Source organism: Parageobacillus sp. VR-IP (assembly GCF_013357975.1).
Taxonomy (GTDB): Bacteria; Bacillota; Bacilli; order Bacillales; family Anoxybacillaceae; genus Saccharococcus; species Saccharococcus caldoxylosilyticus.
Genome location: NZ_JABVYQ010000006.1, coordinates 1 through 115,343 on the forward strand (window position 1 = coordinate 1; position 115,343 = coordinate 115,343).

Genomic DNA, 115,343 nt, shown 5'->3' on the forward strand with positions numbered 1-115,343 from the left:
TGCCTATTCAGCCAATCAGTATGATTTTCACATGCTATCTTAAGGAAATTTTATACAAGAACAGCGTATTAAGAAAACGGATTATCCGCGCGGAAAAAATGGAAGTGGTCAGCCACTTGGCTGCTTCCATTTCCCATGAAGTGCGCAACCCCCTAACGACCGCGCGAGGGTTTATACAATTGCTGGAGCAAAGCTATTTATCGCAAGAAAAGCGGAAACAATACATTCGCATTGCCATCGAAGAATTAGATCGCGCTCAAGCGATTATCACGGATTATCTTACATTTGCCAAACCTGCTCCGGAAAGCGTAGAAAATCTAAATGTAAAAACAGAAATAGAACGCGTCATCGATATTGTGCGTCCGCTGGCAAACATGAATAGTGTTGAAGTCCAAACGTCGCTCATTCCTTGTAACGTCAAAGGGGAACGCCAAAAGTTTCAACAATGCTTGCTCAATATTATCAAGAACGCCATTGAAGCAATGCCGAATGGCGGCGCACTCGAAGTTTACATTTCTATCGAAAAAGATCAAGTGCTGATCCGCATCTCGGATACAGGAGTCGGGATGACAAAAGAACAAATCGAGCGCCTCGGAGAGCCATATTTTACAACAAAAGGAAGAAGAGGCACCGGACTTGGAATGATGGTCGTCTATCGAATTATCGAATCGATGGGTGGAACGATCCAAATTGCAAGCGAAGTCAACAAGGGAACGCAAGTATCCTTATATCTTCCACTCACGCAGTCTCAGCATGCCTCATCTGTTGAGCAAAAACGTGACATTTTTGTCGCTTCATAAGACAAATTATGAAGCAGCAAGCTCTTCATTTAAAGGTATCTCAAAAACTACAAAACAACGATATCCTTTGCCCATTTATTTACAAAGAAGAAGATCAGATGACCTTCAGAAGAAGATCAAATGACCTTCTTCTTTTTTATCCCCCTACGTGACTCATCAGTTTATTCAGAAGAATTTTTGCAAACGAAACGAACGGATTTCGCCCTTTTCCACTCCCCAGTAAGGAAGCGTTCAAAAATTGAGGCTCCCCCTCTTGCACAAGTACCATAAAAATCAACAATATACTGCATCTATCATTAGATGAACATTCCCGCCTAAATGCTGCGCATGATAGACGGAACATCTTTTGGCGTTTTGGGCAACTTTGTCTGGTGTTTAAATTTTAAGGATGATCAAACTCTTTTTGAATCGAATTGAATCCTGAAAGTTGGCTATCGTAGGCTTGAACGTTTGGAGCCCGCGAGAGATCATTGGTTTTTAATCGTCTTGGTTTTTCTATGCTAACTTTTTCCAGTGAACAAACCTCTTTTTCACGAGTATGTTTTTATGTTATGATTGTAGAAAATTCATGCACAGTGACCAAGCCCAAGGGATGGATATGATCATGATTTCCAATGGAACGGCGAACATGCATGATCATATGAAATCGGATCACTTTTAGAAGTCTTGTTTCGATATATTGACTCTCTATCACCAAAGACACTGTATGTGGCAAAAAATCGTTGTTGAAATGTTTATTTTGCTATCGATCCTTGCGAAATTAGTGCGTACCTGCAGCGTTTTCACTGTTTTCATCGGGCTTGCTGGCTTGGTGAAGCCTTCTCATCTTTCTATGTTTTCCCACGCAGCAAAATGGTCCCGAGAACAGGGATTTTCTGTCTTTCATGCACAGCTGTGAAAAGATTTAAAAGTACGGTACCCCCAGATCGCGCTGATCGACAGCACTGCCCTCGGAGCAGCCTTTACGATTCACAAGCAGGAAGTATCCACCTGATACCACTTGCTGAAAGGATATATCAGCTCCATCTCTGCATACTACCGAGGAAATCCAACAGCAAATCGGAATGCCAAAGCTGCTTCCTTCTTTGCAGCAATGGGATATCAAATTTGTATTAGGCGATGCTGCGTATGGCAGCGAAAAGATTCGTCAAATAGAGAGCAGTTAGGAATCATATTGATTTCCTCATCAACCACTGCTATAGCAAGGAACGGAAAGATGCCTATGGCGAGGCCTTTCCTGTCTTTTTTGTGTCTTTTTGAAAACGGGGTTGATCAATGGTTGTTTAAACTTCGTCGCGAGACGGAACAGGTGTTTAATGAGTGAAAGAGTGACGGATTGGAGCAGCCAAGATGGTGTGGATTTCATTGATGTTTACTATATGTATTATGCTGCATCCTTATGCGTAGCTTCCGGTTTTTACTCTAGTTTTACAACACCATCATTGTAATATATAAATCATTTAGTTGTAAAGGAGTATAATTCAAAAAAATGCACGAATTTGAAAGGAATAGACACTCATTTTACAGTTTATATTATCATTTAGTTGTTGTTACAAAGTATAGAAAAAAATGCATCTCGAAAGAGATGCATCACCGTTTAAAAGAAATCGCTGAAGATATCTTTTCTCGTTTTAAATGCAAGCTAATCGAAATAAATGGAGAAGAAGATCACGTACATTTATTGTTTAAAGCGCCTCCACAAGTCCAGCTTTCTAAATTGATTAACAATTTTAAAACTGTTTCATCTCGATATATTCGCAAAGAATTTCAGAATGAATTGTCAAAGTATTATTGGAAACCATATTTTTGGAGCAACAGTTATATGATTTTCTCGACAGGGGGGACTCCGCTAGAAGTAATTAAAAAATATATAGAAGAGCAAGATAAACATTCCTTGACTCCCCCCTCCTAAATGCTTCGTGTTATGTATGAAGGGGGATGCGTCGAGGCTTTGGGCACAAGGGGCTCGTTCCAATGGATTCAGACATTACTCCGATGCAAAAACGGAAAAGATGCGTGAAACTCTTGCCTTTACTAGCTGACCACGTTGTTCGCGAAGCTGAACACTTTTTTGTGTTCTTGAAGAGCGGTTAAAACAAAAACAGAAAGAGGAAAACTTGTAAATTTTTTTAGGATAAAAACCCTCTTTATGGTATATCTATTTCTTATTCTAAGATTTTATCCAAGAATCTCCCCCACCCCTAAGCAAAGCATGGGTGGGGAGAGTTCAATCAGACGAAACTTTGGATGCTTCGTTTGTCCGTTTCAGCCATGCATATATCGTTTTCACATCTTCTTGATCAACATCTACCACTTCTCCACGGGCGCCGATTCCAGGCATGACCGTTGCCGCAATGGTCCCGAGGTGTTTTCGCTTCTGAAACCAGGTAGAAGAAGCTTCCATGGATTGAATACGATTTTTTAACATATACATGGCTTTCATGTTGAAAAAGCCGCTTCTTAGTGCAAGCTGATGAGACGAAATCGACCAGCCGGCCGCTTTATAACTTAAGTAGCCGAAATATGAAACGATGGGAAGCCACAACAAAAGCAACAGCCCCCACGGACGCAAGAAATAAGCGGCGATGCAAACTGGAAGAATCAGCACATATAAAGGACGGGCTATGTAGCGGATGCATGCTCGCTTTGGCAAAGCATTGAATTCATGGTGGATGCTATACTCCGGGAGACAGGAAGAAATAACGGAAGCAATCCGTTCTTTCTTTATTAACGGGCAGAGTATAATACTCCCGTGATGGCCGCCATCCAATGCCCCACCCGCATGAATGATATAAACGGAAGCATACCCAAGCCAGCGACGAATCATGTTTTCCTTTATTACAATCCCTTGAACCCGTGTAACAGGCGTTGTCACTTTTCTTCTTTCAAGCAATCCTCTCGAAATGACGATGTCTTCGTCTATTTTTTCCACCGTAAAAAACGCGTACCGCAGCATATTTTGAATAATGGATATCATATAGGCGGTAATAAAAATCAATAAAACAGCCATCATCGTATAAAATAAACCATGCGCGAACATCGTTTGCGCATCTTTATATATCATCTTATAAGGAATGAGATCGTCAAATTGGGAGATAAAAAAGAAAGTGGCAGCAATCACGCTAAGCGTCCCACCGCTTGTCGCCGCTACTTGAAACACTTCCCAAAAACTCATCGAAAAAATGATGTTTTTCGGTCCTTCTTGTAATGGTTGATGGGTGGAAACAAAAGAAGATGCAGTATTTTCATCCAGCAGCATCATTTCATCCTTTATCATTTCCTTTGCTTTTCGAATCCAACGTTGAATTCGTTCCGCTTCTTCCCTTGTTACAGCCGTTAATACCACCTCGGCTTCTCCTAGCTGATTTCCCGCTGTTTCTATATTGACTTTAACGACTCCTGCCAATCGTTGCAGAAAACCTTCGGAAATGGAAACGCCTTGAATGCGTTCGAAAGGAATATATCGTTTTTTTCTTACAAACACACCATGTTCAATGCGCAATTCCCCTTCTTCCAACCGATAGGTAAAACGGAGCCAAGAAACAATTCCGATCACAATGGTGTACATGACAACCGCCGATGGCACGGCGATATCCCACATCATGGAAATGGTTCTATTCCCGACTATGACGAGAAGGAGGAGCGGAAAAAACGCGTCTTTCAATTGCTTAACAATATTGACGATAACGGAAATGGGATGAAGCCGTTTTTTCTCAGACATCATCATCCGCCACCCTTGCCAATCTGGAAATAGAATAGCGCAGCTCCTCTGCTTCCTCTTCATTGAGTGCCGGAATTTCATGCACCGTTGCGGCTGTCGAAATCGTTACGGAGGCCAGTTTATATTTTTTGAACAATGGCCCTTGCTTAGAATCGACGTGCTGCACGCGAATCATTGGGATCAACGTTCGCTTTACCGTAAACAAACCTTGTTGAATCTCGATTTCCTGCTCACGCACTTCATAGCGCCAGCGCCGCCAGCGTAATCTTGGGATAAAAAAGAGGAACAAATAACCTTCTCCTATAAACAAAAGAATCAAGATAGGAATAATCCATTTCGGCCCGTCAAAAATGATAATCAGGACAATGACAGCGGCAAAAGCGGCAAAAGAAACAGCCAATCCAATCATGCCGTATATCCGCCATACCGATAATGCTCGTTCGGAGATTCTTTTTCTAGGTTCTCCATTCATGATTTCTCTATCCCCCTTAAACAAAAACAATCCATCGACGTAATGGTTATACGTATTTAGTATACAAGAAGTTTCCATCTTTAACTATCTGTTACTGTAGAATAACAAACTTTTGGAAAAGCAGGAGAATGAGCATGTTTCAAGAAAAATTATAGGATGCGAAGCCATTGGAGAACGTGAATGATAAATCACTACGCCTATATTGTTCGTTCGCTGCCAAACCATCTCCCTTGCCAAGGCATTTGGTTTATACTGCAGCTCCTTCATCACTTTTAATACTTTTTCACGCGTCTCTGGACTTGCAACCCCTTTTCCCGAAATGACGCGCGAAACCGTCGACTTCGAAGCACCAGCCCTCAACGCGATGTCTTTAATGGTGTAGCCTACTAAAGTTAACCTTTTATACCGTTTGGTCCGATTCGTTTTCAAAGCCGCATTCCGAGATGGATATTATACATGCATTCATTTGTCAAATCATTTGCAACTTCGTCATGAAAAAAGGCACGAATCAAATCCGTGCCTTCCGCCGTAACGAATCTATTTTTTTAAAACAGCGTCTATATCCGCGCTGGCTGTTTCTGTTTCCCATCGATGGCGTCATCGGATATAAACAAAAAAGCCAGGCGGCCATTTTGCCTATGCCGCATGGTTTAATGAAACAATCCGCTTTTTTTCGCTTTCGCATGCAGCGAATGCATGTATTTGTTCAACGGTTCTTTCAGAAGCGTACCTAATAAGAGAGTCAGGACGGCAAACATCATGAGACGAACCGCATCGTTTTTCACTTTTCCCCACACAATGCCGCCGACTGCTTCGCGCATCAAATCAATCGCATACGTAAACGGCAAAAACGGGTTGATGTTTTGGAAAAATTCCGGAATAAGCTGAACCGGATACGTCCCCCCTGCTCCGGCGATTTGGAAAACGAGCAAGACGATGGCCAGCGCCTTGCCGACGTCGCTGAATACTGATACGAGCGTAAAGACAATGACAATAAACACAAAGCTGCATAACAGCCCAAAGAGGATAAACCAGCCGGAGTCATGAATATAAATATTCTTTAAAAGAAATACATCTCCTAACGTGACAATAAGCGCCTGAATACTGTTGCATGTCCAAAACGTCAGCAGCCGGCCAAAATAAATTTCTCTGCTGGTATACCCTTCTGCCTCATAAGGTTCGGTAGAAAGCAACGACACTAACAGCAGACAGCCCACCCATATGGACAAGACGGTATAAAACGGGTTCATCCCCGATCCATAGTTCGGAAGCGGAAACAATCTATGCGTCTTTAAGTCGACGGGATGGGCCAAAAATTCACCTTTTGCGCTTGGATCATTTTTTAATAAACGAATGATGTCGTAGATGTTTGTCTCTTTTTTCAATTTTACAAGAAAGGAAGCGATATCGTTGACTTTCCGCGCAAGAAACGGATACTGATCGCTTGCCGTCTGCAACATTTCTTCCCCCTGCTTGAGACCGCTGCCGGCGTGCTGAAGAAACCGCTCTAATTCCAGAATGGTGTTGGCGATGTCCGCGAGCATGCGGCGGGCGTCTTGAAGCGTCTGCTTCGTTTCGTTCATTTTTTCTTTCATGAGTGGTGCGATATGTTGCTCGTATTCATTCATCACCCGATCGACTTGCTTAACCGCAGCTGCCGCCCGCTCATTTAGGTCGGTGAGAAGATGGTTGCCTGGCTGCGCCCCGTTTTCACTTTGCTCGTACGCTAACTTGGCAAGGCGCTGTGCTTCTCTTAAATTGGATTTTATGCCTGTCAGACGGCCGGACAATTGTTCCATATTGTCGGAAGCCGTGCGAGAGAAAGCTCTCTTTTCGATCATGTTATTGAATATGCGAAGCTGTGTTTGCGCTTCATCTGCCATTTGTTCCCCAGCTGCGGCCATGCTCTGCACGTCGGAAAGCCATTGCCGCTGCTGGGCAAGGGAAAGGTTTTCTTGCAGTTTGTTAGTTGCGGCATAGATGGACATGACGATTTGCTGCAGCGTACGCAAATTTTCCGCGATTTGCGGCGTCAATGTCTTTGCTTTTGCTTCCGCTTTCGTGAGAAACTGATTCGTTTCATCAAGAAACGCAATGCCGCTGTTGACGATCCGTTTCGCTTCAGGAAGCGTTTTTTCCGCTTTATTGACGAGCCGTTCCGCCTCTTTCGCGTCGGACATCGATTGGTTTAACAGCCGCTTGATTTCCGGCAGCTTCGTCTGCAGCTGAAAAATCAGGGTCTCAAAATAGCGAATATCTGGCAGCTGTTGTTCTAATGCCACCCCCGCTTCATGAAAGATAGAAAACAAAACGCTGTTGACAACAGCGACAAATTGATCGCTTACTTGCTCGGTGATGGTGCTTGCTCCTTTGGATGTGATTTTCGGCGCAATCGCGTTCTTTTTGTCATTTTCATAGTAATGAATGACGGCCTGCTCCGGCCTATCTTGCACAATGGTAGCCAATTTTTCTGAAAAATCGCTTGGAATGACGATCGTCGCAAAATAATCGCCATAGCGGACGTTTTTCATTCCTTCTTGTTTGCCAACAAATTGCCAGCCTAAGTCATGATTGTTTCGTAGCGCCCTGACAATTTCTTTTCCGGCGTTAAACGCATGTCCTTGAATTTTTGCCCCTTTGTCTTCATTGACAACTCCTACTTTAATGTTTCTTGTGTTGGCATACGGATCAATAGAAGCTTCAATATTCACCCACGCATAAAACGATGGCAGAAGAAGCAATCCGCCTACCAATACCGCCGCTACCCAGTTTGTTGCTATTTGCTTCATATCGTGAACATAAAGATTCCATATCTTTTTCACGAACCTCAACTTCCCTTTAGTGTGATTAAACTGCTTTTGTTAGTATAAACCAATAAAAAAAAACTAAACATAAGCGGCGGATTGGAAACGAGCACGGTATGTTTACAAAAAAAAACTGCTTGGCTAACCAGCAGACACACATACCATATTATTTTTTATAAAACAGCCATAATGCGCAAAACAATAGTATGATTCCCGTCATTCTTCTCATGTCAAAAGGAATTTGCTGCCCGCCAAGCAAGCCGAAGTGATCGATGATGGAACTCATCACCAACTGTCCGGCGACAACGGCCATAATAGAAGTAGCGACCCCGACTTTTGGAACGATAAGCACCATGACAAACACGTAAAACGCCCCGAGCACCCCGCCAAGCAGCTGCCACTTCGGCACGGAAAACATTTGCAGCAAGTCTCCTTTTCCAAAAAACAATTGCAATAAAAATAACACGATCGTTCCGATAAGAAAGGAAACGAACGCTCCCTCCATCACGCCGACTCTTTTGCCGAGACCGCCGTTGACGCCAGCCTGCACCGACGTTGCCATTCCGGCGACGATGGCAAGAATCATCCATAACCACTTCATTGCTAATCCACATCCTACATAATGAAAAACTTTACTAATTATCATATCATGGAGAACAATGGCATGGAAGAAGTTATTTCTATGATTTTTCAAAACAACAAAAACAGCAGACGGAACAACACCATCTGCCGTTTTTCTTTTATACTATTTATGGATGAGCAAATTTTGCAAAAGCGCCGAGCGCCCATTTCAAAGCAAGAAGGATGGCGATCACGAGCATTGTTTTTCCAAGAGCGTTTTGCTGGCTTAGCAAGTAGTTGTTGCAAACACGAACCGGCACAGCTAAATATAGCCAGCCCATCACAGCTAACATGGAAACGAGATTCGCCTTCACTGCTCCCTTGACGACCGGGTGCACCCGTCTCCAGCTTACTCCGAACGGAATTCCGGCCATCAGCGGAAGTGTAATCAATTTGGCAAGCTTGATATACGAATCGTTTAACGATGCATCGACCGACCGCGGCAATATCCAAAAGAAAAGAATAAACAATCCAAAAAGGAGGCCTGGTATGCCGTTAGCGTTCCAGCTGCCTGATTTTCTTTGCAGCTTCTGACCGATCACCACACCTGCCAAATAACCGGCTGTGACAAGCAGCGGAATTTGAACGATCATCACTCCGATCATTGACGACTCTAAGCGATCTAAAATAGGCGGCAGCACAAGCAGAATCATCAAAACAGCACTGCCAATCAGATATAGTTTCGGGTTCATTGTCGATCACTCCGAACGTTTCAAAATCAACGCATTGGCGGCAATCAAACGGTTAATTTCGGCACCGACCACTTTTGGAGCATTATAATCAAAAATTTTGACCAGCCGTCCTTGCTTATCGATGAGGTAAAAAGCGGCATTATGTTCGTATCCCCCCGCTCCATTTGGGATGACAATGACTCCCATTGTTTTTAGCAGGATGTTCAGTTCTTTTGGATTTGGCACTCGGGCGACGCGCCAACGAGTGCCGTCCGCCTGGTAATGTTCGGCGTGCTCGTACAAGACGTGAGGCGTATCATGTTCTGGATCGAAGCTGATGCTTAAAAAGACGATGTTTTTGCCTAAATATTCATCACGAATCGTTTCATATACACGGCGAAAATTCATTTCCACAATCGGACAGACGTCTCCGCATCTCGTATAGATAAACGTCGCCAAAACTAATTTGCCGCGATAATCATGCAAATAAAAGGACTGGCCTTTTTGATCTTCAAGCCGAACAGAAGGAATCGCTTTCGGTTCTTTTAACACTTCTAAGCGGCGGGCGGCTTCGCTTGTAAACGCTTGAAACCCGTCTGTCCCCCACCAAAGCAACGAAATACCTAGCCCAAGTGCAAGGATCGTTGCCATGATATTACGCATATGGATCCGACCCAATTTCTTTTTTGACAGGCACCCGAATGAGCGAAGAGGCAAACCGATATACAAATGTCGCAACTGCGGCAATTAGGCATACTGCAAACACTGCTCCCATACGGTCGTAAGGAACCCACTCCGGAAAATGCACTGCCCATCGTCTTGGGACGCTTACTTTTCCGGAAAATAAGAACGTTCCGCATAAACCGAAAAAGAAAATCATATATACCCAAAACGAGAGGATGTCGATATTTCCTACTGCCCGTCTCTCATTGTTTACAAGATAGTACATAAACCCAAACAACATCGAAACGGCACCCAGCCCCATATACATATGGAAATGTCCCGGCACCCATTTCGTGTTATGCATGACATGGTTGATAGCAATCGTCGCATCAGCAATGGCTGGAACAACCCCTGATACCCAGCCGAACATGGAAAGAAAGATGAAGCTTGAAGCCATATCCCATTTAATGCCCGAACGGTAAACAATCATTAAGGCACCAAAGGCGGTAACAACAAGGACAGGCAATCCATTTAAATAAGAAAATACTTGACCGATAATAAGCATCCATTTTGGCATCACAAAATCCATCAACAAATGGTGCGGGTAAATGATAATCGTAAAGAATGTTGACATATTCCATGCAATCAAAAAAATTTTATAAGATTTCCACGGGCGGTTTGTATATTTAGGAAGAATTTCATACACAGCGATGACGCCCATATAAATAACAGAATTGGCAAACATATGGCCAAACGCATAAATTAAGTTTTTCGCTAAAAGCGGATCGATTTTGATAGATGGTTGAAACAAATTAATTAAGCTCATTACAAGAACAATGGCCCCTGCAGTTAACGAGATAATATTAACGATAGAAACCATCGTGCTAGCTACTACGGCAGGAGGCGGTCCGTATCCTTTTGCTTTTCCAAGAATTTGCGGCCAGCCAAGCCCATTTCCAAGGCTTCCATATTTTTGAATAATCGCCCGTGCTGAATCTAAATAAAAGAGCAAAAAACCGATTCCTATAATGAGCATGCCGAGCAAATATAAGCATGCCCCTGCTTTTCCCCACATGCCTGCTGACATCGCCGGCAGAGGGTATAGAAACGTCCAGGCGCCCGCGAAATCAAACGTAAAGATGCTGATGAAGGTTATCAACGCTCCTATTAAAAAGAGAATGAAATGGCTTACAAAAACGGGAAAGGATAGATTCACATATTGTCTCAAGAAATACCACATAATAGCCGAAGCGGCAAAAGCGGCAACACCGACCATAAATGTACCATGGGCGGTCATTACTTTGTAAAACACGTCTTGTCCGATAGAAATCATTTTCCCTTGCTCAAGCAGCATCAACAAGCCAAAAATCATCATCAATAGAATCACGATGCCGCTAATTATCATATAAAGCGATATCATCGTCCGCACTTTCTTCTCCATCACATTCTCCCCTATTCTCCTTGAGCTGGCAATACTTCAATCGTCGATATCATCGCATGATGGCCGATTCCGCAATATTCCATGCATAACACTTGGTACTTGCCCGGCTTTTTAAACGTATAATAGATCGTATTGGTATATTCCGGCATTGCTTGAGTTTGGGCGATTAATTGCAGTTTCTCATCATAAATTCCAAACCCATGATTTACATCTTCGCTGGTAACGTGAAATTCTACCGGTTGTCCAACACGAAACTTGTTTTTGCTTAATTCAAATCCAAATTGGCGGGCCACCGCTTGAACGATGACTGGATTTTTGGCATATACCGGCCTTTCAAACGGCAAATCGCGCAGCGTATAAAAGGTGGCGATTCCCATGATGGTAATAACGATGAAGAAAAAGATGTTGCGTATTCGATACCCCTTTTTTTGAATAGGCTCATATTCTTTGCGACGATCCGAGTGCAAAACAACATAGGAAAAGACGATGATGATAAAAGAAATGAAAATAACGGAAACCATCCAGGCCGCATTTTGATACATGTTGGAAATATTCCCCCCTTTCAAAAAGTTACTTTCAATATAGACAATCACTCCAGTTTCCTCAGTTAAGTTCATCACAAAATGGAAAATTTATACGAAAAAAGGAAACAAAGTATATCACGATTAAAAATAACCTCTATCTTGACAAATGTGACGTACCGCATATCTTTTTGTTTTTTTGGTTTGTTATAATATTGCCATTCTTTTATAACTATTGCTAAGAGGAGGGGTAATGATTGCGTATAAGGCATCTATCGTTGCTTACTTTGGTTGTTACTTACATACTGATTGTTTTTGGAGGCTATGTCGCATCATCGGAGTCAGGGATGGGATGCGGACCTGACTGGCCTCTATGCAACGGGGTTTTGATTCCAATGCTAAAAGGAGCGACGCTGATTGAATATGCGCACCGAGTCATTGGCGCTTTTCTTGCACTCCTCGCTGTCATTTTATTTCTCCAAATCATACGCACCTATCGCGAGTCATCCATCCGATCGGTTGCGTTTTGGATGATCGGTTTACTTGTATTGCAAGTATTGTTAGGAGCTCTGGTAGTAATTTGGGATCTACCGCCGATTGTCGTAACTATTCACCTGTTAATTGCGATGGCTTTTTTGTGTTGCATCATTTGGATTTGGCGGTTTTCACACTCGGGATTTGTTCGTTCTAAAAGCTCACCGGGAAAGGCCAATTACGGGGAAACAAAGCGAATCCTGGCGCATGTCAATGGTATTTTTGCACTGTTGGTTGCAACGTTTGCCATTGGCGCCTACATCAAGCACAAACATTATGGACTAGCATGCAGTTGGCTCGATTGCCGCGATTCCTGGCTTCCTATAAACAGCGCACAGTTTTGGCAAACGTCGCATCGGTTTTTGGCGGCAGTATCGGCCATCTATATTTTATGGCTCGCTGGCTTGGCATTTTATCGAAATTGGAATAACAGCATACGACGCCGCCTTCTTTTAATGGTGGCGGCTGTTTTAACCCAAGCTGCGTTCGGGATAATGACTATCATTACAAACATTCAGCTGCCATGGGCGGTTTCCCATTTAGCAGTCGGGACTTTCCTGTTTGCCATCGTATTTGAAACACGGGTATTTATGAACCTCTCCCACCTACACTCCGTGTAGAGGTGGGAGACTTCTCGGTGGACATGTTAAACCATTTTCGCATGGAAAAGCACCGTCATTCTATCGAATTAATCGAGCATCCTCCATGACACTATTAAAAAGAAGACAGCACCGTATAAAAAAACCTCCCATCTTCCTTTCGTTGGAAGGTGGGAGGTTTTTGGGAAAAGAGGTGAAAAAACAGATATTTACGCAATGACAACGTTTGAAGATCATTCAACCATTTTGGCTTGCAAGCTTCTTACTTCCTTACGAAACAAAAGAAAGAAGCAGTCCCCTTGATCAATAAAAAGAAAAAGCGAGAGAATCTCGCTCGTTGTTGAAATTAGGTTAGTTTCATGTATAGCTGCGTTTTAGCTTTTCAAAAGTACAAGCGTTGCGCACCAAACGGTCCGTCCTTATATTTCTTTGAGACAAACTTTATTTTCTCTTCGGTAGAAAGAGATTACCCAAGAATTCCCTGCCTTTAGGCATGGGGATTGGTCAAAGTGGAAAGAACAAATGAACGATAAACACACCTCCAAAAATAAGCGCCATTGTTAAATGAAATTTCCTCCGAAAGCCAGAAGCCTTTTTATGCCGAAGCCATCCCGCAAATAAAGTCAATACCAGCAGCAACACTCCCAGATAGCCGGTCAGCATTTTTGGATGAAAAAATCCGATCTCCTTGCCTAATTCCAACGCCATCATCCCGGCGTGAAGCACAATCAGGTTTGTTCCTATGATCGCAATCGGAATATGGACTTTCATCATCTTGCGTGCCATCTTGCTCAGTCTTACTTTCACAGCACGGTTTTTTGATTTTCGAATCACCAAAAAAATAAAATACATATTGATGTTCACGGCAAACAGGACGATAGCGATTTGGGCAAACAACTTTCCGAATAAAACAACAGTGGAGTGATATGGCTGAAACATCCATATATAGAGCGCGGAACCGAGAATAAATAATCCGTTTGCCATCATCCAAACATAGTACGGCATAGGAACCTCCAGCAATTAAAAGCTTTCCTTATTATTTAGAGGTCGATCATTGCATTTCCTTCTTTTCTTGCTAAAATAATAGATGTTGCTTTTCCTGTTGCACTATGTATACCGATGGTGTTTTTTGCATGTACCTTAACGATGTAAGGAGAGAAACATATGAACATTAGAACTATCGTCGTAAACGGCATTTTAGCGGCTGTGTACATCGCAGTGACGATGCTGATTCAGCCGTTTGGATTTACTAACGTGCAGTTTCGCGTCTCGGAAATGCTGAATCATCTCGTCGTGTTTCATAAAAAATATTTCTTTGGCATTGTGTTAGGCGTCTTTTTTGCGAATTTGTTTTTCTCGCCGATGATGGCGTACGATCTCGTTTTCGGGGTCGGGCAGTCGGTCATTGCCCTCCTGATCACGATTTTTTCGATGCGGTATGTGAAAAATGTATGGGCGCGGATGGCTGTCAATACGCTGGTGTTTACGTTTACGATGTTTTTGATTGCCTGGGAGTTAAAGCTGGCGTTTGACCTGCCATTCTTTTTCACCTGGCTGACAACCGCAGTAGGAGAATTTGTCGTCATGGCGGTTGGCGCGCCGATTATGTATGCGGTAAACCGGCGTGCACATTTGGATAAATTAATGGAAACATAAAGCGGCAAGGTTTTATCTGCCGCTTTTTCTTATGTTAGACAAATTTGCTCCTGCGTCATATCATAAATTACGTTGTCGCACCAAGCACGTCGCCAATTGCAATCCCTATTATCCGCCTTTCATCCGATCAATCCATTCCATCTCTCCCCGCCATCCTTTCAAAAAGAAACAATATGTGTAGGAAATACTATGATGCTACATATATCTATCCCAATTCCTTCGGCCAACTCGGTTGCTAGGGCGACATAAATAAGCACCAGCTTTTTGTGGCAGATTAATCATTTCCCCCTTTCTCCTGACAGCGCCAACGTGCCGATGAATCCAGCCAGCATCACAATAACAACAACCCCGGTCAGGATATTCACTTTATGCGAAATCACTTTGCCGTTTCGATACAGCAATTACCAAATTTTCGCCGCAATGATCCCTAGTAAAATGCCAATAATAGCACTGGATAACGTACCGATTAGATAATATTCGGCAAACTGCTTATGTTCAAACTGCTTAAAACGGGTCAGCGTTTTTAATGCCGCCAAGAATGCGAGTCCCTGTGGCATATCCATCATCATAAAAATCACAATTAATGTCCGTTCTAGCATCCCGATGAGTTGGCCGATTTTGGCTGGAGAATCATGAAAAAATTGTTCTGTTTTAATTGTGGTGATTTCCACTTCTTTTTTTCCACTATTCTCATGTTTCGTTTTTACTTCGATTTTCTCATCGGATAAACGATAAATCCCTTCTTGCAGCTTGTAATTGGGGGCGAATTCCCTTAATAAAATTTCCAGAAAATGCCCGGCTCCATAAGTCGCTAAAACAAAAATGCATGCAGTGGCTGCCGCTTTTTCTGCGAAAGTCTTTCCAATAATGTCTAAAAACGCTGGCGGTTCAAAGATACAATAAAATGTAAACAAGATGACCAAAAGGTGAAGCATTTGGTCCATTATAAATAAAAGCGCCTGACCAATAGTTTTATTAAATACCATATCTAATTTTATTTTGCCGTAATCAATGATAAAATGGCAGATGGAAATAAGCACAATAGCTTGTGCCAGCATTAGCAGCCCGGAAAGTGAAAACGATGGAAATATTTCTAGGGCAACAATGCTCGCGACCGCCATAAGAATAGTATGGACAGCCAGATGTTTTCCTAAATCGACAAGCGGTTGATCATGTCGTTCCTGAACTAGTCGATCTGAATGGACAATAAAATCTCCTAGCAAATGAGCAAGATAAAAGTATATCCACAATGTTATCCCCCTACTTCTTTAAAAGCGTTTGATATAATATCAATAATTCGGTAAAGCTCGCTTCTGTCGCCTTTACCTTCTGGTACTCCGCGCGTTTCAGCAAATAGCTGACGGTCGAAATAGGGGATTTATACCCCAAATGTCTTCCAATTTTTTCATATGTCCATCCCGGAAACTGCTCGATCAGATGAATCACTTGTTTTTGTTTGTCTGTCCAATTTCGCTTTGTTTCCAGAATCCATCCTAATAAAGTGTTAAGTGGTTCGAATGGAAGCGCCTCAGCTAAAATATAAAAACTTGTTGTATTTTCATTTTCACTCCATATTTTTGTTTTTTCCTTTTTTTCCTTCAAATGTTCCCTAGCCGCAAATGCGCACAGTACTGCACTTCCATTAATCGTATGAACGTCCGTTGTGTCCGTTTCTAGTTCCCCTATTCCAATTCCAGAATAAAATGGACACTGGTGAAAGCAGGATTGGGAATATATATATTTAATCAGTGGATATGCGCTGGAGAAATTTCCAATGACTCCAACAAGCTCATCGCCATTTCGAATAGCAAACGGGACAAGCAAATCTTTATGGAACCGCTTGTTTATCGTCTTTTTCAAGTCATTTAAAATCATTAGCAGCCGTTTCTTATCCATTTGTCTAGAATGTTTTACATCCAACGCAAAACATACAGCAGGTTTCATAAGATCTCCTCTTTTTGATTGATGTATATATATCAATATTACTATTATTGTTGGGAAAACATCAAGAAGCGCATCGGCTCATTTAGATAAAGGGGAACAAATTTACGGCATTGAGCTGGTGATCCACTCAATGATTAGCGCCAATACCGCTAGGCAAACCGTTATCACAGTGGAACCAATCAATATATGCCGCTGTAGTTGGATGTACTTCCTTCTTTCTTTTGCTGCATAGAAGGCATACGCCATAAAACCAGCGATAATGGATCCGCCCCATCCTGCCAATCCGATTGGGGTAATTAACTTTTCCCAATCGAAGATCCAAAAATACATAATAATTAGATGAACGGCGATGATAGAGAAAGTGATCAGCGGTTCCATTATTTTTAGCATCCGTTTCCCTCCCCCCGCACATGATAGTGATGGTTTTTTCTCTTTTGAAGCAAGCAGCGATGCTGCTGGCTGTTCATGTATTTTTTCATACGGTAGCTATGCAAAAGAATGCCGATGATGATCATAAAAAGACCGATAATAGCCCATCCGCCAGGAAGCGGAGCGGAAAGGAACGCCGCCTTGCCAATGACCGTAAACAATACAATCCTAATCTTGTTGAAACAAATTAGCTCCTCTTCGAATAATATCCTCGCCGAATTTTTGCCGCAGCTGCTCCATTGTCTTCCATAGCGCTTCTCTTTTGGCCTCTTCTTCGTAATGAAACAAATCTAATTGTTTCATGGCTGCTTTTTTATCAAATACATCAAGCGCGGCAATTCCTAACAGCCTCACCGGATTACCGTTCCAGTGTTTCTTTAATAAATATGCCGCATACTGAAAAATTTCCTCCGCTTCCTGAAATGGATTTTCCCATGTTTTGCTGCGGGTGATCGTTTGGAAATTGCTGTAGCGGACCGTAATTTGGACGGTGGAAGACACGGCATTCTTCTGTTTCATCCGTTTGCTGACCGATTGCGCTAAATCGCGCAGAACCTCAAGAAGAATCCGTTCTTCTGTCACATTACGGGAAAGCGTCGTAGAACTTCCGATGGATTTCCATTTTTCTCCCGCTTCTGGGTCAACAGATCGGTGATCAATCCCATTGGCCCACTCTTTTAATCGGACTCCAGTGATACCAAGTAAATTTTGTAATGTCACTTTTTCCGCCTTCGCCAATTCTCCGATAGTAAAAATGCCGATACCATTTAATTTTTTTGCTGTTTTGTCGCCGATGCCGTGCATCTCTTGAATAGGGAGAGGCCAAAGTACTTTTGGAACATCGCGCCTGCGCAAAACTGTAATACCTAACGGTTTTTTCATGTTACTTGCCATTTTGGCTAAAAACTTATTCGGTGCAATGCCAATGCTTACGGGAATATGTAACGTTTGTAACAGGCCTTTTTGAATTTGCTCCGCGATGTCCAACGGTGAAAGGGGTAGATGACAATCCGTAATATCTAAATATCCTTCGTCAATAGAAGCAGGCTCCAAAAGAGGTGTGAACGTTGCTAAAAATTGAAATACTTTCTCACTTATGTCGCGGTATAAGTAAAAATCGGGTTTTAATATAACAAGCTGTGGGCATCTTTTTTTCGCTTCCCATAACGGCATTGTCGTATAAATGCCAAAACGTTGTTTCGCAATATAGTTTGCCGCTAACACAACTCCTTTTCGTTCTTTCGGGTCTCCCGCTACAACAACCGCTTTTCCTTTTAATGAGGGGTCTCGCGCGATTTCGCAGCTTGCGAAAAATGAATTGCAGTCAACATGTAAAATCACGCGACCGCGATGGTGTTTTTGGTATGTTGTTTCCATGTTCTTTTTCTCCTTTTTTGAACTGCACCCACTTTCACTTTGTTTAGAAATAGGAGATTCTTGGGTAATCCCTTCTAACGAAGAGAAATTGACCAAGCTCTACGGACCGTTCCAGCCCTGAATGCAAGTTCCTTGTATGTTGGGCTCGACACGCTGACGTACAGAGCAGGTTTCGCTTTCCGGTCAGCATGGGCATATGATGGCAGAAGGTTTTACATGACAAACCTTTTGCTTCTCCCATATCTTCCGTTTTTACAGAGCAATCTGTATAAAGTAATTTAATTATAGCACATATGTTCGTTTGTTTCTACAAAAAAGCAATCCATCTCCTGCTTTTGTTGGTTTATACCCTGTCCATTAGACATGAGAGTCTTCTCGCCTATTATAAAAAGATAGGGCAAAATCGTTTCTTCCGACATTTTGTTGATTGTTGTTATTTTTGTTTTAATTTGATTATTTAGAACATAGTTTAATAAGTTAATTTATATCACATATAAAACAGCCTCTTACAGTTCAAAAACGAACGATAAGAGGCTGTCTTCATCGCTTTGTAATAATAAATTTAAGAGCCTTTGTTAAACTTCATTCGCCGGCATGATTGGAATTAGAACAATATAGAAATATCAAATCAAGACAGCTAAAAAACATTGATACATTTCTTTAAAAACTGTTAAAGCCGATGATAAAATCCCAATATAGCCGAAATAAAATTCCCCACTTACAATAGAACCATAGTGTCAATGAGAGGAGCTATGGTTCGTGATTTCCCAATTTTGCAGGCTGCTATACTATACGGCTCATTATTTAGATAAGCATTTGATGTTACACCATGTTTCCTTTATAGCTTTGTCTATGTAATAATTAGGTTTTGGTGCAAAGATAAAATAAAAGAGAATAAAACGCATATATTCCTAGCGGAACCGTACTTATGCTGCAATCCCAAACAATGGATCGATGAATTCTTTCTGATTTTGGACAGACTGATTCCCGTAAATCAATCTGTTCTTTTTTGATCATATGCATGGCTTCTACTCCCGAAAGAATGGATGCATCTGTGTCAAAAGACTTGAACCCTACTAGGAAGAACTCGTCTCTTCATGAATCGATGATCCTGTTCCACGATGCTGTTAAGGTATTTCACTCCAGCAAATCACGAAAACTCAAGTTGTACCGTAGGTACCACCTTACTGTGAGAAGAATAACTTCTAGTTCCTAATGCTTCCACTTGAATTCTGCTGGTTTTTTCATACCGATACACATCCTTTTTTTAGACTGATCGTATCAGTATGTCCAAGATTTAGAGATTACTTGCAAGTACATTGAAGTTTTTGCACCAGAAAATGTTCGATTTTCAAAAGCTAACAAATGTGTGTTGGAGTGGTAATATTCAAAAATGGCGTTTGCCTTCATCCAGAACTATTGATTACGTTCAGGGTCCATCACTTCATCACTATTATTAAAAAAACGGGCCATAATGTCTTTCTGCTGCCTCAACCCTATTCCATCAATATGCACCCGATCCATCATTGCATATTGGCTTGAAATCGATAGATAAGGATTTGGCCCTACTGAACAAAAGATACTAAACCCATAATCTCTTAAAGCTTGGAATTTAGGATCTCCCGGCAAAACACTGCTTCCATATGGATAGATATAGATATTTGTTTTTCCGATCAGTGGTTCAACTTCTTTTTTCCATCTCTCCGTATCAGAACGCAAGGTGCTTAGGCTTACTTTTCTTGTATCCAAATGGCCGTAACCATGGGATGCAAATTCCCAGCCATCTTTCTTTAGTTTATCAACCACTCTTTTCGCTCCGTCTTTTTCATGAGCATAACTTTTGTTCGTTAATTCGTGAGTACGGTATCCCAGTATTCCCTCATAGCCGGTTAATGCAAGAATTCCCTTTGCCCCGTTAAATGAAAAATCGGGATGCTCCTTCACAAAAGAATTCAGTATCGGAACGATTTCATTGTCTCGAGAAATGATCTCAGCCCCAGTTTTATCCTTTGAATAGGTAGCAATTTCCCCTTCTCTATCTATTATTAATTTATACGCATTACCGTTCTCTTTCATATATTGATAGTAATTTAGATCATCAACAGAAATAATTAGCGGCTTTTTGTTTTTAGGCAGTTTTAGTTCTTTCTTCGTTAACGTTACTTTTCCATTAATCATCTGCTCTTGAAAGAGGTCAGACATTTTAATTAGCATAAAATTTTTGCGGTACAATGAGTCTAGCATTTTTTTAAATTCTTTAACGGTGACAAAGTAATCATCATAACCTTTGGACATCGCATCCCCATCAAAAGCTAATTCGGGATAAATAATAAGAGGATGAAAAAAGATATGCTCGATTGGTCCGTTGTAAACGACAAGCTCTTCCTTTGGATTTGCTTGCGGGGGAACCGGAACAGGCTTAGGGTGTGCTTTATTATGCTCCGGTTTAGTCACCTTATCAGCATGGTCCTCTATTTTGTTACTTGGTTGGGTAGATACTTCATGATGGCTTGACCTAAAGCAGCTGGACAGAGGGATACATAACACTACAAGCAATATTATGAGGCTGTTCTTCATACACATCACCTCTCCCTATAATCACAAACACTTTAAATTTATTACTCTATATTCCAGAAATACCCCATTTATGCAATTTATGCATTTTTTATAATTAAGGAAATGTGGCAGTTCGCACTCTTTAATTATTTATGCGTAATTGAACTATCCTGCTCCGTTAATTTAATGAAATAACTAATGGAATAACATGAATGGCGTTTTTCAACAACTTTTATTTGTAATGAAACATCTTTATTGTCATTCAACAATTTATCCTTCTCGTGTTAGAACTTAGGCAACGCCTCCACGGCATCCGCCAAATCACTATAACTGTCTTTTAAGTATCGGGATGTCGTGGCGATATTGCTGTGGCCGGCAAGCCGCCGCACTTTCTCGATATCGTTGTTCGTCGCCTTTAACATCCACTTACAAAACGTATGCCGAAACATATGGGGTGTCAGTTTTTTGTTCGGCAGGCTGTAGCTTTCAATCATTCGCTGGATACCCCGGACTGAAAACTTCGGCGAGCTCTGGCTGTAAAAGACGTATGGTGACTCGGCGACATGCGGTTTCTTTTTCGCCATTTCGTATAATTTTTATATGACGAGTTTAAGTTTGACAGTAAGCTGCGCACGCTAATACCAAGTATCCCTGGTTTGGGCAGAAGATTCAAAACAACATTTTAAGTCATGTTCAAATAACTATACAGAAGTGAAGAGTGTGTCTGGGTAAACATGGACTAAACCATTCAAATCTCCCATTTTAGATATATTTCAATGTAAAAAAGCATCTGCTCATTCACGCAGATGCTTTATTTAATATCTACCCTTGATAATATAAACATTTAACCTATAACTCGTCCAATCAAACTGATTATCCTAATCATAACATTTAAATATCTTAAAAATTAAAAGATGTGTAACTTGTTGTCAAAACATTGGAAAGAAAAATGTAATGGTAACAATACGCCAAGGGTAAGAATTGTCTCTCTGAAGAAATTACAAAGAAATAGATGTACAATTACAAAAAAGTTGTTCAATTTTGGTGTTCAAAACATGCATAACACCGTTCGTTTTTTAGATATGTTTTATTTTTATCTTCTTCCCAAGTACGCTTCTTCCTTTGCTTCACCCCATTATAATTTTTGCTTGTTAGGAGCATAAAGGGTCTACGCTCTTCGGACGGCTTGGGGAAGCCAAGTTGGCTAACCACCCCTAAAAAAGCATAGCTTTTAAAGCTTGCTAAGTCATTGGGCTTCCCGCAAGCCGTCAACGAATCGCTTGATACTTCGTATGCTCCACTTAGTTCCGCACCCTTCTACCCGCCTTCGCGCAGAAATTCCCCCTTCGCCAAACAAAGAAAGGAGTGTTTAACCATGGAAAAAATCTACGAAATTCAACGCATTAAACAAGTCGTTCAGGAAGTGGAAGCTCGATACATCGTCTGTTGTCCGGAGGATGCAACGAGAGTCGCCGCGCATTTCATCGGCGACGATGACAGAGAAGTGTTCTTCGTTATGTGCCTCAATAACAAAAACGAAGTCGTTGCAGTTCATCGCTGCCATGTTGGTTCGCTCGACGCATCCATCGTTCACCCAAGAGAAGTCTTTAAGTCAGCCATCCTCAATAACGCAGCTGCTATCGTCGTCGCACATCAGCATCCAAGCGGTGACATCACTCCATCGAAAGGAGATATAGAAATGACTCGACGGCTCTCGAAAGCCGGAATGATACTGGGGATTGAGGTTCTCGATCACCTAGTCATCAACTACAAAGCAGAATATACTTCCCTAAAAGAAAGAGGATTCCTTTCCTGAAGGAAGGTCCCCTTCCTCCTTCCTTCTTCTTTTTTCTGTCTCTCCCTTCCTCCATTTTTGAATGGCATCGAGCCTTTCAAAAATAGACTGTTTTAAAGCGTTGCAATAAAACAGCCATTTATTTTAGAAAAAATGTTATGATTCACAACATTTTATATTTTCATTGTAGAAACTTACAACAAAGAGATGGATTAAATGAAAAATGCTACGCAAAAGATCATCAATCTATTTCCTCACCTAAAACCTTTACTGGATGAATCCAATAAAGAAGTATTGAAAACTTCCTCGACATTAAGTGAGTTAGAAAAGACATTTTTGCAATTGGATCGATTCTTTTGATTTTTCTTTGTCAATTTTTTATTGAAAGTATTTTTCGTCTTTCAGTCTGAGAGAACATAATGCTCTCAAATTATTTTTTAAATACGTGGTTTCCTATTACAATTGTTGTTGGTCTACTATCCAGCCAACGTGAATGTGAAGTCTTTGGATTATAGAAGAACAGTGAACCATAACCTTTTGAACGATCGTAAGCTAATGCTTCTTCAACTGCTTTGATACTTTCAACATCAGCAGGTTGATTGATTGCACCGTTACTAACTGGTGTGAACTGTCCAGGCTGATAGATTACTTCTTTAATAGAATTAGGGAATTGAGGATCGTTAACTTGGTTCAACACCACTATCACAACAGCAACTTTTCCAGCATATGGTTCAACTTTAGCTTCAGCTCGAACCAATCTTGCAAGTAAATCTTTTTCGTGAGGTGCCACATGAGTTATTGGTTTATATTTCTCCTCAGTAGCTCTCTCATTTTTCCCTGGTATTACAATATTTTGACCAACATAAATCAAATTAACATTTTTGATTTGTGGATTAGCCCTTGATAGTTCATACAAAGTTACTCTATGTTCCTCTGCAATTTTACTCACGGTGTCTCCACTTTTAACTTCATAAGCAAAAGCAGGAGGAGCAATCAGCATAGATAATCCTAATGCTGTAACCACGATTAGTTTTCTCATAGGGGTTTGCACTCTCCATAATTTTATATTTAGTTCGAATGTATTTATCGTTTCATAAAGCGGATGAATCTTCAGGCGAAAAATTCATAGAAAAAAGCAGGTCTATAGAAAAGGTTCGGAAAGGTTTTGATCAAAGACGGCGGAACCTCTAAGTAGCTAAATCCTGCTTGAAGAGGTTTAGATCGGAGTATCCAACCAATTCCGTACGGAACGCTATCCGCAGCTCCTCTTGAACCGTAAGAAAAACCCGCGATGCAAATAACGCCGTGCTCTGTAATGTATTTCATTACCGTTTGTGCAATATCCATAAATCTATCATTCGATGATTTAGAACATAATTCTTCTTAATAAAAAATCATGGCAAAACAACGAGTTATTATAAAATAGAAATGGAGATGGTAACCCAACTCCCATCTCCATTTTTTATGTTTGGAGCTCTTTTATTTTAGTTTTATCGGCACAATTTTGCCGTTTTCTATGGCCGCGACGCTTTGTTGCGATTCAAATCCGCCGTCATCTCCGATTTTCGAAACAACATATACTTGTTTGTCTTGCGGAATATGTTCAAGGCCCTCTTGCATATGTTTGCGGATGGCAACAGGGTCATCCACCGTGCCTGCTGCTTTCATCGCTTCGACAAATGCATACATCGCCAAATAATTAAAACCAGCTTCCGAGCCTGGATCTTCATTGAATTTGGCGCGGTAGTTTTTCACAAACGACGGAACTCCCGGACCGTCCGATTCCACTAATGGCATGACGCCAATGGATCCTTCCAGCACATCGTAAGATCCCGTTACTTTTTTCATTTCGTCTAGCTTCGCTTGATCCATAATGATAAAGCCGCCTTTAAATCCCAACTCTCGCGCCTGTTTCGCCACTTTTGCCGTCGGTTCCGACGGACCGCCGATAAATAAAACATCCGGTTTTTTCTTTAACGCATTGGTGACAATCGTAAAGAAGTCCGTATCTTTGGAAAAGTCAATGGATGTTTTATAAACGACTTTTCCTCCTTGTTTTTCCCAATATGGAAGCAACGTTTCCGTCCAATCTTTTCCGTATTGCGAAGCGGTTGGCAGCGCGGCAAGTTTTTTGCCGAAACGCTTCATCGCATATTTAGTAAACGGAGCCACATAGCTGTCATAACGCGGCGGTATTCTTACCGTCAACGAATTCCCGGTTTGCGTGATTTTCGGCTCGCTTGTATAAGCGCCAATAATAAACTTGTCCGTTTCGTTAAATACTTGCAATGCCATGACTCCGCCACTGTGCGGAGTAAACACGATCGGCGTGTGATGTTCTTGAACGAGGCGTTTCGCATTCGATGCCGTTTCGTTTGGCAAATACTTGTCATCTAATGCAACGACATTTAATTTATATTTTTTTCCGTTTACTTCAAATCCACCGTTATTGTTAATCTCCTCTGCCGCCATTTTCACCCCATTTAATGTCCGCTCTCCGTAATAGGCGGCAGGACCGCTTAACGGACCGCTGTATCCGATGTTGACGATGTTGCCATCGCCGCTTCCGTTTGTCTCATTATTGCCCCCGCTTGATGTATTCCCTGTTTTGGAGCTGTTGCACGCTGCTAATGAAAACACCATTACCAACATAATAATTGTAGTGAGAAACCATTTCATCTTCTTCATCGTATCCCCCCTATTTTGCAATGAACAAAAGATTATTATAAATATTCAGACAATTATCAGGATAGTGATCTCTCACCTCCTTTTCATGTGCCGATATAGGCCTTGCGAACATCATCATTAGCAAATAACTGTTTCGCCGTTCCTTCTACCACAATTGTTCCGTTTTCAAATACATAGCCTTTATGGGCAATGCTAAGCGCCGCATGAGCGTTTTGTTCGGCTAATAAAACCGTCGTTCCTTCTTGATTGATTTGCTTGATCGTTTGAAACATTTGTTCGACAATGAGCGGAGCCAGCCCGATCGATGGCTCATCCAAAAGCAATAGCTTCGGGTGTGACATTAACGCTCTGCCGATCGCCAGCATTTGCTGCTGGCCGCCGCTTAGCGACCCGGCTGGATCGTTGCGCTTTTCTTGCAAAATTGGAAACAGTTCATACACATGTTGCAGAGACTGCGTGATTTTTTCCTTCTCTTTTCGGTAAATGTAGGCACCCATCAATAAATTTTCATAAACGGTCATGCGCGGAAACAATTTTCTTCCTTCAGCACATTGGACGATCCCAAGCTGTACGATGCGATCCGGAGGAAGATGATCGATCCGTTCCCCTTGAAAAACAATTTCACCTTGGGAAAGTTTGTTTAGTCCGCTAATGGTGCGGAAAACCGTGCTCTTTCCCGCTCCGTTCGAGCCTAACAGAACAACGATTTCGCCCGGCTCAACGGTAATGTTGACATGGTTGACGGCGGCAAAGCTGCCGTACTGGACGGATACGTCCTTTAACTCAAGCAATCGCGCTCCCTCCTAAGTATGCTTTAATGACGGTTTCGTTGTTTTGAATTTCCTCTGGCGTTCCTTCAGCGATTTTTTCCCCATAATTCAAAACCATAATTTTATGGGCGATTTTCATGATCATCGACATTTTATGTTCAATGAGACATACGGTAATTCCGTGATCCACCATCTTGACAATCAATTGTTCCAATCCTTCTGTTTCATCCGGATTGACGCCTGCAGCCGGTTCGTCGAGAAGGACAATCTCTGGTTCCGTCGCAAGCGCCAATGCAAAAGCGGCACGTTTTTTCTGCTCTTGCGAAATGTTAGCGACCATTTTATCAGCGACATCGGTTAAACCGACAAACTCCAACACTTCCATTGCTTTTTCCTTGCACTCAGCTTCTTCTCTCTTTAACCGTTTCGTCCGGAAAACGGCGTCGAGCAAGTTAGAGGAAGTTCTCAATCGATGGCCGATCATGACGTTATCTAATACGGTAGATTGTTCAAACAAATGGGTCGTTTGAAACGTGCGGGCAATCCCCAGCTTAGCCCGCTGATTGGCCGGGAGGCGGGTAATATCCTGCCCTTTAAAAATAATCTGACCCGATGTCGGCTTATAAAACCCGCTGATCAGATTGAAAAAAGTCGATTTCCCCGCTCCGTTCGGTCCGATAATCGCATTTACTTTTCCTTCTTCGACAGAAAAGCTCACATCATTGACAGCTACCAACCCGCCGAACCGTTTCGTCAATTGATGGACTTCCAGTAACATGCTCACCCCTCCTTCACTTGCTTTTTATTTTCAGAATGGCGGGAAATGACAAAACGGTTTGTAGCAGGCATCGTCCGTACTTGAGGATTTCCGCTTTTTTCCACACGTTTTGCTTTCCAGCGGATCACCCCGCCGACAATGCCTTGTGGATAGAAGATGACGAGCAGTGTCAAAATCGGTCCAAAGATCAACATCCGATAGTCTTGCAAAAACTGCAGCTGCTGAGATAGAAACGTAATCAACAGCGGACCGACAACCGGTCCAGCCATCGTTCCAATGCCGCCGACAATTAAATACGTAAGGAAATCAAACATCACGGAAATATAGCCGATATCCGGTCCAAGAAAACGGATAAAGGAAGCATACAGCGCTCCTGCCAAGGAAGTGAAAAAGACCGATAAGACGAATGATGCTAATTTATTTTTCATCGTGGAAATGCCGATCGTTAGCGCCAAATCCTCGCTGTTGCGAATCGCAATATACGTTCTTCCCGTCAGCGAGTAAATGATGCGATACATGACGAAAACGACGAGAAGCAAGAAGAACAGCACTAAATAATATTGCGACACAGGAGTCTGGAACGAAAGCGGACCGATGTTTGCCGGAGCAGGAATGCCGATAAATCCGCGCACCCCTCCCGTCAGGCTGTCCCATTTATCGATGAGAAGGTAAATAATATACCCGACGCATAGCGTATAAATGGCAAAAAAGTGTTCCTTTGTCCGCAATGCGACTAAACCGACGAGCAAGCCGATCAAGCAGGAAATAAGACAGGATAAGAAAAAAGCCAGCCAAAAATGCAGCCCTGCTTTGACGGTTAAAATCGCGAGCGTATAAGCTCCAATCGCAAAAAATCCCGCATGGGCAAGCGATAAATAGCCCGTATAGCCGGCAAACAAGTTTAACCCGTAAACAGCGATCATCCAAATAAAAGAGATCGTCATCATGTGCAAATAATAGTTGTTCGGAATCAAAAAAGGAAAAACAAGCGCAAACGCAATCACCAGTATGAGTAATTTCCTTTGTTTTAACACCGTCGCCATCATTGTCCCTCCTTGGCAAATAGTCCAGTCGGTTTCACCGTTAAAATAATGACGAGTATGACAAAGGCGATAATGTCTTTATAATCGTTGGAAATATAAGTTGCACCTAAACTTTCGCTAAATCCCAAAATATACCCGCCGATAATCGCTCCAGGAATGCTGCCCATTCCGCCAAGAATAATAATGACAAACGCTTTTAAAATGACGAGATGGCCCATTCCCGGAAAGACAAGATTAATCGGAGACGCCAAGGAGGCGGCCAACGCCGCGAGGCTGCCAGAAATCATAAACGTCATCATCGCGACTTTGTTCGTGTTAATGCCGACTAAATTCGCTCCTTCACGGTTTTGCGACATCGCGATAATCGAGGCACCGATAAACGTCTTTTTCAGGAAGAAATAGAGCAAAATCATGATGACAATCGTGGAAACAATAATGAGGACTCTTTGCATCGTTAAGGTGAGACCAAGTACGGTGACAACGTTTCCATAAGGAGTAGACATCGTTTGATAGTCTGCCCCCCACACAAGTTGGGCGAATGCTTCCAAAAATAAGAGGATGCCGATTGCTGCAATTTTATCATGAAGGGGTGGAGCGTCACGAAGTGGATAAAAGACAAACCGTTCCATCAGTACGCCAAGCAATCCGATCGCAATCATTGAAATGAGGATGGCCAGCCAATACGGAAGCCCCGCCTGATTCATCATCGTTAACGTCACATAACCACCCATCATATAAAGCGCGCCGTGAGCGAAATTCGGAATATGTAAAATTCCGTAAACAAGCGTTAATCCTAAGGCGACCAAACTGTAAACGCTTCCAACAGTCAGCCCATTTAACAATTGTTGGGTCAATAATTCCATCCGTTTCCTCCCCTTGATTGATTTAGCTTGTTTATTGAAATTTATTTATCGTTTCACATGATTATACATTTATTGAGATAATTTTTTGCCGATATATCATTTTTAAGGAGATTGATAGACGGAAAGAGAATGGGAAGCTTCTCTTTCCTATTTTTCCTTAAACGATTCGCGATTTTTGATTCCGTTTAAAATCAAATCGACGTAAATGTCTGCCAGCGCTTCTTCCGATATTTCTCCATCCGGTTGAAACCAGTAGTAGCTCCAGTTTGTAATGCCTAAAATGCCAAATGTAATCATATCCGGGGGCAGCGTCGGCTTAAATTCGCCGCGAGCGATTCCCGCTTCGATCAACTGCTGGTAATGTTCCCGGAACGCCCGCCGCTTTGCTTTAATTTCTTGCAAATGATCTTCATGCAAATGCCGCATTTCGCGGAAGAAAATGCGTGCGCTTTTCCTCCTTGCTTTAATATTGCGAATAAGCATATAGACGATTTCGTACAGTTTTTCCGTGCAGCTTTTCTCTTTATCTTGTAAAATGCGCTGTTGCTGCTGCAAAAGATCTTCCATATAGGAGATGCATATATCTTTTAGCAGCTCTTCTTTGCTTTTGTAATAATAATAGAATGCCCCTTTCGTTACGCCCATGACTTCGACAATTTCTTGCACTGATGTTTCTTTGAATCCTTTGCGGTCGAATAGTTCGATGCTTGTTTTAATAATTCTTTCTTTCATAATGTTGACTCTCTCCAATGATTTATTCCCGTTCAATAATTGTGGCAATGCCTTGCCCGCCGCCGATGCATGCCGTAATGAGCGCGTATCTTCCGCCGGATCGCTGCAATTCATACACCGCTTTCGTGATTAAGATCGCACCGGTTGCACCGAGCGGATGGCCATGGGCGATCGCGCCGCCGTTGACGTTCACTTTTTCCGGATTCATATTTAATTCCCGGTCGCAGGCGATCACCTGGGCGGCAAACGCTTCATTGATTTCAATCAAATCCATATCATCTAATGTCAATCCGGCTTTTTTCAACACTTTTCTTGTGGCCGGCACCGGACCGATTCCCATAATATTCGGATCGACCCCGGCAACCGCATAAGCGCGAATAACTGCTAATGGCGTCAACCCCAGTTCTTCCGCTTTTTCTCTCGACATAATGACCAATGCCGATGCGCCGTCATTTAACCCCGAGCTATTTCCCGCTGTCACTGTTCCGCCTTCCAAAAACGCTGGCGGCAGTTTAGCCAATGCTTCCATCGTCGTATTTGGCCGCGGATGTTCATCTGTATCAAAGATGATTGGCTCTCCTTTTTTGACCGGAACGGTAATCGGGACGATTTGTTCTTTAAAACGTCCTTCCTGCATCGCCCGCGCCATTTTTTGCTGGCTTCTTAGCGCGAATTCGTCCTGTTCTTCTCTGCTGATCCCGTATTTTTTGACAAGGTTTTCCGCTGTAATTCCCATCGGCGGATCGCCGATTTCTTTTGGCGACAGCTGCGACTTGCGGAAACTCGGCGGCGTCGAGCTGTACGGTTTTTCCGGGCGGTCCATTAAGTACGGAGCGCGGCTCATGCTTTCCACTCCTCCGGCAATATACACATCGCCATCCCCCGCGCGGATCGCCTGTGCCGCCAGGTTTACCGCGTTAATGCCAGAACCGCATTGTCTATCCACGGTAAGGCCGGTAAGCTCAAGCGACAACCCCGTTTGCAAGACGGTAAGCCTCGCGATATTCCCCCCGCCGCTTAACACGTTGCCCATAATGACGTCGTCGACCATTTCCGGGCCGATGTTAGCCCGTCGCATCGCTTCTTTGATGACTTCCGCGCCAAAAATATGCGCCGGCACGGTCGCCAATGCTCCGCCTTGTCTGGCAATCGCCGTGCGCACGGCGGAAACAATGACCGCATCCCGTTTCATTTATGTCACTCCCATTCATTTTTTATAAAAATCCCGGTAACAAAAGGGTTTTGCTGTTACCGGGACGAATGTTGCAGCCAATTAATAGACAGAAAACACGACTTCTCCCTTGACGACTTCTTTTCCGTCTTGATTGACAGCCGCCACATCAAATCGCAATGCGTGATCCTCTTTTTCTTTCACCGTCGCTTTTAACGTGACGACGTCATTTAAAAACACCATTGATTTAAAACGGACGGAGTAGTCTTGCACAAATCCTTCTTCATAATAAGGGGTAAACAATTTGGCAAGATTGCCCATCGTCCACATTCCATGGGCGATAATGCCCGGCAGCCCCGCTTTTTTCGCCTCTTCGTCAATCGTATGAATCGGATTGTAATCGCCGGAAGCGCCGGCATATTTAATGAGATCGAGGCGGGAGACAGGAGGAAGTTTGACTTCTGGCAACGACTCTCCTACTTTTAATTCGCTGATTTTCGTCATACGACCATCGCCTTTCTCACTGCTTCCGTAATAATAATTGTCGAGGTGGACGTAAAAATCACGCTTCCGGATGGGTCTTCCCCGTAATTCGTGATGACTAAAAATCCGAGCTCGCCCATGCTGCTTTGCTTTTCATAGTAATCTTCCACTTTCGCATAACAATACAGCTCTTCCCCGACAAACAACGGTCTTTCGTAATGAAACCGCTGTTCGCCGTGAATCAGTCCTTTGCTTGGAAGCTTAAGCCCTTCAATCACGCCATAGTCAAACACCCTTGGAAATGTCGGAGGCGCAATGTTTCTTTGATAGCGTGATTTTTTCCCCGTTTCCTCATCCCAATAAATCGGATGTGGATCACCGATCGCTTCGGCAAACTTTTTCACCGCTCCCCGCTCAACGACGTTTTTTACTTTATTGGAGCATTTTCCGATATGTTCGGTAAACATGCGTCGTTTCCCCCTATTCCGTTAACATTTTGGACCTCCGGCTACGTATAGCACTTGTCCGTTAATAAAGGAAGATTTTTCATCGGCAAAAAACGCCACCGCCTGCGCGACATCTTCCGGCTTGCCGCTTCGTCCGACCGGAATGTTCGCGACGCTAGCCTGAATTAACTGTTCAAACGAAATACCTAATCTTTCCGCCGTTGCTTTTGTCATATCGGTTTCAATAAATCCAGGAGCAACCGCGTTCGTGGTGATGCCAAACTTGCCCAGCTCGATCGCCAGCGTTTTTGTAAAACCTTGAATGCCTGCTTTCGCCGCCGCATAGTTCGCTTGCCCGCGGTTGCCAAGCGCGGAAGTGGAAGAAACATTAATAATGCGTCCGTACCGTTTTTCTACCATGTATTTTTGAACGGCGCGCGCACAGTAAAACGCCCCTTTGAGGTGAACATCCATGACCGTGTCCCAGTCCTCATCCGTCATTTTAAACAGCAAATTGTCGCGAATAACTCCGGCGTTATTGACGAGAATATCGATCGATCCGAATTGGTCGACAATCTCTTTTACCGTCGTTTCCACTTGTTCGCGGTCGGTAACGCTCGCAACTTTTGCATATACTTCATAGCCTTTTTCGCGCAATTCACTTGCGGTGGCGTGCAACGTTTCTTCATTTAAGTCAATGAACGCCACTTTCGCTCCTTCTTCGGCAAAACGCGTAACAATCGCCTTGCCGATTCCGCGGCTTCCTCCTGTAACGAATGCGACTCTTCCTGTAAATCTTTGACTCATGCTTGCTTCCCCCTTCTATTCGATAGCGCTTTCAAATTTTTATAGGAATTGCCCCAATTTGACATGCCCTTTAAGCAAGTTTCTTGCAATAATCATGCGCTGAATTTCATCGGTGCCGTCATAAATGCGCCAAAGTCTGGCATCACGATACCAGCGCTCGATCGGCATTTCTTTCGTATAGCCCATGCCGCCGTGAATTTGCATGACGCGGTCGACGACGCGGTTGCCCATGTTGGCGCCAAACAGTTTGGCCATCGATGCTAAATGGCGGTTGTCTTCGCCTTGGTCGAGCGTAAACGCCGCGTTTAACACGAGCCATTTCGCCGCTTCAATTTCGACGGCCGAATCGGCGATCATCCATTGAATCGCTTGTCTTTCCGCAATTGGCTTGCCAAATGTCACGCGCTCTTTCGCATAGTCAATCGCCATTTGCAGCAGCCGTTCTGCCGCTCCGACCGCGCGGGCGCCGACAATCCAGCGGGCATATCCGATCCACTCCAACCCAAGTTTATAGCCGCCGTGCAGCTCCCCTAAAATGTTTTCTTCCGGAACGCGCACATTTTCAAAGATTAAGCTGGCAGGTGTCGACGGCCCCATCGTATGTATCGGTTCGGAACGCCAGCCCATCTCCCGGTCGACGATAAAACAAGTAACCCCTTCCCGTCCGTTTGTTGCTTGATGGCGTTCTTTGTCGGTAATGGCGATGACCATCACAAAATCGGCTTCGTTTCCTCCGGTGATAAACGTTTTTTCTCCGTTTAGCACCCATTCGTTTCCGTCTTTGACCGCGGTCATTTTAATGTTTCTGGTGTCTGATCCTGCGCCTGGCTCCGTCATGGCAAAGCATGATTTTTTCTCGCCGTTAATGGTCGGAATCAAATATTTTTTCTTTTGTTCTTCATTCGCGTAATAGAGAATGTTATCCGCCGACCCGCCAAACCGGAATGGAACAAACGTTTTTGACACTTCCATTGTCACAATCGCCTGCATGACGTGTCCGAGGTTGGCGCCGCCGTATTCTTCCGGTGTATTAATCCCCCAAAAACCCGCTTCTTTCGCTTTGAGCTGCAATTCTTTCAACTTCTCCTCAGACAGCCCCGGTTTTCCTTCCCGTTCGTTTCGCAATACTTCGTTTTCTAGCGGCATTAATTCTTTTTCGACGAATTTGCGAATGGCCTTTTGCACCATCCGTTGCTCATCAGTAAGACGCAAATACATGTATGTCCCCTCCATTTCCCTCTCTAGGCCACGTTTCCTCCATATTAAATCGATGCAAAACCCTGCAAATTATACCAACCGGTTGGTATGTTAATCCTATTATATTCTAAAATTTTAAAAAATACAATATTTTTTGATTTTAATAGAAACCATTTTTTCGTTCTCCCATTCAGGACAGAAAGAAATATAGAAAAAACAGGTGCGGCTGCCGATTATTCAGCTCGCACCTGTCATATGCGAACGCACTTTTGCCACCGTTTCACCAATTCCGCCATGAATGACAAGATCAAATACGTCATCCATTCTTGTTGGCGTTTTATTAATGATCACTTTATACGTAACGGGAGACTGAGTAGCTACGTAAAAGGGAATTTGGTTGACCGGCGCTACTTCCAGGCTTGTTCCCATCGCAATAAGCAAATCGCTTTCTGCCGCCGCGGCGAACGCTTCCTCGATTCTTGGCACCAATCCGCCAAACAGCACCACATCCGGTTTTAAAATTTCATTGCACTTATTTCCATTTGCCGCTTTCCGCTCGCACCGCGGAACATCATGGCGGTTGATAAACGCTAAATCATACTTTTCGCCGCATTCCGGACACGTTGCCGTCTGCAAAGTGCCGTGCAATTCGATGACGTTGGTGCTCCCTGCCTTTTTATGCAGCCCATCGATATTTTGCGTCAAAATAGTCACCTTTTTTCCCATTTCTTCTAATTGGCGAAGGAACCGGTGGCCGTCATTTGGCGCAAAATTGCCCATTAGTTTTAACGAAAACATTCGTTTAAAGCGCCGCCAAAAATCAACAGGATCTTTTTCAAAATAGTATTCGGATAAATAGTATTCGACATTTTCTTCCTGCGCATAAATCCCATTTTCGCTGCGGAAATCGGGAATTCCCGATTCCGTACTCATTCCCGCACCAGTTAAAACCGCAATCACGTCGGCGCGAGCGATTCGTTGTGCGAGTTCTTTTATGACATCCACGTTTCTCTCCTCCTTCAACAAAAAAGTCCCCAAAAAATACGGGGACTTTTCTAAGTTCATTTTACGCTCTTTTTTTCAGAAAAGCAACGATCGAAACGATCAAAGCAATGACGGCAATCACTAAGGTAGCAATCGATAATCCATTTTCGTTTTGCTCGTTGTTGGTTTTATTTTCTGACTGAGCTTGATGCTGCGCCGCCTGTTCGCCGTGGCTGTGCATATCGTGTCCGCTTTGCGCCGCAGCCGCTTGGCTGATTTCCGTTACAGAATGAGGAGTTTGTGAGTTTTCCGTTCCCGTCCATTCAACAATGGTGCCATCTTTATAATATTGATACGCATCCCAAGCGACCTTTCTTTCCTTATCTGGGTTTTTCGCAACAAAGAAAAACTGTTGAAATTGTCCTGGCAACAGCCCTTCTCCTTCCGCTGTCCATGTGACCGTTTTTACCTTTCCGGACGCGTCTTTTTCCAGCGTCACTTTCCAGCCTTGCTCCGGTTGATAAGATACCAATTCCATACCATCCGGAATCTTTAATGTGACTTTCGTTGTCGGAACATCTTTTTCGACTGGGATTTTGACCGTATACGTTTCCCAAGCGCCGGGAGCGGAGATGTTCGGCTTTACCGTCACGTGAGCGCTAGCAATTCCTGTGCATAATAAAAAGGTTGCCACCATCATAACAAGTACTTTGGAAGTTTGTGACCATATTTTTTTCATCATCGAATCTCCTCCTAATTGATTTATCGGCTTCCTACATAACAGGAAAAAGTGGCGTCCACGCTTTGCAACGACGTTGTCAGGATATGCACATGAACGTTCCACCTTCCGGCGATGCTAATCGTTTCCTTTGCCTGATACACACCGGAAGCAACTTTGAATGCTTGAAATGTCGTTTCTCCCATATCTATGTCTTTTGGCGTTAACGTAACCGTGACTTGCTCAATATCCTGAATAGCTCTTCCCTTCGCGTTTTTGATTTTTATTTGAAATTGATTCGTTCCTAATACATTAGGGGTAATATGCAGCGTCACTTGATAGCTCCCAGCTTCCTTCGTTTGCGTAAAAGGTCCCGGCGAAGCCGCTGCGGGCGACAAATTCGTCAACATAGCGGCGAGCAGCATCGCTCCGATGCCGAGGCCAAATTCAGACCATACGGTTGCCCCTAATACGCTTCTCTGCTTGCGCTTCGAAATCCAGTTCACCGCCGCAAACATCAGCATAACGGCAAGAAGGAGCACTTTACCGAGAAGCACTTTACCATATATCGTTTGAAACAGTGCATCAAACGTTGGAACTTGTTGTAAAACAGCGTAAATGCCTGTCATCATTAAAATGGCGACCAATCCAATTGCCCAACGTGAAAAACGGCGAACCGCCTCCCAATATTTACTTTTCGCGGTTCCCGGTATGCTAAAAGGCAAAATCGCTGCAATGATCACTAAACATCCAACCCAAACGGAAGCGCTAAAAAGATGAAGAAAATCCATCACACGAGCAACAAGCGGATGAGATGAAGCTGCCGCGTGACCCGTCCACGCTTTGACGAAAAGAATGCTGGTCCCAAGTACAAATGAGACAATCGCCCATCGTTTCGAATGGCGCTCCCTTTTCCCAAACATTGCTGCATAACCAACGACAAATAATAAAAACAAGAGCACGCACTGAATCATCCATGCGACTCCAAAAGCCGTATGAAGCAGCATCTTTTTCACAAACGCGCCCTCTAGCGCCCGAAGCCACGACACATTCGCCTCCACGGTAATTTGTAACGGCAAACTCAACAGCGTGGCCAGCACCGTTAGACTATAAGCCGCCCAATACAGCACCTTATCCCGGGTCGAAAACCGACATGCACCCAATGGAAGATCGATAAACAATTGAAACCAAAGCAAACTTAAAAATAGCGATAACCCTATGTAAAAAAGTCCACGAATGATGATCATATCGAATTTGGGAACATAGCCGTTTCTTTCCGAATCGGATAATTCGCTATTATCGCTGCTTTGGCCGATTTGAAATGGAATCGTCCCTTCGACAGGATGGCCGTCGCTAGAGACAGCTTTCCATTTTATTACATATATTCCGTTGGCCAAACGATTCGGTACATTCCCTTCCAACACATGTGGATTGGTTGCATCGATGCGAACATCATGCAAGCGAACCTCGTGTCCAGTTTGATTGACAAGTGTGAGCGCATAAAAAGTCGATTGAATGTTTTCATTAAACTCAATGCGAATGGTTTTCGGAGCTTCCACCAACTGTTCATTTGCCGCCGGCGTCGCTGCGACAATATAAGCATGGGCCAACGATCGGGCAGGAAGCGCTAGCAACACGGCTAAACAGAAAATACTGATCCATCCCCACCGTAACGCCTTTTGCCAATTTGACAAATCATTCCCCCTCTCTGGGTAGAGTGAAACATCTGCACGTATATCATGACCGCGCTGCATGGTCAGTATAGCAGAAGGATGTGAAAAAAGTGTGAGGAGACAATGAATAAAACGAGAAATGTCTCATATTACCGACAGAAAATAACTATTATTTGCAATTGATCAACTTCTCTGCTTTATTATATTATCACTTTACCAAACTAAAATAATACGATATGATGAGAAAGGAACGAAAGCAACCATGACTCACAAGATATAGTAATTAGGGAGGACATACGATGGCTGCAAAAAAATGGGGACTATGGATTTTAACCGCCTTCGTCGTTGGAAACATGGTCGGCGGTGGCATATTTATGATTCCGGCAAGCCTGGCGCAAGTCGCAAGTCCAATGGGGGCAGCACTAGCCTGGCTCGCAACCGGATTGGGTGTCTGGATGATTGCGCTTGTATTTGGCAGTCTAGCAACAAGAAAACCCGAGCTAAAAGCGGGACCGCAGAGCTATGCGCAAGCGATGTTTTCTTCATCAAAAGCAGGAAACATCGCAGGATACAGCATGGCTTGGGGATATTGGGCGGCAAACTGGGCGGCCACTGCGTCCGTCATTATTTCGTTTGCCGGCTATTTAAGCACGTTTTTCCCAATAATGCAAAGCAAGCACGTACTATTTACGATAGGAACGTTTCCATTGGAAGTCGGAAAAACGCTCACCTTTGCGGTATGTACAGCGGTATTGTGGGGAATTCACTGGATTCTCGCCCGCGATTTTCAACATGCTGGGAACATTAACATTTTAGCGACAGGAGCGAAAGTGATCGGGTTCCTTCTTTATATTGTCGCAACGGTTTGGGTGTTTAACGCCGCGAACTTAGGTAGCGGATTTGCATTCATGGATGAAAAAGGACAAGCGGTATCCGTACCAAGCCAAATCAATGGAGCGGCGATTACAGCGCTATGGGCGTTTATCGGCATTGAATCGGCCGTCATGCTGTCAAACCGCGCCAAATCGCCGAAAGACGTGAAAAAAGCCACATTGCTCGGACTCATCATTTCTGTTCTCATTTATATCGGAATTACGTTATTGACAATGGGAGCACTGCCACAGGAGGAATTAAAACAGTCGCAAAAACCGCTCGTGGATGCGCTGTATGCCGTTATCGGAAGCAACGGAGCGTACATCATGGCCATTTTGGCGCTCATTTCCCTATTCGGCTCGACAATCGGCTGGATTGTCGTCAGTTCGGAAGTTCCGTATCAAGCGGCAAGAGAAGGATTGTTCCCTGCTTTCTTTGCCAAAACAAACAAGAGCGGCAGCCCTACCCGTTCTTTGTTCATCACGAATTTCATGACGCAAATTTTTCTATTTTCGACTGTATCGGGAACAATGAACGAAGCGTACAATTTTGCCATTGTCGTCGCGACGCTTGCCTACTTAGTTCCGTATCTCGTCTCAGCCTTATATCATCTGAAATTAATCATTACGGGAGAAACGTATAAAAATACAAAGCAAATTCGCATGCGCGACGGTATCATTACATTGGCAGCGCTAGTTTACTCGATTTGGGTCATCAAAACGGGAACAGCGGATTGGTATACATTTTTCTTAGGAATCGGTCTATTTGTGGCAGGGTTAATCTTATATCCGCTGCTTATGAAACAAAAACCGCACAATGACCATAAACATGCTGAATTAAAAGAAGCGTAAAGGGACCAACGAAATCGCTGGTCCCTTTTGCTTTTACTTTCTTTACTCCTACTCTATCTTTATTCGTTAGCTTATATATACAATCGTAATCCCGCTTTTTCACTCAGGATCCACCTCTCGATAAATATAGTTCCAAAAAATCGGTAAATCAGCTTAAATATCGAATGCATTTGAAATGGTCCTTTCCCATTTGTGATGATTCCTAATTTCAATGATTTTCTTTTTAACTCTTCTAACATCCACATAAGATTAGGAAATGGGTCACAGCTTTGATGAAAATGCTTTAAATAATCTTCCAACAGGTCCTCCCAAGTAAGTCCATGAATCTCAAACTCTTTGACAATCTGCTGATAAACGGTATCTTTCCAAACATACCCTCGATCATCTAGTTCAATAAATCTAGCTATATACCATTCTTTTGGAATATGGCTTAACCAGTGCTGCAAGCGCTCATACTGGTATTTGATAAACTTTTGTATGGAATCGTCGCGATTTAGCAATGTGCCGTCCAAGTCAAACATAACCGCTATTACCATCACCCACCGCTTCCTTTCTATCCATGAAAGAGAATGCCAATAAAAAATAATTCCGAAAACAGCTGTTCCGACCTTATAAACTTTTGAAAAAACTAGATGGACCAGATCCGGTTCATTCTTCAGCGGGAACGTTTCCATCCATCTGCTGACTCTTTGCTTCTTCAATCGTTTTAAATACCCTCGAAAACACTTCCTCAATCGTTTTCTCATTTTCAACACCATTATACGGAGCATATTTCCAATACTGATGTCCATTCCCAGTGCAAAGATATCCCGTTACATAATAATGATTATATTCTCTTTTTACATCTTCCTCATATATTACTGATTCGTCGATAAAGGCTATGTAGTTTTCGCAAAAATCTAGATAAAATAGTAAAAAAGAGCCCGAAACAAATGCAACGGGCCCATATTAATAGGACATGCTCCCAGCCACAATCAAGCCGACAATAATAGAAACAATAAGCTAAACCCGACCGCGAGATTGCCTTCCTCTACTTTCTTGGCTAAGTTGGTCTTTGGCGTGAAGATGTACTCAAGCACAACATACACGAGAATTTGCGTCACAATGCCAATGACACCCCATAGAAGAGCATCAGGTAAACTGACGCTGTTGCTCCAGGCGGCATAAATGACAATCGCCAATCCTGAGTAGGTGTTGCCAGAAGTACTTATTTAGGATACGAAAGTAACTATCGACAACCACCAATAGAGATATTAGTAAAATTAGCCGAAGTTCTAAAAACTAGCGCCGATTATTTGATCGGACTAACTGACAATCCGTATCCAAAGGAACCAACTCGAAACGCATATTTCTCCTCCTCTTTCTCGCTTTTTTCATTCAAAACATGAATCATCTAAACCGAGATTTCCACGCGTTAAAGCCAAATGAGAAATGGGTTACAGATATTACCTATTTAATTTTTAATGGAATAAGCTCTATTTGTCCGCCATTAAAGATCTATACAACAATGAAATCGTGGCCTGCCATATCAGCCAAAGAAATGATATCAAATTGGTCATCGACACGCTAAAAAAGGCCATAAAAAAACGGAATGTAAATGGACTCCCCCTTCATAGTGACCAGGAGTCCCAGTATACATCCCGCCAATACAACAATCTACTAAATAAAGGCCAGTATGTTCAGGAAAGGAAACTGTTTGGACAATGCCTGCATGGAAAACTTCTTCAGCCATTTCAAGGCAGAGTGTTTTAATCTGTACTCTTTCCGCACGGACGAAGAGGTGAAGGATACCGTACACAAATATATTCGTTTTTATAACCATCAACGTTTCCAAAAGAAATTAAATAACCTGAGTCCTTATGAATATAGGACTCAGGCTGCTTAAATGTGCTTTTTTATTCCTGTCTACTTGACAGGGGTCACTTCAGAGAAAGAGGAGGCTTTCGTTTACTTCACATCATAACCTTGTTCTTCAATTGCTTCTTTTAATTTATCCAAGCTGACTTTCGTTTCATCGTAATCGACATCAACCGTGCCTTTTTCCAAATGCACTTCGACGCGATTGACTCCTTCTAGCTCTTGTAAAGCGTTCGTGACCGCCATTTTGCAATGGTTGCATGTCATTCCTTGCACTTGTAATGTTGTTGTCATGATGGATTCCTCCCTTGTTTTTATAGTTTTACGCGCTTCAAGCGAAGTGCGTTTGTCACTATCGATACAGAGCTAAACGCCATCGCCGCTCCGGCAATCCAAAGTTCCAACAGCCCGGCGGCAACCGGTATGCCGATCGTATTGTAAAACAGCGCCCAAAACAAGTTTTGCCGGATGTTTGTCATCGTTTTGCGGCTTAACTCGACCGCTTTCGGAATATGCGCCAAATCACCGCCAACTAACGTGACATCGGCCGTTTCGATGGCAACATCCGTTCCCGTGCCGATCGCCATGCCGATATCGGCTTTCGCCAGCGCCGGAGCATCATTAATGCCATCGCCGGCCATCGCCACCCGTTTGCCTTCCCGCTGCAGCTTTTCGACAATGTTTGCTTTGTCTTCTGGAAGCACCTCAGCATATACATTATGATCCAAAGTTCTGGGGGATTCAATTCATATTTATTATTTTTCCGATACATAAAGTGATTCGTGACCAACTCTCTTCTTAAAATAATAGTTGGTGGTTTTAAGCCAAGTTTACCTGCTATCGCCTGGCCTTGTAAAGGACCGTGCCGCAATAGTGCAATAATGCGAATTCTTGTAGGATCATCTAAATTCTTGTAGAAATTAACAAGCCTACTTAACTGCAATACAATCATTATCTAATTAGATAATAATAATCTAATTACAATGTTAAAACAATCTTTGATAAAATAAAAATTCATCATTTTTTCATGAATCACCATTCCAGAAAACAAAATAAAAAGCACTCGAAGGAACAAGTGCTTACCTTATACTGAAAATGGCCATAAATTATTAAATCGCAGGAGGTCCCTGTCCCATACGACTCCATTCTTCTTTTGCAGAATCATAAACTCCATGAACCTCTAGGCCGGCTTGACGCATGAGAACCGTCCTTTGTCCACGGCAATGAATGATATGCTTGATGAGCAGTGATGAACTTGCTTGGAGGATTCATCTGTCCACTGTTGCTTTACCGCTTCTGCTGCGTCGTCACTGATTTTCCGAAAGCTTTCAGCGATTTCCTTCGCTGAGAACGGAACAGTGGCTGAGTCTTTCATCATTTCAATAGTAAGTCCGAAGTGGGAAAGAAATTCAGGGATACCGGTTACGATATGCCATGCAATTCTCCTCAAAGCGCGACCGTTCCTCCATGGGAGCACCATAACTGTTTTACTTGCTTTCATGAATATTAGCTGATAAAATGCCCAAGAAAAAATCGATTAAGATAGAGAGGAGACAAATGATGAAAAAAAGAATAGTCATATATGGGATAATTTCGCTAGTATTATTATTTTTTTTATTCGGTACATATAAGTTAATGAATTCAAGAACATACCAGTTATTTGGCGGATTAACTAGTCACGTAGATACAAACCAAAAAGTAGTTGCGTTGACTTTTGATGACGGGCCGACAAAAAATGTAGAGAAAATATTGCCTCTTTTGCATAAATACAATGCGAAGGCTACCTTTTTTGTTATTGGAAATGAACTGAAGAAAAATCTAAAGTTAGGAAAAGAGATCGCAGAATCTGGACATCAAATGGGAAATCATACGTATTCTCATCAACGAATGATTTTCAAAAAGCTTTCTTTTATCAAGCAGGAAATTGAAATGACCAACCAATTGATTCGAAAAACAGGTTATAAAGGTGAAATAGACTTTCGTCCACCTAATGGAAAAAAACTTATTGGTTTACCCTATTATTTGAAAAAACATCACATACAAACCATTACATGGAGTCTTGAGCCCGACACCTATTATTCTTCGGTTTCTGACAAAGTGAACTATGTAAACAAAAATGTAAAACCAGGAGCCATCATTTTGTTACATCCAATGTATGATGATACTGATAACGAACTAAAAACTATTGAAGGAATATTAGATTCTTTATCAAAAAAAGGTTATCAATTTGTCACAGTTAATGAACTACAGAAATTAAAGAATAAGTAATGAATAGGAAATTGCTATGAACCTCTCCCACCTTCATTCCATGAAGAGGTGGGAGTTTCTTACCATCCCCATCGAAGAAGCTTCTGCGCGGAAGAAGGCGGTCTCCTTCCACTCGATGAGTGCATCGGAAGCCTTCTGGATGTGTCAAGTAAAACATCGGCACCACACCGATGGGGCGGTCCAACCCTTTCACTACTTCCTGCTTACGCAATCCGTAGATACGTCAGATTCGTTTGTACGTTCCAATGCACAAAGGTACCATGCAGCGCCTTGCTTAATATATTTTTCGCGCCATGAATGTCCCGATGTTCTTCATACCCACACTGGCACACAAACAGGCGGGAAGACACTTTTTTCTCTTTTAGCAGACAGGACATGTCTGGCTGGTATATGACTCTTTGATTTCATGCAAGCGAATGCCATGTTGGGCCAGCTTATAAGCGAGATACTGCTTTACTTTCCCGAATGACCAATTCGAGAGCTTTTGCGCTTGTTTGCGGCTCGTACGTTTTTTCTTTCTCGTGTTCCGCTCTACTCCTTCGACGTTTCCGATATACACATCGGAGGCGGATTGCTTCAAACACCAGTCGACAAACTGTTTCGTCGTTTTATGGAGCGCATCCCGCAGCTGTCTTTCGGATTTCGATAACACGTATTGTTTCGCCCGCTTATACTTTTTCCATCGGCGTGATCCTTTTTGATATTTCGATTAGCGCCGCTGAATCTCCGCCAGTTTTTTATTCCGCAATCGGTGAAGGGAGCGTATTTTTCTTCCCGTGATAAGGAGGGCTTGTCCATTTTCACCAAAGCGCCGATGGTGTGCACTTCTCCAAGATCGACTCCGACCGATGAACCCGGTTTGTACGCTGTTGCCTTTTGTCCATCCTCATGCATCACGGCCAAATAAAGACCTTGATCAAAGCAGCATTCGATTTCTTTGATCATTCCTTTTGGCAGATGCGACGCATACACGACGATCGGTTTTTCCCGTTTTCCATGATGAATACCCATGGAGAGTTCAATTTTTCCGTTTTCGTAAACCTTGAAACTGTCTTTCGCCCATTTCGTTGGGAAGTACTTCTTTTTCTTGTAGGGATAACGGGCAGCATGTCCTTGTTGAATCGCGTGGTGTGCGGCTTGCCTTGCGAAGAGGTATTGGTAGCAGACGGCTTGAATCGATTGACTGTGAAGATGGAACTTTGTTTTCGTTTGTTTTTGCAGCTCGCTTTTGGTGATTCAGCATCCATGTTGGAAAAAGTATTCTTTGGCTAAGCGGAGGCATTCATTCCAAACACGGACGGATTCCCGATTGCAGGCGTACAAGCGATCCAAATCCGCTTTCGATGCCTGAAAGAACACTTTTTGGCCACGAAGCATGAGAATCTCTTCTTTCCTTACCTGATAGGATAGTTTGATTATAGGACATATGTTCGTTTTGGAGAACCAAAAACTTCCCGATTCCTCTTCCTCTTTCACTCCGTTTAGAGGAAAGGAGACTTCTCGAGAAAAATGTTAAAAGCTTCATTTAACAACAAAAATGGAGTGACCAAACTGTTACCAGTTTGCACTCCATTTTTTATGTCATTTTTAGTTTTCAACCATTTCAAAAAGTCCTTTCCGCCGTGAAAGTGGTCAGTGAACATCTAGGACATTCCTCTGCCTCGATGACATTAGACGTGTATTCTCCAAAGCAAGCAACTCAAAAATTCGCCAAATCCCTACAGAAATAAAGCGGGATCAAGTGTAGTCACGCAAAAAAGCGGGATCAATCCCATAATGGAAGAAATAAGAGTGATAAAAAAAGGGAGAGCATAAAGCTCTCCAATTATTTTTTAAATACGTGGTTTCCTATTACAACTGTTGTTGGTCTACTATCCAGCCAATGAGAATGTGAAGTTTTTGGATTATAGAAGAACAGTGAACCATAACCTTTTGAACGATCGTAAGCTAACGCTTCTTCAACTGCTTTAATACTTTCAGCATCAGCAGGTTGATTGATTGCACCGTTACTAACTGGTGTGAACTGTCCAGGCTGATAGATTACTTCTTTAATAGAATTAGGAAATTGAGGATGGTCAACTCGGTTCAACACCACTATCGCAACAGCGACTTTTCCATCATATGGTTCACCTTCAGCTTCAGCTCGAACCAATCTTGCAAGTAAATCTTTTTCGTAAGGCGTCGCATTAGTTACTGGTTTATATTCATTTTTCCCTGGTATTACAATATTTTGACCAACATAAATCAAATTAACATTTTTGATTTGTGGGTTAGCCCTTGATAGTTCATACAGGGTTATTCCATGTTCCTCTGCAATTTCGCTCATTGTATCTCCACTTTTAACTTCATAAGCAAAAGCAGGAGGGGCAATTAGCATAGATAATCCTAATGCTGTTATCGCAATTAGTTTTCTCATAGGGTTTTGCACTCTCCTTCATTTTATATTTAGCTCGATTCTCTCTATCTCACGAGCTATGTAGTATTTTTTATATCCGAATAATATAAAACGTAAATTACGTAGAGGTTACATTACTATTACAAAAAAATAAAAAGAAGTAGGAACGAGCCTACTTCTTTATAACTCATTGATATAGTTTTCCATTTCACCTTCACCAATTTGGTCTATGGTCATTTTGTAAACCTTATCTCTGTAATTAAGCAAGTCCAAACATCGTGGCTTAAGCAAAGAACGGGTCTGCATTCTGGTGGCTAGTGATAGAACTAAAGCAACGATTGCAAAGGTTACTTGGGTGGGGCGTGCGGTCAAATCTAAAGTAGATAAAGTTATCGTCCCGAAACTCCGTAGCGAGAATATAATTGGTTACAGACGCTTCGAGAGCTTACAAGACGTATGCCAAAGAAAAAGGATTGCAACATTATCGAATCAAATCTGATGATGGTACACATGTCATCAAAGGCATCTACCACATTCAGAATGTAAACGATTTTCACAGCCGCTTAAAACAATGGATGGACCGATTCAAAGGTATGGCAAGTAAGCATCTTGACAACTATTAGCTTGGTTCTTATTCGTGGATAGTCGTAGTCACGAGAGCACCAAACAGAATATGAAAGATATGCTGTTATCTGCTTTCCCGTTTGAAATGAACGATACATATGAAAGCATTCGCCTCTTTAAATTTTCAATCTGATTATTAAGTTTGAAAAATGCAGTTTAATTTAGTTAGAAAATTAAAGTGATTTTAGAGAAATAATGGTAATATAGAGTTAGACTTTTTGTAAAGGGGGGGGAACTTGTGAAAATAAATTCATATCTTATACGATTTGCCTTTCTAATAGTCTTAATATTTGGCGGAACTTTTACTTTTCACTACTTCAAAACGGGAGAACTGTTGCTGGACCAATTAATGGGGATTAGTGTAGGTGTCATCCTCTTATTTTTTTTGTTTATTTGGAGAATAAGGAAACAGCATGCGTCTTCTCAAAATAAAGAGAACAGTTAAAGGGTATGAATGAGCGTAGTAAGTAAAAAGACCATCCCTATAAAGGGTGGTTTTCATTTTGATTTACATATTTTTAGCGAAGACAAAAAGTGCCCCACTTTAGAAGAAACAGCCGAGAAAAAGAATTTTTCTCTTTACGCTCTTTCAAAATAGGACAAATGAGTCAAACATCAACAAGAAACTTTAATATAGCCTTTTTTATTTACTTAATGACTCACTTAGCACCTATACTCGCATCAAATCCTTTTGGTGTTGTACCCCCATACTTATAAGGGCTTCCTATATAACTTGCTGCTACTGCCGCAACTTTCTCCCCATAGTTAATCGTTGCTGATGCATTGGAAACTGTACCAAAGATAATGCCGCTGCTATAAACATGAAGTGAGCTTCATCACAGATGGCGGAAGTATGTATTGTTTTTCCATGGAGTTCAACAAGTGATTTTTTGTTAAATTTAAAAACACTAATGAAATAGTTTTCTTCAGGAAAGTCACCTACATACTCTAAGCTATTATTAAAATAGAACTCTTTTAATTTTTCATTTTCAGCCCAAACAGTCTAAATAGAGAGTCTTATTTGATCCTTGGGCAAATTTATATTTACGGCTTATCCAATCTCGTTTAGATTTAAGCTTTTCAACCATTTCAAAAAGACCCTCCCCGGCGTAAAAGCGGTCGGCAAACGTCTAGGACATTCCTTTGCTCCCAATGACGTTAGACGTGTATTCTCCCATAACGCCGGACACGCAAGAAGAAACAGTTCAAAAATTCACCAAAGCCATACAGAAATAAAGCGTGGTCAAATGTGGTCAATCAACCTAAAAAACCTCGCTTCATGCCGAAGCGAGATTAACGAAGATTGAACCCTTTTCCTTCTACAAATTCTTTCATATACATGCGCACCGGGGTGCTGAGCATGTTGGCCATCTGCCCGGTCCATGTGTCGCGGCGTTTGCCGTTTGTCCGCTTTTCGTAATACGCGGAAACGATGTCGTTATATTGTTTCAGCTGCTCTTCGAATTTGCTGCGGTCTTGTTCATACGTTTCTTCATGGTATACGTGTTCAAACGGCAGGCGCGGTTTTTTGTCAGGCTGCTGCGCCGGGTAGCCGACGGCAAGCCCGAAGAGAGGAATGACCCGCTTCGGCACTTTCAACAGCTTGCACACTTCCGGCAAGTTGTTGCGCAGCCCGCCGATATAGCAAACGCCGAGCCCCATCGATTCGGCGGCGATGGCTGCGTTTTGCGCCGCCAGCGCTGTATCAACAAGCGCAACCATAAACTTTTCCGTGCTCTCGAGCGATGGCAGCACATCTTTTTGTTCCACTTCGCCAATCACTTCGTGGCGGTGAAGATCGGCGCAAAACACGAAGAAATGGCCATTATGTTCGACATAAGATTGATTTCCCGCTAATTCCGCCAGCTTACGTTTCATCTCTTTATCCTTAACACCAATGATCGAATACGCTTGAATAAAACTCGATGTCGACGCGGCTTGCGCGCACTCGACGATCGTACGAATTTGCTCGTCCGTTAACGGGCGGTCTTCAAATTGACGAATCGAACGGTGCCGCAAAATCGTTTCAATGACTGGATTCATAGCGAATGCCTCCCCTATCAATTGATGGCTTTGCTTTTTATAATACCAAAAAAAGAAAGAGCCAAAAAATGATTGACTCTTTCCAAGACGTTTATTTATCATCACCATCAGCATCAACAATATGTCCTTTACCATTTTCCACATAGTGTTTGAGCATCGCCATTTTGTTATCCCAAAATCGTTCATAAAAGGACAGCCATTCCTTTAATTCCAACAACGGAGTTGGTTCTAAACGGTATCGCGTTTCCCGCCCGACCTTTCTCTCCTTCACAAGTCCGGCATCCGCTAAAATCCGCAAATGTTTCGACACAGCCGTCCGGCTGATCGGAAAATGGCCGCAGATGACGGTAACGGGCATTTCCTTATCGGCCAACAATCGCAGCAGCTTGCGTCGGGTAGGATCAGCGATGGCCTGAAAGACGTCATGCTTGCGTGATAAAGCAGCCATACTACGCCTCGACATACGCGCCTAAAGATTTGCAAAGCTTGGCCCATCCCTGATCCATCCGATTGCGTACGATGGTATGAGATTCGCCAAATTCCGTCACTTTATTCGCATCCCAGCCGGAATGAATAAGCGTAAACTCTGTTTGCTGCTTATTCAGCTCTTTTAGCTCAAAAGTAACGGTCCAGTCTTTCCCCCAGCGAAAAGACAAGCGATGAGGCGGATCGACTTCGATTACTTTACACGGAGACATTCCAAAAGGCCCGGCGTTTAAATGAAACTCATGGCCGACCGTAGGCTGAAGATCATTGGGCATAAACCAAGCCGCAAGCCCCTCTGAAGTAGAAACCGCCTCCCAAACTTTTTGAATCGGCGCTTGAAAAACCATCGTGTGGCGAATATGTGGCAACATGCCGTTCGCTGTATTTTGTGTTGTCATTGTTTCAACCTCCACATTTTAGTTATGAAACTTTTTGGTTTCATTTTGATTATACGAAACCATTTGGTTTCATATCAATAGTAAAATGGCGAGTGTACTACTTATCCTCCTTCAACTTTTTACAACAAATTGGCAATAAAAAAGAGACGGTCAACGGAATTGGTTGCCACCTCTCCAAAAACGCCGAAAAGAGCGTTTGTCGATCACGACGCGCCGCTTTCCTTAATTATATTTATCAACCACCTTTTTATAAACGGCATAAGAATACACCACCGGTACGATTGCGATACAGACGATAGACGCAATAAGAAGCACAGCGCGAATGGAGGATGGGGCAAAAGCGGATACGATGATGATGATTCCGCCAATGAAAAATACTTTGCCGCCAAACCGGTGCGTGTGCGCCCAAACGGTCTCATTCTCCAGCGTCCACGGCGTGCGGATGCCTATGAAATAATTCGCTTTGATTTTTGGCATATAGTTTCCGAGAATGATAAAAAGCAGACCTAATCCTATATTTGCAATCCAATCGATATTGACATGATAGCCGAGTCCGCTGAAAATAATAGAAAGATGACCAGCGCCGAAAAAAGTCAGCGTTACATTCACGAAAATACGATACACTCCCTTAAATTTTTGGAAATTGTCTTTACGCGGATCAATTTTCGGCACGCCCATTAGCATTCCGTAAATCAACATCATTAAAACCGGAGTAGCGAAAACGGCAAAAAGCTTTGATGAATAGCCATCCACTTCTCCCGAAAAATTCCAATGAATCGGAACTTTCTCCGGCAGCTGTGGATATGCCCATAAGGAAAATCCTGCACTAATGATGATCAACAAGAAAAAATACCAATGCTTTTTCATTCCTCCTTCCCCTTTCCTTCTTGCAAAGATAAAAGCCACGTTAACACATCTTGCAAGACGGTCGTGTTAATCGAATAATGGATGTACTGCCCTTCTTTTTCGATGTGCACTAAATCCGCCTGCTTCGATAAGTTAGCCGTAAGGGATTCCTTTCGCACGCGCCTCGGCGCGTACGCGACATTGGGGAATCGTCACCGCTTCACCCGTTCCTAAAAATTCTATTTTATGTCCTTTCCTCGCTTCCATTATTATTCAGAAACAACACTGTATTTGTCCCCATCTAAACAAAATGTGATACGATGCTGAAATAATGGAAAACAACACAAGAAAAAAGAGCACTCAAAGGGTCAATAACATCACCAAAGCAAAATAACATGGAGAGTTTTGCAACCATTTCCCTCCCTGTAGCATGGTAATACAATTGTACCTATTTAATCCGAATTTTACAAATATTTTTGCTATAAAAAAGCGCTCCATATCGGAGCGCTTTTTTTACGGTTACTCGACAAATTTCCCCTCTTGATAATCGCGGATCGCTTGGCGGATTTCTTCTTGCGTGTTCATGACAAACGGTCCGTAAGCGACTATCGGCTCGTTAACCGGCTCGCCGGCATAAAGGAGAACGCGCAGCTTTTCATTGGCGGTGACGGTAATTTCACTTTCCGACTCGCCTTCAGCGCGGCTTAAAAATAACACTTGCCCTGCTTTTCCTTCGGTGGCATCAGCGCCGAATGCACCGCTCCCTTCCAAAATGTAAAGAAATCCGTTGTAGCTTCCCGGTAAATCTTGCACGACGCTTGCTCCCGGTTCCAGCATCATTTCCACCATTGTTACAGGAACATGGTTGAGCGTCGGGGCTTTTACTCCTTTCGATGACCCGGAAAAGACGCGGATAAGCGCCCCTTCTTCTTGGCGGACCGGCATCTCTTCGGCCTTTAAATTTTGATAGCGCGGTTCGGTCATTTTTTTCTCGCTCGGCAAATTAATCCATAGTTGCAAACTATGTACGGTCGAGCCTGGCGCCGGATCTTCTTTATGAATTACTCCTCGGCCTGCCGTCATCCACTGCACATCCCCGGGACCAAGCGTACCGTGACCGGCTTTGCTATCAAAATGTTCCAGCTGTCCGTCAATCACATACGTAACGGTTTCAATGCCGCGATGCGGATGAAAGTCAAATGTCCCTCTTTGGAAAATATCCTCCATCAGCATCAAAAACGGATCGTACTCTTCCCAATTTCCCGGCTCTAGCACCGGCCCGCTGCGATGAATCGGGCTGTTTGTTTCGATTTGCACCGTTTTCACGCGGCGGATGCGACGCTGTACTGGCATTTAATTGTCCCCCTTATGGTTGTTCGAAATCGAATTTTTCATCTGTATCGTACTCCACACAACGGATGAATGCAAACGATTTACTTTGTTACATCATGTATTCCTATATCATTCAAACGGATAGGAAATTGGCTTTTTTCATTTGTTGCTACTGCCTCATCATACTCCTCGCATTTGGAACACCATCAAGCGGAATTTCTTTGCGATATTCGAACATCGTTGCCAGGAGTGTGAACATGTCTGCGGCGCAGACAATTCACTCCTTTCTCTCCTGTATTTTACAATATTTTTCCCTGATAAGATACTTATATTATTTACTGATGTATTATACTTTTATCTAAAAAGCATATTATTTTACAAAAGCAATCGAGTTGCATTATGATATCAACGTTAAAGCACTATGCCATTTATTGCGATAGGCCATACATGGATGTATATAGTGTTTGACAAACTATTCACAGCAGCGAAAGGAGAATGATCATGGCTAAATTACTGTACATTACAGCAAACCCAAAACGGGAAGAAGAATCTTACAGCTTATCCGTCGGCAGAGCGTTTCTTAACGCTTATAAACAACAACATCCACAAGACGAGATTGTCGAATTAGACCTTTATCGTACCGATGTCCCTTTTATTGATACCGATGTATTAAACGGCTGGGACAAACTGCAACAAGGACAGGCATTTGAACAGTTAAGCGAGGAAGAAAAACAAAAAATCAGTCGCATCAATCAGCTAACCGATCAATTTATCAATGCAGATAAATACGTGTTTGTCACACCGATGTGGAATTTTAGTTTTCCGCCGAAAATGAAAGCTTATATCGATACCATTTGTATCGCAGGAAAAACGTTCCGTTACACAGAAAATGGTCCGGTAGGGCTGTTAACAGGAAGAAAAGCCATGCACATTCAAGCCCGCGGTGGAATTTATTCAGAAGGACCAATGAAAGAAATGGAATTTGGAGACCGTTATTTACGGGCGGTGCTCAACTTTATCGGCATCACTGATGTTCAGTCCATTTTTGTCGAAGGAATGGCACAATTCCCGAATGAAGCCGAGGCAATTAAACAAAATGCAATTAAACAAGCTGAACAAGCGGCAAAAAATTTTTAACGAACTGATGACCTGTTCCTTTGATAAGAGGCGGGCATTTCTATTTTAAAAAAATAAAAAAGCTTGCCGATTGTATCGGTAAGCTTTATGTTCCAAATTTTTTAGTATGTAGCTAATAATAATGGCGGAGGAGGAGGGATTCGAACCCCCGCGGGCTTTGACACCCCTATCGGTTTTCGAAACCGACCCCTTCAGCCAGGCTTGGGTACTCCTCCGTATGTAGAAGATGGAGCCTATCGGATTCGAACCGACGACCTCCTGCGTGCGGGGCAGGCGCTCTCCCAACTGAGCTAAGGCCCCATCACGAATGATCGGGAAGACAGGATTTGAACCTGCGACCTCACGGACCCGAACCGTGTGCTCTACCAAGCTGAGCTACTTCCCGATTACAACCGCTAACGTTAACGGCAATTAGTATTCTATCTAAAAAAAATAATATAGTCAATACTTTTTTTAAAAAAATTTTTGCCTGGGCATGCAGGGATAGACAAATCACGTGTTCACAGCAGTCAAAGTGGCAGAGAGCATGCAAAAAAGGGACGAATCTGCTTCCAGACGTCCCTTTTTAATATATATCTCTCTTTGTGAACACTATAAACGAGATTGCGAGCGCCGCAAGCCCCCACACCGCTAACACCGTCATGGAAAATCCGAGCGTCATTCCTTCAATCGGCGGCGCTTCCCCACTAATGTAATCCGTAAGGCGAAGATTGACCATAAACAAATATTTTGCCGAGTGCCAGGAAGACACCATATTGGACAAAATCGCTCCCGAAATCAATGCCGCAAGCATAATCCCCATCACTGCGGCGGTGCTGCGCATCAAGACGGAAAGCATAAACGTCAATGTCCCCACCACAATGCACACAAACCAGGACAGCCCTAATTCCATGAGCACATACTTCCACTGCGGAAGCATATGAACGTTTGCTGTATTCAGTTCTTCTCCTTGGGGGACAAACCCTGTCAATAACGGGAGCCGCCATCCTTCGTATCCGAACACCGCTCCAGAAATGAAATACGACAAAAGAGCAACCGTAAGCAAAATAAATGAAATCGACAATAACAGCGCGATGTATTTGCTGAGCAAAATCGCCCCTCTTTTAACCGGCCGCGTCAACAAGAGCTTAATCGTGCCCCCGCTCGCTTCCGACGATACTAAATCAGCGGCGATGACCATAACAAGAAGCGGGAGAAACAAGTCGATCGCGTTTTCGATAAACATGCGCATAAACGTCGGCGCACCAGGAGCGGATGGGTTGATGTCATGCTCTAAATAGTATTGCTGCTGCTTTAGGCGAATTTGCAAATATTTACGCCATTCGTCAGAAATACTGCTCGAATTGAGACGGTTTTGCGCGTCGATAATCTGCTGCTGCAGCTGCGTCCGCCAATCCGTCGTTCCGAGCCGTTCCTGTATTTCCTGCACCCGCTTATATTGCGCGTATGTAAAAAGGACAACGAGCACGGCGACAATCGCCGCAATGACCCATAACCGCTTTTTGCGGACAATTTTTAACATTTCGTTGTACACGAGGCTACTCAATCGTCTCCCCTCCCGTCAATTCAATGAACAAATCCTCGAGCGTCGGCAGTTTCGGCTGAATTTCATGGACGGCAACCCCTGCTTCGACAAGCTTTTTGTTCCAAACGGAGAGTTTTTTTGGTTCGTACGGAGTGATCAGCGTATCCCCATCGGTTCGAAAAATCGACGTTTCGGCGGCTAATATCGCTTGCGCCGTTTCCAGCGGCTCGGCCTTCCACACGACACGCGCCTGTTCTTTTAACAGATGTTCCACCGTATCAACCCGAAGCAACGTCCCTTTTGCCATAATCGCCACTCGGTCGCACATTAATTGGATTTCGCTTAACAGATGCGAGGAGACGAGCACACTCAATCCTTCCGTTTCCGCCAAAAAGCGGATAAATTCACGCATTTCGCGTATGCCGACAGGATCAAGCCCGTTGGTCGGCTCGTCCAAAATCAGCACTTTCGGCTTTCCTAACAGCGCCTGCGCAATGCCAAGACGCTGCCGCATCCCGAGCGAATACGTGCTAACACGATCATGGATGCGGTTTTGCAAGCCGACTAACTCCACCACTTCCACAATCCGTTCTTTTGGAATATCGCGAACCATGCGCGCGAAATGTTCGAGGTTTTCCCAGCCGCTTAAATACGGATATAATTCAGGATTTTCGACAATACAGCCGATGTGGCGGATCGCTTCGGTAAACTGGCGCTCCAGGTCATAGCCGCAGATGGAAATATGCCCCGCTGTCGGCTTGATGAGCCCGACGAGCATGCGGATGGTTGTCGTTTTTCCCGCGCCGTTTGGCCCTAAAAAGCCGAACACTTCCCCCTCTTTTAGTTCAAAGGAAATTCCTTTGATAATTTCTTTGCGGCGAATCGTTTTGCGCAAATTTTCAACGATTAAGGTTGCCTGCTTCGTCACTTTTTGTCCCCCTCTGTGAATGTAATTAAAGAAGCGACGCGTTCGCCAATCCGTTTGTATCCTTCTTTATTCGGATGAAAGTGGTCGCTGTATAAATAATCATTCACATGCAACGCAAATAAATCGAAGGTCGGGACCGCAATAATATTCGGATAGCGAGCCGCCGTTTCTGCCGAAGCAAAATTCCACTGCCTTACGATCGCTGATGTTTTCTTCGCATCGCCGAGGTCGCTAAACGGATTGTAAAGACCGATGTAAAAAACAACGGCATCTTTATTAACGCGGCGAATCGTTTGAAAAACGCGGTCTAAGTTGCGCAAGTACGAGTCTTTTGCCTGCTCGATTTGCTTTGGCGTAAGCTTGAGCGCTTCTCCACCTTGAAACAAATCGTTCCCGCCGATGGTCATCACAACGATATTGGCTAGTTTTAGCTGCCGCTGGATCTCGGTTTGACCTAATTGCTTAAGAAGTCCATCAGAGCGCTGTCCTTTAATGGCCAAATTAGTCACGCGAATCGGCTTCGTTGTTTTTTTGCGGAGCTGATCGACCATATAGCCGACATATCCTTTTCCGCTTTCGTCTCCCGTTCCTCTTGTCAGCGAATCGCCGAGGGCGACAATATAAATTTCACGGCTATCCGCTTTTTTCTCTTTTGTATATTTTGTCGTGTCTGCCGGCGGCATCGCGGTGGAAAAAAATTGATCTTGAATGGTTATGGCAAGACCGCCAAGCCATAATATTCCTGCCAGCACCGATACAATCGTGATGGTGCCTACAATACCGCGTCGCATGCAATCATCCTTTCTGCTTTTCCATTGTTTTTTTATCATACAACATTTTCACGGATGTTGCCTAATCCGGGTATTCTCGTGAATCAAGTTTTTGTGGGAGCTTTTTTCACTTTACAAGAGGATTTTTTATTCACTGACGAACCACTTCCTGCAATTCCTGAAATCATTTCTCGACCATGATCATGCTGGAAATGTGATCATGTGGTGTTGATCAGAACTAGGGAAAATTTCTATAGTAAGCTAAGATGTTACTTAAAAACCGTACAAACAAATAAAATAAAAATAAACGAGGTGTTTCCTCGCCTGTATATATAAACTAGCCATATAATCAAATCTTATTAGAAGCAAAGAAGCTTGATCCTAACTGGATACAGGCCTTCTTCTTTTTCGCAAAGATGTACTTTACTGATTGTCTTTCAAATGTTTCCGTAGTTTTCCATAAATCAACAACAGCCCTGCCGTTGATGATGTATAAAACTTTGTGTCAAGCATTTGGCTACACCAAAAGAAAAAGGTAGGGTATCTTCTGATTTTCTAAACATTGATGGTGTTGCAAAACTAGAGTAAAAACTCGAAGTTATGCATAAGGATGCAACATAACACATGCAGTAAATATCGATGAAATCCATACCATCGGGGTTGTTCCACCCCATCGCTCTTTAACTCATTAATACCCGTTCAAGCCCGCGGCGAAGCCCAAACAGCCATTGGCCAAATCTCGTTTTCAACACAACAGGAAGAACCCGGCCATAGGCATCTTTCCGTTCCTCGCTATTGCGGCGGTTGATGAGAGAAATGAATAGGATTCCTGCTTGTTCGGCTGTTTGTCGAACCTTTTCACTATCATACGCGGCATCCCCTAACACGAACTCAATCTCCCATTGCCCTAAAAAAGCGAGCAATGCTGATGCCACTGCCGCATCATTCCGGTTCGCTGTGGTTAACACATGAGATAAAATGATTTCCTCGGCAGTGGTGCAGAGATGGAGTTTATATCCTTTAAACCAGTAATATCGGGTGGACACTCCCCGCTTCGCCTGTGAATCGTAAAGACTGCTTTGAAGGAACGTGCTGTCGATCAGCACGATTTGGGGATACCGTACTTCTAGATCTTGGAGCAGCTGTGCATGAAAAATAGAAAATCCTTGTTCCCGGAACCACTTCGCCGCACGGGAAAACGTAGACAGATGAGGGGCTTCACTAAGTCCACAAGCCCGTTGAAAACAGCGAAAACGCTGCAGGATACGCACTAATTTTCGCAAGGAATCAATGGAAAAATAGGTTTTCAAAAAGAAACATTTCAACAACGATTTTTTCGACACCGGCGGTCTTCCTGTCACATACGGTGTTTCTGGCAATGATTGCGAGTCGATATACCGAAATAATACTTCTAAAATTGGGTCCATTTCATAAGTCCATGCATGTTCGCTGTTCCAATTGGAAATCATAATAGTGTCCACCCCTTGGTAGTTGGTTTTGGTCACTGTATATGATTTCCAAGGTGGTGGATTTTTTATGTGCATTTATGCATTCGTTATGCGTTTTGCAACACGTTCAACATTCAGAGAAAGGAGTACCCTACTTATGTCTAAAAGTATACTGAATGTAGACTGGGGCCATCAACCGGAAAACGCTATTCGTCAGTTTGTAAAGGAAAAATTAGAGTTGATCATGAAGAAAAAAATCCAGAGCTTCCTCGAAATGGAACAGAGGGAAACGTCGAATAGGAGAAACAGCTATTACCATTGAAACCTAGATACGCAATATTGTCCGTATTGGAAGGCCTTTTGGTTCCAAGAGACCGGAACGGGGAATTTCAAACGTAGCTGTTCGCTCCTTACCAACAACACACCGGCTGGCTCGAGAAAGCTATCATCAAGATGTATCAAAGTGGCATGAGTACACGGGAAATTGGCAAATTTATCGAATGAATTCTAGGAAATGCCTATTCTCCTGCAACGATCAGTCGTATTACCGATGTGGTAAAGGAAGATATCGAGACATGGCACACTCGTCCACTGCACAAACGCTATTCTGTTTTATATTTAGATGGTCTCTATGAAAACTTCGCCGGGATACGGTAGAGAGAGAAGTCATTTGTATGTTGTTAGAAGTGAATAATGAAGAAGGGTATCACGAAATTATCGACTTCTTCGTAGATGGACAAGAAAATACCTATGGATGGCAGGAGATGCTTCAACATCTCTACCAAAGAAGCGTCAAGGAAGTGCTTCTAGGCGTCTTCGATGGTCTTCCGGAGCTGGAGGAAGCCTTTAAGGCCATTTATCCGAAAGTCGATGAGCAACGCTGCGTCGTTCACAAAGTTCGTAATACGCTCCGTCTTGTTCGGAAAAAAAGACCAATTCGAAATGACTGAGAATCTCAAACTCATTTAAATCGCACTGAAGATGTTTCAACAGTTTGAGTCGAAATGGTCAAACAATATCCGAGGGAAGTCCAATCTTGGGCGAATGAGTCGGATGCCCTCCTCACCTTTATGGACTATCAAAGCAGTATTCGAAGTGTAATTTATACCACCAATGCCATAGAACGAACAATCAAGGAGACTCGGAAACGCCTAAAGTCAATGAACAAACAGTTTGAGTAGTTTAGAAGCCGCTGAAAAAGTCGTGTATTTGATGATATAGGACTTTAACGAGAAGTAGGCCGACCCGAAAGTTGCGAGGATTTGCCGAAGCGCAGGAAGCCCTTCAACGAATGTTTGAAGAACGTTATCATTAATCAAATACTGTAAATGAACAGAATAAGGGAATTCTCCCTTTTCACACAGGAGACGGAATATTCCGTCTCCTGTGTGGAGGAAAATCGTCCCCTATTCATTCCAAATCCATTTTAGAGATAACCTATCTATCTTACATTACACAAAATTCTTGACGGTGCCACTGACTCAAAGCCATCTTAAAATGGATTTTTGAATCAGTTATCCTAATTACGATTATCAATGTTTATTTTTCATCTAGTGACAGAAAATCACTTCCCTCAAACCATGCGGGGATACCTGCTGTTAAAACAGCTACAAGGCATACCTCGGCAATTTCTTTATCTGTAGCCCCATGTTTTTTTGCTCCATTAACATGAATCTTCACACCATCACGATATCTCTCTGCAACATTAACTCCTACAAGGACTAGTTCTTTTATTTTTCTAGAAACCACATGATCAGATAAGACAAGCTTTCTCAAATTGCTATATCGTTGTAGAACATTTGGACTAGCCTTTTTTAAAAGCTCAACCCATAGAGGTATACTCCCACCTGTTTCTTCGTTATAGTAGCAAATGCAATCATCAATATTATCTAAGGTGACTAAGTTATTACTCATATTAGATTCTTCTAATTTAGTGTTTGTGTAAGATTCAGCAAAACGAATAGCTTCTATGCCGGTTAGCCAAGCGGGGATGCCGCGCGAAATAATACATACAGTTAAAATATCTGCTATTTCCATAATAGTTGCTCCAGAATCAATAGCTCCTTTAGTATGATATATCATACTTCTTTTATATCTCCTAGCTGCATTAATTCCTACAAGGATTAATTCTTTATCTTTTTTAGAAATTGCACCATCCGCCATAATTTCATGACGTAATTTTGTATAGTATTCTAACGCCTTTGGAGAAAAACAACTCATTTTTTGTACCCATTCCGGTATCTCTCCATACACCTGTTCAAAAAATTTTAAAGGGTCTTGATTTGTCAACTTTTTCTCCTCCACTTGTTATGGTTTCAATATTACTTTAACTGCTTCTTTTTTTAGACCAGCTTCAAATCCCTCGACGGCACGTTCTAAAGGAAGAAGATGCGAAATTAATTTTTCATAAGGATATTTGCTAGATGCAGCCATAACAATGGTTCGCTGTAATGTTTTTTCTGTTACTCCGTACACTCCTCTTACAGTTACTTCACCGCGTACTATCTCATTTGATGGTAAATCTGTTTTCCTGGTAGAAATACCAACTAGTAGAACTTCTCCTCCCTTTATACACATTCTTACTCCAGAAATTAGAGACTGATGGAATCCACTTGTTTCAAATACATAATCTACACCATTTCCATTTGTCAATTCTGAAATAGCTTCAACATCATTTATTTCGTCAGCATACACAATGTCTGTAGCGCCGAGTTCTTTCGCAAGTCTTAAACGATTTTCGTCTTTGCGTAAACCCGTAACTATGAGTCTTTCCAAACCATAATTAGATAATGAAGAAACCAATGATAATCCAATTGGTCCAGGTCCTATTACTACGGCTGTATCTCCAGGCAATATATTAGCTCGTTCAATTGCATGTACACCTATAGCAATCGCTTCTATCATTCCGGCTACATCTATAGAAAGTTCATCTGGAATCGGTAAGACATTTTTATAGTGAACAACAGCATATTCTGCCATCCCCCCATTTTCTCTAAAACCATAACGCAATGATTTCGCAGGGGTTTTATTGATAGAGTTTTGGCCATAATCACATAAATTCGTATTTCCTCGTTTACAATTACGACATTGACCACAAGGAACATATGGATTAATTACAACACGTTTATGCAATAAATATTGATTTTCAGTATTTCCTACATCTACAACAGTTCCCGCAAATTCATGTCCAAGAATGACGGGAGTAGAAACCCATTCATATGCATCCATTCCTTCATACATATGCAAGTCACTTCCACATATACTTGCTGCTTCCACCTTTACTAACACTTCATCCTTTTTACATATTGGAATATCAACATCTGATATATCGATTCCCCGTCCTCGATGTTTTTTTACAACTGCCTTCACAATTTTGTCACCCCTTGTTAAATCTGATCGGTTATTCGAAAAATAGTGGAAATTCCCTGTCCACCTGCAATACATAGTGATGCTAGTCCCCATTCACAATTACGCTTACGCATTGCATGCAGTAAAGTAACACAGATTCTTGCACCGCTATTCCCAATTGGATGACCTAAAGCAATAGCCCCTCCATTTACATTAACTTTTTCCATTGGTAATTTTAATTCTTTAATAACCGCTAAAGCCTGAGCAGCAAAAGCCTCGTTCAATTCAATTAAATCAATATCATTAATAGTTAATCCTGCTGATTGTAAAGCTCTAATAGAGGCTTCGACAGGACCCATTCCCATTCGGTCCGGTCTCACTCCTGATACTCCCAAAGATACAATTTCTGCTATTGGTTGCAATTCAAATTCTTTTAGAGCTTCTTCAGAAACAATTAAAAGAAGTGATGCCCCGTCATTCAAACCTGAAGAATTACCTGCTGTTACAGTTCCATTCTCTTTAAAAACCGGTGGCAGTGAAGCTAATTTTTCTAAATCAGGCTTCCGAGGATGTTCATCTACTGAAAATATCAAAGGTCTCCCCTTTTTTTGAGGAACGGAAATTGGGACAATCTCATCTTTAAAATCACCATCTGCAATTGCCCTATTTGCTTTTAATTGACTATAATAAGCAAACGCATCTTGTTCTTGACGTGAAATATTATATTCTTCAGCCAGAAATTCTGCGGTCATGCCCATCACTAAACGACCGTATATTTCAATAGGTTGGGATCCGGGTTGACTTTCTTTATTAGGGTCTAATATTTCTCCATTTCCAGAAGTATATCCAAACCGAGCTTTTCTTAAGTAGTATGGAGCGGTACTCATACTTTCGACGCCACCAGCTATAACAACGTTGGATAATCCCGCACGTATCGCTAAGTAAGCATTGTGTATTGCTTGCATGCCTGAACCGCATTGACGATTTACAGTATATCCTGGTAAGGATTCAGGAAATCTAGCTTTTAACAACACTTTACGAGCAATATTGGCATGATCTTGAGATTGCTTTGCCTGACCAATAATAACTTCATCTATTCGATCGATTGGCACTAGATTTTTATTAACTAGACTTTGAAACAAAGGAAGTATAAGATCGTCCGGTTCTACGTCTTTCAATGTACCACCAATTTTTCCAATTGCTGTTCTTTCTGCGCTAACTACAAATACACGTCTCTCCATATCCACTCATCTCCCTAATGATTGAATTAGCTCTTCCGATATCTCAAAAAATGCCTCTGTTTTTTCTTTCACTTCATTTAGACAACTGTCTTCTGCAATCTCTGTAAGTACTAATCTATTATTTTCGTACTTGAAAACAGCTAATTCCGTGATGATTAAATCAACTTTCCGAATCGAAGTGATTGGATAAGTGCATTTTTTTACTATCTTTGGTTCACCATGTTTAGTGGTATGAGTAGTAGTTACAATTACCTTTTTCGCTCCGCTTAATAAATCCATTGCTCCCCCTACCCCTAGAATACTTTTTCCAGGGATGGACCAATTAGCAATAATACCATCTTCATCTACTTGCAAAGCTCCTAACACTGCAACATCAATGTGACCGCCTCGAATCATAGCAAATGAATCAGCACTGCTGAAATAAGAAGCACCTAGTTCTTCACCAATAGGTAATTTACCAGCATTAACCAATAGAGGATCTATATCCTCATCTTCTCTAAGATGTCTGACTCCTAATAAACCGTTCTCCGTTTGAAAGAAAATATTTTTTGAATCCACATATTTAGCAACTAAAGTAGGTATTCCGATTCCCAGATTTACAATGGAATAAGGTTTTAACTCAGCTGCGGCTCGCTTTGCGATACGTTCCTGTATGTTGATGTCTACACTCATTTATGAACAACTCCTTTTTTAGATAAGACAATACTACTTTCAACAATTGCATCTACATAAACATGAGAAGTAACTATTTCCTCAGGTGACAACTCTCCTATTTCTACAATCTCATCTACTTCCGCAATCACATAATCAGCAGCAGTAGCCATTATAGGATTAAAGTTGCGAGCGGTTTTGTAATAAACTAAATTTCCTAATCGATCTGCCTTCCATGCTTTAATTAACGCTACATTTGCATGTAAAGCAGGTTCAAATACATACAACTCTCCGTTAATTTCTCTGATCTCTTTTCCTTTAGATAATTCTGTACCTACGCTTGTTTTGGTATAGAAACCACCGATTCCAGCTCCGCCAGCTCGAATGGCCTCTGATAAGGTTCCTTGTGGAAGTAGTTGAACTTCTAACTTTCCCTGATTATAAAAATCCCCAACTTCGCGATTACTTGTGAAATAAGAGCCAATTGCCTTTTTGATCTTCCCCTGCCTTAGCAAAATACCCAGACCTTTTCCAGGTTCTCCAAGATTATTACTAATAACTGTTAAATCACAAACATCGATTTTGGTTAATTCGTCAATCAATGTTAATGGAGCTCCTACTAATCCGAATCCTCCTACCATAATCGTATCTCCTGATTTAATCTTTCGAATTGCTTCATGAGCCGGTACAATCTTGTTCATTACAATCACCTTTCTAATTTGATAAGAAAACCCAACCCTTCAGTAGACTAAGGGAGTGTTGTCTATTGGAAAGGTTGGGTACGTTTTGTTTCTAAAGGATATTGTTATTACCACTCCTCGATTGCGACAGCACGGATTGGTGAACCAGTCATACCTTGCAAATTAAGAGGCATTCCGATGAAATAAAACCGTTTTTTGCTTATTCTATCTAGATTGGTTAAATTCTCTATAATAAGAATATTTCGACTTAATAGAGCCAAATGAACGGAACGTTGCATATTATCGTTAACATCTGCATTTGGGAGATCAAGACCAATAGCCTTTAACTTCTTCTCAACAACCCATTCTCCGACAGATGCATCTAATGATTTACATTCATGAAACCCAGGACCATTCCATTCTCCGGGCCAGCAACGAAATAAAACAATATCTCCTTCTTTTATCTCAAGTTCTCGCTTTTGTACAACTTCCTCAATCATACTGCGTGTTACCGGTTCGCTTGGTTGTTTATGAGATACATCGATTAACACAGCCTCTCCCATGGTGGCTTCTAATGGTATTTGATCTATAGTCAGGCCACTTTTAAAAAAATGATAAGGAGCATCCATGTGGGTACCACCATGATCAGATACAATTAAAATCTTACTTGCGTATCCTTCACATGGAGGAATATATCGTGGTTTCGAAAAATCATGTGTAATATGATCCATCATTACAACTTTCGGATGTGAAGGAAATGAAGTTAATCCATCATACAGTTTGACTGTTAAATCAACGATTTTCATATAACATACCTCCCAATTTCTTAACCTAGATAACCCCATAGTAATACTGACACGCTATATACAATTCCAATCCAAATCATAATAACAACCAAATACCCCATCACATCTTTAAGTTGTAATCTAGATAAGGCGAGTGCTGGCAAGATCCAAAAAGGCTGTACAAGGTCATTCCAAGCATTACCTAACATAACACTCATTGAAGTTTGACTAATTGATGCCCCGAGTTCTTTTGCGGCATCAATCATAAAAGGTCCTTGAACTACCCAATGTCCTCCAGCAGAAGGTGCAAAAAAGTTAATAACAAAGGAGCTTATTAGTCCCCAAAAAGGTAATGATTCAGCTGATGAAACATCTACGAATACCTTAGCGATTGAGTCAACCAACCCTGAACTTGCCATTATAGCCATTATTCCTGCATAAAATGGATATTGAAGGATAATACCAGATATTGTCTTAATACCTTCGTTTAAACTAGCGATGTATTTCGCTGGTGTCCCCAATAGAATGATCCCTAGAAAAAGGATTATAAAATTAACCAAGTTCAAGTCTATAGAGCCACCATTATAGAAATAAACAACTATATATATAATTCCTATTAATCCAATAATGTAAGACAATAATCGGCTGTTATTTAATTTATTAGCAAATGTATTTTCACCTAAAATATTGGTTACAGCAGTTTGTTGTTCTGCCACGAGAACAGGATTTATTTCGATAATTTCCTCTTTCTTTTTTGGTATAAGCAACGTATTTAGGATTGGTAATGTAATTAATATGACCAGACTTGTTAGTAACATTGGAGTTGAGAAAATAGTATCTGAAAGTGGGACAATACCCATTTCTTTTTCCAAAGGATGACCAGGTGTAGATATTAAAATAGGAATGCTTGCAGATAAGCCCAGTCCGTAAAGGGTAAATCCGCTATATGCTGCTGCAATAATTAAAGGATAGTGAACCCCTTTTACACGAAGAGCTAATTTTTTTGCAACAATTCCCCCAATAACCAAGCCAAATCCCCAGTTTAGGTAACTCCCGATTCCTCCTACCAACGTTGCTACTACAATTGCCATCCGCGGTGTACGAACAGTGCTAACTAATTTGTTTAGAAAGCGATCAACTATTGGCGCAGATGCTAACACATATCCCATGGCAAGAATGACTGCCATTTGTGTGGTAAATGCAAGAAGATTCCAAAAGCCACTTCCCCAATCTGTAATTGATTGAACGATTTCTCTCCCTTCTATTACCACGGCTAGTATTAATGTTAATATCGTCAAACCGATGGCAAATACGAAAGGATCTGGGAGATATTTTCTCATTAAATTTGTAAAAAACTTTGTCAGTTTATCCATAAACTAAACTTGCCTCCCTTTTATTTATCATGTTGTTCGATAGAATGGAGATATTTAATGACTTTTAATAATTCAATATTTTTCCTTTTCATCACCTCTGATTCATTCATATCTTTCCAATCATAAAATCCTTTGCCGCTCTTTATTCCTAATTCACCTTTTTTAACCTTGCTTTTTAAAAGTGGAGAAGGACTTATTCGGTTTTCCAGATCTTTATATAGATAATTTGCAATATTATAATGTACATCTAAACCATTTAAATCCCTTTGCTCTAAAGGTCCAGTAAACAACAGACGAATTCCTATACTCCACCGCACAATAAGATCTATATCTTCTGCCGATGCGATGCCTTTTTCTAAAATCGAGATAGCTTCCCTAGCAATAGCATGTTGAATCCTATTACCAATAAATCCAGGGATTGATTTATTGATTAAAGCTGGATATTTGCCAACTTTCTTTAGAAACTCCATAATATCATTAATTACATCTGTAGAAGTGAGATCGCCTTTTACTACTTCGACTAATGGAACAATAGTAGCAGGCATGAAAAAGTGTGTTCCAATCAATCTCTCTGGATTTCTCATGGTCTTTGCAATATCGTCAATAGATAAACCAGAAGTATTAGTTGCAAATCGTATTGTTGGATCACATATTTCTTCTAGTTTCTTGAACAATTCCTGTTTTAATTCCAGTTTTTCTGGTATGGCTTCAATGACTAGCCATGAGTTATTTACGTCTTGGAGATCAGTAGAAAATGTAATGTTTTCAACAACATCATTCATATCTCGATCCAACATTCCGTGTTCATTAAATAACATGACCTGTTCTTGGATATAGGTAATAGCCTTTTCTAATATCTCTTTATTAAGGTCGATTAAAACAACTTTTACATTTTTTTGGGCAAGAAGTTGTGCTATCCCTCTTCCCATTGTTCCAGCACCAATTACAGAGACATTATAATTTTTAATAGTTGTTCACCCCCTCAATTATTGAATAAAAATAAAAGCCCAGCCTACCAAAAGTAAAGGGAAGTCAGGAATTCCCTTATAGCTTTTGGAGAAGCTGGGCATTCTTAACTCTCGCGAAAGTTGTTGTATAGACAACTTTCCCCGTTAAGAAGGCGCTTCCTGATAATTGTGTAAAAAATTTAAAATCTTATTACTAATTATACTCGTGATTTAATAAATGTCAAGTTAATAATAAAAAACAATTATGTCATTTTTCTGCTTTTTGTTTATGTTCCATGTAACGTCTGTATGCAGATTTTAATGCTACAATAACAGAATTTGCTGAAGGCGCAAAATAATGATTCTCTATGCGTTTTACCAGATCTTCAATCCCGTTACTCAAATCATATCCAATAATAAGTCTTCGAAAAAAATTTTGAGCCAACTGCGTGATGAAGGTAAATTCTGCATCAACAACACGGTCAGTGGATGGATCGATTTCCAAAACTATCCCAGAATATTTATACAATTCATACATGGAACTACCTTGTGGTGCTTTGGCATATGCCGTTACTAAGACAGTAGAAATATTGTTTTCACTGTTCATTTCCATCTCCCTTTTCTCAATGTTACAGAATGTATGTGCTAATACTATTTTATTTAATGAGTTTTCTCACTTCAATATCTATTATTGTTTCCATTTAGTCTGCTCAAGGAAGCCACGGTGCAAGCAGACTCATTTCGCAACTATGCGAAGCATACTCATCGCATCGCTGCATGAAGAAAACAAAAAAGCACGTAGTTTCTACGAAGATACGTCTTAAACACCATAATTTTTGCCTATTCGGAATAAAAAAACACATTCCCCTAAGGTTTAAAACGCGTTTTACGTCGACCTGAAAAATTGTTTTTACTAAGGTGAATGTAAAGGAAAATATTATCACTACGTTATTGACTTTTTTAACAAATAAGACATATGAAAGAGGATGAATGGCTTTTATTCAGATACTCCTGGAAATTTAATTCTGACACAATACTTATAGCATCAACCTTATCGTATAATGAGCAATCAACCCCATCATAGCGAATTAATTGGTAATCCGCACCACCGGGTAAAACAGTACCTTTTAATGCCGGACTATCAAACGTCCCGACCGAAACCGGTATAATTCCTCTTATGCCAGTCTCCACACCCCCAATTTCTATCGGGGCTTCTATTTTTATGTTAGCTGTAAAAATATGTTTCATTTCAATAGTTTCGTTTCTCCCTTTTGAAGATGAAATCCCCATGATAGTGTATTCTCACAAGACTTAAGGTTTTATTTAACTTGCAAACTACAAACTGTTGTTGCGCGTGAATCCCTTCCTTTTTACCTCTATATAAATCCAACTTAAATCTTTGATATATAAACTTTAAAGATGCATCGGAGTATTTCCCGGCATCTCTACAATATACTCTCACCAATTCTCGAATTTTTTCTCGATCTTTCAGAAAGTGTGTCCCGCTTTTTCTAACACCTAGAGCTTGGTGATGTCACCAAGCCCATTATGTTCAAATCATTTTCGCAGATGCTTGTTCGTTCAAACCGGCATCCCACACTCGATCGATTTCACCTGTTCATTGTTTAAAATACAATGGAAACCGTTCTCAAAAACAGCCTTGCATCGGCAATTGCAACGCATCAGAAATAGCATAACAATTCTCTTATTCTAACCTTGTTGGATTGTCTTTTGTAAATAATCGACAATTCCCATCGAACATACTTGAAGATCGAGACGGATGATATCGTACGCTTCGGATGTCGATGGAATATTTTTTTCTTGCAAAAAGGCGCTGACCTCTTGATATAGCGCTTGAAACACCGCTTTCGCCTTTTCTTGCATCGGCGCGTCGTGTTGTTCCGCCATCACCTTTTCCCCCGCTTGGACAAACTTCGGAAGCCAAAAACGAAGCTGTTCAAACGCTGCACGAGGGTTTTCCAACATGCCAAAATGACCGAAATAAATGCGTTCAGGCTGGAGCTGTTCGAGACGCTCAGCCGATTGCAGCATCGCCTCCGGCCGAAATTGGTTCGGAGAAGTGGACGGCAAACAGTATTCAAGCCCATCTTTCAGCAACTGCGGATAAAACACCCCGATCGTATCGCCGGTAAAAACGCCACGGCTGCGCGAATCGTAAATCGAGAAATGATGGTTGGCATGGCCAGGCGTATCCAAAAACGTCAATGTGCGCTCATTGCTGAGCGTAAGCGTATCGCCATCTTCTTTTACAATGAGACGATCCTCTGGAACCGGCAAAACAGGAGAAAACAATTCATCAAAATTCTCCCTATACACCGCTTTCGCCCCAGCGATTAACCGTGACGGGTCCGCTAAATGGCGCTTCCCTTTCGGATGAACGATGACGCGGGCGTTCGGACATTTTTCAAGCAGCGTCCCAGCGCCGCCTGCGTGATCCAAATGAATATGTGTCACAATAATATAGCGGATATCCGCAGGATCAATCTGAAGCGTTTCCAACCCTTTTAATAAATACGGAACGGAAGGGCTTGGACCCGTCTCAATAATCGCGATCTCTTCTTCGTGAAGCACATATGTACCGGTGCGCTGTGCAACTCCTAAATCATACAAATCAATCATTGAAATGCCATGTCCTAAATCAACCGGTTTTTGCATAATGTCATCTCCCATTTTTTATACATTTTTATATTTATTTTAATATTCTAACAAATAAAAAAGAGAATCTCCACCAATAAACAAGACATAAACGATTTCCGATCATTGATCTCCCATCACTTATGTCTTATATAAGTAAGTTAATCATTAAATTTCTACCGCCCAGTGCATTACGTCCATGCTGCCGGATAGGAGATATACTTTATATGCCTGATGAACAGGCTGTTCCGCTGTTTCTCAATCCCAGCATCAAGGTTACAGAACCCTTATATCCTCTATCCATCCGCCCTATTTTTCCAATCTGTGACATGTACTTTCGTTTATTTTTATGACGCAAGATCATTAGATAGCGATACTCTCCGATGATTGCGAACCGCCAACCATATCGAAACCGCCCAACCGAGCACGATAGCGCCGTACACGGCTGGATACCAGCTGTTGGGAGCTCCCCACGCATGAAGCAAGGTGCGAACATTAGTAAAAATGATTAATCCCCCGACTAATACCCCAAGCAAATGGGATGGCAGCTTGCGAACGAGCCACGCCGCAATCGGAGCAGCGATGATTCCCCCTAACATCAGCGTTCCTACCCAAAACCAGTTGACTTGTTCCCAGCCTAACGAAATGATAAATCCAATGGTAGCGGATAAAGCGATGGCAAACTCCGACGTATCGACTGTTCCTATCACTTTTCTCGCCTCTATTCCTTTATTCGCGAGAAGAACCGGTGTGGAAATCGGGCCCCATCCTCCTCCGCCAGTCGCATCGAGAAAACCGGCCACTAAACCAAGAGGAACAAGTTGCTTATTCGAAAATTTCTTTGGCGGCTGCGGATCTTGGCGGGCGGATAGAAATAAAAACCGATATATGATATAAACCCCAAGCGCTAACAAAAATAGAGAAACATATGGTTTAATGAAATCCCCTGGAAGATTGCTTAAAAAGCAGGCTCCGACAAACGCACCAAGCGAGCCGGGAATAATCAATTTGACCAGCATGTCGCGGTCGACATTTCCAAATTTAATATGCGATGCGCCCGAAGCTGCGGTTGTGACCACTTCCGCTAAATGCACCGAGGCGGAAGCGACCGCCGGGGCAATCCCGAACGCAAGCAACAGCGTTGTTGACGTAACCCCATACGCCATTCCGAGTGAACCGTCAATAAGCTGCGCGATAAATCCAACAATCACAAACACGATTAACTTTTTCATTTCATTCCCTCCGTCTGAAATGGTCGAATATTTTTATTAATTAATACATTAATACCAAGTATTCACAGTTGTCAACTGTGAATTATAAAAAAATAAAATGGAGTTTAGATTCATCATCTGAGCCCCGTTTTATCTAACCAACAGAATTTTATCATGCATTTTTATTCATCCGACGATCGCAGCATACAGCATCGCCTCACGCAAAAATGCAGCTAACCCCATTTGATAGCGGTCAATACATTTCGCAAAACGCTCATCGTTGACATACAAGCCGCCAAGTCATCGGAAAATGTCAAAGGTGCAATCATAAATGTCTCCATTCCGCTACCGCCTCTGCATCTGCTCGTCGTCCGGTCCGTATGTCTTACGAGCGGTAATTTTTCCATAAATATCATCCATCTTTGCTTTTATCGTTGCCCAATCTTCCTTCTGTATGCCGACGTTCACCGTTTTACCTGTTCAACCATATTAGCGCCATATTTCTCTCGCGCTTCCTTGGCGTATTTCTGTGGATGCTCTTGCGTCCGTACATTCACATCCACGATATTTGCTACTTTTTTGCTTTATACAATGTGTTTTCACCTTCTAAGCAGAGCATACAGCATCACACAATGTTAGATTCAACGCTATATTTCATTATTCACAAAAAAGGGCACTGGAAAAGACTGATAGAGCAATCTTTTCCGCGCCCCTTTTCTGTTTAAAACTTCGCTTGATATTGTTCAATTTCCCAAGCGTGCACAGCGGTGCGGTAGCTGTCCCACTCTGCTTTTTTCATAGCGACGTATTCCTGAAACACGTGTTCCCCGAACGTTTCACGTCCGATTGTGCCGTTTGCGAATTCTTCCACTGCCGCTCCTAAGCTCGCCGGCAGATTTTCAATGCCAAGCAGAGCGCGGCGCTCTTCTGTCATATGGAAAATATCTTCGTCAATCGGCGCCGGAGCTTGCAAGCCTTTTTCCACTCCGTCCAAACCAGCGGCGGCAATGATGGCAAACGCAAGGTAAGGGTTGGCCGATGGATCTGGACTACGGAGCTCGACGCGGGTCGCCATGCCACGTTTGGCTGGGATGCGGATTAACGCCGAACGGTTTGATGCCGACCACGCGATATAACAAGGCGCCTCATATCCCGGAACAAGCCGTTTGTACGAGTTTACTAGCGGATTTGTAACGGCGGCAAAGCTTTTGACATGCGCGAGCAAGCCAGCGATAAATCGATAGGCCGTTTCTGATAATAGGTTTTCATCACTTGGATCAAAAAACGCATTTTCGCCGTCTTTAAATAGCGACATGTTCACATGCATGCCGGAGCCATTAATGCCGAACACCGGCTTTGGCATAAACGTGGCGTGCAGTCCATATTTATTGGCGATCGTTTTTACGACCCACTTATATGTAGTTGCATTGTCTGCCGCCCCTAACGCATCAGCATATTTGAAGTTGATTTCATGCTGTCCTTCCGCAACTTCGTGATGGGATGCTTCGATCGTAAAGCCCATCGCCTTCAACGCGCGGTAAATTTCTAAACGAACGCGCTCGCCAAGGTCCTTTGGAGACGGTTCGAAATATCCGCCGCTATCATGGAGTTCTGTCGTCGGGTTTCCGTTTTCGTCCGCTTTGAATAAAAAGAATTCCAATTCCGGGCCGACAGAAATCGTATATCCTTTTTTCGCGGCACGCTCAATTGTTTTCTTTAAAACGTTGCGTGGATCCCCTTCAAACAGCGTTCCATCAGGATTGAGAACAGAACAAAGGAAACGGGCTTCGGAATATCCTTCCTCTACTGTCCAAGGCAATACGGCAAATGTGTTTAAGTCAGGTAGAAGATAGAGATCGGATTTGTTGATGGGAGAAAACCCTTTAATTGAGGAACCGTCAAACATGATTTTTCCTTCCACAACATCATCAAGCTGCTCCGCCGTCACCGTAACATGTTTCAAAATTCCTTCGATGTCGACAAATTGCAGATGCAAAAGCTCGACATGTTTTTGCTTGATTATTTCTTTGATTTGTTCAAGCACTGCTTCCCGATCACTTGTAGGAGAAACCATCACCTTTGACATGTTACATTACCTCACATTCTGACGTTTATTTTTATAACATGTCTCTATTATAGGGAAGGAGCGCGTATTTGGCAATACTTTTTTTATTAATTTTTCTGTATTTTTATAAGACTAACTAGAAATCGTTTTCAAAGAACTACCAAAACCGAACTATAAATAGTGGTATATCTGTATATTTATGCGATTTTGTTAATAAAAAAGGCAGCTGCCTATAAAGGGGGATTCATCAACACCCTTTTAGACAGCCGCCGTGATAGACATATGCAGCCATTATCAAGAGAATTTGTTATGATCTTCTTCTCAGTAATCGTTAGTTTGATAGAACGCTCGATAATGAGAAAGCAAACGGCAATCGCCGAAATGGCCACGACAACAAGAAGGGTAAATACGATAAAAATTTGATATTTGACTGCAGCAAATGGAACTGCTCCGGCCAAAATCATTCCCGTGATTGTTCCGGAAATTTGTACAAGCCCCATTGTTTTTAAGGAATCAATCGTTGGAATCATTGCAATTTTGATGGCGTGCTGTTTTATATTGTTACGTTGTTCCTGTTTCATCGTTTCTAAAACGACGCTTGAGGCAACCATCGCTGTTCCTGAAAACATTCCAGCAACTGGAATAATGTATCGAGCTTGAAATGGAATAATGCGGCAAATTAGCCATAACATAATTGGAATTCCAACAGAAACAATCATGCTGAAAAAGACAAGAAAAAACGTGCGTTTTGCATCGTTTCCACGCTTCGAAACGTTGAACGAAGCAACAGCCACCATCAATAGCACATAACCAATAATAACATACCATTTTTTTAAAGAAAAAAGATAGGAAATGCAATATCCTAATATTAATAATTGAACAAATCCGCGCAATGAAGACCAAATAATGTCTTTTTCTAATTTTAATGACTGCCGGTATGATATAAATACCGGGACAAGAATAAACAGCCATATGACAAAAAGCGATGTATTATTGATTTCGTTCAATAAAAACACCTACTTTCTCATACGCCGCTAGTTCGTATGCCGATGCCGCCATGACCCTGACGGAATGAGCGGAAGGTGCGCCGCTTTACTTTTTAGGTATATATATACATACCCTTCGATCGGCTGTTCCAAATCTTTAATCCAAACCCGCTCGTACTCGTTATGTCGGCCCCCTTCTTCATATTCTTCGAGCTCATCCATCGCTTGCAGCCCTTCTTCCGTTACGGTAAACCATTCGCCGATTACTTCGCCTTCTTCTTCGACAACGAGCGCGGGGTATGCCCCGACGTCATATAAGCGCCCTTTCACTTTTCCTGGCTGAATATCGCGGATATAAGGAGCGGCGACATAATGGTTCGCTTCCCCCACTAACAACGTTCCATACACAAATACACGGTATAGCAGCGGCCTCATTTTTTTCTCCCCCTTTTTTGTTTACATAATAAAAGTTATGAAAACTATAAGCGGGATATATCTACATCTCTATCATACAACAAGACAAAAACAATGGAAGCCCTGCCTCTCATCCATCCTTGCAGCTCCGAAGCTGCGCCAGTGTGAATTTGTCCGTTCCGAAATGAGCCGCCTGCCGTAAAAAAAGTGATACCGCCAGAAGCGATATCACCTTGTTCCCTCCTTACGCTTTACGTACGTTTGCCGCTTGCGGACCGCGGTTTCCTTCGACAATGTCAAACGTAACGAACTGCCCTTCTTCTAACGTTTTAAACCCTTCGCCTTCAATGGCGGTAAAATGAACGAAAACATCGCCGCCGCCATCCTTTTCGATAAACCCGTACCCTTTTTCGGCATTAAACCATTTTACTTTTCCTGTACTCATTGTGATTCCTCCAAAAATTAAATATTGACCATCGCTACCGCAATAAAGAAAAAAGCCGTGCGCTTACGCAAGCAAGGGAACATATAAGCAGGCCCCCTATTCGCAAGGCACGACTTATGATGATCCTTTATACGACGAACGAAATGGTGCTTTGTTAATAATACTGGATGCGCAAAAGAAAGTCAAGAAATGATGGAAATTATTCCCTCCATTTGATGCTGCAGCCAATGCTTGGTTTTTGTTTTTCCGGCACTGGCTCGCCATTCAATAATGCGTCTAATGCTGCGCGAATCGATTCCCCTGTAACCGGAATGCCATTGTTTGGTCGTGAATCATCAAGCTGGCCGCGGTATACGCATTTTAAGTCGCGGTCAAAGATATAGAAATCCGGCGTACACGCTGCCTGGTACGCTTTTGCCACCTCTTGCGTTTCATCAAACAAATACGGGAACGGATAGCCTAATTCCTCAGCTACTTTTTTCATATTTTCCGGCGAGTCTTCCGGATATTTTTCCACGTCGTTCGAGTTGATGGCGATAAACGTGACTCCTTTTGGCTGATAATCGTTGGCAAGACGGACAAGTTCATGCTGCACATGTTTGACAAACGGACAATGATTGCAAATAAACATAATCACCGTTGCAACATCTGATTTTACCTCTTCCAAACGGACGGTTTTGCCATCAACCACGTTTACTAGTTCAAACGACGGCGCTTTTTGCCCTAATGGAAACATATTGGACTCGACTGCTGGCATATATCCACATCCTTTCCAAATTTTCTATTTATTTTATTATACCAAAGCATGAGACGGCATCACAAACTTGGTGCCTAACCGAAATAAGAATAGCTGCATATGATGTCACATAGGTATTTACAGATGGAAAGGAGTGTCGGGCATGTCTTTCATTTATACGAACAAGAAATTGACTCCGCGCGTCTATGAAGGAACCCCTCCCGCTTCATCACATCCTGTTTTCTATTACCGTCGGTCCGCCATCGAGCAAGTATTAGAGGAACAACAGCGGCTTTACAATGAACTTTCCGCTTTACTAGCAGAACTGCAGCGTTCCGTTTCCGCCCAACACGAGCAGCAACAACAGCTATATGAACGATGGAATGAACGAATAGAACAAGACGTAACGGCCAAGCATGCCATTAACGACTCCCTTGTTTTGCAAGAGGAGGCAACAAAAAAACTATCACAGCAACTCGCCGCGCAAGAACATTTATACCAAGGGCTGCTCGCTCGCTTAGAAGGGCACGAGAAACTATATCAAACATTAATCGAAAAATTAGAACTGCAGCACGTGTTTCAGGAAACGGTCATCGAACGGCTGGAAGCACAGGAAGCGACACAATACAAAATGACGCGCCAGCTCGATAGTTTAAAAGAAGCGTTATACGAACGGTGCTCCTTTATCGTCGACACGATGAAGCAGCTAATGCATTCGTTATTTTCACGCCTTGAACGAAAGAAAGCAATAGAACAACCGGAGCAGGAAAAAAAGCTCGTACATTTATAAATAAGCGCGCCCCAACAGCGGCCTAGCGGGGCGTGTTCTTCTTTTTTAGCTGCAATCGCTGAAATAAAAATGAAAAGCAGCAGCGATTCAACATAAAAATCCTTGCCTACTTACAGGCAAATCAATAGACAATTTTCCCCTGGCGGGGCATAATAAGAAATAATTAATCCCTCTTGGAACATGAAGCACGATAGCGAAAGGATGTTTTATCATGAGCCTTAAATTAAGCGTGCTAGACCAATCCCCGATTGCGGAAGGGATGACAGCGGAAGAAGCGCTCGCCAATACTGTCCGGCTCGCGCAATTTGTCGAGGAGCTTGGCTATGAACGTTTTTGGGTGTCGGAGCATCATGATACAAACAGCCTTGCAGGTTCATCTCCGGAAGTGCTCCTTGGCCATATTGGCGCGAAAACGTCGCGCATCCGCATCGGATCAGGCGGAGTAATGCTCCCGCATTATAGCGCTTATAAAGTAGCAGAAAACTTTAAAGTGCTCGAAGGACTTCATCCCGGCCGGGTTGACTTAGGGATCGGGAGAGCGCCTGGCGGCATGCCGATTGCGACAATCGCCTTGCAAGAAGGAAAACGAAGGGATATAGACCGCTATCCAGAGCAGGTTGATGATTTGCTAGCTTATTTACATAACGACTTGCCGAAAGAACATCCATTGCACGGGCTAAAGGCGACACCGAACGTACGGACAGCTCCCGATGTATGGCTGCTCGGCTCAAGCTCATCCTCCGCGCTCCTTGCCGCGCAAAAAGGGTTGCCATATGTGTTTGCCCAATTTATTAACGGCGAAGGTGGGGAATATTATACGAAATTGTATCGTGAACGGTTTGTGCCATCGAAATATTTAGATAAACCGCGCAATATGGTCGCTGTGTTCGCCATTTGCGCCGAAACAGAAGAAAAAGCGGAATGGGTGGCATCAAGCCTTGATTTATCGCTGTTGATGATTGAACAAGGCATGGTGTCCAACGGCACGCCAAGCCCGGAAAAAGCAACGGCTTATCCGTACAGTCCGTATGAGCGCAAACGGGTTATCGAAAACCGGAAACGGATGATCGTCGGTTCGCCAAAACAAATAAAAGAACAGCTGTTTCGTCTCAGCGAGGCTTATGAAACAGAAGAAATTATGCTTGTAACGATTACCTATGATTTTGCAGATAAACTGGCGTCATTTCGGTTAATTGCCGAAGAATTATGGGGGTAGAGAGAATAGATGAAAGTGATTTCCGTCAATGTCGGCGCACCAAAAACGGTGATGATTGGCGGAAAGCCGTTGACAACGGGAATTTATAAAGAACCAGTATTGGAACCAGTTTTTGTCACGAAGATCAACTTTACTGGAGATCGACAGGCGGACTTAGTGCATCACGGCGGGTATGACAAAGCGATTTGCGCTTACCCGTCGGAACATTTTACGAAATGGACGAAACGGTATGAGCGTCCATTTTTCCCCGGTTCGTTTGGCGAAAACCTCACACTAGCAGGTTTGACGGAAAAGGAAGTATATATCGGCGATATTTTTTCCGTCGGAACGGCCGTCATTCAAGTATCCCAGCCAAGACAGCCATGCTTTAAGCTGGCCAAGCGGCACGGTCTGCCGGACCTTCCGCTTGTGGTGCAGCAAACGGGCCGAACCGGCTTTTATTTTCGCGTGCTGCAAGAAGGCGTTATTCAGCAAGGCGATCCGCTGATACTAGTCGAACGCAGTCTGTCCCGGTTATCCATTGACTATGTCAATCACATTTATTATATGGAAAAAACAAATGTGGAAGCAATGCGAAAAATCCTCGCTGAACCCGCCTTATCAAAAAGCTGGCGCGATGTGTTTGCGGCAAGGATTTCCGCCGTCGCCAATTCTTAAAAAGAAACACCTTGTACACGCATGTACAAGGTGTTTTTATGATACTTCCTCTTTTTGCAGATGGCTATGGTACAACTCATAGTAAAACCCTTTTGCCTTCAGCAGTGATTCATGCGTCCCTTGTTCGACAATTTTTCCTTCATTCAACACAAGAATGCGGTCCGCATGTTGCACCGTGTTGAGCCGATGGGCAATGACAAAACAGGTCCGCCCTTTCATCAGTCGCTCGAGCGCCTCCTGAATTTTCATCTCAGTCACCGTATCGATATTGCTTGTCGCCTCATCTAAAATTAAAATCGACGGGTTTGCCACCATCGCGCGGGCGATTGCCAAGAGCTGTCTTTGACCTTGACTGATGCCGCTGCCATCTTGCTTTAACACCGTATCATAACCGTTTGGCAGCTTTGTAATAAACGAATGGGCGTTGGCCCATTTCGCCGCCTGCTCCACTTCCTCATCGCTTGCCTCTAACCTTCCATAACGAATATTATCGCGAATCGTTCCTTCAAACAAAAACGTATCTTGCAAAACAAATGCCATATGGGCGCGCAAGTTTGCGCGCTTAATAGAACGGCCATCGTGCCCATCGATGAAAATATGGCCGCGGTCAGGATCGTAAAAACGGGTTAACAGCTGCAAAACCGTCGTTTTTCCTGCCCCGGTCGGGCCAACAAGCGCCACCGTTTCTCCAGGAAAGACAGAAAAGCTGACATCACGAAGGGCATCGCGTTTTTGATCATAAGAAAATACGACATGGTCAAATTCGACTTTCCCTTGCAGGTGTCCAAGAGAAATCGCCCCCGTCTCATCCCGTTCTTCTTTAGGCGTATCTAAAATTTCAAACACCCGCTCCGCGCCGGCCAGTGCGGACAGCAGCGTATTCCATTGGTTGGCCAAATCATTGAGCGGACGGGTAAACTGGCGGGCATACTCGACAAAGACAACAATGACCCCGATCGAAATGATTCCTTTAAGCGCCAAAACTCCGCCGACGCCTGCAATCAGCGCAAAACTTAAGTTGTTTAAAAAGTTCATCAGCTTCGGAATAAAGCCGGAATACGTCTGCGCCCAAAAACCGGCTCTCTTTAACTGTTCGTTTTTTTGCAGAAAGTCGTTGATCATTCTCCGTTCCTGCGAAAACATTTTCACCACTTTTTGTCCGGAGATGACTTCTTCGATAAATCCGTTCATTTCCCCTAAACAGCGCTGTTGCTCGCGAAACCGTTTTTGCGTCCGGTTCGTGATCCACTTCATCCCCGCATACATCATCGGAACGATCAGCAAGGTCACCAGCGTAAGCAGCGGGCTAAGCCAAACCATCACGCCAATCGCCCCGGCAAGCGTGAGCGCGCTCGAGATCACCTGGATTGCCGTGCTGTTAAACGTTTGGCTCATATTATCAATGTCATTGGTGATACGGCTCATCAATTCACCTTGCTGGCGCCTATCAAAAAACGAAATCGGCAGTTCATGAAAATGGCGGAACAGCTGTTTGCGGATCGCATAAATCGTTTTTTGCGCGACGCCAATCATCCAATAGTTTTGCAAAAACGTCGAAGCGGACAGGGCGACATAAATAAAAAGAAGAAGCGCAAGCACCATCCAGAAGCCGTCTGTCCGCCTTGCCACTATATACGTATCAATCGCTTTCCCGACGACATATGGGCCAAGCAGGCTTAAGCCGGAACTGATGATGACTATTATTATTGCCGCCAAAAGCCATCCTTTTTGCGGCGAAACAAATGACCAAAGCCGCTTTAACGTGCCGATACTATCCCTTGCTTTCCGTTTTTGGCCCATCGTTGCCAGCGTACTATGCCGTGGTCGTAACATCGTTATGCCCCTTCTTTCCAAACTGCGATTCAACGATTTTTCGGTACAGTTCGCTCTTTTCTAACAGCTCATCATGGCTTCCTTTTGCGAGCAGCTGGCCATCTTCTAGCAGGAAAATCACATCGGCTTCCATTGCTGTGCGGATTTTTTGCGTAACAATCAATGTCGTGCACGTATATTCTTTTAGCGCTTCGAGCAGTTTTGCTTCCGTTTTTAAATCGAGCGCGCTCGTACTATCATCAAGCAACAAAATTTTCGGATGGCCGACAAGCGCCCGGGCAATCGACAGGCGCTGCTTTTGTCCGCCCGACAAGTTCGCTCCTTTTTGTCCGATCACTGTCTCGTACCCGTCGGGAAAGCTCATAATCGTATCATGAATTTGCGCGTGTTTCGCTGCTTTTATCACTTCTTCCATAGAGGCATTGACGTTTCCAAAACGAATATTTTCCGCGATCGTGCCGGAAAAAAGCAGCACTTCCTGCGGAACAAAACGAATTGCGGTGCGCAGCTGTTCTTGATTCATTTGCCGAATATCAACGCCATCGATCAACACCCGTCCATCGGTAGGATCGTATAAACGGGGAATCAGCTGCAGCAGCGACGTCTTTCCTGAACCGGTCGCTCCTAAAATCGCCACTGTTTCGTGCGGACGGACGACAAACGAAATATCTTTTAACACAAGAGTGCGGCTGTTCGGATAGCGAAAAGACACGCGCTCAAACCGAATCTCTCCTTGCCGGATAGGCACGGCGCCGCCCTCATACCCGTCTTTCATTTCTACCTTCGTTTGAAGTACATCCGCAATCCGTCCTGCTGATGCTTTGGCACGTGAAAATGCCATCGTAATAAACGTAAACATCGACAACGCTGCCGTAATACGGGTCGCATAATTGACAACAGCGACAACTTGACCCGCTGTGGCGCTCCCCGCTTTTATGTCAACTCGTCCAACAAAAAGAATAACAATAATCGCCATATTCATTACGAATAGCAATACAGGCGTAATGGTTTCCACTAAGCGCAAGACGTTCATCGTCCGCTGCATTAATGACTCGTTCACCGTCATAAACCGCTCTTGCTCGTATACTCCTCTCATCCATGCTTTAATGAGACGCATTCCCGCCAGATTTTCACGCATCACGCTATTGACTCGGTCGAGCGCTTGCTGGACGATGGAAAATGAGGCGGCCGCTTTATTCGTCATCCATAACAAAAATGCCACTAATATTGGAACGGCAACAACGAACATGAACGCAAGCTGCACATGAACAATTAATGACATCGCGACGCTAAACACAACAAGAAGCGGAGCACGCAAGGCGATGCGCAAGCTCATAAATACCATATTTTGCACTTGTGTCACATCATTTGTCAGTCTCGTAATGAGCGAAGCGGTCGAAAACCGTTCCACATTGGCGAACGAAAAGGACTGAATTTTTTCGAATAGATGCTTTCGCAGCGAAAATCCACACTCTTGACCGACGTAGGCGGCAGCAAAAGAGTTGGCAATCCCCGATGCAAACGCTAGAAGTGAAGCGCCGATCATCACCGCACCCCACGTCCAAACAACAGACAAGTTTTGTTTCATAACTCCATCGTCAATAATTTTTCCCATCAACAGCGGCTGCCATAATTCCACTAACAGCTCAATAAGCATCAGCATCCAAGCGATAATCATCCATTTGCGATATGGTTTTAAGTACAATAATATCTGCCGCATGTTGTCACTCCCCCGTGCCTATCATCTGAACCTCCACACGACTAAAGTCGGTGCGGTCTGACGTACTAAAGAGTTTTCCTACACCTGTGTGCAGGCACTCCATCTTGTTCTGTTAAGGATCATGGGCAAAATTTCACTGGTGTTTAGCACTCTGCCGGCCCGGTTTAACACCGTTTTCCACTTTATTCCAAAACCCAAACCATGGACTTCGTGGCTATCTGCTTTTGTAACTTTTATTCTACTCGCCAAAAAAGCGTTTTACAATTTTTTGATCTTTTATGGAAAAAGACGACGGGCCGTAAATAAACGAGGGAGTGTTATGCGAATACAACTGGATTTCCGTATATTTTCAATTTTGTATACAATGGTTCTGCCATATTTTCAGCAACATTTCCTGGCTGGCAATTTCTTTAGTAGGCGAAGCCAGCAACCGAGCGAGATCCTCTTCCCGCTCCACAATCGGAAACAATTTATCAAATTTTGCAATCGCCAATATCCTTTCTACCGTTTTATTAGTGGAAACGACCAATGCAATTTGTTTGTTTTGGCAAACCGCCTTTTTAAAAAAGTGAATCAATAACGCTAATCCTGTACTATCAATAAAAAGAAGTTGACTGACGTCCATTATGACGATGTTTCTGTCTATTTCCGCTAATGCCATTTCCATCTTTTGTCTTGCCGCCTGTTGCGTATGGTAAACCAAATTTCCTTTTAACCATATTTTCGCATACGTTTCTACCGATACCGTTACTAATTCAAAAGTGGATATCCGACGATCCATTCTGTCCTCTCCTCATTTTCATTACGATCGCACATTTGCCGCCTTCATGCGGCACAAATGACACCACATCCATCGTTTCCTTGATCAGTAAAAGACCGCGCCCGGATTCGGCAAGCAAGACATCTTCCAAGCTTTCCTGCCCCAATCGTTCGATCTCTTTTATCGGAATCCCTCCGCCTTCATCGGTTACCGTCACCGTTACCTCTTCCTCTGTAATTCGCCAGGATACGACCAACGCACCGTCATCTATTTTTCTTCCCAGCTGTTTTACTGCCTTTATGGAATTGACAACTGCTTCATGGACCGATAAGACAAACATATCGCGATCATGAAGGGAAAAGAAGCGGGCGATTTGCTTCGCCAGCAAATCGCAAAAATCAATGGCCTCCTCCGTCGCTTTGCATTGCATCGTTATTTCGTACATTGTTTTGCACCTACTGATACAGCTAATTTGGAAGTTATCCTGTCACTGAACTGTAATAGACAGCAAACATATATCATCGACAGGGCTTGTCGACGACTTTCCCTCTTCCATCAACATATGTAAAAACTGTTTGTCTGATAAATGACTGTACATTTTTGTATACGTACGAATTTTATTCATGCTTTGTAAAATAGAGGAGTCGATTTCATCTAAAATCCCATCAGTATATAAAAATAGTCTTGTCCGCTTTCGGTAATGAATCACCTCTTTTTCAAACGGTACAGAAAACGGGCTGCCGATCGCCAATCCGCCCTTATCCAATTCAATGATTTCTCCGTCCTCGGAAACCAATAATCCGGCAGGGTGTCCGGCATTTGTATACTCGATCTGCTTCCTTTTCGTATCAATCACCAAATAAATCATGGAAAATAAATAGCGAATTTCATTTACCTCATCTGGAAACAAGTTTTGTACATGTTTCTCTAGTTCGGTAGCAACATACACTGGATCGATGACACGTACAATCAGTCCCCTCAGCAGTGAGCGAAGCAGCATGCTGACAAGCGAAGAAGAAATGCCATGCCCCATTACGTCAATAATAATGATGCCATAACGATCCCGATCAATTTGGTAACATGCATATATATCGCCAGATAAGTCGTCCGACGGGATATAAACCGCATCCATTGTTACTACATTGTTTTGGATCGGGGGCGTTAATAAACTTCGCTGAATTTTTTTCGCGAGCTCCACTTGCCGTTTGTGCTCAATGTCTTTTTGCCTCCGCCTTGTAATATCTTCAAACATCACAATATATCCGGTAACGTTTCCATCCGAATCGGTCACCGAAATGACTGCATATGCAACGTCGATTAATGTTCCGTCCTTTCGCTTAACCATGCACTCCCCGGCTTTTTTCTCTTTTAACGGATAGGAAAATACCTCATGATGGGGGTACTCATAAAACAGAGAAGATAAACTTTGGCCAATAACTTCCTCCCGCTTCCAGCCAAATAACGCTTCAGCGGCATGTCCCCAGTCTTTTATCGTCATATTTTTGCATAACGGAATTACGGCCAGCGGGGCAGTTTGATATATGGCTCGCAACATTTGCTCCGATTCTGACAAAGAAGCTGATGTTTCCGTATCGGTAAAACACCAGACGTAACATTCATCTGTCGCGCCGGAAAGCGCATATACTGTTAACATCTTTGTGCGCTTTTGGCCATTTTCCACGTAATGATCTATTTCCCCTTGCCAATAACCGCTTTCTAACACAGTTTCCCAAATCAATTCACACTTTTCAGCAATGCGTTCATCGGCAAGAAGAATATGAATAGATTGGCCGATTAATTGCTCCTTAGCATAACCGGTCAGTTCCGCTATCTCATCATTCACCGCTACAATTAATTGATTTCGGTCAGTAATGATCATTCCACCACTGGCACGATGGTTAAACGTTTTTCCGATCACCTGTACATTTAGCTTCACCATTGTTCAACCCTTTTTCATCGTAATCTCTCATTATTGCCCCACTTCATGATAAAAGGTCACCTTTTGAACACAAGGCAACCATTGATTCGAAACGGAAAGATTTTCTTTTTTGATTTATTAAATTCGCTTCCCCCCTTCCTTTTCCTGCTTTTTTTTTGGAAAAAAAGATAGCCATTTTTTCCTATTTTCATGATTGCTGATTGAAATAACGGTGACGAATAGCTGCAATCACTAGTAAACAAATAGGAATAATAACTTGCAGCGGCAAGTGCAAATAGACCGTGACAATCCGTAATCCTTCCTTAATATGTTCGGAATAATTGTCAGCGATCGCAACAGATAATAACAACACAATGAACCCAAGAGAATAAATGAGACGGTGATGATTTTGCACTCCAAATAACTCGCTCGCTCCTACCACTCCAGCATAAAAAAAGAGCGAGATTTTAAAAAAGCCGCCAATAATAAGGGCAATCATGAAAAAGACATCGAGGCGTTCCAAAAAATTAGCAACTTGAATGTTTCGGATCGTGTCTAAAAGCGGGAACGTCGAACGGGACACAAGCTCTGGGCCAAGCACCGCCACATTAATCGCCATGGTAATGGCTAAATTGATGCCGCTTAGCCCCATACCGATAATAGTCGCTTGTTTTGTTTTTTCCGGATTGTTTAAATACGGAAATATCATCGCAAATACGATCATTTCCCCAAACGGCACATAAAGTGTTTCCGTAAACACTACTTTCCACACAGGCTTCCATCCATCCGCCAGCACCGGCTCCAAGTTATATAAATGCACTAACCCTGCGCTTATGACCAAAATAAACCCGCCGATTGCCAGTACATAAAGAAACGTCAAAAACAGCTCCCCTGTCCGTGCTAATACCTCAATGCCTTTATACACACCATACATCACCGTCAATATCATAATCGCATTTAAACTAAAGAGAGGCGTTTCCGGATAAGCAAAGGTCAAAAGCAGCTCTCCGAAGTCCCTGAGCACCCGGGAGGCAAGATAAAGAAAATAAACGGTATACACAAACGCAAGCGCTTTGCCAAGCCAAGGTCCGATAATGTGTTGCACATAGGATGTTAAGGGAATATCCGGATAATAACGGTAGAGGCGATAATAAACCAAAAACAGCAATATGCCTCCTACCATTCCTAACAAGATCGCCAGCCACACATCCTGCTTCGCCCGCACTCCAAGCGGAATGACGAGCGCACTGCCATGTTCAAACAGTATGATGAGCACAAACAATTGCCGTGCGCTAATTTTTACTTTTTCCATTCCAGTTTCCCGCCTTGCTGTTGAAATATATATGGTTTATTCCGCAGTCCCGTCCGGCGGATAAAAGACTCAACTTTTACATTGACCTCCAAATAAGGGAAATATGATTCATTCCAATTTTTTTCCATTTTCCTCCACTCGTGTGGATAGGAACGATACACGGCTTGACCAAATCCAAAAATATCTGTCCTCTTTTCTTTTGCTCTTTCAACGGCGTCAAGGACTTCCCTTTTTATGTCCTGTTCTATCGCCGTTTTCAGCATTAAAAGCTGCTTTGGATCGTTTAAGTCAAGAGGCACCAGCACTTCACCGATGTCTCCTTCTGTCTGAATATGAACGGAAACAGACGGCTTCCCATTTTTGATATGGACGGCCACATTCGTTTGGGACCGATCTACTTTATAGCTAATTGCCTCTTTTTTCCCTTTCCATCCTGTTGTGATATTGGTTTGTTTAATCTTATCTAATACCCATAACACCCCGCGGGATGCTTCCCCATTAATCCATCCGACAAGTTTTCCGTCTTTAAACATCGCCAATCCATCTACATACAAGCGCGCATCCGGCTCGGAAGCTTGTATGCTTAATTGACGTTTTCCTTTTCGTACGTTCCCTTCAATTCCAACACCGCTAATAACAGGAGCTTTTCCTTGTGAAGAAAGATCTCTAATGATATCTCCTACATGAATATTGATGGTTTCCCCCCAAATTTTTTCTGAAAATTGCAATGTTTTAATAATTTGATTGGCAGAAATTTTATCAATGGGTGTTAATATTTTTAATACATCCTCCGCTGAATGATGGCGGGCAATGACCACCATGGAAGTCGCGCGAAACTGGCTGTTGCGCTCCATCGCGTCAAATAGCCCATCCAATCCTTCTTTGGCTACCTCCTCCCCAATCACTACCAAGTTCGTATGGGCATAATACGGAATCCGCGATACCTTTTGCGATGTTTTTCGGCTTGCCTCGACAAGGTTATTGCCTGTTGCTTTATAAATAGAAACCGGCACTCCACCGCTTCCTCCTCCTCTTTGCGTTGCCCCGGCCACATTTCCAGGGTTGACGACTTGGTAGATCATCATGTATTTTCCATCTTTGGTTTTATCCAACCCAACTGCGATGATAAAAGCCAAATCGGTAAGCTCTTTTCTGCTCCAGCATCCCGCAAGGATGATTCCACATAGCAAAATAGAAGCGACCGTTGCGATTATTCGTTTCATGACGTTTCTCCCCTGTTTGAATCGTTTGAACTATTCGAGCCAGGCGGTTGTGGCTTCTGATTGTTCCCTTGGCGCTTAATATTTTTTTGGCTGATGAGATGCGGCCGATCTTTAAACGCCCATGTCGGCACACGGAAGAGCGTATCACCCATGTTAGCTGGAATGGATGGAGCCAATGGCGACATATATGGAACACCAAATGAACGAAGGCTGCATAAGTGAATGGTCATCACTAAAATTCCTATGATAATTCCGTAAAACCCAAATATGGCCGCAAGAACCATAAGCAAAAACCGAATGAGGCGGGCAGAAATAGCAATCGCAACTGCCGGCGTTGCAAAACTAGCCACCGCTGTAATCGAAACAACGATGACCATCGCCGAAGAAACAAATCCCGCCTCGACTGCCGACTGTCCAATGACAAGCGCGCCGACGATCGATACCGCTTGACCAACCGCACGCGGCAGACGCACCCCAGCTTCTCGCAAAATTTCGAAAGTGACTTCCATCACCAATGCTTCGACAAACGCTGGAAATGGAACTGCCTCCCGTTGCGCAGCGATCGCAATAACCAGCGGCGTCGGAATCATTTCTTGGTGAAATGTTGTCGCTGCAATATACAACGCAGGAGCAATTAAGGAAATAAAGAAAATAAGCACACGCAAAAAGCGAAGTGCCGTCGAAATATCAAAACGGGAATAATAATCTTCGACCGCTTGAAAAAATTGGATAAACACAGCTGGAACAACCAGGACAAATGGGGTTCCCTCCATAAAAATGGCGACTCTTCCCTCTAACAGATTTGCGGCAACCGTATCCGGCCGTTCCGTATGATATACCGTAGGAAACGTAGTATATGTTTGATCTTCAATTAATTGTTCGATATAGCCAGATTCCAAAATACTGTCAATATTGATGCGGTTAAGCCGGTGTTTTACTTCTTGTACAATTTCCTCATTGGCGATTCCTTTTATGTACATAATGGCGACGTCTGTTTGCGTTACTTTGCCGATTTTCATTGTTTCCATCCAAAGATTTGGATTTTGAATGCGGCGGCGAATCAGTGAGGTATTGATGCGCAGCGATTCGGTAAACCCGTCGCGAGAACCGCGGATCGCTATTTGTGTTTGCGGCTCCTCAATTTGGCGATATTGCCCCCCTTTTGTGCTCGCGCATAAGGCCAACGGAATTCCATCAAGGAGAATAATCGTCTCTCCAGACATTAGTTCTGTAAATAACTCGGACCATTGAGAAATTTGCCGAATCGCGCCGACAGCGGCCAGTTTCTTTTCCATCCAGATAAATAGGTCTGTTGGCAATAAAGAAATTGGAAACGTTGCGGTCATGAGAGGTTCAAGTAAAAATTGGTACACATTTTTTTCGTCAACAAGACCATCGACAAAAATCATAGCTGCGCGAATAGTACGTTCATGGCCAACATCAAAGCGACGAATGACAATATCAGGACTATCTCCCGTCGTATGACGGACAATATCGATATTCATTTCTAGTTGTGAATGAATGGGTTCCCCTGGAATATCCTGCGCTTGGCCGCTTTGATCTTTTCCTTCTTTCCCCTGAATTTCCTGCTTTTTTTTCTGTAATCCCCACTGAAACAACATTTACTTTCCCCCTTGCTCCAAACTCATGCATTTTTCATTATGGGCAACGAAAAAAGTGGATATACAAAATCAAAACAAGAAAGAAAATAAAACAAGAGAGAAAGGTTTTACAATTAGGACAAAAACAATAAACATCATTTTAACGGCAGGTGGTACGATGAAATTATTGATCATCAAACTAATTATGATCATCTCGCTAGCCGGCATCGCTATGGGAATGGACAGACTGCTTGGTTACTCCTTTTATCAATCCATTCACAATATCCTTTTTCCGCTTCGAGTGATGAAAGGTGCTGAGATGATGATTTTTTTCATATTTGTGCTGCTATGGATCATTGATTTATTTGCAGAAATCTTGAAGCATAAAAAATACCAAAAACAACCATGAGCAATTTTACTCCTCCCCCATGCGTGAAAATCCGCCCTCCCCATCATGATGCTAACGCAAACAGGTTGAAAATACGCGCTTTTTCATGGTGTTGCGTCCCTGTCATTGAACTGTTTGAGTCCATTTGGCGCTCCACCCATTGTCAGTCCTTTTCATATGAAAAGGTGGCTACAGACAGAAAAAAGAGAAAGGCTGATGCGAAAACGAAAACCTTTTCGCATCAGCCTCCTTTCGCTTCGCTATTTCTTTTTCTTCCAAACTGAAGCAGCCTTAGTGAATTCAGCAAGACAAGCAAGGTTGCTCCCATATCGGCAAAAATGGCCATCCATAAGGCAAGCCATCCCGGAATAATGAGCAAGAGCGCCAATAATTTTAAGAATAGAGCAATAGCCACGTTTTGTTGAATCATGCGCAGCGTTTTCCGGCTTAGGCGAATCACATACGGAAGTTTTTCCAAATCATCCCCCATTAACACAATATCTGCAGTCTCAAGCGCCACATCCGTTCCGGTATTTCCCATTGCAATGCCAATATTGGCCGCCGCCAACGCCGGGGCATCATTGACGCCGTCACCAACCATCGCAATACGATCGAATTGTTTTTGCAATCCGTGAATAACGGTTAGTTTTTCCTCTGGCAATAGCTCAGCGCGCACATCGGCAAGCGGAAGACCCGCAGCAAACGTATGGGCGGTTGTTGCATTGTCCCCTGTGAGCATCACGGTTTGCGAGATTCCTAGTTTTTTGAGCGCCTGCAGCACCTTGCCGGCACTAGGGCGCAGCTGATCGGAAACAGCGATCATTCCCAGCACGCTTGTTTCATCGCCCACTAGCATCACTGTATTTCCTTGTTTTTGCAACGTTTCGATTTTCGTATGAATCGTTTCGCTTAACGATAAATGCGAAAATAGTGAAGGTTTCCCAATATAATACATCGTTCCATTGACACGGGCTGCGGCTCCTTTGCCGGCCATTGCCCGAAACTCCCTAATCTCCATGCCATCAACCGACAGCTGCCATTGTTTCGCTTTGCTCAACACTGCCGAAGCAAGCGGATGTTCTGATTGTTTCTCGATCGCAGCGGCAATTTGCAGCAATTGTTTTTCATTGATATGGCTTACTGGATAAACTCCCGTTACTTCCGGCGTTCCCGTTGTTAACGTCCCCGTTTTATCAAACGCCATCGCCTTAAGTTTTCCGACCTCTTCTAAATAGGCTCCTCCTTTGATCAACACCCCTTGCCGCGCCGCCTGTCCGATCGCCGTAACGATCGCGACCGGCGTACTAATGACAAGCGCGCACGGGCAGCCAACAACAAGAATTGTCAATCCGCGATAAATCCATGTCAGCCACTGTTCATCGAACCATAAAGGCGGGACGATGGCAACGAGCAAGGCAATCAGCATAATCGCCGGCGTGTAATAGCGGGCAAAACGGTCGACAAATTGCTGCGTTGGCGCCCGCTCGGCCTGCGCTTCTTCGACAAGATGAATGATTTTGGCAATGGTGGAATCTTCGACGCGCTTTGTAACGCGCACCTCAAGCGCCCCTTCGGCGTTTAACGTCCCGGCATATACTTCATCGCCGCTCGTTTTTGCAACCGGCAGCGCTTCACCAGTAATCGCCGCTTCGTTGACCGACGATTCCCCGCGAATGACCACGCCGTCCATCGCGATTTTTTGTCCGGGTTTCACAAGAATCGTATCGCCGACCATCACCTCTTTGACATCCACTTCATACTCTTTGCCATCGCGGAGCACGAGCGCTTTTTTCGGGGCGATATCCATTAGCCGCTGAATCGAACGGCGTGCCGTATCCATGGAATATCTCTCGAGCGCTTCGCTAATCGCAAATAGGAAGACAACGACCGCCCCTTCTTTCCATTCTCCGATGCACGCCGCGCCGATGATGGCGATCGTCATCAATGTTTTCATATCAAATTGTAAGCGAACAAGATTGTTGATTCCGGTTTTTAATAAATGATAGCCGCCGACCAGGATGCTTGTTGCAAACAATAAAATCGCGGCAAGGCTTGTTTCGCCAATCGCATGCGCCGCGACAAAGCCGCTGAGAAGAAACAACGCGGAAACGGCGGCAAGCACGTTTGTTTTCTTTTTCCAAAACGGTGCTGCTTTCTGTTCTTTTCGCTCCGTTTCCGGAATGATGGTAATTCCGTCAAACGCTCCCGCTTTTTCCAGCTCTGCGATCGACGCTTCGCCAATCACCGTTAGTTTCGCCGCGCCGAAATTGACTTCAGCATCTTTGACCGTCGCAATCGACTTCACATTTTTCTCAAACCGCGCCGCACAGTTAGCGCAGGAAAGGCCTTGAAGGCGGTACACATGTTTATTTTCCATCGTTTTCTGCCCCCTCTTTGGCGTGAACAAGCGCCAGTGCCACAAGCTGTTCGACATGGTCGTTTTTCAGCGAATAAAACACGAGTTTCCCCTCTTTGCGGTGCTTGGCGATTCCCATATCGCGAAGCAAACGCAAATGGTGGGAAGCAGTCGCCACCGTGCAACCGATAATCGTCGCGACATCACAGACGCATAGCTCTTTTTCAAGCATTAACGCATACGTGATTTTTAAGCGCGTCGCATCGGCCAGCACTTTAAATAGCTGTTCCACTCCGCTGATTTCATTGATGCGCTGCCGGGCGGCATCGACTTTTTCCGCGTTAATGGAAAATACTTCACATACATCGTTCGCCATCTTGTCACCTTCATTCAAATATTCGTTTGAATATAGTATATTCCTTCATCAACAAACGTGTCAATTCATTCAAACAATAATTTGAATATCTTTCAATCAAAAAAGGGAATCATTGCGATTCCCTTTTATCATTCCGCATTCCCTCGGGCTTTTGCGAGCAGATGATGATCTTTGAGCCACTTTTCGACATGCGTATACGTTTCTTTCCACGCGAGAAGAATGGTATCGCCGTCACTTTGTAAAAGCTCGATATCCCCCTGCCATACTTTGTTGCTATCCAGCATCGCGCTCGCCGGCTCTTCCATTAAGTCGGCTTTTAACGCTTCGATAAATGAATCAATTTGCTGCGGCTCGATGATCGTCAACGTTTTCTCGCTCGTCTCTGGGTGGCGGAAGGCGACTTGGCGAATCGGCGAATATCCTTGATCGCGCAGCAATAAATAATAATTTTTCTTATACTCTTTCGACTCTAAAATCGGTTGATAATAGGAAAGATACGATTCAATAGGCACACTGTACTCCCGAATCATCCGCTTGCCGTCCTTAAACACATAACCGATGACGACTTGTCGCTGCGCCTCAGACGGAAACGGTCTTGGCTGATCTTTGACTAGCTGTTGGTGAAATGCGTAGACGGCTCGAATATTTTCTTTTTCCTTTAAAAACTGGTTTTCTTGCTCAAACGGCACATACGAACGTTCGCCATTTTCAACAAAATCATAGACGGAACTGCCGAAATAGACTTGGCGGATATCCTCTAACGCTGGCAGCCGTTTTTCATATCCGGTTATATCCAGATGAACCAAAATGCCAACGGCCACCATCGCTGCGGCAAAATAAACGTATCCTTTCCACTTATGGAAAACGCGCCATGTTTTTTCAATAATCATTTCAGCAACGAAAAAGCCGATGAATGAGAAGGTGACATATCCGAATACAATCCAGGAAAACTGATTTTGCGTAACTCCGAAATAAAGACCGCCAAGAAGCATCGTACAAAAGGCAACGCCGTACTTAAAGACCGGGCGGAGCACCGGAAACGCCAGCGCCTGCGTCGCCGCCTCGCTATGCCGTTTTTGGTACAGCCAAATCGCGAAAATAAGGAACAAAATAATCAAAAGCAGATAAGCAAGCGATTCGCCCGCTGTCAACGACTCTGCTTGGAGATTCAAATAGCGATAAAACGGTACTATTTCCTCTAAATTTTTTGATAAATAATAATTGACAGAAAAACCAACTAATAAAAACGAGGCATTGGTCAATAACAAGTATGTGATGCCTGCCGGGAATAAAAACAAAATATACGTAAATACGACTTGCAGCGTCGACATGCCTGTCATCATGCCGACAAAAACAGAAGCGGCAAAAACAAACAGCTCCATAACAAACGTCTCCGACGTCCAGCGGATAATGTCAATGATAGCAAGCGGCACGGAAAGACTTAATCCATAGCGACAAACGACGGTAAGCAATGAAATAAGCACGATGGGGAGGACAATGAGCATCACGCCAAACAAGGCTTGCTGGCAAAACAGTTCCGCTCTCTGTACAGGTAAACTATGCATAAAATCAGATGATGGTTTGCCTTGCATGTAACGAAATAACAGTGCGGCTAATAACACCGGCAGCGTAAAGACGATCATCGTTTGAAATTCCGCGGAAATGCTGTATAAACTTTCCCATTCTGGAAAGATACCTCCATCTTCCTGCTGGGAGTAAGCCATCAATAATTGCAGCGGAATGGCGGCGAACCACAGCAAGAAATGCACGATGCCAATCCAGCCTACGCTGCGAAGATTTTGCACAAAAAGCCCGCGGTTAAACGATAATATTTTCGATGGCATAGCCGACACCCCCCATTTCGTAAATGAAAATTTCTTCGAGCGTAAGCGGCAGGATATCGAAAATGAGCGGCTGAAATGGCTTAATATAGGAAACGATTTCCTGCTTTTCGCCGCGCACAATAAGGAGAAGGACGCTGCCGCGCTGCTCTCTGTAAACGATATTAAGTTGCTCAGCAAATTGCCTTGGAATTCCGTTGCGAAAAGCGACTTGAATTTTATGGATATCGGTTTTCATCGCATCCAGCTCTTTTTCAAACATCATTTCTCCCTCATGCAAAATGCCGATGCAGTCGCAAAGATCTTCCATCTCCCGCAAGTTATGCGAAGAAATAACGACCGTCATTTCGCGCTCGGCGACCTCTTGGACGATAATGTTTTTCACTTTTTGCCTCACGACCGCATCGAGTCCATCAAGCGGTTCATCCATGATGAGCACGTCCGGCATCATCGAAAAGGCGAGCCAAAACGCGGCTTGACGCTGCATTCCTTTCGAAAACTGGTGAATTTTTTTGCGCGGATCAAGCAAAAATATTTCTTGTAATCTCATAAACCGCTCCCGATGAAAAGATGGATAGACGCTTTCGTAAAACGCGGCCATTTGTTCGATCGTTGTTTGCGGAAAAAAATATACATGATCCGGCAAAAACATGATTCGCCGCTTTATTTTTGGATTTTCCCATACCTCTTCCCCGTCAATGAGCACCGTACCATGATCAGGACGGATAATCCCAGCCATCATCTTTAACAATGTCGTTTTCCCTGCGCCATTGGAGCCGAGCAAGCCGTAAATTCTTCCTTTTTGCACCGTCATGCTGACTCCGCGAATCGCTTGAAATCGGTCAAACGTTTTCGTTACGTTCGTCAAATGAATCATCTGTTTTTCCCCCTCTCTCCCCTTGTTCCGCTTGTTCGATCCATTGCAGCACTTCTTCTTTTGTCACTCCTAAAAAAAACGCTTCGGCAGCCAGACGGACAATATCGTGGCGAATGGCTGCGATTTTTTCTTGGCTTGCTGTTTTCGGCTGCGGAGAAACAAAGTTTCCCTTTCCTGGAATCGAATAAATAAACCCTTGGTGCTCTAATTCCCGATACGCTTTTTGAATCGTGTTTGGATTAATCGTTAATTGTTTCGCCATCATCCGTACGGATGGCAGCTGCTCATGCGGCTTCCATATTTCGCGGATGATCATTTCTTTCATTTTTTCGACAAGCTGTTCATAAATCGGCTGGCGGCTGCGAACGTCTAACTCAAACATCTCCCCCCTCCTTTCATCGTCTGTATCAATTGTACTATTAATAATAATACACTTATAACAGTTAAATAGCAAGTATTTTCCATAAATAAAAAAACGTAACATAAGGAAATGATATTCCTTACATTACGAATACGTCTGCACAAATAGGCCGTCCCCTTCCAGCCATTCGGCAATGATGACGTCCTCATACGATGACACGCCATGGGTACGCAATTGTTCGTTTAGCCATTGCTCATCTTTGCCAATTGCGTGCAGTTCATCGATAAGCAGCTGTCCCTCGCGGATGAGCGTAACCGGAACATGAACGGGATGGGGCGGCAATTGAAAATCTTCACGTATCGTTTTTTGATATTTTGCTTTTTTCAAGACGCTGATTGTTCCGTTTGCCTCTAAATAGCAAAAAGCGACTTCCCGCAATGAAAACGTTTCGTTTTGACGAAGCAAACTTTGCAGTTGATTGAGCGTCATCCGGCTTTTCTTCAATGCTTCATAGTCAATGATCCCATTTCGGATTAATGCTGTCGGTTTTCCTTCACTAAGGCGGCGAAACGGGAGCCATTTTTGACTCATGTATTCGACAACCAATAATAGCGCTCCCCATAACGATATCGAATAGATAATATACCAAAGATGGACATGATCGTCATATAGAGCGTTTCCTAACAGCTCTCCTAATACGAGCGCCGAAATAAATGTAAATGGGCTTATTTGATGGATCAGTTTTTTGCCGGCCACTTTCACAACGAGAAATAAAAGCACAAATCCTGTCACAAGCTCTACTGTTAAATGCACCCATTTCATTCATTGCCACCATCCTGATCATGATTCATTAGTTTCATTATGAACAACAACATGCTAAATTATGTCACGGCAAAGTTTTTGCCGCCTGAATCCAAGAATGCAACTCCTTTTTTCAACAATTGTTTATTCCCTTATAAAAAAGCTATTTTTCCATCCCATTCTTTCCGTATAATAATATAATAATAGGGTCGAATTTTCGTGGATGGGAGATATTTATGGGTTCTTATATAAATCAACATGTATTAAACAATTTGTTTTATATTTTAGTGAGCGTATTTGTTTTTTATTTTATTTATGATCACGGGGAGATATTTAAAAAGCGGCCATCATACAGAAATGCCCTCCTTGCCATTTGCATGGGGTTTCCGATCATTTTATGCATGAAATTTCCTATTTACATTGATGAACGTTGCATCCATGACTTACGACAAATTCCATTTCTTGTAGGTGCACTATATGGCGGCGGAATCGTCGGCTTTATTTTGCTTCTGATTTTGCTGGCTGCTCGCTCTCTAATTTACGGATTTGAGTATATTACTGCGATTGTGTATATGACCATGTTTGTGGTCACAGCTTCCATTTCGCCGACATTTAAGACATTAAAACGCCGAAACAAACTCTCTATGTCGGTCTGGTTAACCTTTTTTCTGGCGATTCTCACCACGTTTCTCGCTATCATCATCGCCCATTTTCCAGTAACGGACACTTATATTGTTTATTTCATTGTACTTCCTCCCATTGGGATGCTATTTGTCGTATATATTATGGAAACATTAAAAGAAGCAATTATGATGCGCTCCAAACTGGTTAAAGTCGAGAAAATGGAAGTGGTTAGTCAGCTTGCGGCCAGTATTTCACACGAAGTTCGCAATCCATTAACCGTTGTCAAAGGATTTATTCAATTATTAAAAACCCCTTCTCTTTCACAAGATACAAAAGATCGCTACATTCAAATTGCTTTAGACGAAATTAATCGAGCGGAAGCGATTATTAACGATTATTTAACCTTTGCCAAACCAGCATCGAACAAGGTAGAACGTCTCATGGTAGATGCCCAGTTGCGAAAGGTCGTTCAGATGCTGGTGCCAATGGCTCATATGAGCTCGATTGAAATTGTTGAAGAGCTGCAACCCGCTGCGATTGTCGGAAACATTCAGTACTTTCAACAGTGTTTTTTAAATTTGATAAAAAACAGCATCGAAGCCATGCCAAACGGAGGGACATTGACGATTTCATCCCGCGTGCATGGAAATCATGTCGTCATTACGATTAAAGACACTGGCGTGGGAATGACAACGGAACAAGTAGGCCGTTTTGGCGAGCCATACTTTAGTACAAAAGAAAAGGGAACCGGTCTTGGAACAATGATAGCGGTAAAGATGATTCAAACGATGCAGGGAACGCTGCATATTCAAAGTGAGGTAAATAAAGGAACTACATTAACGATTACGTTTCCTAAAGCTGCGAACTGATCCTGTCAGAAAGAAAGGGATGTGGAGCTAGCCCACATCCCTTTCTTATGTAGATGTCGAGTGTGAGGGCTGTCTCTCTTTTTTCTGAGATAACAAGAGAACCGTCACCATAATGCAAACGGCTCCAATGGCTTGAAACAGACCGAACGGGACATGTAAAAAAGCAATCGAGGCTATTACGGCTGATAGCGGCTCTACGCTAGATAGCAAGCTCGATTCCGTCGGCGATAAGTAGCGAATGCTTTCGACAAATAATAAAAATGCAAATAAAGTGCCAAATACAACAACAAACAAGATAAGCAGCCACGTCTGTGCATCCCAGCGGACCAACGGCAGCGGAAAAGGAGGAAAAACAAAACACATGACTCCCCCTCCGATGACCATTCCCCAACCGACAACGATGGTGGAGTGCCACTGTTTCAGCATCTGTGCCGAAGATAATGTATAAAAAGCTAAGGCAACACCAGAAAGAATTCCCCAACCAACAGATATCAATGGCACTTTTAATTCCCCGGTTGAACCGTTTGTAATTAATAGAAACGTTCCTAAAAGAGCCAATACAATAGCAAACACCGCCTCTTTCGATGGACGATGCTTTTGGACAACCATGACGTATAACACAATATAGACAGGAGCTAAATATTGCAATAATGTCGCCGTAGCGGCATTGCCTGTAGCAATTGATGCAAAATACGTATATTGCACTCCAAGCATGCCGAAAAACCCAAACAATAGTAAGCTTACGATGCTTTTGGCGTCGGTCCAGATCGAAAATATCGCCATCCGTTTGCATGCCGCAAACAATAGCAACGCGCTTCCCGCCAGCATCATTCGCACCACGACAAGCCATTCTGCGGTTATTTGTTTTTCCTGAAATAACACTTGCGCCGCTGTGCCTGATAATCCCCAAAGCGCTGCACCGGTGATGACCATCATTAGTCCTTTGATGCGACTAGAGACTTGTGTGGCCATAATTCTCCCCTTCTTTTGACTGATGTTGATGGATAGGATGCTTAACGGCAATAAACACCCCTATGATAATCAGCAAACCGCCTACATAAAACGAAGCTGCAATTTGTTCATGTAAAAACAAAAAGCCAAAAACAGCGCCGACGAGCGGCTGAAAAAAGAAAAATAACGAGCCAATCCCGGCATCCATCATTTCCATTCCTTTATTCCAGAGAAAAAACGCCCCCGCGGTCGAAATAATCCCAAGATAAAGAATCCCAAATACGACGATCATGTCAGGAAAAGAAACAGGTTGTTCATATAACTCCCAAATCATAACCGGGGTAGTGAATAATAAAGCAAACAAAATGGCATAGGTTGTGATCGTCAAGGCTGAAAAGCGGGTGGAAGCCACTTTCACGTACACAGATAAAAGCGCCCATGTCAGCGCCGCCCCAACTAACATCATATTCCCCCAAAATGATGTCCCCCCGCTATTGTCCAAACCGATGACGATGACAACCCCGATGGTTGCCAGCAAAAGAGCAAAAGCTTTTCTCAAGGTGATCCACTCATGTAAGACCAATCTTGCAAACAAGACAATAAACGCCGGAGTTGCCGACGTGATCAACGCCCCTGTATGCGCATCGGATAATTTGGTGCCGACAAATTGCAAGGATATCGAAACAAAATAGCCAATAAAACCGATCCACCCTAGCAAAAGCCAATCTTGTTTTCGAAGGGATAGCCTCGCTTTTGTTTTATATTGATGGACTTTTAATATCCCAAATAAAACAACGAACGCGATGGCATAACGAAGCCACACTAACGTAAACGGCGGAACGAAATCGAGGACATATTTGCTGACAACGTACATTCCGCCCCAAATGCTGGCTGCCAGCGATAAATAGAAGGCGCCGAAAAATATATTTTTCATTGGAACAACCCTCCGTCTTCATCGGGATTGAAAAGCCGTCCTCCCTAAGACGAGGCGAGGTTTTTAGCTGCTTCCCCTGTCTTAGAAGCGAGCCGCAGGTTGATCGTTTTCCAATAAATCGAAATACATTCTCATCGTTTCTCACCCTTTTCTCTATAATCATTTCATTTTGTTTCATTGTATCAAATTATCGTGAAATATACATTCATATTTTCCTAATTATTATGTATGTTGCGAAAAAGAATAGGCATTGCTGCTTATGGAAAAAATAGCAACATAGTTAGTAATTCACCCGAAGAAAGGTGTCCGCTGTGAATCATACTCCGTTAAATACCGTTCAACTGATTTGTGTGTTTATGTTATCCATTGGGCTAATGAATCATGTCATTGTGGTCCCGTTGCTATTAGACGCAGCCGGTCGTGATGCGTGGATTTCGGCAACCATGGCCTTTGCTGCATTGCCGTTATGGCTTCCGCTTTTATATTTTGTCATGAAGCAATCCAATCAAATGCATTTATTCTTATGGTTAAAAACAGAATTTAAAAGTGTCATTGCATATTTCGTGGCTATTCTTGGAAGCCTATTATTACTAGTTATCGGCTATGTTACAGTCAACGACACGGTTACGTTTATTACCACTACCTTCTTAACGCGTACACCTGATTGGGTCATTTTGTTAATCTTAACAGTGATGTGCTTTTATAACTCATATTATGGCATACCATCCATTGCAAAGACGGCGTTCATTCTTTTACCGTTTGTCGTTATTTTTGGGATGTTAGTTGCGATCACAACTACGCCGCATAAAGATTATTCATTGTTAAAGCCAATTATGGAAAATGGCTTTACCCCTGTTTTAAAAGGGATGATCTATGCTGGTGCCGGAAATGTGGAAATTTTTCTTATTTTATTCATGCAACATTATCTTCCAGCTCGCTTTTCTTTTAAATCGCTGTTAATCATTAGTGTTCTCGCCGCAAGCTTAGGCATTGGTCCAACGATTGGCGCGATTATTGAATTTGGACCGAAACAAGCAGCGGATTTACGTTACCCAGCCTTTGAAGAATGGGGATTGATCAGCTTAGGAACGTACATTGAATATCTTGATTTTCTTGCGGTTTATCAGTGGATGTCTGGAGCATTTATCCGAATTTCCCTGGCTACTGCGCTCATCCCAGAGCTATTTCACGTAACGGATAAAAAAGCACGATTATGGATTTTGATCGTTATTTATATCACTATTTTTTTATTATCATTGCTTCCCATTAGCGACGACAAATTTTTAGATTTTCTATATCGATTTGTTTTACCATCTTCGCTACTATCCATTCTATCTCTCTCTTTGCTTATTGGGATATTGGCACTCATTTCATATTTCAAAAAGAGGAGAGCTTAATCATGCAGATTCCTTCAAGAGCGCCGCAAGTCAGAATTAATCCAAATGATCATAGCGGACAGGAAACACTCATTGTTTCCGAGCAAACGTTGCGGGATCATTATTCGAACTGTAAAGATGTCGCGATTCTTACCTCGACGATTCAACCAGCAAAAACCGCAAGCGGCACGCTTACCCTAGTGTTTGTCTATTGCGAGGAACTGTGCGACACTCAGCTGATGAAACAGGTCATATTTCCAATGTTTCGCGAAATGTGCCGTAAATATCCTTGCCAGTCGGTGGAGGAAATTGAAGCAAACAAACTGATGCCAATGGAGCTGCTTGGAAAAGAAGTGCTGGTGGATGATCTAGACTATCTTCTCTTTAACGGTGATTTATTAGTCTACTTTCAAGAAGCGGATGTTTTATATTCCCTTACGCTTGCCAATCCGCCCAACCGCGACCCGGAAGAACCGAACACGGAAGTGTCGATCCGCGGCCCAAAAGACGGTTTTATTGAGGAAATTTCAAAAAACGTCGCGCTTATCCGCAAGCGAATTAAATCCCATAAGCTCTGTTATGAACAATTTATCGTCGGAACAAGAAGCCAAACAAAAGTGGGATTAATGTACATAGAGGACATCGCGAATCGTGAAATGATTCATGAAGTAAAAAAAAGAATTTTACAGTTAAATATTGATTCCCTGACGAATACCAATCAGTTGGAAGAGTTGCTTGGCGACAAACGATTCTCGCTGTTTCCGTTATTTGCCTACACAGGGCGCCCAGATTTTGCGGCGATTAGCTTATTGAATGGAAGATTTATCATCCTGTTAGACGGTGTTCCCAACGTCATTATTGGTCCGGGAAACTTATTGTTTTTACTGAATACATCGGAAGATAACGCTACAGCCCCTATCTTCGTCATTTTTCAGAGAATCCTTCGCTTCATGGGAATCTCATTGGCTATTTACTTACCTGGATTTTGGACCGCCTTGTTATCGTTTCATCCAGGAGAAATACCATTCACTCTCTTAGGAACGGTTGTGCTTTCCAGGCAAGGAGTGCCATTGCCTGTTCCACTGGAAATGTTTATCATGGTGGGGCTGTTCGAAATTGTTAAAGAAGCGGGTATGCGCTTACCGTTAGCGGTTGGCCAAACATTATCGATTGTCGGCGGATTGATTATTGGACAAGCGGCTATCAGCGCTGGCTTATTCACACCGGGAAGCCTTGTTGTTGCGGCCATTGCCGTGGTCGCTTCGTTTACATTAGTGAATCAAAATTTGTCAGGAACCGTGGTACTATTGCGTTTTATTGTCTTAATCGCTTCTTCTGTATTAGGGTTATTTGGGTTTATCGCTTCTTTATTTTTCCTTTTAACATATGTAGCGAATTTAAAAATATTTGGAATTCCGTATCTTATGCCGCTCTCTCCTCCAACCATGGATATTTTCAAAACCTTAATTCCGAATGGTTGGAAAAAATTTAAAAAGAGAGCAGGTTTGGTAAAACCGCAGGACGATACACCAAGGGGGGAAGCGAATTGAATTTCAAAACCGCCTTTCCCTTTATGATTTCCATATTCTTGTTAACAGGATGCTGGGGATCGCAAAATATTGATCATCTTTTTTATGTCGGTACGATTGGTATTGATTATAAGGATAATCGGTTTATCGTTTATGTGGCCTTCACTAGCTTTACCGGATTAGCGAAAGTCGAGTCTGGAGGTGCCCTAGAAAAATCCGGCATTGCCGTTGGAAAAGCCGAAGGCGAAACATTTAATATCGCAACCGATAATCTGTATCCTTCTATTCAGCGAATGGTATCATGGGCGCATGTGAAAAGTATCGTGTTTACAAAAAGAGCGCTGAAGAAAGTAGTGCTAGAAGACGTCTTAGACGTTTTAGACCGATATAACGAAATTAGGCATACATTATGGATTTATGCGACAGATGAGCCGATAACAAAACTTTTTTTTGGGGCAGCACCACTTTTGCATACATCGCCATACTATTCTTTATTAGCCAATCCTAGTGAAATTTTCAATCAAAGTTCATTTATTCAGCTGATTCGCTTAAATCGCTTTGTAGCTGATATACGTGAGGATGCCAAAACAGTGCGACTTCCTTATCTCAGCATTACTACGCGCCATTGGAAGGAGGGAAAAAAAGAAAAACCGATGTTAAATTTAAAAGGAATGTGCTTTATACACAATGATGAACTTCAAAAATGTTTCGATCGCTCTAAGTTGCTAGGAATCAGGTGGCTTGAAAAGCGAATAAAAAGAACCCCTATTTATGTAAAAAAAGGAAACAAAGTCGTTGCATCAATCGTTGTTCTTAAACCTAAGTCAAAAATTTCCTATCAGCGCAAAGGATATACTCCTGTATTTAACATAGAGGTAACCGCCAAAGGAAGTGTAATTGAGTTAAGGGAAAAATTAACGGAAAAACAATTAGTTCGTTTGGCGCAAAAAACGGTGGAAGATGAAATAAGAAGCCTCTACAAGCTGGGGCTAAAATATGATATTGATACCCTTAACCTCTCTGAAGCCATGTATCGTCAAAAGCCAGAAGATTGGAAAAAGTTTTCCAAAAATAAAAAAATTCCATTAACAGACGAAAGTTTAAAAAAGATTAAAGTAAAAATCTCCATTAATACATTTGGGAAAGAAAAATTGAAATACTGATGTATCGTGAACCTCTCTCCTAAATAATGTTGATTTGCATCATTGTGATATGGTGCAGCTTTCTTCCGCTGCTTGGGGTACTCACGAGGTGGTTACCAAAAGAAAAACCGCTCGTTTCTCAATATAGGCGAAAAGGCTGTCTTCCGTAAGAAACGGAGACAGCCTCCATTGGTTTGCAAGAAGCGGATGGGCCAGCTTCCATCGTGCAATGATCATTTTACCTATATGAATAACTATTTCACATGTTGGGTTGAACCTTCTCCTAAACCGTAGCTTGTAAAAAAGAGGAAGTATTACTTCTCCTCACGCACTTCCTCAAAATAATCTTTATAAAACCCGCCAATTTTTCCCGTGTTATCAATAATAAAATAAAATTCTTCCGTTTCGTTTTTCACTTCATACGTTTTTCCTGGTGTTAGCACATGATCAACGATGTATTTTTCCGCGTTTGTATGTACACATTTCACTTTTTTTAACGTTGGGCGTTTTAACCAAGTTTGATGAATCATATTCGACTCCCCTTGTTCTGTCATCATTACTACTCCCATTTTAGCGATATTTCGATTCGGCTGCAATATCAAAAGAATGGCCATTCACAGTTTTTGATGAATGAAAGTACTGTTGGGCATGCTATGGATGAAAGTTTTTCAAAATAAGGGAGGAGACACGATGGAAAAACGCCCGAGCGAGCGTCAATTCCAACAAGATGTCAAGCAATACAACATGGATAACGTGATCAACGCGCCAAAAAACTACGTATATCGGGTCGGATACGAAGCATCAAGCGGCAATCCGACCGGAAATCATGACGAAGCGAAAAAAACGCGCGATTTACAACAATAAACGAGAATGCCTATTTGGTATTCTCGTTTATTTGTTTAAGACAGCTTCAAATTCGATGATTCTGCCACACGGTTCAATGACCGTTTCCCCGTTTTTCCGCACTTCACGGAAAATCGGCCGTTCTATGCGGCGAATCGGGCGATATCCTTCTGCTTTTATGCGCTTGAGACATTCGTCAAGCGTTTCCTGTTCTTCGACGACAAAAACTTTTTTCATTACTATAATCCCTCCTTTCTTTTTATCATCACCTATTTCGCTGCAAAAAACAAACCGAACGCGATGGCAGCGTTCGGTTAACGGATTTTCTGTACATATTTTTTGTACAGTCCATACAAAATGGCAGTTTTGTATGTTTCCACTTTTCTCCTTTCCACAGGATGATAGCGAACTCCTGCCTCTTTCAATTGTTGAACGAGCCAACCTTTGGAACCGAAATAAGCCATAAGCATCCCCCTTTTTCTGTTGCTTGTCCTACTTGTCCTATATATACGGCGAAAAACAAAAAATAGAACTAAAAAACGGATTGGCGTCATTGCCAATCCGTTTTTAATCATCTTCTTCATCGTTATCATGTTTATGGCCTTTTCCTTTTTCTTTTTGTTTCTTTTCATGTTTGTCATGCCAGTGATGTCGTCGTTTTTCCTTCTCTCTTTTTTCTTTCGGGCCGTGTTCATGTTTTCGTTTCTCTTCTTTTTTCTGTTTTTCTTCTTCTTTCTTTTGTTTGTGCCATTGTTGCCATTGCTTCTGTTCTTTCTTTAAAGCCGGGTAGGCAAATGATTGCGCCGGTGTGCCCTCGAGCGCTTTTTCCATGATTTCGCGGAAAATAACAGCGACGGTCTGGCTGCTTGTCGTTTGTAAATAATGGCGTTTATCGGTATGATCATATCCAAGCCAGACAGCTCCGACAAGCTGTGGAGTATAGCCAACCATCCATTGATCTTTTACCCCATTTACTCCGTCTACTGGAACTTGGGTTGAACCTGTTTTTCCCGCTAACGCTCTTCCAGGAATGCGTGCGCGTTTCCCTGTTCCTTCTTTTACGACCCCTTCGAGCATAAACGTTATTTTTTGTGCCACTTCTTTCGATGTGACGCGCACATCATGTGGTTTCCATTTCGCTATCTCGTTGCCGTTTTTGTCGACTATTTTTGTAATAATGTGCGCGTCTGTTCTCACGCCATCATTCGGAAACACGGAATACGCTTCAGCCATTTGCAACGGGGATACGCCCTGCCGCATTCCGCCTAATGCGACTCCTAAATAATGATCTTTTTCGTCCAAAGGAATCCCAAACCGTTGCAACGCATCGATTCCTTTTTCCAATCCGATTTGATCCAAAAGCCATACAGCAGGAACGTTCAGCGAATCAATGACCGCCTCATACATCGTGACACTTCCGCGATATGTATGGTCATAGTTTTCCGGGCGATAACCGTTAAATTCGACCGGCTCATCTTTTAATTCGTCAAATATATGATATCCTTGTTCTAACGCAGGCGTATACACGGCAAGCGGCTTCATTGTTGACCCCGGCTGGCGTTGTAGTTGCGTCGCCCGGTTAAACCCGCGGAATACATGCTCGCCGCGCCCCCCAATTAACGCCTTGATCCCGCCTGTTTTCGGATCTAGAAGCACCGCACCGCTTTGGACAAGTTGATCGTCCGTTCCCTGCGGAAACAAAGCGTCGTTTTGATACACAGTTTCTAACGCCTCTTGCATGCGCGGGTTCAACTCCGTATAAATATGAAGCCCCCCGGACAGCACTTCACTTTGTGTGACATGGTAGCGCGCGATCGCCTCTTCGATCAGCTGATCCACATAATACGGATATTTACCTTTGTATGGGTCTGGTTTTTTTTCTTTTTGAATCACTATTTTTTCATTCTTAGCGTGCAAAAATGTCTGCTCATCAATATAGCCTTGTTCCTTCATCAGCTGAAGTACAACGTTTCTTCTGGCGATTGCCTTCCCATAATGACTGGCCGGCGACAAGGCGGACGGGGCTTTAATCAGCCCGGCAAGCAGCGCTGCTTCGCTGACGGTTAATTTGGAAACGTCTTTGCCAAAGTACGTTTTCGCAGCGCTTTGCACCCCCCACGCCCCCTCACCGAAATATACGCGGTTTACATACATCTCCAAAATTTGTTGTTTGGAATACGTGCGCTCGATTTTTTTGGCAATAAACCATTCCTGCCATTTTCGCCACAACGTTTTTTCGTTTGTTAAAAACACGTTTTTGGCAAGCTGTTGGGTAATGGTGCTTCCGCCTTCGGTCCATCCGCCTGCTTTTATGTCGCGAAAAAGCGCTCGCAGCATTCCATAATAATCAATGCCATGGTGTTGATAAAAACGACGGTCTTCGGTCGCCACCACTGCTTCAAGAAAATGATTAGGAATTCGTTCGATCGGTACCTCCTCCATCTTCGATGAGGCAATTTTGCTGGCGACGCGGCCATTTTGGTCATAAATGATGGTCGGAGCCGGCAGCGGTTTTTGCAACGCGCTTATATCTCTTGTCGCGATATACCATTGCATCGCTAAATAGACGCCGACGATAAAAACCGCGAACACAACTCCAGTAAGCAGCCAATGCCTTTTCCGTTTGTTTTTTCTTGCTTGCCATCGGCTTTGTTGTTCCAACGAAATCCCCCCTACTTCTATCACTTTTATACCATTCGAAGCAACACTCCTTTTTCCGTACATTGTCCATCACAAAAAATGGCGCAAACGGCCGCATCTCAGCCGTTTGCGCCAGCATTCCATCAAGCTGATGGAGCATTTTTCTTTTTCCCTTTTAAGAAGAAAGCTAAAATGAGCGCCAACACAGCAAGTCCGGTGGCGACAAAAAATGCGTCGTTAATTCCCTCGACAGCAGAATGCTGCTGCACGATGCCATATAAAAGCTGCGCGATCGCTTCATCGCTAGGAATCACATGTTTTAACTGCGCGACAATATCCATGAAGAACGGATTATTTTCCGTCATCTCATTGCGATAATTTTCCGCATGAAACTTCGTACGGTTAGACATGACGGTAACAAGAAATGCCGTGCCAAGCGAAGCGGCGACTTGCCGTAGCGTGTTGGCCATTGCCGTTCCATGGCTGTATAAATGGCGCGGCAATGCATTTAATCCTTCCGTCATAATCGGCATCGACAACATCGACATACCGAACATGCGGAAAATATAAATTACTAAAATATGGCTGTATGGTGTATCCATCGTCAGCTTGCTGAATTCCCATGTTGTCGCGACCGTAATGATTAAACCGACAATCGCGAGCATGCGCGCGCCAATGCGGTCAAAAATCCAGCCGGAAATCGGCGACATGATGGCCATCACAATCGCACCAGGCAAGAGCAGCAAACCGGCGTCAACCGGCGTAAATCCGCGCAAGTCTTGTAAATAGACTGGGAGCAGGACCATCGCGGCAAACAGAGCCATGTTAATGACGCAGCCGATGATGGTGGACAAAGTAAATACATTATATTTAAACACACGGAAATTTAAAATTGGATTTTCCACCATTAACGAACGCCATGTAAATAAAATCAAAAATATAGCACCAAGGATAATGGACACTACTACACTCGTCTGTCCCCAGCCGTTGCTTCCCGCTTCGCTGAATCCGTAAAGTAAGCCGCCAAAGCCGATGGTCGAATAAATCGCGCCACGCCAGTCCAAAAGCGGATTTCCTGTTTTCGGTGTATTTTTTAACCAAAGAAACGCAAGCACAATATCTATAATCGCAATCGGCAATACAACATAGAACAAAAGGCGCCACGTGTAATGTTCCACGATCCATCCCGATAATGTCGGACCGACAGCCGGCGCAAACATCATGGCAATCCCGACGGTTCCCATCGCTACCCCGCGTTTTTCCGGCGGGAAAATAGTCAGCATAATGACCATCATCAACTGCATAATAATTCCCGCCCCTACCGCTTGGATTAGGCGTCCTGTCAGCAGGATGGCGAACGATGGGGAGATGGAACAAATAAAAGCTCCAGCAGCAAAAAACAACATTCCGGCTAAAAACAGCTTCTTCGTTGGGAATTTCACAATTAAAAACGGGCTGATCGGAATCAGCACGCCGTTAACAAGCATGTACCCTGTCACAAGCCATTGAACCGTTGACGTTTCCACATTGAAATCATGCATCATATGCGGCAACGCAACATTAATAAGCGTTTGGTTCAAAATCGCGACAAACGCTCCAAGCATGATCGTGACTACTACTTTGGCGCGGCTATCCCCAATATTTTCCGATCCTGTTTGTTGTCCTGATGCTGCTGCTGTTTTCAATGGCTTCTCGTCTCTATCTGCCTCCATGCCATGTGCATGTGCCATCTCTGCTCGTTCCAAACTAGACGGGACGGGATCGTTTTTTTGTCTTCTTAGCGCAACATTCAGCACAACCAGAACAAGGACGGAAAAGATAATATAGCCAGTTAAAAATGTTGACATAGGTCATCACCTACTTATGAATGCGAACGGTGACGTTCATTCCTGGCACTAGCCCCGCCCCGTTGTAATTGTCAATGGAAATCGTCACTGGAATTACTTGCGTCACTTTCGTATAGTTTCCGGTCGCATTCGAACTTGGAAGCAGGCTAAATGTGTTGGCGGTCGCATATCCAAGTTTCTCTACTTTTCCGCTAAACTTGCGATCCGGGTATGCGTCCACGTAAATATCGACATCTTGGCCTACTTTGACATCTTCAATATCCGTTTCTTCAATATTGGCCGTTACCCATAAATCATCCAAATCATAGCCGCGCGCCAACGTCATGCCGGCTGCGACAAACGAATTTTCCACCGCGTTTTGCTGGGCGATCGTCATATGATGTGGAACGGTTACCGGAATATTATGCTCGCCGTCGGATACTTCACCAATTTTATCGCCGCTGTTAAATGTTTTTCCGACGCTTCCGGACCAGGAAGTCAGTTTTCCGGAAAATGGCGCAGCAATCGTAATCGCTTGGCCGTCGATACGAGCGTTGTCCGTTTTAACATAATTGGTTGCTTCATTGACATAATAATAAGCAGCAAAACCGCCGCCCACCAGCAAAATAAGAACAATAATATTTAATATAATTAAGCGTTTTACGTTCATGTTTTTACTCCTCCCCTAATAAAATATCTTTCATTTTTTGCTGGATGGATAAATATTGTACAATCTCTTCCTCCTTAAAGGTTTCCTCGATTCTTTTTAATCGTTTCCTCAAAACGGATTCATGGTTAAACGCTTCTTGAATCGCCTGTCTCCCTCTATCTGTTAAACTTAATACGACAGCGCGCCGATCTTGTTTTGAAGTCTCCCGCACTACCAGCCCAGCGCTGACAAGGCGGTCGACCGTACCACTGACATTGCTGTTGCTTAAATTTAATTTTTCCGCCAAATCGTTCAGCCGGATATTTTCTTTTTTTAACAACGTATAAAGAATCATTAGCTGCACTTCTGTAATTCCTACCCGGGCCGCATCTTCGCGGACAAGACGGTATAACGCCTTTTGCATTCGGAACACCGAATACATAATTTCTTTGCCAATTCCTTCCATACATCCCTCCACCTCACGATATGTAATAGAAATAGTTCCAACACGAATTATTTCTATGCGAATTATGATTATAACATGACAATATACAAAAATCAAAATGTTGATATATAAGCTCTATTCAATTTCATTGTTGATGTTTAGGCCACAGAAAATAAATCAGTCTTTTCAGCTTGTCGACAAAGTCGGCAAGTTGATTCTGATGCAAATAAGTCTTCTGTTGTCAAGAAACGTATTTAATAAAAAACCACACCACTAAAGCCTGTCTTAGTGGTGTGGTGCAGAAATATTGATCCTTATTTTCTTATAAATTGTTGCGTCCAGATGTACCCGTTTTCTTCAAAACCTACTCCGATATGAGTGTAGTTTTTGTTCAAAATATTTGCCCGATGGCCTTCGCTATTCATCCAGGCTGCCACTACTTCTTGCGGAGTCCGTTGGCCTTTTGCAATATTTTCTCCAGCAGCTGTATATGAAATGCCGAATTTTCTCATCATTTCAAATGGAGAGCCATATGTCGGGCTGTAATGGGAGAAATAATGGTTTACTGCCATGTCTCTTGACTTTTCACGGGCCACTTTGCTTAACGCTAAATCGACCTTTAAAGGCGGCAAGCCATATTTCGCCCGTTCTTTGTTCGTTAAGTCTACTACTTGTTGTTCATAAGCTTTTAATCCTGCTTCATTCGTTGCTTTTTGGCTTTGACTTGGTGCAGGTGCCTGCGTTGCTGGCTTGCTTACAGGAGCTTGTACACTCGCTGACGGTTTTTGGACAGTTGTTGTGACTGGTTTTTGCTGTACCAGTTTTGTCATTTCTGCATTTCCTGTTTGATTTAAAATAAACTGCAACCATTTTTCAATATCTTGAATGCTAGATGGATAGACATTATATTTAACTTCATAGCTTTTGATAGCTGGACATGGAGCAGGCCCAGCTGCTTCCGTTTTTACTGTATTTGCTGTAAAAGATGCTCCTACAATCGCTAAAGATGCAGCAAGTGAAAATACGAATTTTTTGTTCATTGTTTCTCCTCCTCCAACTCACCCCTTGCTTGCACATACATAATAACACGGATTTTTTGTAATATTTTTAGATAAATATGGTAATTGGATTAATTTACCATTTATTCTGCAAGAAAAGATTTTTTTCATAAAAAAATCAATGCCTATCCCTGAAAAAAACTAGAATTGCAAAAAAATATCTTTCATGGTTATTTAATTCCCCTTTGGAATTACTAGTTGTGATTTCCATATATTACTTGCAAAATAAAGATTGACAAAGTTTAAGAAAAGGATCATAGTTAACATTTTTTACAACAATATTACAATATAGGATGTTGTTTAAAATTTTTTACATAAAAATTTCGCCAGATCATAATGTTCTTAAAAATCCGTTTTTGAACCTTGTAGTTTTTACCAACAAACGTACATACATGAAATTCAAGCGTATCACTCCATTCTTTAATATCAATATACATTATTTTCCATATCACTACAATCATTTGGCATAAGAAAACAACAATCCTTTCGAAAAGAGCTATAGAGAAAAAATTAGAAACTTCAAGGCTAACAAAGAGGTACATAATCATAAACAATAACGTTATAATTATTCTGAATTATCATACAATATCAGTGGGCTTACTTAATGAATGTTGCAAAATTTAGGAGGTATTGCTATGAAGGCTCAGCACATTGACCAAATACTGCAAAGAGCTGTGTCAGAAGGAAAAGTGCCGGGTGTAGTTGCGGTCGCGGCAAATGATAATGGATTGGTATACCAAGGCGCGTTTGGTAAACGAAGCATAGACAGCGACACTCCAATGACCCTGGACACCGTCTTCTGGATTGCTTCCATGTCAAAAGCAATAACGTCCGTAGCGGCAATGCAACTGGTAGAGAAGGGGAAACTCCAGTTAGACGAACCGTTAAATCGTGTGCTACCCGAGTTGGACTCGATTCAAGTGCTTGAAGGATTCGATAGTAACGGTCATCCTAAACTTAGAGCGCCAAAGAAACCCATTACTCTTCGGCATCTCCTCACACATACCGCTGGATTCACTTATGATATGTGGAATGCTGATATGGTTCGCTACATGGAGTACGAAAAGATTCCAGGAATTATTGAATGTAAAAACGCCTCTCTCAAAACTCCACTAGTCTTTGATCCTGGCGACCGTTGGGAATACGGCATCAACATCGACTGGGTAGGAAAGGCCGTTGAAGCAGTAAGCGGTCAGTCACTACGCGATTATCTAAAAGACCACATATTCATCCCACTTGGCATGGACGACACAGATTTTATCATACACCCCGAGGCTCGCTCGCGCATGGCTGCGATGCATCAGCGTGATAACAACGGTGTGCTTAACCGCGTCGATTTTGAAGTTCCGCAAGAACCTGAGTTCTTCATGGGTGGGGGCGGTCTCTACTCTACAGCCGAAGATTATTTAAAATTCCTTCAAATGTTGCTACATGGTGGCACTTTCAAAGGGGTTCGCATTCTTAAATCGGAAACAGTGAAAGAAATGGGAATTAATCAAATTGGTGATCTTAATGTGCTCACAATGAGAAGCGCAATCCCTTCCGTTACCAACGATGTTGAATTTTTTCCAGGCATGGTCAAGAAGTGGGGATTAGGCTATATGATTACGACTGAAGATGCACCAACTGGAAGAAGTGCGGGAAGCCTAGCGTGGGCGGGACTCGGGAACACGTACTACTGGATTGACCCAGTTAAACGCGTGACCGGTGTACTTCTTACCCAGATTCTCCCTTTCGCGGACGACCCTGTCTTGGATCTACTTGCTAAGTTTGAGACGGCGATCTATGAACAACTATAATTCTAACTAGTAACTTCATCAGGAGACTCGCAACGTGAATATCCCGGATATTTCAATTCTATATTCTGAGCAAACCACCATGTACTCAATGAGAAGGGCTTTTTTATTGTTAGACAATGATTGTCGGATATCCTTTTTTTTCTTGAGTTCTTCTGCAAGCCGTTCCCCATTCCCGCGCTCCGCGAACGCTTCGACTTGCACGCGATACAATTTTCCGTCAGAGGATTTTTCTTTTGGTTGTACATCTTCTTTGGATCCCATCCGAACAATTTGGCAAATCCATGAGCGTGAGCAAGTGCGATAAATCACCTTTTGCCCATCATCTATAACAGCGATTTTTCTTATATGTTTTGGGCTTAGGGAAAAACGTGCATGAAAAAAGCCGACCTCTATGCAAGAGATCGGCTTTTTTCATGTGCATGACGCCGCGTTTGCCGTTGGTGGAATGCAGTTTCTCAACCACACTCTACCAGGTGGGTGTTCGCAGAAACGTTCCTGTCGTCCTCTAACCTAGCGCGTAGGGAGGCATGACATTCCCGTTTCGATATAGAACTCCCTTTCTATTGCCATCGGTTGAAACTTCATTCTTCAACGTACAACGCAGCAGTCGTATTTTGGTGATTATTATCATACATAATCTTTCTTCTTTTTTCAAGTGGCTGACATACTCATTTTTAGCAACTTATATAAACAGATATAATAATTTATTGTGACAGGTTTAATGCTTTTCGTTCCGCCTATTCTTTCATTATACCGGGTAGACGCCATGCTTTCTTTCCGAAAACGTCATATATTTGGACATATAGGCGTCAAAACGGCGGATCAGCTCATCGCGCAACTGGTTTGGAGCAATAATGCCGTCTACGACCATTTCCGATGCAAGCCGGTAGATATCGATATCGCGCCGGTATTCTTCTCGTTTTTGCTCGACAAAGGCTGCGCGCTCTTCCTCCGGCAATTCGGCAATTTTATTCGCATACACCGCATTGACCGCTGCTTCCGGCCCCATGACGGCGATTTGCGCGTTTGGAAACGCCAAGCAACAATCCGGCTCAAACGCCGGTCCCGCCATCGCATACAGCCCGGCGCCGTATGCCTTGCGCACGATGATCGAGATTTTTGGCACGGTTGCTTCCGACATCGCCGAGATCATTTTCGCTCCGTGACGGATAATGCCCGCGCGCTCGACTTTTGTACCAATCATAAAACCTGGTATGTCGGCTAAAAAGAGAAGCGGAATGTTAAACGCATCGCAAAGAGTGATAAATTTGGCCGCTTTGTCGGCAGAATCGTGGAACAGCACCCCTCCTTTGACGCGCGGCTGATTGGCGATAATACCGATCGGTTGGCCGTTTAAGCGCGCCAGTCCAGTAATAATCTCTGGCGCAAATAACTTCTTAATTTCGCAAAATGACCCTTCGTCGATCACGCGCTCAATCAAATCGTACATGTTAAATGGGGCGTTTTGGTTCGCCGGAAGAATATCTTCAATCGTTTTTTCGAAGGCTTTTGGCGGCTTGGCTTCCGTAACTGGCGGCTTTTCGCTGTAATTAGCCGGAAAGTAGGATAAATAGCGGCGGGCATAAGCGATCGCCTCTTCCTCCGTTTTCACAAGCACATCGCCGCAGCCGGAAACGGTGCAATGCATGCGGGCGCCGCCCATCTCTTCGAGCGTCACTTTTTCCCCAATCACCATCTCCGCCATGCGCGGGGATCCTAAATACATTGACGCATTCCCTTCAACCATAATGACAATATCGCAAAACGCCGGAATATACGCGCCCCCCGCCGCAGACGGCCCAAACAGGAGACAGACTTGCGGCACTTTTCCTGATAATTTCACTTGGTTGTAAAAAATTCTTCCTGCACCACGCCGACCTGGAAACATTTCAATTTGGTCCGTGATGCGTGCACCTGCCGAGTCGACTAAATAAAGAATCGGGCAACGCAGCTTTTCCGCCGTTTCTTGAATGCGGATGATTTTTTCCACCGTCCGCGCTCCCCAGGAACCCGCTTTCACCGTCGAATCATTGGCCATCACGCAAACAGTCTGTCCGTTGATTTTTCCTACCCCGGTCACAACGCCGTCGGCTGGAAGCCCATCGGCAAGACAGTTGGCAAATAGTGCATCTTCAAATTCGAGCCCGTTATCCAATAGCAATTTTAAGCGGTCGCGGACAAACAGCTTTCCTTGCGCTGCGTTTTTTTCGTGGTATTTTGGCGCTCCGCCTTGTTCAATTTGTCGGATTCGCTCCTGCAATTGCTCTGTCAGCACTGCATTTTGTTTTTTCGCAACATCGTTCATTCCCATGCTGTTTTCCTCCTATTCCCCTTTGTAGACCGGTTTTCTTTTTTCTTTAAACGCCTGCAATCCTTCAAGACGGTCCTTTGTTGGAATGGTCACTTCATATGCCATTTGCTCGAGGCGCAACCCGGTCGCCAAATCGACATCCAAGCCGCGGTTCACCGCAAGTTTCGCCTGCCTTACGGCGATTGGCGCGTTGGCGGCGATTTGCCCAGCAATTTCGAGCGCTTTCTCCATTAATTGCGCGCGCGGCACCACGTATTCGACAAGGCCGATTTGTGCCGCTTCTTGGGTGGTAATGCGCTTAGCGGTAAAAATCAATTCTTTCGCCTTTCCTTTTCCGATGAGACGCGGAAGCCGCTGCGTTCCCCCTGCGCCAGGAATGATTCCTAAAGACGTTTCCGTAAGCCCCAGTTGCGCCGTGTCTACTGCCACGCGAATATCGCAGGCAAGAGCGAGCTCCAGACCGCCTCCAAACGCCGAGCCATTTAGAACAGCGATGACGGGCTGTGGCAGCTGTTCTACCTGGTTTATCGTCTCGCGAATGAGGGCGACCGTTTTCCGTACTTCCGTTTCATTCATGCCGGCGCGTTCTTTTAAATCGGCTCCGGCGCAAAAGACTTTTTCCCCCGCCCCGGTCACAATGACAACGCGAATGTCCTTCCGGAAAGAAAGATCGCCAAGAAGCTCGGACAGTTCGTTTAAGAGCAAGGTCGACAGCGCGTTCGCCGCTTCCGGTCTATTTAACGTCACTATTGCAATACCATTTTCCTGCAACTCGTATGAAACGAATGATGACATCGTATTCCCCCTTTGATTACCGAGCAATGGTTTGTAAGTACCGGCTAGAAAGCGGACGCCCGATTTTATCGCGAATAAACAGCGCCGCTTCTGTCAGCTGTTTGACATCGATGCCTGTAGCAATATCCATGCCATGAAGCATATAGACTAAATCGTCTGTCGCCACATTCCCCGACGCGCCTGGCGCGTACGGGCAGCCTCCTAATCCGCCAAGCGAACTGTCAAATGTTGTAATCCCCATTTCCAACGAAACGAGAATATTCGCTAAAGCCGTCCCCCTCGTGTCATGAAAATGCATGGCCAGCTTTTCCTTTGGAAAGCGTTGCAAGACAGCTTCCAGCACTTCTTGCACTTGCTTCGGCGTGGCGATTCCAATCGTATCTCCTAACGAAAGCTCATCAATTCCCATAGCAAACAATCGTTCTGAAACGCGAATCACTTGTTCGATCGAAACGTTTCCTTCATATGGGCAGCCGAATACTGTTGATACATAGCCGCGCACCGCTTTTCCTTCTTGTTTGGCCATTTTCACCACTTCTTCTAACACCGGAAACGTTTCCGCGATCGATTTGTTGATGTTTTTACGGTTATGCGTTTCACTCGCGGACATAAAGACGGCAACTTCATCTACCTGCGCGGCCAGCGCTTTTTCCAATCCTTTTTGGTTCGGAACGAGCGCGGCGTACGTCACGCCTGGCACCCGTTCAATTCTCGTCGCTACTTCCAACGCATCGGCAAGCTGCGGAATCCATTTTGGGTGGACAAAAGAAGTAATCTCAATATACGTTAAACCTGTTTTCGACAGTTGATTAATCCAGGCAATTTTATCTTCGGTGGCGATTTGTGCTTTTTCATTCTGCAGTCCGTCGCGCGGGCCGACTTCTTTGATGGTGACATGTGTTGGCCATTTGCCCATTTCTCTCACCTCTTATTCTAATTCGAGCAGCACGTCGCCCTCGTTCACAAAGTCCCCTTCTTGTACATTGATTTGTTTGACAACTCCCGAAGACTCCGCCGCAATTGGGATTTCCATTTTCATGGACTCTAAAATGATCACATCTTGCCCTTCTTCAACTTGGTCCCCTACCGCTACAACAATTTTCCACACACTTCCTGCCATTGATGCGACTACTTGACTCATTGTTTTCTTCCTCCATTTCTTCTATTTTGTCGTTGTGGTTTGCAAATGTTTTTCGACGAAGTTAGTGGTTGTATCTCCTGCTTGGAACGCAGAGTGGGAAAGCACC

Annotated in this window: 116 protein-coding genes, 3 tRNA genes, 1 other RNA gene and 12 pseudogenes (1 of these 132 running past the window's edge); 26 read left to right on the forward strand and 106 right to left on the reverse strand. The window is 43.1% G+C overall.

Annotated features, from left to right (window positions below):
- From HT574_RS14735 to tnpA, 3 genes and pseudogenes are all read left to right on the forward strand, one after another.
- Positions 1 to 800: ATP-binding protein (locus tag HT574_RS14735; protein ID WP_175245188.1), on the forward strand; the 800-nt coding region annotated here is incomplete at its 5' end.
- 592 nt (positions 801 to 1,392) lie between these two features.
- A pseudogene (locus tag HT574_RS20655) lies at positions 1,393 to 2,169 on the forward strand (ISNCY family transposase).
- Between the two features lie 120 nt (positions 2,170 to 2,289).
- Positions 2,290 to 2,712 carry an IS200/IS605 family transposase gene (gene tnpA, locus HT574_RS14740; RefSeq protein WP_175245189.1) on the forward strand — a complete coding sequence of 141 codons (423 nt, stop codon included), beginning with the start codon at positions 2,290 to 2,292 and terminating at the stop codon, positions 2,710 to 2,712.
- Between the two features lie 315 nt (positions 2,713 to 3,027).
- Here the strand turns inward: tnpA and HT574_RS14745 are convergent, their stop codons facing one another.
- From HT574_RS14745 to HT574_RS14785, 9 genes are all read right to left on the reverse strand, one after another.
- The gene (locus tag HT574_RS14745) at positions 3,028 to 4,521 is read right to left on the reverse strand and encodes a PH domain-containing protein (RefSeq protein ID WP_175245344.1); all 1,494 of its coding nucleotides are present in this window, start codon (positions 4,519 to 4,521) and stop codon (positions 3,028 to 3,030) included.
- Positions 4,514 to 4,993 carry a PH domain-containing protein gene (locus tag HT574_RS14750; RefSeq protein ID WP_175245190.1) on the reverse strand — a complete coding sequence of 160 codons (480 nt, stop codon included), beginning with the start codon at positions 4,991 to 4,993 and terminating at the stop codon, positions 4,514 to 4,516. The genes HT574_RS14745 and HT574_RS14750 overlap by 8 nt, the downstream gene beginning before the upstream one ends.
- An 84-nt stretch (positions 4,994 to 5,077) precedes the next feature.
- Entirely contained in the window at positions 5,078 to 5,422 is a 345-nt protein-coding gene (locus HT574_RS14755; protein WP_175245191.1) for a LacI family DNA-binding transcriptional regulator, read from the reverse strand.
- A gap of 221 nt (positions 5,423 to 5,643) precedes the next feature.
- Positions 5,644 to 7,815: a YhgE/Pip domain-containing protein gene (locus HT574_RS14760; RefSeq protein WP_175245192.1), complete on the reverse strand. Its 2,172-nt coding sequence runs from the start codon at positions 7,813 to 7,815 to the stop codon at positions 5,644 to 5,646.
- A 148-nt stretch (positions 7,816 to 7,963) separates the two neighbouring features.
- Positions 7,964 to 8,398: a DMT family transporter gene (locus HT574_RS14765; RefSeq protein ID WP_175245193.1), complete on the reverse strand. Its 435-nt coding sequence runs from the start codon at positions 8,396 to 8,398 to the stop codon at positions 7,964 to 7,966.
- Between the two features lie 148 nt (positions 8,399 to 8,546).
- Entirely contained in the window at positions 8,547 to 9,110 is a 564-nt protein-coding gene (locus HT574_RS14770) for a hypothetical protein (RefSeq protein WP_175245194.1), read from the reverse strand.
- Positions 9,111 to 9,116: 6 nt separating this feature from the next.
- Positions 9,117 to 9,752 carry an SCO family protein gene (locus HT574_RS14775; RefSeq protein ID WP_175245195.1) on the reverse strand — a complete coding sequence of 212 codons (636 nt, stop codon included), beginning with the start codon at positions 9,750 to 9,752 and terminating at the stop codon, positions 9,117 to 9,119.
- Positions 9,745 to 11,193 carry a cbb3-type cytochrome c oxidase subunit I gene (locus HT574_RS14780; protein ID WP_175245196.1) on the reverse strand — a complete coding sequence of 483 codons (1,449 nt, stop codon included), beginning with the start codon at positions 11,191 to 11,193 and terminating at the stop codon, positions 9,745 to 9,747. The genes HT574_RS14775 and HT574_RS14780 overlap by 8 nt, the downstream gene beginning before the upstream one ends.
- Before the next feature lie 11 nt (positions 11,194 to 11,204).
- Complete coding sequence (locus tag HT574_RS14785; protein ID WP_175245197.1) at positions 11,205 to 11,735, reverse strand: cupredoxin domain-containing protein; 531 nt, start codon at positions 11,733 to 11,735, stop codon at positions 11,205 to 11,207.
- A gap of 236 nt (positions 11,736 to 11,971) precedes the next feature.
- On the opposite strand from HT574_RS14785, the gene HT574_RS14790 reads away from it, so the two are divergent.
- Positions 11,972 to 12,868: a COX15/CtaA family protein gene (locus tag HT574_RS14790; protein ID WP_254698692.1), complete on the forward strand. Its 897-nt coding sequence runs from the start codon at positions 11,972 to 11,974 to the stop codon at positions 12,866 to 12,868.
- Between the two features lie 483 nt (positions 12,869 to 13,351).
- Here the strand turns inward: HT574_RS14790 and HT574_RS14795 are convergent, their stop codons facing one another.
- Positions 13,352 to 13,852, reverse strand: a complete 501-nt coding sequence (locus HT574_RS14795) for a hypothetical protein (RefSeq protein ID WP_175245198.1) — start codon at positions 13,850 to 13,852, stop codon at positions 13,352 to 13,354.
- A gap of 159 nt (positions 13,853 to 14,011) precedes the next feature.
- Between HT574_RS14795 and HT574_RS14800 the strand changes: the two genes are divergently transcribed.
- Entirely contained in the window at positions 14,012 to 14,503 is a 492-nt protein-coding gene (locus tag HT574_RS14800) for a QueT transporter family protein (protein WP_017437205.1), read from the forward strand.
- Between the two features lie 278 nt (positions 14,504 to 14,781).
- On the opposite strand, the gene HT574_RS20250 is transcribed toward HT574_RS14800, so the two are convergent.
- The 10 genes and pseudogenes from HT574_RS20250 to HT574_RS14840 form a co-directional block, all read right to left on the reverse strand.
- Positions 14,782 to 14,904, reverse strand: a complete 123-nt coding sequence (locus HT574_RS20250) for a hypothetical protein (protein ID WP_256411136.1) — start codon at positions 14,902 to 14,904, stop codon at positions 14,782 to 14,784.
- Positions 14,905 to 15,753, reverse strand: a complete 849-nt coding sequence (locus HT574_RS14805; RefSeq protein WP_175245199.1) for a DUF3307 domain-containing protein — start codon at positions 15,751 to 15,753, stop codon at positions 14,905 to 14,907.
- Positions 15,754 to 15,763: 10 nt separating this feature from the next.
- Entirely contained in the window at positions 15,764 to 16,447 is a 684-nt protein-coding gene (locus HT574_RS14810; protein ID WP_175245200.1) for a hypothetical protein, read from the reverse strand.
- Positions 16,448 to 16,549: 102 nt separating this feature from the next.
- A complete protein-coding gene (locus HT574_RS14815; RefSeq protein ID WP_175245201.1) occupies positions 16,550 to 16,837 on the reverse strand; it encodes a hypothetical protein in 288 nt (95 codons plus the stop codon).
- Positions 16,831 to 17,037, reverse strand: coding sequence for a hypothetical protein (locus HT574_RS14820; RefSeq protein ID WP_175245202.1), 207 nt, complete (start codon positions 17,035 to 17,037; stop codon positions 16,831 to 16,833). The genes HT574_RS14815 and HT574_RS14820 overlap by 7 nt, the downstream gene beginning before the upstream one ends.
- A gap of 7 nt (positions 17,038 to 17,044) precedes the next feature.
- Positions 17,045 to 18,253: a DNA polymerase IV gene (locus HT574_RS14825; protein ID WP_175245203.1), complete on the reverse strand. Its 1,209-nt coding sequence runs from the start codon at positions 18,251 to 18,253 to the stop codon at positions 17,045 to 17,047.
- Positions 18,254 to 19,179: 926 nt separating this feature from the next.
- A pseudogene (locus HT574_RS14830) lies at positions 19,180 to 19,394 on the reverse strand (DDE-type integrase/transposase/recombinase); the annotation flags it as partial.
- Positions 19,394 to 19,507 (reverse strand): annotated as a pseudogene (locus tag HT574_RS20525) (IS6 family transposase); the annotation flags it as partial. The pseudogenes HT574_RS20525 and HT574_RS14830, both read right to left, overlap by 1 nt.
- Before the next feature lie 162 nt (positions 19,508 to 19,669).
- A complete protein-coding gene (locus HT574_RS14835) occupies positions 19,670 to 20,830 on the reverse strand; it encodes a polysaccharide deacetylase family protein (protein ID WP_175245204.1) in 1,161 nt (386 codons plus the stop codon).
- 263 nt (positions 20,831 to 21,093) lie between these two features.
- Positions 21,094 to 21,396 (reverse strand): annotated as a pseudogene (locus HT574_RS14840) (tyrosine-type recombinase/integrase); the annotation flags it as partial.
- A gap of 788 nt (positions 21,397 to 22,184) precedes the next feature.
- On the opposite strand from HT574_RS14840, the gene HT574_RS14845 reads away from it, so the two are divergent.
- Complete coding sequence (locus HT574_RS14845; RefSeq protein ID WP_175245205.1) at positions 22,185 to 22,625, forward strand: JAB domain-containing protein; 441 nt, start codon at positions 22,185 to 22,187, stop codon at positions 22,623 to 22,625.
- A gap of 409 nt (positions 22,626 to 23,034) precedes the next feature.
- On the opposite strand, the gene HT574_RS14850 is transcribed toward HT574_RS14845, so the two are convergent.
- From HT574_RS14850 to HT574_RS14920, 15 genes are all read right to left on the reverse strand, one after another.
- The gene (locus HT574_RS14850; RefSeq protein ID WP_175245206.1) at positions 23,035 to 23,643 is read right to left on the reverse strand and encodes a cell wall hydrolase; all 609 of its coding nucleotides are present in this window, start codon (positions 23,641 to 23,643) and stop codon (positions 23,035 to 23,037) included.
- Positions 23,644 to 24,083: 440 nt separating this feature from the next.
- Positions 24,084 to 25,292 carry an ABC transporter substrate-binding protein gene (locus HT574_RS14855; RefSeq protein ID WP_175245207.1) on the reverse strand — a complete coding sequence of 403 codons (1,209 nt, stop codon included), beginning with the start codon at positions 25,290 to 25,292 and terminating at the stop codon, positions 24,084 to 24,086.
- 83 nt (positions 25,293 to 25,375) lie between these two features.
- On the reverse strand, positions 25,376 to 26,083 hold the full coding sequence (locus HT574_RS14860; RefSeq protein WP_175245208.1) for an ABC transporter ATP-binding protein: 708 nt from the start codon (positions 26,081 to 26,083) through the stop codon (positions 25,376 to 25,378).
- Positions 26,076 to 26,840: an ABC transporter ATP-binding protein gene (locus HT574_RS14865; protein ID WP_175245209.1), complete on the reverse strand. Its 765-nt coding sequence runs from the start codon at positions 26,838 to 26,840 to the stop codon at positions 26,076 to 26,078. Before HT574_RS14865 ends, HT574_RS14860 begins: the two co-directional genes overlap by 8 nt.
- 2 nt (positions 26,841 to 26,842) lie before the next feature.
- Complete coding sequence (locus HT574_RS14870) at positions 26,843 to 27,883, reverse strand: branched-chain amino acid ABC transporter permease (protein WP_175245346.1); 1,041 nt, start codon at positions 27,881 to 27,883, stop codon at positions 26,843 to 26,845.
- Positions 27,883 to 28,746, reverse strand: coding sequence for a branched-chain amino acid ABC transporter permease (locus HT574_RS14875; RefSeq protein ID WP_175245210.1), 864 nt, complete (start codon positions 28,744 to 28,746; stop codon positions 27,883 to 27,885). Before HT574_RS14875 ends, HT574_RS14870 begins: the two co-directional genes overlap by 1 nt.
- 147 nt (positions 28,747 to 28,893) lie before the next feature.
- Complete coding sequence (locus tag HT574_RS14880) at positions 28,894 to 29,478, reverse strand: TetR/AcrR family transcriptional regulator (protein WP_175245211.1); 585 nt, start codon at positions 29,476 to 29,478, stop codon at positions 28,894 to 28,896.
- A 22-nt stretch (positions 29,479 to 29,500) separates the two neighbouring features.
- A complete protein-coding gene (locus HT574_RS14885; protein WP_175245212.1) occupies positions 29,501 to 30,670 on the reverse strand; it encodes a thiolase family protein in 1,170 nt (389 codons plus the stop codon).
- An 81-nt stretch (positions 30,671 to 30,751) separates the two neighbouring features.
- Positions 30,752 to 31,153, reverse strand: coding sequence for a MaoC family dehydratase (locus HT574_RS14890; protein ID WP_017437190.1), 402 nt, complete (start codon positions 31,151 to 31,153; stop codon positions 30,752 to 30,754).
- Positions 31,150 to 31,599 (reverse strand): MaoC family dehydratase N-terminal domain-containing protein, encoded by a 450-nt coding sequence (locus HT574_RS14895; RefSeq protein WP_175245213.1) that lies wholly within the window; start codon positions 31,597 to 31,599, stop codon positions 31,150 to 31,152. The genes HT574_RS14890 and HT574_RS14895 overlap by 4 nt, the downstream gene beginning before the upstream one ends.
- Positions 31,600 to 31,620: 21 nt before the next feature.
- Positions 31,621 to 32,385: a beta-ketoacyl-ACP reductase gene (locus HT574_RS14900; RefSeq protein ID WP_175245214.1), complete on the reverse strand. Its 765-nt coding sequence runs from the start codon at positions 32,383 to 32,385 to the stop codon at positions 31,621 to 31,623.
- Between the two features lie 39 nt (positions 32,386 to 32,424).
- Positions 32,425 to 33,603 (reverse strand): acyl-CoA dehydrogenase family protein, encoded by a 1,179-nt coding sequence (locus tag HT574_RS14905; RefSeq protein WP_017437187.1) that lies wholly within the window; start codon positions 33,601 to 33,603, stop codon positions 32,425 to 32,427.
- Positions 33,604 to 33,819: 216 nt separating this feature from the next.
- Complete coding sequence (locus tag HT574_RS14910; protein ID WP_175245215.1) at positions 33,820 to 34,587, reverse strand: NAD-dependent protein deacylase; 768 nt, start codon at positions 34,585 to 34,587, stop codon at positions 33,820 to 33,822.
- A 61-nt stretch (positions 34,588 to 34,648) separates the two neighbouring features.
- Positions 34,649 to 35,305 carry a YcnI family copper-binding membrane protein gene (locus HT574_RS14915; RefSeq protein ID WP_175245347.1) on the reverse strand — a complete coding sequence of 219 codons (657 nt, stop codon included), beginning with the start codon at positions 35,303 to 35,305 and terminating at the stop codon, positions 34,649 to 34,651.
- Positions 35,306 to 35,328: 23 nt separating this feature from the next.
- Positions 35,329 to 36,978, reverse strand: coding sequence for a copper resistance protein CopC (locus HT574_RS14920; RefSeq protein WP_175245216.1), 1,650 nt, complete (start codon positions 36,976 to 36,978; stop codon positions 35,329 to 35,331).
- A gap of 278 nt (positions 36,979 to 37,256) precedes the next feature.
- Between HT574_RS14920 and HT574_RS14925 the strand changes: the two genes are divergently transcribed.
- Complete coding sequence (locus HT574_RS14925) at positions 37,257 to 38,681, forward strand: amino acid permease (RefSeq protein ID WP_175245217.1); 1,425 nt, start codon at positions 37,257 to 37,259, stop codon at positions 38,679 to 38,681.
- Positions 38,682 to 38,752: 71 nt separating this feature from the next.
- Here HT574_RS14925 and HT574_RS14930 read toward each other — a convergent pair whose 3' ends face one another.
- On the reverse strand, positions 38,753 to 39,355 hold the full coding sequence (locus HT574_RS14930; RefSeq protein ID WP_309138305.1) for an HAD hydrolase-like protein: 603 nt from the start codon (positions 39,353 to 39,355) through the stop codon (positions 38,753 to 38,755).
- Positions 39,356 to 39,629: 274 nt separating this feature from the next.
- Positions 39,630 to 39,865: pseudogene (locus HT574_RS14935) on the reverse strand (DUF350 domain-containing protein); the annotation flags it as partial.
- 15 nt (positions 39,866 to 39,880) lie between these two features.
- Between HT574_RS14935 and HT574_RS14940 the strand changes: the two are divergent.
- From HT574_RS14940 to HT574_RS20535, 3 genes and pseudogenes are all read left to right on the forward strand, one after another.
- Positions 39,881 to 40,069 (forward strand): annotated as a pseudogene (locus HT574_RS14940) (helix-turn-helix domain-containing protein); the annotation flags it as partial.
- A 91-nt stretch (positions 40,070 to 40,160) separates the two neighbouring features.
- Positions 40,161 to 40,433, forward strand: coding sequence for a DDE-type integrase/transposase/recombinase (locus HT574_RS20530; RefSeq protein WP_175245218.1), 273 nt, complete (start codon positions 40,161 to 40,163; stop codon positions 40,431 to 40,433).
- Positions 40,357 to 40,566: an IS3 family transposase gene (locus tag HT574_RS20535; protein WP_375154125.1), complete on the forward strand. Its 210-nt coding sequence runs from the start codon at positions 40,357 to 40,359 to the stop codon at positions 40,564 to 40,566. Before HT574_RS20530 ends, HT574_RS20535 begins: the two co-directional genes overlap by 77 nt.
- Before the next feature lie 62 nt (positions 40,567 to 40,628).
- Here the strand turns inward: HT574_RS20535 and copZ are convergent, their stop codons facing one another.
- The 5 genes and pseudogenes from copZ to HT574_RS14965 all read right to left on the reverse strand — a co-directional run bounded on the left by copZ (position 40,629) and on the right by HT574_RS14965 (position 41,988).
- Positions 40,629 to 40,832 (reverse strand): copper chaperone CopZ, encoded by a 204-nt coding sequence (copZ, locus tag HT574_RS14955; protein ID WP_017436658.1) that lies wholly within the window; start codon positions 40,830 to 40,832, stop codon positions 40,629 to 40,631.
- Between the two features lie 20 nt (positions 40,833 to 40,852).
- Positions 40,853 to 41,266 (reverse strand): annotated as a pseudogene (locus HT574_RS14960) (HAD-IC family P-type ATPase); the annotation flags it as partial.
- 77 nt (positions 41,267 to 41,343) lie between these two features.
- Positions 41,344 to 41,481, reverse strand: a pseudogene (locus HT574_RS20360) (metalloregulator ArsR/SmtB family transcription factor); the annotation flags it as partial.
- Positions 41,482 to 41,647: 166 nt separating this feature from the next.
- Positions 41,648 to 41,737 (reverse strand): hypothetical protein, encoded by a 90-nt coding sequence (locus HT574_RS19995; protein ID WP_252120592.1) that lies wholly within the window; start codon positions 41,735 to 41,737, stop codon positions 41,648 to 41,650.
- Complete coding sequence (locus tag HT574_RS14965) at positions 41,719 to 41,988, reverse strand: DinB family protein (protein WP_254698694.1); 270 nt, start codon at positions 41,986 to 41,988, stop codon at positions 41,719 to 41,721. The genes HT574_RS19995 and HT574_RS14965 overlap by 19 nt, the downstream gene beginning before the upstream one ends.
- A 110-nt stretch (positions 41,989 to 42,098) precedes the next feature.
- Here HT574_RS14965 and HT574_RS14970 point away from each other — a divergent pair, with 110 nt between their 5' ends.
- Complete coding sequence (locus HT574_RS14970) at positions 42,099 to 42,806, forward strand: polysaccharide deacetylase family protein (RefSeq protein WP_175245348.1); 708 nt, start codon at positions 42,099 to 42,101, stop codon at positions 42,804 to 42,806.
- Between the two features lie 203 nt (positions 42,807 to 43,009).
- Here the strand turns inward: HT574_RS14970 and HT574_RS20540 are convergent.
- Both HT574_RS20540 and HT574_RS20010 read right to left on the reverse strand, forming a co-directional pair.
- Positions 43,010 to 43,458, reverse strand: a pseudogene (locus HT574_RS20540) (RNA-guided endonuclease TnpB family protein).
- Positions 43,383 to 43,817: a hypothetical protein gene (locus HT574_RS20010; RefSeq protein WP_175245222.1), complete on the reverse strand. Its 435-nt coding sequence runs from the start codon at positions 43,815 to 43,817 to the stop codon at positions 43,383 to 43,385. The pseudogene HT574_RS20540 and the gene HT574_RS20010 overlap by 76 nt, the downstream one beginning before the upstream one ends.
- A 96-nt stretch (positions 43,818 to 43,913) precedes the next feature.
- On the opposite strand from HT574_RS20010, the gene HT574_RS20015 reads away from it, so the two are divergent.
- Positions 43,914 to 44,078 carry a hypothetical protein gene (locus HT574_RS20015; RefSeq protein WP_175245223.1) on the forward strand — a complete coding sequence of 55 codons (165 nt, stop codon included), beginning with the start codon at positions 43,914 to 43,916 and terminating at the stop codon, positions 44,076 to 44,078.
- Between the two features lie 553 nt (positions 44,079 to 44,631).
- On the opposite strand, the gene HT574_RS14995 is transcribed toward HT574_RS20015, so the two are convergent.
- Complete coding sequence (locus HT574_RS14995) at positions 44,632 to 45,222, reverse strand: cell wall hydrolase (RefSeq protein WP_175245224.1); 591 nt, start codon at positions 45,220 to 45,222, stop codon at positions 44,632 to 44,634.
- A 244-nt stretch (positions 45,223 to 45,466) separates the two neighbouring features.
- On the opposite strand from HT574_RS14995, the pseudogene HT574_RS15000 reads away from it, so the two are divergent.
- Positions 45,467 to 45,958: pseudogene (locus HT574_RS15000) on the forward strand (IS1595 family transposase); the annotation flags it as partial.
- Positions 45,959 to 47,118: 1,160 nt separating this feature from the next.
- Here the strand turns inward: HT574_RS15000 and nfsA are convergent.
- The 5 genes from nfsA to HT574_RS15030 form a co-directional block, all read right to left on the reverse strand.
- Complete coding sequence (gene nfsA, locus HT574_RS15005) at positions 47,119 to 47,868, reverse strand: oxygen-insensitive NADPH nitroreductase (protein WP_175245225.1); 750 nt, start codon at positions 47,866 to 47,868, stop codon at positions 47,119 to 47,121.
- Between the two features lie 91 nt (positions 47,869 to 47,959).
- The gene (locus HT574_RS15010; RefSeq protein WP_017436670.1) at positions 47,960 to 48,316 is read right to left on the reverse strand and encodes an ArsR/SmtB family transcription factor; all 357 of its coding nucleotides are present in this window, start codon (positions 48,314 to 48,316) and stop codon (positions 47,960 to 47,962) included.
- 1 nt (position 48,317) lies between these two features.
- On the reverse strand, positions 48,318 to 48,752 hold the full coding sequence (locus HT574_RS15015) for an SRPBCC family protein (protein ID WP_175245226.1): 435 nt from the start codon (positions 48,750 to 48,752) through the stop codon (positions 48,318 to 48,320).
- A 222-nt stretch (positions 48,753 to 48,974) separates the two neighbouring features.
- A complete protein-coding gene (locus tag HT574_RS15020) occupies positions 48,975 to 49,619 on the reverse strand; it encodes an SdpI family protein (protein ID WP_175245227.1) in 645 nt (214 codons plus the stop codon).
- Between the two features lie 498 nt (positions 49,620 to 50,117).
- A complete protein-coding gene (locus HT574_RS15030; protein WP_175245228.1) occupies positions 50,118 to 50,951 on the reverse strand; it encodes a pirin family protein in 834 nt (277 codons plus the stop codon).
- Between the two features lie 480 nt (positions 50,952 to 51,431).
- Between HT574_RS15030 and HT574_RS15035 the strand changes: the two genes are divergently transcribed.
- Positions 51,432 to 52,067, forward strand: coding sequence for an FMN-dependent NADH-azoreductase (locus HT574_RS15035; protein ID WP_175245229.1), 636 nt, complete (start codon positions 51,432 to 51,434; stop codon positions 52,065 to 52,067).
- Between the two features lie 122 nt (positions 52,068 to 52,189).
- On the opposite strand, the gene HT574_RS15040 is transcribed toward HT574_RS15035, so the two are convergent.
- The 7 genes and pseudogenes from HT574_RS15040 to HT574_RS15070 form a co-directional block, all read right to left on the reverse strand.
- A tRNA-Ser gene (locus HT574_RS15040) sits at positions 52,190 to 52,282 on the reverse strand.
- 12 nt (positions 52,283 to 52,294) lie between these two features.
- A tRNA-Ala gene (locus tag HT574_RS15045) sits at positions 52,295 to 52,367 on the reverse strand.
- Positions 52,368 to 52,378: 11 nt separating this feature from the next.
- Positions 52,379 to 52,452: transfer RNA gene (locus tag HT574_RS15050), tRNA-Pro, on the reverse strand.
- Positions 52,453 to 52,632: 180 nt separating this feature from the next.
- Complete coding sequence (locus HT574_RS15055) at positions 52,633 to 53,613, reverse strand: ABC transporter permease (RefSeq protein ID WP_175245230.1); 981 nt, start codon at positions 53,611 to 53,613, stop codon at positions 52,633 to 52,635.
- The gene (locus HT574_RS15060) at positions 53,606 to 54,520 is read right to left on the reverse strand and encodes an ABC transporter ATP-binding protein (protein ID WP_175245231.1); all 915 of its coding nucleotides are present in this window, start codon (positions 54,518 to 54,520) and stop codon (positions 53,606 to 53,608) included. The genes HT574_RS15055 and HT574_RS15060 overlap by 8 nt, the downstream gene beginning before the upstream one ends.
- Positions 54,517 to 55,311, reverse strand: a complete 795-nt coding sequence (locus HT574_RS15065) for an SGNH/GDSL hydrolase family protein (protein ID WP_175245232.1) — start codon at positions 55,309 to 55,311, stop codon at positions 54,517 to 54,519. Before HT574_RS15065 ends, HT574_RS15060 begins: the two co-directional genes overlap by 4 nt.
- 558 nt (positions 55,312 to 55,869) lie before the next feature.
- A pseudogene (locus tag HT574_RS15070) lies at positions 55,870 to 56,759 on the reverse strand (transposase).
- 136 nt (positions 56,760 to 56,895) lie between these two features.
- Between HT574_RS15070 and HT574_RS20545 the strand changes: the two are divergent.
- The gene (locus HT574_RS20545; protein ID WP_254698697.1) at positions 56,896 to 57,060 is read left to right on the forward strand and encodes a hypothetical protein; all 165 of its coding nucleotides are present in this window, start codon (positions 56,896 to 56,898) and stop codon (positions 57,058 to 57,060) included.
- Between the two features lie 131 nt (positions 57,061 to 57,191).
- Positions 57,192 to 57,919 (forward strand): annotated as a pseudogene (locus HT574_RS20550) (IS256 family transposase).
- 358 nt (positions 57,920 to 58,277) lie between these two features.
- Here the strand turns inward: HT574_RS20550 and HT574_RS15080 are convergent.
- From HT574_RS15080 to HT574_RS15165, 19 genes are all read right to left on the reverse strand, one after another.
- Positions 58,278 to 59,027 carry a carboxymuconolactone decarboxylase family protein gene (locus HT574_RS15080; RefSeq protein ID WP_175245233.1) on the reverse strand — a complete coding sequence of 250 codons (750 nt, stop codon included), beginning with the start codon at positions 59,025 to 59,027 and terminating at the stop codon, positions 58,278 to 58,280.
- Positions 59,028 to 59,045: 18 nt separating this feature from the next.
- Positions 59,046 to 60,107: a zinc-dependent alcohol dehydrogenase gene (locus tag HT574_RS15085; RefSeq protein WP_175245234.1), complete on the reverse strand. Its 1,062-nt coding sequence runs from the start codon at positions 60,105 to 60,107 to the stop codon at positions 59,046 to 59,048.
- Positions 60,108 to 60,124: 17 nt separating this feature from the next.
- A complete protein-coding gene (locus tag HT574_RS15090; RefSeq protein ID WP_175245235.1) occupies positions 60,125 to 61,327 on the reverse strand; it encodes a thiolase family protein in 1,203 nt (400 codons plus the stop codon).
- A gap of 6 nt (positions 61,328 to 61,333) precedes the next feature.
- Positions 61,334 to 61,999 carry a 3-oxoacid CoA-transferase subunit B gene (locus HT574_RS15095; RefSeq protein ID WP_175245236.1) on the reverse strand — a complete coding sequence of 222 codons (666 nt, stop codon included), beginning with the start codon at positions 61,997 to 61,999 and terminating at the stop codon, positions 61,334 to 61,336.
- A complete protein-coding gene (locus HT574_RS15100) occupies positions 61,996 to 62,679 on the reverse strand; it encodes a CoA transferase subunit A (protein WP_175245237.1) in 684 nt (227 codons plus the stop codon). Before HT574_RS15100 ends, HT574_RS15095 begins: the two co-directional genes overlap by 4 nt.
- 107 nt (positions 62,680 to 62,786) lie before the next feature.
- Positions 62,787 to 63,464: a cyclase family protein gene (locus HT574_RS15105; RefSeq protein ID WP_175245238.1), complete on the reverse strand. Its 678-nt coding sequence runs from the start codon at positions 63,462 to 63,464 to the stop codon at positions 62,787 to 62,789.
- A gap of 20 nt (positions 63,465 to 63,484) precedes the next feature.
- Positions 63,485 to 64,816, reverse strand: coding sequence for a short-chain fatty acid transporter (locus HT574_RS15110; protein WP_175245239.1), 1,332 nt, complete (start codon positions 64,814 to 64,816; stop codon positions 63,485 to 63,487).
- A 20-nt stretch (positions 64,817 to 64,836) separates the two neighbouring features.
- On the reverse strand, positions 64,837 to 65,784 hold the full coding sequence (locus HT574_RS15115) for a 3-hydroxyacyl-CoA dehydrogenase NAD-binding domain-containing protein (protein ID WP_309138307.1): 948 nt from the start codon (positions 65,782 to 65,784) through the stop codon (positions 64,837 to 64,839).
- A gap of 247 nt (positions 65,785 to 66,031) precedes the next feature.
- On the reverse strand, positions 66,032 to 66,370 hold the full coding sequence (locus tag HT574_RS15120; RefSeq protein WP_175245241.1) for a DUF3870 domain-containing protein: 339 nt from the start codon (positions 66,368 to 66,370) through the stop codon (positions 66,032 to 66,034).
- Between the two features lie 353 nt (positions 66,371 to 66,723).
- Positions 66,724 to 67,053 (reverse strand): DUF3237 family protein, encoded by a 330-nt coding sequence (locus tag HT574_RS15125; protein WP_175245242.1) that lies wholly within the window; start codon positions 67,051 to 67,053, stop codon positions 66,724 to 66,726.
- A gap of 420 nt (positions 67,054 to 67,473) precedes the next feature.
- A complete protein-coding gene (locus HT574_RS15130; RefSeq protein ID WP_175245243.1) occupies positions 67,474 to 68,439 on the reverse strand; it encodes an MBL fold metallo-hydrolase in 966 nt (321 codons plus the stop codon).
- A 326-nt stretch (positions 68,440 to 68,765) separates the two neighbouring features.
- Positions 68,766 to 69,650 carry a sulfite exporter TauE/SafE family protein gene (locus HT574_RS15135; protein ID WP_175245244.1) on the reverse strand — a complete coding sequence of 295 codons (885 nt, stop codon included), beginning with the start codon at positions 69,648 to 69,650 and terminating at the stop codon, positions 68,766 to 68,768.
- Between the two features lie 165 nt (positions 69,651 to 69,815).
- Entirely contained in the window at positions 69,816 to 69,920 is a 105-nt protein-coding gene (locus tag HT574_RS15140) for a TipAS antibiotic-recognition domain-containing protein (protein WP_175245245.1), read from the reverse strand.
- A gap of 54 nt (positions 69,921 to 69,974) precedes the next feature.
- Positions 69,975 to 70,097 carry a hypothetical protein gene (locus tag HT574_RS20255; RefSeq protein ID WP_256411166.1) on the reverse strand — a complete coding sequence of 41 codons (123 nt, stop codon included), beginning with the start codon at positions 70,095 to 70,097 and terminating at the stop codon, positions 69,975 to 69,977.
- A 253-nt stretch (positions 70,098 to 70,350) separates the two neighbouring features.
- The gene (gene glnA, locus HT574_RS15145; RefSeq protein ID WP_175245246.1) at positions 70,351 to 71,715 is read right to left on the reverse strand and encodes a type I glutamate--ammonia ligase; all 1,365 of its coding nucleotides are present in this window, start codon (positions 71,713 to 71,715) and stop codon (positions 70,351 to 70,353) included.
- Between the two features lie 209 nt (positions 71,716 to 71,924).
- A complete protein-coding gene (locus tag HT574_RS15150) occupies positions 71,925 to 72,701 on the reverse strand; it encodes an ABC transporter permease (protein ID WP_175245247.1) in 777 nt (258 codons plus the stop codon).
- 27 nt (positions 72,702 to 72,728) lie between these two features.
- Positions 72,729 to 73,115, reverse strand: coding sequence for a gamma-glutamylcyclotransferase family protein (locus tag HT574_RS15155; protein ID WP_175245248.1), 387 nt, complete (start codon positions 73,113 to 73,115; stop codon positions 72,729 to 72,731).
- A gap of 223 nt (positions 73,116 to 73,338) precedes the next feature.
- Positions 73,339 to 73,539 (reverse strand): cold-shock protein, encoded by a 201-nt coding sequence (locus HT574_RS15160; protein WP_175245249.1) that lies wholly within the window; start codon positions 73,537 to 73,539, stop codon positions 73,339 to 73,341.
- 199 nt (positions 73,540 to 73,738) lie between these two features.
- On the reverse strand, positions 73,739 to 74,296 hold the full coding sequence (locus tag HT574_RS15165; protein WP_175245250.1) for a thioredoxin family protein: 558 nt from the start codon (positions 74,294 to 74,296) through the stop codon (positions 73,739 to 73,741).
- A gap of 142 nt (positions 74,297 to 74,438) precedes the next feature.
- Between HT574_RS15165 and HT574_RS15170 the strand changes: the two genes are divergently transcribed.
- The 3 genes from HT574_RS15170 to HT574_RS15180 all read left to right on the forward strand — a co-directional run bounded on the left by HT574_RS15170 (position 74,439) and on the right by HT574_RS15180 (position 76,938).
- Positions 74,439 to 75,065 (forward strand): hypothetical protein, encoded by a 627-nt coding sequence (locus HT574_RS15170; RefSeq protein WP_175245251.1) that lies wholly within the window; start codon positions 74,439 to 74,441, stop codon positions 75,063 to 75,065.
- A 211-nt stretch (positions 75,066 to 75,276) separates the two neighbouring features.
- Positions 75,277 to 76,281, forward strand: coding sequence for an LLM class flavin-dependent oxidoreductase (locus tag HT574_RS15175; protein ID WP_033313961.1), 1,005 nt, complete (start codon positions 75,277 to 75,279; stop codon positions 76,279 to 76,281).
- Positions 76,282 to 76,290: 9 nt separating this feature from the next.
- Positions 76,291 to 76,938: an MOSC domain-containing protein gene (locus HT574_RS15180; RefSeq protein WP_175245252.1), complete on the forward strand. Its 648-nt coding sequence runs from the start codon at positions 76,291 to 76,293 to the stop codon at positions 76,936 to 76,938.
- A gap of 36 nt (positions 76,939 to 76,974) precedes the next feature.
- Here the strand turns inward: HT574_RS15180 and HT574_RS15185 are convergent, their stop codons facing one another.
- The 8 genes from HT574_RS15185 to HT574_RS15220 all read right to left on the reverse strand — a co-directional run bounded on the left by HT574_RS15185 (position 76,975) and on the right by HT574_RS15220 (position 87,326).
- A complete protein-coding gene (locus tag HT574_RS15185) occupies positions 76,975 to 78,771 on the reverse strand; it encodes an ABC transporter ATP-binding protein (protein ID WP_175245253.1) in 1,797 nt (598 codons plus the stop codon).
- Positions 78,752 to 80,491 (reverse strand): ABC transporter ATP-binding protein, encoded by a 1,740-nt coding sequence (locus tag HT574_RS15190; RefSeq protein WP_175245254.1) that lies wholly within the window; start codon positions 80,489 to 80,491, stop codon positions 78,752 to 78,754. The genes HT574_RS15185 and HT574_RS15190 overlap by 20 nt, the downstream gene beginning before the upstream one ends.
- 349 nt (positions 80,492 to 80,840) lie before the next feature.
- Positions 80,841 to 81,272: an anti-sigma factor antagonist gene (locus HT574_RS15195; RefSeq protein WP_175245255.1), complete on the reverse strand. Its 432-nt coding sequence runs from the start codon at positions 81,270 to 81,272 to the stop codon at positions 80,841 to 80,843.
- A complete protein-coding gene (locus HT574_RS15200) occupies positions 81,247 to 81,696 on the reverse strand; it encodes an ATP-binding protein (protein ID WP_017436695.1) in 450 nt (149 codons plus the stop codon). The genes HT574_RS15195 and HT574_RS15200 overlap by 26 nt, the downstream gene beginning before the upstream one ends.
- Before the next feature lie 42 nt (positions 81,697 to 81,738).
- Positions 81,739 to 83,190 carry a SpoIIE family protein phosphatase gene (locus tag HT574_RS15205; RefSeq protein WP_175245256.1) on the reverse strand — a complete coding sequence of 484 codons (1,452 nt, stop codon included), beginning with the start codon at positions 83,188 to 83,190 and terminating at the stop codon, positions 81,739 to 81,741.
- 187 nt (positions 83,191 to 83,377) lie between these two features.
- A complete protein-coding gene (locus HT574_RS15210; protein ID WP_175245257.1) occupies positions 83,378 to 84,481 on the reverse strand; it encodes a GerAB/ArcD/ProY family transporter in 1,104 nt (367 codons plus the stop codon).
- Positions 84,469 to 85,704 (reverse strand): Ger(x)C family spore germination protein, encoded by a 1,236-nt coding sequence (locus HT574_RS15215; RefSeq protein ID WP_175245258.1) that lies wholly within the window; start codon positions 85,702 to 85,704, stop codon positions 84,469 to 84,471. The genes HT574_RS15210 and HT574_RS15215 overlap by 13 nt, the downstream gene beginning before the upstream one ends.
- A complete protein-coding gene (locus HT574_RS15220; protein WP_175245259.1) occupies positions 85,701 to 87,326 on the reverse strand; it encodes a spore germination protein in 1,626 nt (541 codons plus the stop codon). The genes HT574_RS15215 and HT574_RS15220 overlap by 4 nt, the downstream gene beginning before the upstream one ends.
- 157 nt (positions 87,327 to 87,483) lie before the next feature.
- On the opposite strand from HT574_RS15220, the gene HT574_RS15225 reads away from it, so the two are divergent.
- Positions 87,484 to 87,714 carry a YczF family membrane protein gene (locus HT574_RS15225; protein WP_175245260.1) on the forward strand — a complete coding sequence of 77 codons (231 nt, stop codon included), beginning with the start codon at positions 87,484 to 87,486 and terminating at the stop codon, positions 87,712 to 87,714.
- Between the two features lie 220 nt (positions 87,715 to 87,934).
- Here the strand turns inward: HT574_RS15225 and HT574_RS15230 are convergent, their stop codons facing one another.
- The 6 genes from HT574_RS15230 to HT574_RS15255 all read right to left on the reverse strand — a co-directional run bounded on the left by HT574_RS15230 (position 87,935) and on the right by HT574_RS15255 (position 94,326).
- Positions 87,935 to 90,070: a heavy metal translocating P-type ATPase gene (locus HT574_RS15230; RefSeq protein ID WP_175245261.1), complete on the reverse strand. Its 2,136-nt coding sequence runs from the start codon at positions 90,068 to 90,070 to the stop codon at positions 87,935 to 87,937.
- A complete protein-coding gene (locus tag HT574_RS15235) occupies positions 90,060 to 90,425 on the reverse strand; it encodes an ArsR/SmtB family transcription factor (RefSeq protein WP_175245262.1) in 366 nt (121 codons plus the stop codon). The genes HT574_RS15230 and HT574_RS15235 overlap by 11 nt, the downstream gene beginning before the upstream one ends.
- 128 nt (positions 90,426 to 90,553) lie before the next feature.
- Positions 90,554 to 92,269, reverse strand: coding sequence for a DUF6449 domain-containing protein (locus tag HT574_RS15240; protein ID WP_175245263.1), 1,716 nt, complete (start codon positions 92,267 to 92,269; stop codon positions 90,554 to 90,556).
- A complete protein-coding gene (locus HT574_RS15245) occupies positions 92,244 to 93,143 on the reverse strand; it encodes an ABC transporter ATP-binding protein (protein ID WP_175245264.1) in 900 nt (299 codons plus the stop codon). The genes HT574_RS15240 and HT574_RS15245 overlap by 26 nt, the downstream gene beginning before the upstream one ends.
- Positions 93,109 to 93,525: a GntR family transcriptional regulator gene (locus tag HT574_RS15250; RefSeq protein WP_175245265.1), complete on the reverse strand. Its 417-nt coding sequence runs from the start codon at positions 93,523 to 93,525 to the stop codon at positions 93,109 to 93,111. Before HT574_RS15250 ends, HT574_RS15245 begins: the two co-directional genes overlap by 35 nt.
- 123 nt (positions 93,526 to 93,648) lie before the next feature.
- Positions 93,649 to 94,326, reverse strand: a complete 678-nt coding sequence (locus HT574_RS15255; RefSeq protein WP_175245266.1) for a YetF domain-containing protein — start codon at positions 94,324 to 94,326, stop codon at positions 93,649 to 93,651.
- A 215-nt stretch (positions 94,327 to 94,541) separates the two neighbouring features.
- Here HT574_RS15255 and HT574_RS15260 point away from each other — a divergent pair, with 215 nt between their 5' ends.
- The gene (locus HT574_RS15260; protein WP_175245267.1) at positions 94,542 to 95,798 is read left to right on the forward strand and encodes a sensor histidine kinase; all 1,257 of its coding nucleotides are present in this window, start codon (positions 94,542 to 94,544) and stop codon (positions 95,796 to 95,798) included.
- Between the two features lie 45 nt (positions 95,799 to 95,843).
- On the opposite strand, the gene HT574_RS15265 is transcribed toward HT574_RS15260, so the two are convergent.
- A complete protein-coding gene (locus HT574_RS15265) occupies positions 95,844 to 96,770 on the reverse strand; it encodes a DMT family transporter (RefSeq protein ID WP_175245268.1) in 927 nt (308 codons plus the stop codon).
- Positions 96,751 to 97,683: a DMT family transporter gene (locus tag HT574_RS15270; protein WP_175245269.1), complete on the reverse strand. Its 933-nt coding sequence runs from the start codon at positions 97,681 to 97,683 to the stop codon at positions 96,751 to 96,753. Before HT574_RS15270 ends, HT574_RS15265 begins: the two co-directional genes overlap by 20 nt.
- Before the next feature lie 311 nt (positions 97,684 to 97,994).
- On the opposite strand from HT574_RS15270, the gene HT574_RS15275 reads away from it, so the two are divergent.
- From HT574_RS15275 to HT574_RS15285, 3 genes are read left to right on the forward strand one after another with little or no spacing between them, the layout of a single operon-like run.
- Positions 97,995 to 99,080, forward strand: a complete 1,086-nt coding sequence (locus tag HT574_RS15275; RefSeq protein WP_175245270.1) for a GerAB/ArcD/ProY family transporter — start codon at positions 97,995 to 97,997, stop codon at positions 99,078 to 99,080.
- A 2-nt stretch (positions 99,081 to 99,082) separates the two neighbouring features.
- Entirely contained in the window at positions 99,083 to 100,609 is a 1,527-nt protein-coding gene (locus HT574_RS15280) for a spore germination protein (protein WP_175245271.1), read from the forward strand.
- Positions 100,606 to 101,751 (forward strand): Ger(x)C family spore germination protein, encoded by a 1,146-nt coding sequence (locus HT574_RS15285; RefSeq protein ID WP_175245272.1) that lies wholly within the window; start codon positions 100,606 to 100,608, stop codon positions 101,749 to 101,751. Before HT574_RS15280 ends, HT574_RS15285 begins: the two co-directional genes overlap by 4 nt.
- Positions 101,752 to 102,044: 293 nt before the next feature.
- On the opposite strand, the gene HT574_RS15290 is transcribed toward HT574_RS15285, so the two are convergent.
- Positions 102,045 to 102,260, reverse strand: a complete 216-nt coding sequence (locus HT574_RS15290) for a DUF6501 family protein (protein ID WP_026078661.1) — start codon at positions 102,258 to 102,260, stop codon at positions 102,045 to 102,047.
- 160 nt (positions 102,261 to 102,420) lie between these two features.
- On the opposite strand from HT574_RS15290, the gene HT574_RS15295 reads away from it, so the two are divergent.
- Positions 102,421 to 102,594 (forward strand): hypothetical protein, encoded by a 174-nt coding sequence (locus HT574_RS15295; RefSeq protein WP_169735606.1) that lies wholly within the window; start codon positions 102,421 to 102,423, stop codon positions 102,592 to 102,594.
- 27 nt (positions 102,595 to 102,621) lie between these two features.
- Here HT574_RS15295 and HT574_RS15300 read toward each other — a convergent pair whose 3' ends face one another.
- From HT574_RS15300 to HT574_RS15330, 7 genes are all read right to left on the reverse strand, one after another.
- On the reverse strand, positions 102,622 to 102,810 hold the full coding sequence (locus tag HT574_RS15300; protein ID WP_175245273.1) for an NETI motif-containing protein: 189 nt from the start codon (positions 102,808 to 102,810) through the stop codon (positions 102,622 to 102,624).
- Positions 102,811 to 102,887: 77 nt separating this feature from the next.
- Positions 102,888 to 103,037, reverse strand: a complete 150-nt coding sequence (locus tag HT574_RS15305; RefSeq protein WP_175245274.1) for a DUF2639 domain-containing protein — start codon at positions 103,035 to 103,037, stop codon at positions 102,888 to 102,890.
- 103 nt (positions 103,038 to 103,140) lie between these two features.
- Positions 103,141 to 105,234, reverse strand: a complete 2,094-nt coding sequence (locus HT574_RS15310) for a transglycosylase domain-containing protein (protein ID WP_175245275.1) — start codon at positions 105,232 to 105,234, stop codon at positions 103,141 to 103,143.
- Positions 105,235 to 105,356: 122 nt separating this feature from the next.
- Positions 105,357 to 107,060, reverse strand: coding sequence for a DHA2 family efflux MFS transporter permease subunit (locus HT574_RS15315; protein ID WP_175245276.1), 1,704 nt, complete (start codon positions 107,058 to 107,060; stop codon positions 105,357 to 105,359).
- Between the two features lie 10 nt (positions 107,061 to 107,070).
- Positions 107,071 to 107,709 carry an HlyD family secretion protein gene (locus HT574_RS15320; protein ID WP_175245277.1) on the reverse strand — a complete coding sequence of 213 codons (639 nt, stop codon included), beginning with the start codon at positions 107,707 to 107,709 and terminating at the stop codon, positions 107,071 to 107,073.
- Positions 107,710 to 107,713: 4 nt separating this feature from the next.
- The gene (locus tag HT574_RS15325) at positions 107,714 to 108,154 is read right to left on the reverse strand and encodes a MarR family winged helix-turn-helix transcriptional regulator (protein WP_175245278.1); all 441 of its coding nucleotides are present in this window, start codon (positions 108,152 to 108,154) and stop codon (positions 107,714 to 107,716) included.
- 293 nt (positions 108,155 to 108,447) lie between these two features.
- Positions 108,448 to 109,173 carry a CAP domain-containing protein gene (locus HT574_RS15330; protein ID WP_175245279.1) on the reverse strand — a complete coding sequence of 242 codons (726 nt, stop codon included), beginning with the start codon at positions 109,171 to 109,173 and terminating at the stop codon, positions 108,448 to 108,450.
- A gap of 653 nt (positions 109,174 to 109,826) precedes the next feature.
- Between HT574_RS15330 and HT574_RS15335 the strand changes: the two genes are divergently transcribed.
- Positions 109,827 to 110,990, forward strand: a complete 1,164-nt coding sequence (locus tag HT574_RS15335) for a serine hydrolase domain-containing protein (protein WP_175245280.1) — start codon at positions 109,827 to 109,829, stop codon at positions 110,988 to 110,990.
- Between the two features lie 419 nt (positions 110,991 to 111,409).
- Here the strand turns inward: HT574_RS15335 and ssrS are convergent.
- The 6 genes from ssrS to accC all read right to left on the reverse strand — a co-directional run.
- Positions 111,410 to 111,600, reverse strand: a non-coding RNA gene (gene ssrS, locus HT574_RS15340) — 6S RNA.
- A 138-nt stretch (positions 111,601 to 111,738) separates the two neighbouring features.
- Positions 111,739 to 113,301 carry an acyl-CoA carboxylase subunit beta gene (locus tag HT574_RS15345; RefSeq protein ID WP_061579337.1) on the reverse strand — a complete coding sequence of 521 codons (1,563 nt, stop codon included), beginning with the start codon at positions 113,299 to 113,301 and terminating at the stop codon, positions 111,739 to 111,741.
- A 12-nt stretch (positions 113,302 to 113,313) separates the two neighbouring features.
- Positions 113,314 to 114,096, reverse strand: a complete 783-nt coding sequence (locus tag HT574_RS15350; RefSeq protein WP_175245281.1) for an enoyl-CoA hydratase — start codon at positions 114,094 to 114,096, stop codon at positions 113,314 to 113,316.
- A 16-nt stretch (positions 114,097 to 114,112) separates the two neighbouring features.
- A complete protein-coding gene (locus HT574_RS15355; RefSeq protein WP_017437442.1) occupies positions 114,113 to 115,012 on the reverse strand; it encodes a hydroxymethylglutaryl-CoA lyase in 900 nt (299 codons plus the stop codon).
- Between the two features lie 12 nt (positions 115,013 to 115,024).
- Entirely contained in the window at positions 115,025 to 115,237 is a 213-nt protein-coding gene (locus HT574_RS20035) for an acetyl-CoA carboxylase biotin carboxyl carrier protein subunit (RefSeq protein ID WP_017437441.1), read from the reverse strand.
- A 21-nt stretch (positions 115,238 to 115,258) separates the two neighbouring features.
- Positions 115,259 to 115,343 carry the 3' end of an acetyl-CoA carboxylase biotin carboxylase subunit gene (accC, locus tag HT574_RS15365; protein ID WP_175245282.1) on the reverse strand. 1,268 nt of this gene lie beyond the right edge of the window, so the window shows 85 of its 1,353 coding nt (coding positions 1,269-1,353); the start codon falls outside the window, past its right edge; it ends in the stop codon at positions 115,259 to 115,261.

What these genes read in the sequence shown, in the direction of transcription:
- HT574_RS20035 (WP_017437441.1), bottom strand. Translation starts at nt 115,237, where the DNA reads ATGAGTCAAGTAGTCGCATCAATGGCAGGAAGTGTGTGGAAAATTGTT.
- HT574_RS14825 (WP_175245203.1), bottom strand. Translation starts at nt 18,253, where the DNA reads ATGGAAACAACATACCAAAAACACCATCGCGGTCGCGTGATTTTACAT.
- HT574_RS14795 (WP_175245198.1), bottom strand. Translation starts at nt 13,852, where the DNA reads ATGCCGTACTATGTTTGGATGATGGCAAACGGATTATTTATTCTCGGT.
- HT574_RS15125 (WP_175245242.1), bottom strand. Translation starts at nt 67,053, where the DNA reads ATGGGGATTTCATCTTCAAAAGGGAGAAACGAAACTATTGAAATGAAA.
- HT574_RS15265 (WP_175245268.1), bottom strand. Translation starts at nt 96,770, where the DNA reads ATGGCCACACAAGTCTCTAGTCGCATCAAAGGACTAATGATGGTCATC.
- HT574_RS14815 (WP_175245201.1), bottom strand. Translation starts at nt 16,837, where the DNA reads ATGCTAAAAATAATGGAACCGCTGATCACTTTCTCTATCATCGCCGTT.
- HT574_RS15345 (WP_061579337.1), bottom strand. Translation starts at nt 113,301, where the DNA reads ATGGGAATGAACGATGTTGCGAAAAAACAAAATGCAGTGCTGACAGAG.
- HT574_RS14855 (WP_175245207.1), bottom strand. Translation starts at nt 25,292, where the DNA reads ATGAAGAAGATGAAATGGTTTCTCACTACAATTATTATGTTGGTAATG.
- HT574_RS15130 (WP_175245243.1), bottom strand. Translation starts at nt 68,439, where the DNA reads ATGCAAAAACCGGTTGATTTAGGACATGGCATTTCAATGATTGATTTG.
- HT574_RS14890 (WP_017437190.1), bottom strand. Translation starts at nt 31,153, where the DNA reads ATGACGAAAATCAGCGAATTAAAAGTAGGAGAGTCGTTGCCAGAAGTC.
- HT574_RS15225 (WP_175245260.1), top strand. Translation starts at nt 87,484, where the DNA reads ATGAAATTATTGATCATCAAACTAATTATGATCATCTCGCTAGCCGGC.
- tnpA (WP_175245189.1), top strand. Translation starts at nt 2,290, where the DNA reads ATGCACGAATTTGAAAGGAATAGACACTCATTTTACAGTTTATATTAT.
- HT574_RS15105 (WP_175245238.1), bottom strand. Translation starts at nt 63,464, where the DNA reads ATGAAAATCGTTGATTTAACAGTCAAACTGTATGATGGATTAACTTCA.
- HT574_RS20010 (WP_175245222.1), bottom strand. Translation starts at nt 43,817, where the DNA reads ATGGGTATTCATCATGGAAAACGGGAAAAACCGATCGTCGTGTATGCG.
- HT574_RS14750 (WP_175245190.1), bottom strand. Translation starts at nt 4,993, where the DNA reads ATGAATGGAGAACCTAGAAAAAGAATCTCCGAACGAGCATTATCGGTA.
- HT574_RS15290 (WP_026078661.1), bottom strand. Translation starts at nt 102,260, where the DNA reads ATGATTCATCAAACTTGGTTAAAACGCCCAACGTTAAAAAAAGTGAAA.
- HT574_RS15220 (WP_175245259.1), bottom strand. Translation starts at nt 87,326, where the DNA reads ATGTTGTTTCAGTGGGGATTACAGAAAAAAAAGCAGGAAATTCAGGGG.
- HT574_RS15240 (WP_175245263.1), bottom strand. Translation starts at nt 92,269, where the DNA reads ATGCCATCGAAAATATTATCGTTTAACCGCGGGCTTTTTGTGCAAAAT.
- HT574_RS15325 (WP_175245278.1), bottom strand. Translation starts at nt 108,154, where the DNA reads ATGGAAGGAATTGGCAAAGAAATTATGTATTCGGTGTTCCGAATGCAA.
- HT574_RS14845 (WP_175245205.1), top strand. Translation starts at nt 22,185, where the DNA reads ATGGAAAAAATCTACGAAATTCAACGCATTAAACAAGTCGTTCAGGAA.
- HT574_RS15090 (WP_175245235.1), bottom strand. Translation starts at nt 61,327, where the DNA reads ATGGAGAGACGTGTATTTGTAGTTAGCGCAGAAAGAACAGCAATTGGA.
- HT574_RS14895 (WP_175245213.1), bottom strand. Translation starts at nt 31,599, where the DNA reads ATGTTTACCGAACATATCGGAAAATGCTCCAATAAAGTAAAAAACGTC.
- HT574_RS15190 (WP_175245254.1), bottom strand. Translation starts at nt 80,491, where the DNA reads ATGCGGCAGATATTATTGTACTTAAAACCATATCGCAAATGGATGATT.
- HT574_RS14970 (WP_175245348.1), top strand. Translation starts at nt 42,099, where the DNA reads ATGAAAAAAAGAATAGTCATATATGGGATAATTTCGCTAGTATTATTA.
- HT574_RS14780 (WP_175245196.1), bottom strand. Translation starts at nt 11,193, where the DNA reads ATGGAGAAGAAAGTGCGGACGATGATATCGCTTTATATGATAATTAGC.
- HT574_RS14765 (WP_175245193.1), bottom strand. Translation starts at nt 8,398, where the DNA reads ATGAAGTGGTTATGGATGATTCTTGCCATCGTCGCCGGAATGGCAACG.
- HT574_RS19995 (WP_252120592.1), bottom strand. Translation starts at nt 41,737, where the DNA reads ATGCGTCAAGCCGGCCTAGAGGTTCATGGAGTTTATGATTCTGCAAAA.
- HT574_RS15280 (WP_175245271.1), top strand. Translation starts at nt 99,083, where the DNA reads ATGCAGATTCCTTCAAGAGCGCCGCAAGTCAGAATTAATCCAAATGAT.
- HT574_RS15185 (WP_175245253.1), bottom strand. Translation starts at nt 78,771, where the DNA reads ATGTTACGACCACGGCATAGTACGCTGGCAACGATGGGCCAAAAACGG.
- HT574_RS15015 (WP_175245226.1), bottom strand. Translation starts at nt 48,752, where the DNA reads ATGACAACACAAAATACAGCGAACGGCATGTTGCCACATATTCGCCAC.
- HT574_RS14870 (WP_175245346.1), bottom strand. Translation starts at nt 27,883, where the DNA reads ATGGCGACGGTGTTAAAACAAAGGAAATTACTCATACTGGTGATTGCG.
- HT574_RS15200 (WP_017436695.1), bottom strand. Translation starts at nt 81,696, where the DNA reads ATGTACGAAATAACGATGCAATGCAAAGCGACGGAGGAGGCCATTGAT.
- HT574_RS15155 (WP_175245248.1), bottom strand. Translation starts at nt 73,115, where the DNA reads ATGAGGCCGCTGCTATACCGTGTATTTGTGTATGGAACGTTGTTAGTG.
- HT574_RS20545 (WP_254698697.1), top strand. Translation starts at nt 56,896, where the DNA reads ATGTCTAAAAGTATACTGAATGTAGACTGGGGCCATCAACCGGAAAAC.
- HT574_RS14785 (WP_175245197.1), bottom strand. Translation starts at nt 11,735, where the DNA reads ATGTATCAAAATGCGGCCTGGATGGTTTCCGTTATTTTCATTTCTTTT.
- HT574_RS14885 (WP_175245212.1), bottom strand. Translation starts at nt 30,670, where the DNA reads ATGAAACGGGATGCGGTCATTGTTTCCGCCGTGCGCACGGCGATTGCC.
- nfsA (WP_175245225.1), bottom strand. Translation starts at nt 47,868, where the DNA reads ATGAATCCAGTCATTGAAACGATTTTGCGGCACCGTTCGATTCGTCAA.
- HT574_RS14835 (WP_175245204.1), bottom strand. Translation starts at nt 20,830, where the DNA reads ATGAAGAACAGCCTCATAATATTGCTTGTAGTGTTATGTATCCCTCTG.
- HT574_RS15245 (WP_175245264.1), bottom strand. Translation starts at nt 93,143, where the DNA reads ATGATTCATTTGACGAACGTAACGAAAACGTTTGACCGATTTCAAGCG.
- HT574_RS15120 (WP_175245241.1), bottom strand. Translation starts at nt 66,370, where the DNA reads ATGAACAGTGAAAACAATATTTCTACTGTCTTAGTAACGGCATATGCC.
- HT574_RS15170 (WP_175245251.1), top strand. Translation starts at nt 74,439, where the DNA reads ATGTCTTTCATTTATACGAACAAGAAATTGACTCCGCGCGTCTATGAA.
- HT574_RS20015 (WP_175245223.1), top strand. Translation starts at nt 43,914, where the DNA reads ATGTCCTTGTTGAATCGCGTGGTGTGCGGCTTGCCTTGCGAAGAGGTA.
- HT574_RS14800 (WP_017437205.1), top strand. Translation starts at nt 14,012, where the DNA reads ATGAACATTAGAACTATCGTCGTAAACGGCATTTTAGCGGCTGTGTAC.
- HT574_RS15300 (WP_175245273.1), bottom strand. Translation starts at nt 102,810, where the DNA reads ATGAAAAAAGTTTTTGTCGTCGAAGAACAGGAAACGCTTGACGAATGT.
- HT574_RS14915 (WP_175245347.1), bottom strand. Translation starts at nt 35,305, where the DNA reads ATGAAAAAAATATGGTCACAAACTTCCAAAGTACTTGTTATGATGGTG.
- HT574_RS15350 (WP_175245281.1), bottom strand. Translation starts at nt 114,096, where the DNA reads ATGTCATCATTCGTTTCATACGAGTTGCAGGAAAATGGTATTGCAATA.
- HT574_RS15020 (WP_175245227.1), bottom strand. Translation starts at nt 49,619, where the DNA reads ATGAAAAAGCATTGGTATTTTTTCTTGTTGATCATCATTAGTGCAGGA.
- HT574_RS14810 (WP_175245200.1), bottom strand. Translation starts at nt 16,447, where the DNA reads ATGAAACCTGCTGTATGTTTTGCGTTGGATGTAAAACATTCTAGACAA.
- HT574_RS14900 (WP_175245214.1), bottom strand. Translation starts at nt 32,385, where the DNA reads ATGAGTCAAAGATTTACAGGAAGAGTCGCATTCGTTACAGGAGGAAGC.
- HT574_RS15165 (WP_175245250.1), bottom strand. Translation starts at nt 74,296, where the DNA reads ATGCCAGCAGTCGAGTCCAATATGTTTCCATTAGGGCAAAAAGCGCCG.
- HT574_RS15315 (WP_175245276.1), bottom strand. Translation starts at nt 107,060, where the DNA reads ATGTCAACATTTTTAACTGGCTATATTATCTTTTCCGTCCTTGTTCTG.
- HT574_RS14850 (WP_175245206.1), bottom strand. Translation starts at nt 23,643, where the DNA reads ATGAGAAAACTAATCGTGGTTACAGCATTAGGATTATCTATGCTGATT.
- HT574_RS14925 (WP_175245217.1), top strand. Translation starts at nt 37,257, where the DNA reads ATGGCTGCAAAAAAATGGGGACTATGGATTTTAACCGCCTTCGTCGTT.
- HT574_RS15260 (WP_175245267.1), top strand. Translation starts at nt 94,542, where the DNA reads ATGGGTTCTTATATAAATCAACATGTATTAAACAATTTGTTTTATATT.
- HT574_RS15180 (WP_175245252.1), top strand. Translation starts at nt 76,291, where the DNA reads ATGAAAGTGATTTCCGTCAATGTCGGCGCACCAAAAACGGTGATGATT.
- copZ (WP_017436658.1), bottom strand. Translation starts at nt 40,832, where the DNA reads ATGACAACAACATTACAAGTGCAAGGAATGACATGCAACCATTGCAAA.
- HT574_RS15235 (WP_175245262.1), bottom strand. Translation starts at nt 90,425, where the DNA reads ATGGCGAACGATGTATGTGAAGTATTTTCCATTAACGCGGAAAAAGTC.
- HT574_RS15095 (WP_175245236.1), bottom strand. Translation starts at nt 61,999, where the DNA reads ATGAGTGTAGACATCAACATACAGGAACGTATCGCAAAGCGAGCCGCA.
- HT574_RS15255 (WP_175245266.1), bottom strand. Translation starts at nt 94,326, where the DNA reads ATGAAATGGGTGCATTTAACAGTAGAGCTTGTGACAGGATTTGTGCTT.
- HT574_RS15135 (WP_175245244.1), bottom strand. Translation starts at nt 69,650, where the DNA reads ATGAAAAAGTTAATCGTGTTTGTGATTGTTGGATTTATCGCGCAGCTT.
- HT574_RS15160 (WP_175245249.1), bottom strand. Translation starts at nt 73,539, where the DNA reads ATGAGTACAGGAAAAGTAAAATGGTTTAATGCCGAAAAAGGGTACGGG.
- HT574_RS15305 (WP_175245274.1), bottom strand. Translation starts at nt 103,037, where the DNA reads ATGGCTTATTTCGGTTCCAAAGGTTGGCTCGTTCAACAATTGAAAGAG.
- HT574_RS15035 (WP_175245229.1), top strand. Translation starts at nt 51,432, where the DNA reads ATGGCTAAATTACTGTACATTACAGCAAACCCAAAACGGGAAGAAGAA.
- HT574_RS14880 (WP_175245211.1), bottom strand. Translation starts at nt 29,478, where the DNA reads ATGAAAGAAAGAATTATTAAAACAAGCATCGAACTATTCGACCGCAAA.
- HT574_RS14770 (WP_175245194.1), bottom strand. Translation starts at nt 9,110, where the DNA reads ATGAACCCGAAACTATATCTGATTGGCAGTGCTGTTTTGATGATTCTG.
- HT574_RS15210 (WP_175245257.1), bottom strand. Translation starts at nt 84,481, where the DNA reads ATGGAAAAAGTAAAAATTAGCGCACGGCAATTGTTTGTGCTCATCATA.
- HT574_RS15335 (WP_175245280.1), top strand. Translation starts at nt 109,827, where the DNA reads ATGAAGGCTCAGCACATTGACCAAATACTGCAAAGAGCTGTGTCAGAA.
- HT574_RS15100 (WP_175245237.1), bottom strand. Translation starts at nt 62,679, where the DNA reads ATGAACAAGATTGTACCGGCTCATGAAGCAATTCGAAAGATTAAATCA.
- HT574_RS15330 (WP_175245279.1), bottom strand. Translation starts at nt 109,173, where the DNA reads ATGAACAAAAAATTCGTATTTTCACTTGCTGCATCTTTAGCGATTGTA.
- HT574_RS15110 (WP_175245239.1), bottom strand. Translation starts at nt 64,816, where the DNA reads ATGGATAAACTGACAAAGTTTTTTACAAATTTAATGAGAAAATATCTC.
- HT574_RS15355 (WP_017437442.1), bottom strand. Translation starts at nt 115,012, where the DNA reads ATGGGCAAATGGCCAACACATGTCACCATCAAAGAAGTCGGCCCGCGC.
- HT574_RS14865 (WP_175245209.1), bottom strand. Translation starts at nt 26,840, where the DNA reads ATGTTACTGGAAGTCCATCAATTGACGAAACGGTTCGGCGGGTTGGTA.
- HT574_RS15010 (WP_017436670.1), bottom strand. Translation starts at nt 48,316, where the DNA reads ATGGCTGCTTTATCACGCAAGCATGACGTCTTTCAGGCCATCGCTGAT.
- HT574_RS15065 (WP_175245232.1), bottom strand. Translation starts at nt 55,311, where the DNA reads ATGCGACGCGGTATTGTAGGCACCATCACGATTGTATCGGTGCTGGCA.
- HT574_RS14930 (WP_309138305.1), bottom strand. Translation starts at nt 39,355, where the DNA reads ATGGAAACGTTCCCGCTGAAGAATGAACCGGATCTGGTCCATCTAGTT.
- HT574_RS14775 (WP_175245195.1), bottom strand. Translation starts at nt 9,752, where the DNA reads ATGCGTAATATCATGGCAACGATCCTTGCACTTGGGCTAGGTATTTCG.
- HT574_RS15320 (WP_175245277.1), bottom strand. Translation starts at nt 107,709, where the DNA reads ATGAACGTAAAACGCTTAATTATATTAAATATTATTGTTCTTATTTTG.
- HT574_RS14745 (WP_175245344.1), bottom strand. Translation starts at nt 4,521, where the DNA reads ATGTCTGAGAAAAAACGGCTTCATCCCATTTCCGTTATCGTCAATATT.
- glnA (WP_175245246.1), bottom strand. Translation starts at nt 71,715, where the DNA reads ATGTCAAAGGTGATGGTTTCTCCTACAAGTGATCGGGAAGCAGTGCTT.
- HT574_RS20535 (WP_375154125.1), top strand. Translation starts at nt 40,357, where the DNA reads ATGTTCAGGAAAGGAAACTGTTTGGACAATGCCTGCATGGAAAACTTC.
- HT574_RS14875 (WP_175245210.1), bottom strand. Translation starts at nt 28,746, where the DNA reads ATGGAATTATTGACCCAACAATTGTTAAATGGGCTGACTGTTGGAAGC.
- HT574_RS15195 (WP_175245255.1), bottom strand. Translation starts at nt 81,272, where the DNA reads ATGGATCGTCGGATATCCACTTTTGAATTAGTAACGGTATCGGTAGAA.
- HT574_RS15250 (WP_175245265.1), bottom strand. Translation starts at nt 93,525, where the DNA reads ATGTTTGAGTTAGACGTTCGCAGCCGCCAGCCGATTTATGAACAGCTT.
- HT574_RS15205 (WP_175245256.1), bottom strand. Translation starts at nt 83,190, where the DNA reads ATGGTGAAGCTAAATGTACAGGTGATCGGAAAAACGTTTAACCATCGT.
- HT574_RS15215 (WP_175245258.1), bottom strand. Translation starts at nt 85,704, where the DNA reads ATGAAACGAATAATCGCAACGGTCGCTTCTATTTTGCTATGTGGAATC.
- HT574_RS15030 (WP_175245228.1), bottom strand. Translation starts at nt 50,951, where the DNA reads ATGCCAGTACAGCGTCGCATCCGCCGCGTGAAAACGGTGCAAATCGAA.
- HT574_RS14995 (WP_175245224.1), bottom strand. Translation starts at nt 45,222, where the DNA reads ATGAGAAAACTAATTGCGATAACAGCATTAGGATTATCTATGCTAATT.
- HT574_RS15295 (WP_169735606.1), top strand. Translation starts at nt 102,421, where the DNA reads ATGGAAAAACGCCCGAGCGAGCGTCAATTCCAACAAGATGTCAAGCAA.
- HT574_RS14905 (WP_017437187.1), bottom strand. Translation starts at nt 33,603, where the DNA reads ATGTATTTGCGTCTTACTGATGAGCAACGGATGGTGCAAAAGGCCATT.
- HT574_RS15175 (WP_033313961.1), top strand. Translation starts at nt 75,277, where the DNA reads ATGAGCCTTAAATTAAGCGTGCTAGACCAATCCCCGATTGCGGAAGGG.
- HT574_RS15230 (WP_175245261.1), bottom strand. Translation starts at nt 90,070, where the DNA reads ATGGAAAATAAACATGTGTACCGCCTTCAAGGCCTTTCCTGCGCTAAC.
- HT574_RS15270 (WP_175245269.1), bottom strand. Translation starts at nt 97,683, where the DNA reads ATGAAAAATATATTTTTCGGCGCCTTCTATTTATCGCTGGCAGCCAGC.